This is a genomic window from Microlunatus speluncae (assembly GCF_009299835.1).
In the GTDB taxonomy this organism is placed as follows: domain Bacteria; phylum Actinomycetota; class Actinomycetes; order Propionibacteriales; family Propionibacteriaceae; genus Microlunatus; species Microlunatus speluncae.
Genome location: NZ_VKCZ01000009.1, coordinates 55,914 through 170,607, shown reverse-complemented (window position 1 = coordinate 170,607; position 114,694 = coordinate 55,914). Strand labels below are relative to the sequence as shown.

95 protein-coding genes (2 of these 95 only partly in view) are annotated in these 114,694 nt (G+C 69.8%); 52 read left to right on the top strand and 43 right to left on the bottom strand.

The window, feature by feature from the left end:
* The 5 genes from FNH24_RS13605 to FNH24_RS13585 form a co-directional block, all read right to left on the bottom strand.
* On the bottom strand, nucleotides 1-696 hold the 5' portion of the coding sequence (locus FNH24_RS13605; protein ID WP_217428208.1) for an MFS transporter. Its footprint begins 594 nt before the window's first position; the window shows 696 of its 1,290 coding nt (coding positions 1-696); its start codon is at nucleotides 694-696; its stop codon lies beyond the left edge, outside the window.
* Nucleotides 697-1,520: 824 nt separating this feature from the next.
* Complete coding sequence (locus FNH24_RS13600; protein WP_152362724.1) at nucleotides 1,521-3,827, bottom strand: [protein-PII] uridylyltransferase; 2,307 nt, start codon at nucleotides 3,825-3,827, stop codon at nucleotides 1,521-1,523.
* Nucleotides 3,828-3,862: 35 nt separating this feature from the next.
* Nucleotides 3,863-4,201 carry a P-II family nitrogen regulator gene (locus FNH24_RS13595; RefSeq protein WP_152362723.1) on the bottom strand — a complete coding sequence of 113 codons (339 nt, stop codon included), beginning with the start codon at nucleotides 4,199-4,201 and terminating at the stop codon, nucleotides 3,863-3,865.
* Nucleotides 4,198-5,604: an ammonium transporter gene (locus FNH24_RS13590; RefSeq protein ID WP_175047884.1), complete on the bottom strand. Its 1,407-nt coding sequence runs from the start codon at nucleotides 5,602-5,604 to the stop codon at nucleotides 4,198-4,200. Before FNH24_RS13590 ends, FNH24_RS13595 begins: the two co-directional genes overlap by 4 nt.
* A 123-nt stretch (nucleotides 5,605-5,727) precedes the next feature.
* Nucleotides 5,728-6,978, bottom strand: a complete 1,251-nt coding sequence (locus FNH24_RS13585; protein ID WP_152362722.1) for an MFS transporter — start codon at nucleotides 6,976-6,978, stop codon at nucleotides 5,728-5,730.
* Nucleotides 6,979-7,034: 56 nt separating this feature from the next.
* On the opposite strand from FNH24_RS13585, the gene FNH24_RS13580 reads away from it, so the two are divergent.
* Entirely contained in the window at nucleotides 7,035-7,559 is a 525-nt protein-coding gene (locus FNH24_RS13580) for a MarR family winged helix-turn-helix transcriptional regulator (protein ID WP_152362721.1), read from the top strand.
* Nucleotides 7,560-7,604: 45 nt separating this feature from the next.
* Here the strand turns inward: FNH24_RS13580 and FNH24_RS13575 are convergent, their stop codons facing one another.
* Together FNH24_RS13575 and galE are read right to left on the bottom strand one after the other, a co-directional pair.
* The gene (locus FNH24_RS13575) at nucleotides 7,605-8,231 is read right to left on the bottom strand and encodes a peptide deformylase (RefSeq protein WP_152362720.1); all 627 of its coding nucleotides are present in this window, start codon (nucleotides 8,229-8,231) and stop codon (nucleotides 7,605-7,607) included.
* 17 nt (nucleotides 8,232-8,248) lie between these two features.
* Nucleotides 8,249-9,280, bottom strand: a complete 1,032-nt coding sequence (galE, locus tag FNH24_RS13570; RefSeq protein WP_152362719.1) for a UDP-glucose 4-epimerase GalE — start codon at nucleotides 9,278-9,280, stop codon at nucleotides 8,249-8,251.
* Between the two features lie 70 nt (nucleotides 9,281-9,350).
* Between galE and FNH24_RS13565 the strand changes: the two genes are divergently transcribed.
* The 3 genes from FNH24_RS13565 to FNH24_RS13555 are packed head-to-tail and all read left to right on the top strand — an operon-like array spanning nucleotide 9,351 to nucleotide 10,986.
* A complete protein-coding gene (locus tag FNH24_RS13565) occupies nucleotides 9,351-9,986 on the top strand; it encodes an SRPBCC family protein (RefSeq protein ID WP_152362718.1) in 636 nt (211 codons plus the stop codon).
* On the top strand, nucleotides 9,983-10,612 hold the full coding sequence (locus FNH24_RS13560) for an SRPBCC family protein (RefSeq protein ID WP_152362717.1): 630 nt from the start codon (nucleotides 9,983-9,985) through the stop codon (nucleotides 10,610-10,612). Before FNH24_RS13565 ends, FNH24_RS13560 begins: the two co-directional genes overlap by 4 nt.
* A gap of 2 nt (nucleotides 10,613-10,614) precedes the next feature.
* On the top strand, nucleotides 10,615-10,986 hold the full coding sequence (locus FNH24_RS13555; protein WP_152362716.1) for an ArsR/SmtB family transcription factor: 372 nt from the start codon (nucleotides 10,615-10,617) through the stop codon (nucleotides 10,984-10,986).
* A gap of 22 nt (nucleotides 10,987-11,008) precedes the next feature.
* Here the strand turns inward: FNH24_RS13555 and FNH24_RS13550 are convergent, their stop codons facing one another.
* The gene (locus FNH24_RS13550; RefSeq protein WP_152362715.1) at nucleotides 11,009-11,398 is read right to left on the bottom strand and encodes a nuclear transport factor 2 family protein; all 390 of its coding nucleotides are present in this window, start codon (nucleotides 11,396-11,398) and stop codon (nucleotides 11,009-11,011) included.
* A 637-nt stretch (nucleotides 11,399-12,035) separates the two neighbouring features.
* Here FNH24_RS13550 and FNH24_RS13545 point away from each other — a divergent pair.
* The gene (locus FNH24_RS13545; protein ID WP_152362714.1) at nucleotides 12,036-13,115 is read left to right on the top strand and encodes a helix-turn-helix transcriptional regulator; all 1,080 of its coding nucleotides are present in this window, start codon (nucleotides 12,036-12,038) and stop codon (nucleotides 13,113-13,115) included.
* Nucleotides 13,116-13,135: 20 nt separating this feature from the next.
* Here the strand turns inward: FNH24_RS13545 and FNH24_RS13540 are convergent, their stop codons facing one another.
* From FNH24_RS13540 to FNH24_RS13515, 6 genes are all read right to left on the bottom strand, one after another.
* A complete protein-coding gene (locus FNH24_RS13540; RefSeq protein WP_161606128.1) occupies nucleotides 13,136-14,269 on the bottom strand; it encodes a DNA glycosylase AlkZ-like family protein in 1,134 nt (377 codons plus the stop codon).
* Entirely contained in the window at nucleotides 14,250-14,990 is a 741-nt protein-coding gene (locus tag FNH24_RS13535; RefSeq protein ID WP_152362712.1) for an alpha/beta fold hydrolase, read from the bottom strand. Before FNH24_RS13535 ends, FNH24_RS13540 begins: the two co-directional genes overlap by 20 nt.
* Before the next feature lie 9 nt (nucleotides 14,991-14,999).
* A complete protein-coding gene (locus tag FNH24_RS13530; RefSeq protein WP_246186876.1) occupies nucleotides 15,000-16,223 on the bottom strand; it encodes an alpha-hydroxy-acid oxidizing protein in 1,224 nt (407 codons plus the stop codon).
* A 234-nt stretch (nucleotides 16,224-16,457) separates the two neighbouring features.
* A complete protein-coding gene (locus FNH24_RS13525) occupies nucleotides 16,458-17,174 on the bottom strand; it encodes a FadR/GntR family transcriptional regulator (protein ID WP_246186875.1) in 717 nt (238 codons plus the stop codon).
* A gap of 29 nt (nucleotides 17,175-17,203) precedes the next feature.
* Complete coding sequence (locus FNH24_RS13520; protein WP_152362711.1) at nucleotides 17,204-18,142, bottom strand: dihydrodipicolinate synthase family protein; 939 nt, start codon at nucleotides 18,140-18,142, stop codon at nucleotides 17,204-17,206.
* A gap of 2 nt (nucleotides 18,143-18,144) precedes the next feature.
* Nucleotides 18,145-19,284, bottom strand: coding sequence for a sialidase family protein (locus tag FNH24_RS13515; protein WP_152362710.1), 1,140 nt, complete (start codon nucleotides 19,282-19,284; stop codon nucleotides 18,145-18,147).
* Between the two features lie 63 nt (nucleotides 19,285-19,347).
* On the opposite strand from FNH24_RS13515, the gene FNH24_RS13510 reads away from it, so the two are divergent.
* The 4 genes from FNH24_RS13510 to FNH24_RS13495 are packed head-to-tail and all read left to right on the top strand — an operon-like array spanning nucleotide 19,348 to nucleotide 23,760.
* Complete coding sequence (locus tag FNH24_RS13510) at nucleotides 19,348-20,982, top strand: extracellular solute-binding protein (RefSeq protein WP_246186874.1); 1,635 nt, start codon at nucleotides 19,348-19,350, stop codon at nucleotides 20,980-20,982.
* Nucleotides 20,966-21,934: an ABC transporter permease gene (locus tag FNH24_RS13505; RefSeq protein WP_152362709.1), complete on the top strand. Its 969-nt coding sequence runs from the start codon at nucleotides 20,966-20,968 to the stop codon at nucleotides 21,932-21,934. The genes FNH24_RS13510 and FNH24_RS13505 overlap by 17 nt, the downstream gene beginning before the upstream one ends.
* The gene (locus FNH24_RS13500) at nucleotides 21,931-22,818 is read left to right on the top strand and encodes a carbohydrate ABC transporter permease (protein WP_152362708.1); all 888 of its coding nucleotides are present in this window, start codon (nucleotides 21,931-21,933) and stop codon (nucleotides 22,816-22,818) included. Before FNH24_RS13505 ends, FNH24_RS13500 begins: the two co-directional genes overlap by 4 nt.
* A gap of 39 nt (nucleotides 22,819-22,857) precedes the next feature.
* Entirely contained in the window at nucleotides 22,858-23,760 is a 903-nt protein-coding gene (locus FNH24_RS13495; protein ID WP_152362707.1) for a hypothetical protein, read from the top strand.
* A 10-nt stretch (nucleotides 23,761-23,770) separates the two neighbouring features.
* Here the strand turns inward: FNH24_RS13495 and FNH24_RS13490 are convergent, their stop codons facing one another.
* Nucleotides 23,771-25,747: a sialidase family protein gene (locus FNH24_RS13490; RefSeq protein ID WP_152362706.1), complete on the bottom strand. Its 1,977-nt coding sequence runs from the start codon at nucleotides 25,745-25,747 to the stop codon at nucleotides 23,771-23,773.
* Nucleotides 25,748-25,907: 160 nt separating this feature from the next.
* On the opposite strand from FNH24_RS13490, the gene FNH24_RS13485 reads away from it, so the two are divergent.
* From FNH24_RS13485 to leuS, 3 genes are all read left to right on the top strand, one after another.
* Nucleotides 25,908-27,197 (top strand): aminotransferase class V-fold PLP-dependent enzyme, encoded by a 1,290-nt coding sequence (locus FNH24_RS13485; RefSeq protein WP_152362705.1) that lies wholly within the window; start codon nucleotides 25,908-25,910, stop codon nucleotides 27,195-27,197.
* A 50-nt stretch (nucleotides 27,198-27,247) separates the two neighbouring features.
* Nucleotides 27,248-28,174, top strand: coding sequence for a diacylglycerol/lipid kinase family protein (locus tag FNH24_RS13480; RefSeq protein ID WP_152362704.1), 927 nt, complete (start codon nucleotides 27,248-27,250; stop codon nucleotides 28,172-28,174).
* 191 nt (nucleotides 28,175-28,365) lie between these two features.
* On the top strand, nucleotides 28,366-30,837 hold the full coding sequence (gene leuS / locus FNH24_RS13475; RefSeq protein WP_246186882.1) for a leucine--tRNA ligase: 2,472 nt from the start codon (nucleotides 28,366-28,368) through the stop codon (nucleotides 30,835-30,837).
* A gap of 62 nt (nucleotides 30,838-30,899) precedes the next feature.
* Here leuS and FNH24_RS13470 read toward each other — a convergent pair whose 3' ends face one another.
* Nucleotides 30,900-31,925 (bottom strand): endonuclease/exonuclease/phosphatase family protein, encoded by a 1,026-nt coding sequence (locus FNH24_RS13470; RefSeq protein ID WP_152362703.1) that lies wholly within the window; start codon nucleotides 31,923-31,925, stop codon nucleotides 30,900-30,902.
* Nucleotides 31,922-33,373 carry a GNAT family N-acetyltransferase gene (locus FNH24_RS13465; RefSeq protein ID WP_152362702.1) on the bottom strand — a complete coding sequence of 484 codons (1,452 nt, stop codon included), beginning with the start codon at nucleotides 33,371-33,373 and terminating at the stop codon, nucleotides 31,922-31,924. The genes FNH24_RS13470 and FNH24_RS13465 overlap by 4 nt, the downstream gene beginning before the upstream one ends.
* Before the next feature lie 208 nt (nucleotides 33,374-33,581).
* Here FNH24_RS13465 and FNH24_RS13460 point away from each other — a divergent pair, with 208 nt between their 5' ends.
* The 7 genes from FNH24_RS13460 (at nucleotide 33,582) to FNH24_RS13430 (ending at nucleotide 41,646) form a co-directional block, all read left to right on the top strand.
* A complete protein-coding gene (locus FNH24_RS13460; protein ID WP_152362701.1) occupies nucleotides 33,582-34,442 on the top strand; it encodes a DegV family protein in 861 nt (286 codons plus the stop codon).
* Nucleotides 34,443-34,575: 133 nt separating this feature from the next.
* On the top strand, nucleotides 34,576-35,337 hold the full coding sequence (locus tag FNH24_RS13455) for a DUF6498-containing protein (RefSeq protein WP_152362700.1): 762 nt from the start codon (nucleotides 34,576-34,578) through the stop codon (nucleotides 35,335-35,337).
* 722 nt (nucleotides 35,338-36,059) lie between these two features.
* On the top strand, nucleotides 36,060-36,923 hold the full coding sequence (locus FNH24_RS31455; protein WP_161606127.1) for a helix-hairpin-helix domain-containing protein: 864 nt from the start codon (nucleotides 36,060-36,062) through the stop codon (nucleotides 36,921-36,923).
* A gap of 103 nt (nucleotides 36,924-37,026) precedes the next feature.
* Complete coding sequence (locus FNH24_RS13445; RefSeq protein WP_152362698.1) at nucleotides 37,027-39,384, top strand: ComEC/Rec2 family competence protein; 2,358 nt, start codon at nucleotides 37,027-37,029, stop codon at nucleotides 39,382-39,384.
* Nucleotides 39,385-39,437: 53 nt separating this feature from the next.
* Entirely contained in the window at nucleotides 39,438-39,971 is a 534-nt protein-coding gene (locus FNH24_RS13440) for an NUDIX domain-containing protein (protein ID WP_152362697.1), read from the top strand.
* A gap of 9 nt (nucleotides 39,972-39,980) precedes the next feature.
* The gene (locus FNH24_RS13435; RefSeq protein WP_152362696.1) at nucleotides 39,981-40,214 is read left to right on the top strand and encodes a hypothetical protein; all 234 of its coding nucleotides are present in this window, start codon (nucleotides 39,981-39,983) and stop codon (nucleotides 40,212-40,214) included.
* Between the two features lie 124 nt (nucleotides 40,215-40,338).
* A complete protein-coding gene (locus FNH24_RS13430) occupies nucleotides 40,339-41,646 on the top strand; it encodes a phosphotransferase (RefSeq protein ID WP_152362695.1) in 1,308 nt (435 codons plus the stop codon).
* A 61-nt stretch (nucleotides 41,647-41,707) separates the two neighbouring features.
* Here the strand turns inward: FNH24_RS13430 and murJ are convergent, their stop codons facing one another.
* From murJ to FNH24_RS13410, 4 genes are all read right to left on the bottom strand, one after another.
* Nucleotides 41,708-43,261 carry a murein biosynthesis integral membrane protein MurJ gene (murJ, locus tag FNH24_RS13425; RefSeq protein ID WP_152362694.1) on the bottom strand — a complete coding sequence of 518 codons (1,554 nt, stop codon included), beginning with the start codon at nucleotides 43,259-43,261 and terminating at the stop codon, nucleotides 41,708-41,710.
* Nucleotides 43,251-43,940, bottom strand: a complete 690-nt coding sequence (locus FNH24_RS13420; RefSeq protein ID WP_246186873.1) for a hypothetical protein — start codon at nucleotides 43,938-43,940, stop codon at nucleotides 43,251-43,253. Before FNH24_RS13420 ends, murJ begins: the two co-directional genes overlap by 11 nt.
* A 135-nt stretch (nucleotides 43,941-44,075) precedes the next feature.
* Nucleotides 44,076-47,054 carry a DUF5722 domain-containing protein gene (locus FNH24_RS31450; RefSeq protein ID WP_161606126.1) on the bottom strand — a complete coding sequence of 993 codons (2,979 nt, stop codon included), beginning with the start codon at nucleotides 47,052-47,054 and terminating at the stop codon, nucleotides 44,076-44,078.
* Between the two features lie 49 nt (nucleotides 47,055-47,103).
* Nucleotides 47,104-47,769, bottom strand: a complete 666-nt coding sequence (locus tag FNH24_RS13410; RefSeq protein ID WP_152362693.1) for a GNAT family N-acetyltransferase — start codon at nucleotides 47,767-47,769, stop codon at nucleotides 47,104-47,106.
* Nucleotides 47,770-47,863: 94 nt separating this feature from the next.
* On the opposite strand from FNH24_RS13410, the gene FNH24_RS13405 reads away from it, so the two are divergent.
* Complete coding sequence (locus FNH24_RS13405) at nucleotides 47,864-49,909, top strand: hypothetical protein (RefSeq protein ID WP_152362692.1); 2,046 nt, start codon at nucleotides 47,864-47,866, stop codon at nucleotides 49,907-49,909.
* A gap of 3 nt (nucleotides 49,910-49,912) precedes the next feature.
* Here the strand turns inward: FNH24_RS13405 and FNH24_RS13400 are convergent, their stop codons facing one another.
* The 5 genes from FNH24_RS13400 to FNH24_RS13380 are packed head-to-tail and all read right to left on the bottom strand — an operon-like array spanning nucleotide 49,913 to nucleotide 56,662.
* Nucleotides 49,913-50,614, bottom strand: a complete 702-nt coding sequence (locus FNH24_RS13400) for a DUF624 domain-containing protein (protein ID WP_152362691.1) — start codon at nucleotides 50,612-50,614, stop codon at nucleotides 49,913-49,915.
* Nucleotides 50,611-52,974, bottom strand: a complete 2,364-nt coding sequence (locus tag FNH24_RS13395; RefSeq protein WP_152362690.1) for a beta-xylosidase/alpha-l-arabinosidase — start codon at nucleotides 52,972-52,974, stop codon at nucleotides 50,611-50,613. Before FNH24_RS13395 ends, FNH24_RS13400 begins: the two co-directional genes overlap by 4 nt.
* A 54-nt stretch (nucleotides 52,975-53,028) precedes the next feature.
* Nucleotides 53,029-53,934, bottom strand: coding sequence for a carbohydrate ABC transporter permease (locus FNH24_RS13390; protein WP_217428206.1), 906 nt, complete (start codon nucleotides 53,932-53,934; stop codon nucleotides 53,029-53,031).
* The gene (locus FNH24_RS13385; RefSeq protein ID WP_152362688.1) at nucleotides 53,931-54,935 is read right to left on the bottom strand and encodes an ABC transporter permease; all 1,005 of its coding nucleotides are present in this window, start codon (nucleotides 54,933-54,935) and stop codon (nucleotides 53,931-53,933) included. Before FNH24_RS13385 ends, FNH24_RS13390 begins: the two co-directional genes overlap by 4 nt.
* 29 nt (nucleotides 54,936-54,964) lie before the next feature.
* Complete coding sequence (locus FNH24_RS13380) at nucleotides 54,965-56,662, bottom strand: ABC transporter substrate-binding protein (RefSeq protein ID WP_152362687.1); 1,698 nt, start codon at nucleotides 56,660-56,662, stop codon at nucleotides 54,965-54,967.
* Nucleotides 56,663-56,932: 270 nt separating this feature from the next.
* Here FNH24_RS13380 and FNH24_RS13375 point away from each other — a divergent pair, with 270 nt between their 5' ends.
* Complete coding sequence (locus tag FNH24_RS13375) at nucleotides 56,933-57,949, top strand: LacI family DNA-binding transcriptional regulator (RefSeq protein ID WP_152362686.1); 1,017 nt, start codon at nucleotides 56,933-56,935, stop codon at nucleotides 57,947-57,949.
* Here the strand turns inward: FNH24_RS13375 and secA2 are convergent.
* The gene (gene secA2 / locus FNH24_RS13370; protein WP_217428205.1) at nucleotides 57,946-60,249 is read right to left on the bottom strand and encodes an accessory Sec system translocase SecA2; all 2,304 of its coding nucleotides are present in this window, start codon (nucleotides 60,247-60,249) and stop codon (nucleotides 57,946-57,948) included. The genes FNH24_RS13375 and secA2 overlap by 4 nt on opposite strands.
* 82 nt (nucleotides 60,250-60,331) lie before the next feature.
* Here secA2 and FNH24_RS13365 point away from each other — a divergent pair, with 82 nt between their 5' ends.
* Nucleotides 60,332-61,414 (top strand): fatty acid desaturase family protein, encoded by a 1,083-nt coding sequence (locus FNH24_RS13365; RefSeq protein WP_152362685.1) that lies wholly within the window; start codon nucleotides 60,332-60,334, stop codon nucleotides 61,412-61,414.
* 756 nt (nucleotides 61,415-62,170) lie between these two features.
* Here the strand turns inward: FNH24_RS13365 and FNH24_RS13360 are convergent.
* Nucleotides 62,171-63,037 carry an AraC family transcriptional regulator gene (locus FNH24_RS13360; protein WP_152362684.1) on the bottom strand — a complete coding sequence of 289 codons (867 nt, stop codon included), beginning with the start codon at nucleotides 63,035-63,037 and terminating at the stop codon, nucleotides 62,171-62,173.
* A 117-nt stretch (nucleotides 63,038-63,154) separates the two neighbouring features.
* Here FNH24_RS13360 and FNH24_RS13355 point away from each other — a divergent pair, with 117 nt between their 5' ends.
* From FNH24_RS13355 to FNH24_RS13325, 7 genes are all read left to right on the top strand, one after another.
* Nucleotides 63,155-66,556, top strand: a complete 3,402-nt coding sequence (locus tag FNH24_RS13355; protein ID WP_152362683.1) for a DUF5107 domain-containing protein — start codon at nucleotides 63,155-63,157, stop codon at nucleotides 66,554-66,556.
* Nucleotides 66,553-67,884, top strand: coding sequence for an ABC transporter substrate-binding protein (locus FNH24_RS13350; protein WP_152362682.1), 1,332 nt, complete (start codon nucleotides 66,553-66,555; stop codon nucleotides 67,882-67,884). Before FNH24_RS13355 ends, FNH24_RS13350 begins: the two co-directional genes overlap by 4 nt.
* Before the next feature lie 5 nt (nucleotides 67,885-67,889).
* Nucleotides 67,890-68,816 carry a carbohydrate ABC transporter permease gene (locus FNH24_RS13345; RefSeq protein ID WP_246186872.1) on the top strand — a complete coding sequence of 309 codons (927 nt, stop codon included), beginning with the start codon at nucleotides 67,890-67,892 and terminating at the stop codon, nucleotides 68,814-68,816.
* The gene (locus tag FNH24_RS13340) at nucleotides 68,816-69,697 is read left to right on the top strand and encodes a carbohydrate ABC transporter permease (RefSeq protein WP_152362681.1); all 882 of its coding nucleotides are present in this window, start codon (nucleotides 68,816-68,818) and stop codon (nucleotides 69,695-69,697) included. Before FNH24_RS13345 ends, FNH24_RS13340 begins: the two co-directional genes overlap by 1 nt.
* A complete protein-coding gene (locus FNH24_RS13335) occupies nucleotides 69,694-71,751 on the top strand; it encodes an alpha-galactosidase (RefSeq protein ID WP_161606125.1) in 2,058 nt (685 codons plus the stop codon). Before FNH24_RS13340 ends, FNH24_RS13335 begins: the two co-directional genes overlap by 4 nt.
* A gap of 110 nt (nucleotides 71,752-71,861) precedes the next feature.
* Nucleotides 71,862-72,809: a phytanoyl-CoA dioxygenase family protein gene (locus tag FNH24_RS13330; RefSeq protein ID WP_152362679.1), complete on the top strand. Its 948-nt coding sequence runs from the start codon at nucleotides 71,862-71,864 to the stop codon at nucleotides 72,807-72,809.
* Nucleotides 72,810-72,835: 26 nt separating this feature from the next.
* A complete protein-coding gene (locus tag FNH24_RS13325; protein ID WP_152362678.1) occupies nucleotides 72,836-73,720 on the top strand; it encodes an AraC family transcriptional regulator in 885 nt (294 codons plus the stop codon).
* A 60-nt stretch (nucleotides 73,721-73,780) separates the two neighbouring features.
* Here FNH24_RS13325 and FNH24_RS13320 read toward each other — a convergent pair whose 3' ends face one another.
* The 3 genes from FNH24_RS13320 to FNH24_RS13310 form a co-directional block, all read right to left on the bottom strand.
* Complete coding sequence (locus tag FNH24_RS13320) at nucleotides 73,781-75,838, bottom strand: DUF4185 domain-containing protein (RefSeq protein WP_152362677.1); 2,058 nt, start codon at nucleotides 75,836-75,838, stop codon at nucleotides 73,781-73,783.
* 103 nt (nucleotides 75,839-75,941) lie between these two features.
* Complete coding sequence (locus tag FNH24_RS13315) at nucleotides 75,942-77,192, bottom strand: nucleotide disphospho-sugar-binding domain-containing protein (RefSeq protein ID WP_217428204.1); 1,251 nt, start codon at nucleotides 77,190-77,192, stop codon at nucleotides 75,942-75,944.
* 58 nt (nucleotides 77,193-77,250) lie between these two features.
* A complete protein-coding gene (locus FNH24_RS13310) occupies nucleotides 77,251-77,958 on the bottom strand; it encodes a TetR/AcrR family transcriptional regulator (RefSeq protein ID WP_161606124.1) in 708 nt (235 codons plus the stop codon).
* 105 nt (nucleotides 77,959-78,063) lie between these two features.
* On the opposite strand from FNH24_RS13310, the gene FNH24_RS13305 reads away from it, so the two are divergent.
* The 3 genes from FNH24_RS13305 (at nucleotide 78,064) to FNH24_RS13295 (ending at nucleotide 79,960) form a co-directional block, all read left to right on the top strand.
* Entirely contained in the window at nucleotides 78,064-79,089 is a 1,026-nt protein-coding gene (locus FNH24_RS13305; protein WP_152362675.1) for an L-idonate 5-dehydrogenase, read from the top strand.
* A gap of 164 nt (nucleotides 79,090-79,253) precedes the next feature.
* Complete coding sequence (locus tag FNH24_RS13300; protein ID WP_152362674.1) at nucleotides 79,254-79,622, top strand: hypothetical protein; 369 nt, start codon at nucleotides 79,254-79,256, stop codon at nucleotides 79,620-79,622.
* Nucleotides 79,622-79,960: a hypothetical protein gene (locus FNH24_RS13295; protein ID WP_152362673.1), complete on the top strand. Its 339-nt coding sequence runs from the start codon at nucleotides 79,622-79,624 to the stop codon at nucleotides 79,958-79,960. Before FNH24_RS13300 ends, FNH24_RS13295 begins: the two co-directional genes overlap by 1 nt.
* Here FNH24_RS13295 and FNH24_RS13290 read toward each other — a convergent pair.
* The 3 genes from FNH24_RS13290 to FNH24_RS13280 all read right to left on the bottom strand — a co-directional run bounded on the left by FNH24_RS13290 (nucleotide 79,884) and on the right by FNH24_RS13280 (nucleotide 81,742).
* Nucleotides 79,884-80,495, bottom strand: a complete 612-nt coding sequence (locus FNH24_RS13290; RefSeq protein ID WP_152362672.1) for a hypothetical protein — start codon at nucleotides 80,493-80,495, stop codon at nucleotides 79,884-79,886. The genes FNH24_RS13295 and FNH24_RS13290 overlap by 77 nt on opposite strands.
* 90 nt (nucleotides 80,496-80,585) lie before the next feature.
* On the bottom strand, nucleotides 80,586-81,365 hold the full coding sequence (locus FNH24_RS13285; RefSeq protein WP_152362671.1) for a M56 family metallopeptidase: 780 nt from the start codon (nucleotides 81,363-81,365) through the stop codon (nucleotides 80,586-80,588).
* Entirely contained in the window at nucleotides 81,362-81,742 is a 381-nt protein-coding gene (locus tag FNH24_RS13280; RefSeq protein WP_152362670.1) for a BlaI/MecI/CopY family transcriptional regulator, read from the bottom strand. The genes FNH24_RS13285 and FNH24_RS13280 overlap by 4 nt, the downstream gene beginning before the upstream one ends.
* Before the next feature lie 81 nt (nucleotides 81,743-81,823).
* Between FNH24_RS13280 and FNH24_RS13275 the strand changes: the two genes are divergently transcribed.
* The 7 genes from FNH24_RS13275 to FNH24_RS13245 all read left to right on the top strand — a co-directional run bounded on the left by FNH24_RS13275 (nucleotide 81,824) and on the right by FNH24_RS13245 (nucleotide 90,497).
* Complete coding sequence (locus FNH24_RS13275; RefSeq protein ID WP_152362669.1) at nucleotides 81,824-83,791, top strand: cytochrome c oxidase assembly protein; 1,968 nt, start codon at nucleotides 81,824-81,826, stop codon at nucleotides 83,789-83,791.
* On the top strand, nucleotides 83,778-86,030 hold the full coding sequence (locus tag FNH24_RS13270) for a heavy metal translocating P-type ATPase (RefSeq protein WP_152362668.1): 2,253 nt from the start codon (nucleotides 83,778-83,780) through the stop codon (nucleotides 86,028-86,030). Before FNH24_RS13275 ends, FNH24_RS13270 begins: the two co-directional genes overlap by 14 nt.
* Entirely contained in the window at nucleotides 86,027-86,554 is a 528-nt protein-coding gene (locus FNH24_RS13265) for a DUF5134 domain-containing protein (RefSeq protein ID WP_152362667.1), read from the top strand. The genes FNH24_RS13270 and FNH24_RS13265 overlap by 4 nt, the downstream gene beginning before the upstream one ends.
* Nucleotides 86,555-86,676: 122 nt before the next feature.
* Nucleotides 86,677-87,372, top strand: coding sequence for a YcnI family copper-binding membrane protein (locus FNH24_RS13260; protein ID WP_161606123.1), 696 nt, complete (start codon nucleotides 86,677-86,679; stop codon nucleotides 87,370-87,372).
* 5 nt (nucleotides 87,373-87,377) lie between these two features.
* Entirely contained in the window at nucleotides 87,378-88,994 is a 1,617-nt protein-coding gene (locus FNH24_RS13255; protein WP_152362665.1) for a copper resistance CopC/CopD family protein, read from the top strand.
* Between the two features lie 63 nt (nucleotides 88,995-89,057).
* On the top strand, nucleotides 89,058-89,849 hold the full coding sequence (locus FNH24_RS13250) for a DsbA family protein (RefSeq protein ID WP_152362664.1): 792 nt from the start codon (nucleotides 89,058-89,060) through the stop codon (nucleotides 89,847-89,849).
* Between the two features lie 3 nt (nucleotides 89,850-89,852).
* On the top strand, nucleotides 89,853-90,497 hold the full coding sequence (locus FNH24_RS13245) for a vitamin K epoxide reductase family protein (RefSeq protein ID WP_152362663.1): 645 nt from the start codon (nucleotides 89,853-89,855) through the stop codon (nucleotides 90,495-90,497).
* On the opposite strand, the gene FNH24_RS13240 is transcribed toward FNH24_RS13245, so the two are convergent.
* The gene (locus FNH24_RS13240) at nucleotides 90,455-90,964 is read right to left on the bottom strand and encodes a YybH family protein (protein ID WP_152362662.1); all 510 of its coding nucleotides are present in this window, start codon (nucleotides 90,962-90,964) and stop codon (nucleotides 90,455-90,457) included. The genes FNH24_RS13245 and FNH24_RS13240 overlap by 43 nt on opposite strands.
* Before the next feature lie 55 nt (nucleotides 90,965-91,019).
* Nucleotides 91,020-91,709, bottom strand: coding sequence for a GntR family transcriptional regulator (locus FNH24_RS13235; RefSeq protein ID WP_217428203.1), 690 nt, complete (start codon nucleotides 91,707-91,709; stop codon nucleotides 91,020-91,022).
* Nucleotides 91,710-91,909: 200 nt separating this feature from the next.
* Between FNH24_RS13235 and FNH24_RS13230 the strand changes: the two genes are divergently transcribed.
* From FNH24_RS13230 to FNH24_RS13205, 6 genes are all read left to right on the top strand, one after another.
* The gene (locus FNH24_RS13230; protein ID WP_217428202.1) at nucleotides 91,910-93,649 is read left to right on the top strand and encodes a GH39 family glycosyl hydrolase; all 1,740 of its coding nucleotides are present in this window, start codon (nucleotides 91,910-91,912) and stop codon (nucleotides 93,647-93,649) included.
* Nucleotides 93,650-93,662: 13 nt separating this feature from the next.
* A complete protein-coding gene (locus tag FNH24_RS13225) occupies nucleotides 93,663-94,649 on the top strand; it encodes a carbohydrate ABC transporter permease (RefSeq protein WP_152362661.1) in 987 nt (328 codons plus the stop codon).
* On the top strand, nucleotides 94,649-95,533 hold the full coding sequence (locus FNH24_RS13220) for a carbohydrate ABC transporter permease (protein WP_152362660.1): 885 nt from the start codon (nucleotides 94,649-94,651) through the stop codon (nucleotides 95,531-95,533). The genes FNH24_RS13225 and FNH24_RS13220 overlap by 1 nt, the downstream gene beginning before the upstream one ends.
* A gap of 67 nt (nucleotides 95,534-95,600) precedes the next feature.
* Nucleotides 95,601-97,037 carry an ABC transporter substrate-binding protein gene (locus FNH24_RS13215; protein WP_217428201.1) on the top strand — a complete coding sequence of 479 codons (1,437 nt, stop codon included), beginning with the start codon at nucleotides 95,601-95,603 and terminating at the stop codon, nucleotides 97,035-97,037.
* A gap of 11 nt (nucleotides 97,038-97,048) precedes the next feature.
* Entirely contained in the window at nucleotides 97,049-97,816 is a 768-nt protein-coding gene (locus FNH24_RS13210; RefSeq protein ID WP_152362659.1) for an SDR family NAD(P)-dependent oxidoreductase, read from the top strand.
* 167 nt (nucleotides 97,817-97,983) lie between these two features.
* Nucleotides 97,984-98,937, top strand: a complete 954-nt coding sequence (locus FNH24_RS13205; protein ID WP_152362658.1) for a hypothetical protein — start codon at nucleotides 97,984-97,986, stop codon at nucleotides 98,935-98,937.
* On the opposite strand, the gene FNH24_RS13200 is transcribed toward FNH24_RS13205, so the two are convergent.
* Nucleotides 98,895-100,079, bottom strand: a complete 1,185-nt coding sequence (locus FNH24_RS13200) for an ROK family protein (RefSeq protein WP_152362657.1) — start codon at nucleotides 100,077-100,079, stop codon at nucleotides 98,895-98,897. The genes FNH24_RS13205 and FNH24_RS13200 overlap by 43 nt on opposite strands.
* Before the next feature lie 120 nt (nucleotides 100,080-100,199).
* On the opposite strand from FNH24_RS13200, the gene xylA reads away from it, so the two are divergent.
* Entirely contained in the window at nucleotides 100,200-101,390 is a 1,191-nt protein-coding gene (gene xylA / locus FNH24_RS13195; RefSeq protein WP_152362656.1) for a xylose isomerase, read from the top strand.
* Here the strand turns inward: xylA and FNH24_RS13190 are convergent.
* On the bottom strand, nucleotides 101,387-102,325 hold the full coding sequence (locus FNH24_RS13190) for a hypothetical protein (protein ID WP_152362655.1): 939 nt from the start codon (nucleotides 102,323-102,325) through the stop codon (nucleotides 101,387-101,389). The two genes, xylA and FNH24_RS13190, sit on opposite strands and share 4 nt — an antisense overlap.
* A 317-nt stretch (nucleotides 102,326-102,642) precedes the next feature.
* Here FNH24_RS13190 and FNH24_RS13185 point away from each other — a divergent pair, with 317 nt between their 5' ends.
* Entirely contained in the window at nucleotides 102,643-103,482 is an 840-nt protein-coding gene (locus FNH24_RS13185) for a TIGR03560 family F420-dependent LLM class oxidoreductase (RefSeq protein WP_152362654.1), read from the top strand.
* 378 nt (nucleotides 103,483-103,860) lie between these two features.
* Here the strand turns inward: FNH24_RS13185 and FNH24_RS13180 are convergent, their stop codons facing one another.
* A complete protein-coding gene (locus tag FNH24_RS13180; RefSeq protein WP_152362653.1) occupies nucleotides 103,861-105,243 on the bottom strand; it encodes a hypothetical protein in 1,383 nt (460 codons plus the stop codon).
* A 7-nt stretch (nucleotides 105,244-105,250) separates the two neighbouring features.
* Nucleotides 105,251-105,967, bottom strand: coding sequence for an SPFH domain-containing protein (locus FNH24_RS13175; RefSeq protein WP_152362652.1), 717 nt, complete (start codon nucleotides 105,965-105,967; stop codon nucleotides 105,251-105,253).
* 145 nt (nucleotides 105,968-106,112) lie between these two features.
* Between FNH24_RS13175 and holA the strand changes: the two genes are divergently transcribed.
* Both holA and FNH24_RS13165 read left to right on the top strand, forming a co-directional pair.
* Nucleotides 106,113-107,105, top strand: coding sequence for a DNA polymerase III subunit delta (gene holA, locus FNH24_RS13170; RefSeq protein WP_246186871.1), 993 nt, complete (start codon nucleotides 106,113-106,115; stop codon nucleotides 107,103-107,105).
* 165 nt (nucleotides 107,106-107,270) lie between these two features.
* Nucleotides 107,271-108,029, top strand: a complete 759-nt coding sequence (locus FNH24_RS13165) for a polysaccharide deacetylase family protein (protein ID WP_161606122.1) — start codon at nucleotides 107,271-107,273, stop codon at nucleotides 108,027-108,029.
* On the opposite strand, the gene FNH24_RS13160 is transcribed toward FNH24_RS13165, so the two are convergent.
* Both FNH24_RS13160 and rpsT read right to left on the bottom strand, forming a co-directional pair.
* Nucleotides 108,017-109,267 carry an amidase gene (locus FNH24_RS13160; RefSeq protein WP_217428200.1) on the bottom strand — a complete coding sequence of 417 codons (1,251 nt, stop codon included), beginning with the start codon at nucleotides 109,265-109,267 and terminating at the stop codon, nucleotides 108,017-108,019. The two genes, FNH24_RS13165 and FNH24_RS13160, sit on opposite strands and share 13 nt — an antisense overlap.
* An 86-nt stretch (nucleotides 109,268-109,353) precedes the next feature.
* On the bottom strand, nucleotides 109,354-109,617 hold the full coding sequence (gene rpsT / locus FNH24_RS13155; protein ID WP_152362649.1) for a 30S ribosomal protein S20: 264 nt from the start codon (nucleotides 109,615-109,617) through the stop codon (nucleotides 109,354-109,356).
* Nucleotides 109,618-109,772: 155 nt separating this feature from the next.
* Between rpsT and FNH24_RS13150 the strand changes: the two genes are divergently transcribed.
* Nucleotides 109,773-110,354: a carboxymuconolactone decarboxylase family protein gene (locus tag FNH24_RS13150; RefSeq protein WP_152362648.1), complete on the top strand. Its 582-nt coding sequence runs from the start codon at nucleotides 109,773-109,775 to the stop codon at nucleotides 110,352-110,354.
* Nucleotides 110,355-110,389: 35 nt separating this feature from the next.
* Complete coding sequence (locus FNH24_RS13145; RefSeq protein ID WP_152362647.1) at nucleotides 110,390-111,316, top strand: bifunctional helix-turn-helix transcriptional regulator/GNAT family N-acetyltransferase; 927 nt, start codon at nucleotides 110,390-110,392, stop codon at nucleotides 111,314-111,316.
* 522 nt (nucleotides 111,317-111,838) lie between these two features.
* Here FNH24_RS13145 and FNH24_RS13140 read toward each other — a convergent pair.
* Nucleotides 111,839-112,843, bottom strand: a complete 1,005-nt coding sequence (locus FNH24_RS13140; protein ID WP_152362646.1) for a phosphotransferase — start codon at nucleotides 112,841-112,843, stop codon at nucleotides 111,839-111,841.
* A gap of 179 nt (nucleotides 112,844-113,022) precedes the next feature.
* On the opposite strand from FNH24_RS13140, the gene lepA reads away from it, so the two are divergent.
* A protein-coding gene (gene lepA / locus FNH24_RS13135) for a translation elongation factor 4 (protein WP_152362645.1) crosses the window boundary here: on the top strand, nucleotides 113,023-114,694 show its 5' portion. Its footprint extends 224 nt past the window's final position; the window shows 1,672 of its 1,896 coding nt (coding positions 1-1,672); it begins with the start codon at nucleotides 113,023-113,025; its stop codon lies off the right edge, out of view.

The following is a 114,694-nucleotide window of genomic DNA, read 5'->3' as shown; positions in this document are numbered from 1 at the left end:
GATCACGAAGAACCAGCGGACCAGCGGCCGCCGCCGGACCTGGCCCAGGCCCTCCCGGAAGGTGGCGGCCAGACTGGACCAACCGGCCTTGGCCCGGGCGTCCGGATCGGGAGTGAAGTGCCGTTCGGGCATGATCACCAGCAGCACCGCGGTCAAGATCAGAAAGCCGACGCCGCCGGCGATGATCGGCAGCTGCAGCGTGACCAGGCCGAGGGCACCGGCCAGCGCGGTGCCGGCGAAGGTCAGGGCGAGGCTCAACTGATGCCCCCGGGTGAGCACCGGCTGCACCGCGTCGACCCCGACCTCGTCGGTGATCCAGGCCTGATTGGCGCCGGAGATGAAGGTCCAGCCGATGCCCCAGATCACCTGGGCGGCCAGGATGGCCCAGAAGTTCGGCACCGCGCCCTGGAGCAGGATCGCGGCGCCGATCACCGGCAGCCCGATCAACACCGAAAGCCGGCGGGAGTAGCGGTCGGCGATCACCCCGGTCGGGATCTCACCGACGAAGCAGGCGATCTCCATCGCCGTGCCGACGATGACCAGCTGGAACGGCGTCAGCCCGACCACCTGGACCTGATAGACCATCACCAGGGTGAACGCGAGCGCATGGCACCCGGCGAACCCGGCGTCGAAAAGGTAGTAGGCCCGGGCCGGATCCGCGGGGCGGCGCAGCCGGCGCACGAGGGTGATCAACATCGAGAACTCCTGAGCGTGACGAAGACCCGCGAAGGGTCGCTGAGAGAGGCCCGGCGGCATTCGCCGCTGGCCGGTCGTCTCGCCTGCCGCCACGGACCAGGGTCCCTGGGCAAGCCGCTCAGTAAGGGCTGCGCATGGGCAGAACGTACCAACGTCGACGGCGTCCGCGCATCGCGATTTCTGCCCGGGTCGTTCTTCTGCGAACTTGGGCCTGCTCGGTGGGGCACGCGGCTCAGGTGGTGATCATGACGGCCGCGCGCGTTACGTTCTGGAGCCGGCCGGGATTCTTGGCAGCAATGAGGGGGATCTGAATGCCTGGTCGCCCTCGGCCCGCCCCGTTGCGTTCCCAAGTTCGCACGGGCGCGTCACGCTGAGCTCCGCCGGGGGCAGGGACTCAGCGACTGGACTCTTTGGCCACCCTCCGGCCCTCGGGCAGGTGGCCAAGTCGTCCACTCGGAGAGTCCGACACCCCGATCGTTCCCGCGGGAACGCTCCGGACTCACAAAACGGACACCCCTCGGGTCGGCCGGCGACGCCTCGCGCCGAGAGTTGACTCAACGACGCGCGTTCGACGAACCGAGGTCGATAGCGTCACTCTCGGCGACGCCAGACTGGGACCGGGCCGACCAGACGTGACCGCCTCCGAATCCTGCGCTCCTTTGCTGCCCAGAGGGTCTCCGCCCACGGACATGACGCGCGACACCCGGCCTGATCACCGGTCACTCGCGTACGACGGGACTCCCCGCGAAGATGCCGGTCAACTTGGCCGCGTAGTCGCGGCCAAGTTGACCAGTTAACACCGGAAGCGACGAGGCCTCCGGGGGTTAGTCCGGCCGGCCGGCCCCGCGGGCGGCGTCGGCGAGGGCGTCGGTGGCCGCGGCGACCCGATCGACGGAGGGGACGGTGCCGTCCGACTCGGTCAGATAGAAGCTGTCGATCGCCTGCCCGGCCAGGGTCGCGATGTGGGCGGAGCGGATGGAGAAGCCGGCGGCGGTGAGGGCGCGGCCGTAGGCGAAGAGGAGGCCGCGCCGGTCGTTGGCCCGGATCTCGATCACGGCGGCGGAATCGCTGGCGTCGGGGATCGCGGCCACCCAGGGCTCGGCGGAGGATGGTTGGGTCCGGTCCTCCCGCCGCCGGACGGCGTCCAGCACGCCGGGCTCGCCGCGGCCCAGCCGTTCCAACTGCTTGATCAGGTAGGCGGGGGCGGGCAGGTCGGCGGCCGTGGTCAGGTCGACCCGCCAGGTGTTCACGGCGATCTCGTCGATCGTGCTCAGCATCGCCGACCGGACCGCGATGCCGTGCGCCGCCAGCAGCCCGGCGGTGTCGCCGAACAGGCCCAGCCGATCTGGGCTGGCGATGATCAACTGCAGCCCGGCCGGGGTGCTGTCGACGACGATCCGGGCCCTGCCGTCCAGGGCGACCGAGCGGGCCAGGCCGAGGTCGACCAGTCCGTCGGTCCGGCCGGGCTCCGGCTCGCCGGCCAGCCGCTCCTCGGCCCGCTGGGTCAGGGCGTTGATCAACTTCGCTCGCCACGGCGACCAGGCGGCCGGTCCGGCCGCCCGGGCGTCCGCTTCGGTCAATGCCCGCAACATGCGTAGCACTTCGAGCCGGCCGTCCACGGCCTTGACCAGGGCGTCCATGGTCGCCGGGTCGGTGTGGTCGCGGCGGGTGGCCAACTCGGCCAGGGTCAGGTGCTCCCGGACCAAGAGTTCCACCAGCTCCGCGTCCGCCTCGGGGAAGCCCATCGCGGTCACGGCGGCCCGGGCGATCGGAGCTCCGACCCGTGGATGATCATGCTCCGCACCGGGCAGCTTGCCGATGTCGTGGAACAGGCAGCCGAGCAGCAGCAGATCGGGCCGTTCCACCGAGGTGAGGTGGCGGGAGGCTTCGGCCACCGCCTGCACCGAGTGCCGGTCGACCGTGTGCCGGTGCACCGGGTTGTGCTGCGGGCGTGCCCGGATCCCATCCCAGCAAGGGATCCAGCGTTGGATGCAGCCGGCGAGATCGAGCGCCTCCCAGACCGCGATCAACGGTTCGCCGGCGGCCAACAGCTCCAGCAGCGCCTCCCGGGCCTCGACCGGCCAGGGTTCGGGCAGCGGCGGGGCATGATCACCGAGGTTCTCGGCGGTGACCGGTGACAGCACCAGTCCGCGGGACGCGGCCAGGGCACCGGCCCGGAGGCCGAGCAGCGGCTCGGCGGGGGAGGTCGCCCGGGCCAGACCGACCTCGCCGAGATGGATGATCAGGCCGTGCGGAGCGGTGTCGAACTGCGGCCGGCGTTCCCGGCGGGCGAACGGGAATCGGCGCCGGGCCGGCAGCACCCCGCGGGCGGTCCGCACGGTCAGGTCGACGGCGTGCCCGATCCGCCGCGCGGCCAGGCTGACCTCGCGCCGCAGCTCGTCCTCGTCGTCGTAGCCCAGTCGCTCGGCGACGTCGGGCACCTCGCCGGCGACCAACCGGTCCAGTGCCCGGCCGGAGCTGACCTGGAGCGCGTCCCGGACGTCCAGCAGCCGCTGGTACGGCTCGCGCACCCCGGAATGGGGCTGGTCGGTGAGCCAGGTCGCCGCCAGCGCCCTGATCATGATCATGTCCCGCAGCCCGCCCCGGCATTCCTTCAGATCGGGCTCGAGCAGCGAGGCCGCGTCGCCGCTGCGCCGGTGCCGCTCGGCCAGCGACTCCAGCACCTCCGGCAGCCGGCGCCGGGCGTTCGACCGCCAGGCCGCCAGCAACCCGGACCGGGCCTGCTCCACCAGCGTGGCGGAGCCGGCGATCAGCCGCAGGTCGAGCAGGCCGACCGCGGCGGACAGTTCCCGGTGCGCCACGTCGGCACATTCGGCCGGGGTCCGGACCGAATGATCAAGCCGGAGGCCGGAGTCCCAGAGCGGATACCAGAGCCGTTCGGCGAGCGCGTCGATCATGGCCTGATCGGTGCCGTCGTGCAGCAGCACCAGATCGATGTCGGAGCGGGGCCCGAGCTCGTGCCGGGCCAGGCTGCCGACGGCGGCCAGCGCCACGCCGTCGCCGACACCGGTCGTGGCCGTCCCGTACAGCTCGACCAGGGCCCGCTCGACCAACCGGGTGATGGAACGCCGACGATCCGGCCCCGCCGTGGTTTCCCAGGAGGACCGGATCGCGACGCCGAGGCGCTCGGAGGTCAGGTCACGCTTCAGAGCGCGTCCAGCCCGCGCTCGCCCGTCCGGACTCGGACCACGTCCTCGACCGGAACGGACCAGACCTTGCCGTCACCGATGCGGCCGGTCCGAGCGCTCTTGACCAAGACGTCGATGATGTCACCGGCATCCTCGTCGTCCACGAGCACCTCAAGTCTCACCTTGGGCACCAGGTCGACGGTGTATTCCGCCCCCCGGTAGACCTCGGTGTGCCCCCGCTGGCGACCGAAGCCGCTCGCCTCACTGACCGTCATTCCCTCGATCCCGAAGGACTCGAGCGCTGCCTTCACTTCGTCCAGCATGTGGGGCTTGATGATCGCGGTGATCAACTTCATGCCGACACCTCCTCGGTGGCTTCCTTGCTACGGGCGGCGGGCTCGGCCGGCGCCGGATCGGCCGACCGGGTGTTGCCGCTGGCGGCCAGCGCACCCCGACGCCCACCGCCCAGGGTGCCGAGATCGTACGCGGTCTCGGCGTGTTCGCTGTTGTCGACACCGTCCAGTTCGCTGTCCTTGTCGACCCGGAAGCCGATCGTCTTCTGCAGGATCAACCCGATCAGGTACGTCAGCACGAAGCTGACCACCGCGACCACGACGGCCCCGACGACCTGGCGCCAGAGTTGATCAAGACCGCCGCCGTAGAAGAGACCATTGATGCCCTCCGGAAGATCTTCGGTGGGGGCTCCGGCCGGGGCCGCGTTGGTGAGGAAGAAGCCGATCGCGATGGTGCCCCACAAGCCGGCGACCAGGTGCACGCCGACCACGTCGAGCGAGTCGTCGTAGCCGAACTTGTATTTCAGGCCGACCGCGAGGGCACAGAGAGCGCCCGCGATCGCACCGATGATGATCGCGCCGATCGGCGAGACCGAGGAGCAGGCCGGGGTGATCGCGACCAGGCCGGCGACCACGCCGGAGGCGGCGCCGAGCGAGGTGGCCTTTCCGTCCCGGATCCGCTCCGTGAGCAGCCAGCCGAGGGTGGCGGCGCCGGTGGCGACCAGGGTGTTGACCCAGACCACGGAGGCCGTGTTGTCGGCGGCGACGGCCGAGCCGGCGTTGAAGCCGAACCAGCCGAACCAGAGCAGGCCGGCGCCGATCATCACCAGGGTCAGGTTGTGCGGCCGGATCGGCTCCCGGCCGAAGCCGATCCGCTTGCCCAGCACCAGGGCCAGGGCCAGCCCGGCGGCGCCGGCGTTGATGTGCACCGCGGTGCCGCCGGCGAAGTCGATCGCGCCGAGGGTGTTGGCGATCCAGCCGCCGACCACGGAGCCGTCGTCGGAGGTGAACGCGAAGACCCAGTGGGCGATCGGGAAGTAGACCACGGTGACCCAGATGCCGACGAAGATCATCCAGGTGCCGAACCGGGCCCGGTCGGCGATCGCGCCGGAGATCAGGGCGACGGTGATGATCGCGAAGACCGCCTGGAAGGCGACGAAGGCCATCGCCGGGTAGGTCGCGTCGGGGTCCTCGGCCATCAGGCCGTTGAGTCCGAGGTATTCGATCGGGTTGCCGAGCAGGCCGAGTCCGACGTCGTTGCCGAACGACATGGAGTAGCCGTACAGCACCCAGAGGACGGAGATCAGCGCCAGCGCCCCGAAGCTCATCATCATCATGTTCAGCACGCTCTTCGCGCGGACCATGCCGCCGTAGAAGAGGGCCAGGCCCGGTGTCATCAACAACACCAGGGCGGCGGACGTGAGAATCCAGGCGGTGTCGCCCGAATTCAGTTCGAGTGGAGTCATGGAGATTTCCTTCGGTGAAAGGCTGGAAAGTCCTTCCTCCGAAGCCTGCTCAGCCGATATTGCGGCCGGCACGCGTCGCTGTTACGCGGTCGTGACAGATTCGACCGCAACGTGACGAACCGGTTACAGCCCGGCCTCCTCGACCTGCGGCTCCGCCAGCCGCCGGAGCCGGCGGACCGAGGGCACCAGCAGGGCGGCGAGACAACTGACGAGGATGACCAGGCCGACGACCACCAGCCAGTTCCGGTAGCCGGTCTGGGTCGCGACCAGTCCGGTCAGCGCCAGCCCGACCGGCCGGGCGACGTACGACCCGACCTGGTCGAACGCGTACACCCGGGCCAGCTTGTCCTCGGCGACGTTCTGCTGGATCGACAGGTCCCAGCCGACGCTGAAGATCTCCAGGCCGAAGCCGTGGGCGAACGCGCCCAGCAGCAAGATCGTCAGGCCGGCGGGCGTCCCGGCGACCAACGCCATCGCCAACGGGAACGCCGCGGTCAGGCCGAGCAACACAACCCCGATCAGCAGCGGCCGGGCCGGCCGCCAGATCAGCGTGACCAGGCCGCCGACCACGAAGCCGATCATCATCGCGGCCAGGCTCCAGCCCCAGGCCTCCCGGCCCAGGGTGTCGCCGACGACGATCGGCCCGAGCACCGCCTGGGCACCGCCGAAGAACAGGTGATAGATCAACGCCTGCGCGATCAGCAGCCACAGCCAGGCATGCCGGAACACCTCGGCGGCCCCGTCCTTCATCCCGTGCAGCAGGGTTTCCCGCTCACTGCGGGTGATCACCGGTGTCCGGATCCGGAGGAAGCAGCCGGCCGCGATGATCAACACGAGAGCATCGATGGCGATCGCCCAGCCGGAGCCGAACCAGACCACCAGCATCCCGGCCAGCCCGGTGCCGAAGATCATTCCGGCGTTCTGACCGAGCCGCCGGGTGGCGATCGCACCGGATAGTTGGGCGGCGTCGACCGTCTGGCCGATCATCGCCCGGGAGCTGGGCCCGGACAGGGCGGCGGCGCAACCATTGATCACGCCCAGCGCGCCGAGCAGCACGATCGACGCCTGGCCGGTGATCAAGGTCGCCGCGGCCACCGCCTGGATCAGCCCGCTGGCCCCGATCGCGCTCGCGACCAGCCGATTGCGCCGGATCCGGTCGCCGAGCAGCCCGCCGAACAGGGAGGTGATCACGTCGGCCCCCGCATAGAGCCCGACCACCGCGCCGAGGTCGGTGGCCGAGCCGCCGAGGTCGAGCACGGCGAAGGCCAGGGCGACCGGTGCGATGCCTTGGCCGAAGTACTGCAACACAGTCCCGCCGAGGAGCCACCGGAACGGCCTGGACCGCAGGGAATCCAGCAGTCGGGTGGTCACCATCGCAAGATACTTCGCTAGCGAAATATCTGTCAACGAAAGATCAGTAGGCTGTGATCATGTCCGACGACCGCGCCGATCGGCACGTGCAGCGCTGGCGCAACCATTGGATCGACGTGCCGTTCGACGACGAGGTCGAGGCGGCGGCGGTGCGGCTGCACTGGATCGCCGAGCGGTTGACGGCGTACAAGGAGGAGGCCGCCGCCCGGGTCGGGCTCGAGCTCGCCGAATACGCCACGCTGCACACGCTGATGATCCGGGACACGCCCGGCCGGGCCTCGCCGACCCGCCTGGCCGAGGATCTCGGCATCTCGCCGGCCGGGATGACGGGGCGGCTGGCCAAGCTGGAGCGGGCCGGCTACGTGCAGCGTGTCCCCAGCGAGGCCGACCGGCGGCGGCTGGACGTCGAGGTCACCCGGGCCGGCGCGGCGATCTGGCGGGAAGCGATGGACCTCCGCGGGCGTCGCGAGGACGACATGGCCGACGCCCTCAACCGCAAGGAACTCGTCACCCTGAACCGGATGCTCAAGCGAATGCTCGCCCGCCTGGACCGGGATGCTGACCCGCCAGTCGACCCCAAATGACTAGTGCCCCTCGCAACGGATCCCTGGCGGGGGGGGGGGGGGGCACTAGAAGCCGAGGGCGGCGCGGGCGGGGGAGAGGTCGGTGCCGGCCCAGTGGGCGAGGTGGTTGTCCGCGGTGGTCAGGGAGCGGAGCTCGGCGCGGTCGAGGTAGAGGGTGCCGCCCAGATGGTCGGTCTCGTGCTGCACGATCCGGGCCTGCCAGCCGGTGAACTCCTGCACCCGAGGCGCGAGTTGATCATCGAGGTAGTCGAGCCGGACCCGGTTCGCGCGGGCGACGACGGCCCGGTAGCCGGGGACCGAGAGACAGCCCTCGTAGTGCTCGACCCGCTCGTCGTCCAGTGCGGTGTAGGCCGGGTTGATGATCACCTGGTACGCCAGCGGCCGCCGGTCGATCGCGGTCGTGACCTCCTCCGGCAGGTCGGCGTCGTCCTCGATCACCGCGATCCGCAACCCCAGGCCGAGCTGCGGCGCGGCCAGGCCGACGCCGGGGGCGGCCAGCATTGATTCGCGCATCGCCGCCAGCAGTTCGGCCAGCAGGCCGGCGGGCAGTTGGCCGGTGTAGTCGGCGGCGGATCGCCGCAGCACCGGCTCGCCGGCCTGGATTATCGGCACCGGTCGCGGCCCGGCCAGCAGCCGGGCGACCTGCGCGGTCAGCGCATCGTCCATGATCATGATCTCCGGGGTGGTGATCAGCGGCGGACGGGGGTGACCCGGCCGGTCCCGCTCGGGGCCACCTTCGGCTCACCGTGAGTCAGCTCCCAGGCCCCCCAGGCGGAGTCGGTCATTTCGGCCAGCGTGTGTCGCGCGGTCCAGCCGAGAGCGTCGCGGATCCGGGACACGTCGGCGACGACCTCGGGCGGATCGCCCGGCCGGCGCGGCGTGATCTCCGGATCGATCACGTAGCCGGAGGAGTTGCCGATCTCGGCCAGCACCTCCAGCACCGAGGAGCCGTGCCCGGTGCCGACGTTGAACAGGTCGTGCGGCCGCTCGTCGCGTTCCAGGTAGTCGAGGGCGGCGAGATGGGCGTCGGCCAGGTCGAGCACGTGCACGTAGTCGCGGATGCCGGTGCCGTCCGGGGTCGGGTAGTCGTTGCCGAACACCTTCGGCTGCTCACCGCTGGTCAGCGAGCGCAGGGCCAGCGGGATCAGGTTCAGCACGGTCGGGTCGCCGAGCTCCGGCCACCCGGTGCCGGCGACGTTGAAGTAGCGCAGCCCGACTCCGCGCAGCCCCCACGCGGCACCGGCCGCGCGCATCATCCATTCGCAGATGAGCTTGGTCTCCCCGTACGGGCTGATCGGCTGCGGCGCGATGCCCTCGGTGACCAGCTGGCCGGCCGGCACGTCGGCCTTGCCGTAGGTGGCGGCCGAGGAGGAGAACATCATCTTGTTCACGCCGGCGGCCTGCATGGCCTGCAGCAGGTAGCCGAAGCTGCCGACGTTCTGCTGGTAGTACCAGACCGGCCGCTCGACCGACTCGCCGACCTGCTTCTTGGCGGCGATGTGGATCACCGCGTCGATCGCGTACTCGGCGAGCACGTTCTCCAGCTTCTCCACCGACTCCGCGAGCGAGAGATCGAGGTGCACCAGTGCGGCGGTGCCGACGTTCTCGGCCACCCCGGTGCTCAGGTCGTCGACGACCACGACCGTGTCGTCCCGCTGCTGCAGCAGCCGCACCACGTGCGCACCGATGTATCCCGCCCCGCCTGTCACCAGAACCTTCATGCCTTGCACCCTATCCAGTTCTGATTTACCCTGACCTTATATAAGTCACGACTTAGAGAGAGGTACCTCGATGAACCCGTTGGAACTGGCCAAGGCGCTGACCCGGGAGGTGCGCACCGGGGAACGCGACGGGCAGCCGACCAAGATCGCGATCGCCCGCCGCAGCTACCCGGCCGAGCAGGCCGACGTCTGGGACGCCCTGACCAGCATCGAGCGGCTGCCGCGCTGGTTCCTGCCGGTCAGCGGTGAGCTGAAGATCGGCGGCCGGTACCAGTTCGAGGGCAACGCCGGCGGCACGGTCGAGACCTGCCGGCCACCGGAGTTGATCAAGTCGACCTGGGAGTTCGGCGACCAGGTGTCCTGGCTGGAGATCCGGCTCAGCCCGGAGGGGGACCGGACCGCGGTCGAGTTGATCCACGAGGCGCACGTCGATCCGGAGTTCGCCAAGCAGTACGGACCCGGAGCGGTCGGCGTCGGCTGGGACGGCGCATTCCTCGGTCTCGGGCTGCACCTGGAGTCGGGCGCGGACCGGCCGGACGACCTCGTGGCCTGGACCACGTCACCGGAGGGCCTGGAGTTCCACCGCTTCGCCTGCGATGACTGGGCTCGGGCCGACATCGAGGACGGCACCGATCCGGCCGAGGCGAAGGCGGCCGCTGACGCGACCTTCGCCTTCTACACCACGGTGCCGGTGGAGCAGGCATGAATCCGTTGCGGCTGATCGAGGCGGTCGAGCGCCGGGTGACCTCGGCCCGCCGCGACGGTGAGCCGACCAAGCGGGTGATCCTGCGCCGCCGCTATCCGGCCGAGATCACCGACGTCTGGCAGGCGTTGACCACCGCCGAGCGGCTGCCCCGCTGGTTCCTGCCGATCACCGGTGACCTGAAGGTCGGCGGCCGGTACCAGTTCGAGGGCAACGCCGGCGGCACGATCGAGACCTGCCGGCCGTACGAGTTGATCAAGGTCACCTGGGAATACGATGGCGGGATGTCCTGGGTCGAGGTCCGGCTCGCGGCCGAGGAAGATCGGCAGACCATGATCGAGATCGTTCACGAGGCACCGATCAATGATCATTGGCGGCAGTACGGGCCCGGCGCCGCCGGGGTCGGCTGGGACATCAGCCTGATCGCGCTCGACGAACACCTGGCCACCGGGGCGACGGTCGTCGAGGAGGAGTGGACCGGGACCGATGCGGCCCGACAGGCGCTGCGGTGGGCAAGCGCGGAGTGGGCCGACGCGGCGATCGCCGACGGCGAGGATCCTCAGCAGGCCAGGGATTCCGCCGACCGGACCGCCGTCGCCTACACCGCGGCACCCGAGCCTTCGGCCTGATCATGGCGATCTTCGAGACCCTGGCCGACCCGGTCCGGCGGCACCTGCTGGAGCTGCTGGCCCAGGGCGAGCGGACCTCCGGTGAGCTGGCCGCCTCGGCTCGGGACCGGTTCGGCATCTCCCAGCCGGCCACCTCACAGCACCTCAAGGTCCTTCGGGACACCGAGCTGGTGCTGGTCCGGGTCGACGGCCCGCGCCGGATCTACGCGGTGAACACGCCGGCCCTGGACGAGCTGCACGCCTGGCTGGCCCAGTTCCATGATCAGTTCGCCCAGCCGCTGGACGCCCTCGGCACCGAACTCGCCCGCGGCAAGCGGCAGCGGCGCCGCTCCGGCCCCGATCGCCGGCCGGGCGAGGCAGCCAAAGGCGCCTGAACCTCCCGGCCGGCCACGGGAACTAGGCGAAGAACCGGTCGAAGGCATCCTGATCTTCGGGGCGGAACCAGACCTCGGCCAGCTGGCCGTCCCGCACCCGGGCCAGCACGACCTGGAGCCCCTCGTAGGACCGGCCGGACCGGCGCATCCGCTGGATCATCACCGCCACGGCATGATCTTCACTGCCGAGGTCGTCGAGGATGACCATCTCGGGTGGCGCATCGAGCAGGGACAGCTCGTGCTGGAAGGCGGCGGCCAGGCCGTCGCGGCCGACGTGATCGCCCGCCACCGGGCTGTGGCCGGGGACGTGCATCACCACGTCCTCGGTGTGCAGGGCCAGAAAGCCGGGGAAGTCTCCGCCGAGCAGGGCCTCGTCGACCTTGCGCATCAGTAGCGCGTTGGGATGTTGCATCTGAAGTCGCCTCCATCGTCGTTGATGTGTCGGATCGATGCTACGAAGCGGGTCGAGGCCGCCGAAATCCCCAGTTCTGGGGGTAACGGGGCCGGGTCAGAGCTGGGCGGGCACGTGGACCGGTTGAGTCGGCCCGGCTCGGGGTCGGGATGGACGTCTTCGCGGCAGTTACTCGTGCTCCGCGCCCGCTACTGGTGTCGCGGAATGCGGGAAGGTGGGGCGAAGTGCCCTTGGGGTGGCGATCCTGGGTGTTCGAGACGTCGCCGCTCGGTGGGGCGTTGGCGGCTGCCGGATCGGCATCGGCGCGGTGATCTTCGCGGCAGTTACTCGTGCTCCGCGCCCGCTGTTGGTGTCGCGGAGTGCGGGAAGGTGGGGCGAAGGTCCTTGGGGTGGCGATCCTGGCCCGGGTCGGGACGTCGCCGCTCGGTGGCGCGTTGGCGAAGGGCTCGATTGGGGTCGGGTGTGCGGGAGGTCGCTGCTCGGTGGGCATTCGCGGCCGCCGGGTCGGCGTCGGCGCGGTCGTCTTCGCGGCAGTTACTCGTGCTCCGCGCCCGCTGTTGGTGTCGCGGAGCGCGAGAAGGTGGGGCGAAGTTGCGGTTGGTGCGCGAGGGGGAGATCCCAGGCCTATTCTGAGTTGATGGGGACGAGGGCGCTCCTGGAGCGTGGCGCCTGGAACATCGCCCATGCCGGGCACGATCTCGACACGACGTTCCAGCGCCTGGACGAGTTGCTGCGCCCGCACGTGCCGTACGCGATCGCGTCCTGGTCGACGCACGATCCGGCGACCGCCCTGTTCACCTCGTGCACGATGACCGGCATCGAGAAGAATCCGGAGGGCGAGGCGGCGCTGTTCCGGTGCGAGTTCACCGCCGGTGAGCCGGCGAGCTACCGGTCGCTGATCGGTCGTCGTCACCCGGCGGCGATCTTGAGCGAGGTCACCGGCGGCGATCTTGATCTTGCGTCGCGCTATCGCACCATCTTCCGGCCGGTCGGATTCACCGACGAGCTTCGGGCGGTGCTCTGGTCCGGCGATACGGCCTGGGGCAGCGCGACCCTGCTGCGCTTCTACGGCCGGTTCAGCGCCGAGGATGTCGAGACGGTCGGCTTGATCGCCCGGCATGCCGCCGACGGGATCCGGCTCGCGCTGCTGCGTGGTGCGGCGGCCCGGCCCGAGGCCGTGGCCGAGCCGCCCGGCATCTTCGCCGTGGATCCAACCGGACGCGTCACCGCGGTGACTTCGCCGGCGGAGCACTGGCTCGAGCTCGGCCGAGCCGAGTTGATCACGGCCGTGACGGCCGCGGCCGCGGCGATCCGGGCGCAGCCGGACTGGGCCGGTGCGAGCAGCCGGCTGCTGCTGGGTGACCATGCCGTCCTGGCGATTCACGCGGCGGCCATGAGCCGGGACTCGGACACGGTCGCCGTGATCGTCGAGCGGGCCCGGCCCGCCGAGGTCAGCGCGATGATCGTCGACGCCTACGGACTGACCCGCCGACAGCGCGACGTCCTCGGACAGCTTCTGCTCGGGCGCTCGATGACGCAGTTGGCGCACGCGCTCGGCATCTCCGAGCACACGGCCCAAGATCACCGCAAGGCGATCTATCGGCGTACGGGGGTCGGCAGCAGGTCCGAGCTGGCGGGCCGGCTGCAGTTCGAGCAGTACGACCCCCGGGTGTGGTCCGACGTGCCGCCGAGCCCGTACGGCGGATTCCTCGAGTAGCGGTCCCGACCGGTCGACCGTCAGGACGGCGGACGCACGCGGATCCCGGCGACCTGCAGATCGAGGGCCGTGGCGACCGCGGTGACGGTGTCGGCGAAGACGTCTTCCGGGCGGGTCGGTTCGCCGGGCAGCATGGTGATCTCGATCTCGGTCCGCCGGCCGCGGGCGATCGTCCGCCAGGTCGCGATCAGGCGTTGATCATGGAGCACGACGGGGGAGAACAGGCCGTTGGCCTTGCGCCAGATCACCGAGAGCTGTTCCTCGGTGCAGAAGCGGGTCCGCCGGTGGCCGTGGAAGCCGAGCAGCAGGCCGTCGAACTCGCCGAGCAGCCGATACTGCGGGTTCTCCTCGCCTCCGCGCGGCGGCTTGGCGACGTCGACCAGCGGCTCCCGTTCCGGTCCGGTGTGCCGGACCAGCCGGTCGCCGAGCGAGTCGATCGCGGTGTCGATCTTGGTCAGCCCGGTGCCGAAGAAGAAGGCCAGGTCGGTCCGGTGCACCGGACCGTAGGCGGTGCAGTGCCGGACGATCGACTCGGCCAGCGCCTGATCGGGATCGGGGCGTTCCTGATCACCGAGCACGGCCGAAGCCGTGCGGTGGAAGGTGTCGGTCCGCTTGTCCCAGGCCGCGTCCTTCGGCCGCCGGATCAGGCCGCTGTGGCCCCAGATCACGTTCCGCTGGCCGGTGTTGGACAGCTCGGTGAAGCCGGGCTCCCGCTCGGCCAGCCACCGCTCCAGGTGGGCGCACAGCTCGTCCCGCGGCCGCCAGGTGTCGCTGCAGAACGCCTCGATCTCGGTCTCCAGTTGCTCCGGCGTGACGGTGCTCAGGCCGAGCAGGTTGGTGATCACGTTGCCCCGGGCGCCGCGGGCCACCGCGTCCAAGATCGGGAACTGGCCGGCGACCGAGGTATGCACGGTGCCGCGCAGATTGGTGGTCTTGACCAGTTGGTAGGACTCGAAGGCGGCACACACCGTGTGGTAATCGGTGCCCGGGAGCCGGCTGGCGGCGGCTAGGAACGGCGCCCGAGGCACCTGGGACTGGATCGGTCCCAGTCGCAGGAAGAGCTCCCGGAGCTCCCTGCCCGGGGCCGCGTTCAGGCTGGGGAACTGACGCCGCAGCGTCAGCTCCACCAGCTGATCATGAGTCAGTCGGGCCATGGACGGTGGCTCGGCTGCGGGCCGGCACGGCCAGGAACTCGTCGACGGCACGGCAGAAGTCGGCGAAGCCATCCCGGTGGATGCCGTGCCCGGCCGGGATGGTGACGAAGCGGCCATCCGGGATCCGGGCCGCCACGTCGGCCTGGCCCTGCTGCGGCAGTGCGCTGGCCGGACCACCGGCCATGATCAACACCGGCGCGGTGAGGTCGCCCAGCCGGGCCCAGTTGGCCGGGTCGGGCTGGCGCAGCTCGGCCCGGATCTGGTTGATCACCGCGAAGTCGTACGGGGTCGGCTCGGCCGGTTGCTCCAGTGGCGGCCGGTCCAGCGGCACCGGCGGCGGTGCCTCCTCGACCACCAGCGCGTCGATCCGGTCCGGCCGGAGCTGCGCGGCGACCAGCGCGGCGAGCCCGCCCATCGAATGGCCGATCAGCGTGACCCGATCCAGGCCGAGCGCGTCGGCCAAGTGCCAGACGTCCTCGGCCAGCAACCGGAACGAGTACGTGTCGGCGCGGTCACTGGCACCATGGCCGCGTTGATCGACCGCGATCACGCGAAACCGATCGGCCAGGTGCTCGGCGACCCGATCCCACGTCGTGTGATCGCCGCCGATGCCGTGCAGCAGGATCGCCGCCGGCGCGGCGGGATCCCCGTGTTCGCGGACGTGCAGCCGTAACGGGCCCGCGGTCACCAGTCCGTCCCGCGTCCCTCCGTCCAGTGTCATGGGTCAACCCTAAGCATCACTGGCCGGTGCCGGTGATCCCGGTCGGGCCGTGATCGACTCCGGCCCGAGCTCGGACACCGCACGGTGACCGCTCAGGCCGAGGGTCAGGTCGAGGTCGGCGGCCAGGTTGTCGATCACCTCACGGACGCCGTCGGCACCGGCGAGCGCCAGCCCGTAGACGTACGGCCGTCCGATCAGCACCGCGGCCGCGCCGAGGGCGACCGCCTTGATCACATCGGCACCGGTCCGCACCCCGCTGTCCAGCAGGACCGGGATCCGGTCGTCCACCGCGGCCATGATCGCGGGCAGCGCGTCCAGGGTCGCGACCGCGCCGTCGACCTGCCGGCCGCCGTGGTTGGACACCACGATCCCGTCCATCCCGGCCTCGACGGCCCGGCGCGCGTCGTCGGGGTGCAGGATGCCCTTCAGCAGGATCGGCAGCCGGGTCAGGTCGCGCAGGAAACCAAGATCATCCCAGCTCAGCGACGGCCGGGAGAAGACGTCCAGGTAGGTCTGCACCGCGGCCCGGGGGACCGGTGACCGCAGGTTCGCCGGCAGTCGACCGGGATGGGCCCGGGCGATGTCGAACAGGGTGCGCAGCGCTGCCGGCGTCGGCCGCGGACTCTCATCCTCGACCGGGGTCGCCAGCCGCTCCTCGACCAACCGGCGGAAGACGGGGTCGGAGGTGTACTGGGCGATGCCCTGGCCACGGGCGAAGGGCAGGAAGGCGAGGTCGAGATCGCGTGGCCGCCAGCCGAGCATGGTGGTGTCCAGGGTGATCACGATCGCCTCGCAGCCGGCTCGCTCGGCCCGGGCGACGAAGCTCGCCGCCAGTTCCTGCGAGGCCGACCAGTAGAGCTGGAACCAGCGCGGCGCCGCGCCCATCGCGGCCGCGCAGTCCTCCAGCGGGACCGACGCCTGGCTGGAGAAGATCATCGGCACTTCGGCCGCAGCGGCGGCCCGGGCCACGGCCAGGTCGGCCGCCGGGTGCACGATCTCGAGCGCGCCGATGGGACCGAGCAAGAACGGCAGCCGGAGCCGGCGGCCGAACAGGGTGACGCCGAGGTCGCGGTCGGACACGTCGCGCAGCATCCGCGGCACCAGCCGGATCCGGTCGAACGCGTCGGCGTTGGCCCGCATCGTCGCCTCGGCGCCGGCGCCGCCGAGCACGTACGCGGCGGCGGTCCGGCTCATCGCCCGGCCGGCCCGCCGCTCCAGCCGCGCCGGCGCCACCGGGATCGTAGGAGGGTGGTGTCAAACGGTGGCCGCCGCGAGCGACGTCCAGGCACGCACTGGACTGCGTTGTCGTCGGTCGACGTAGAACACCGCTACGCCTCCCTCCTCCGCCTTGTCCAGCACGCACCTGGACGCCGCTCGCAACGACCACCGTTTGACACCACCCTCCTGGCCGCCGGCCGAGGACGCCGCCGCGGTAGATCGCGGAGAGTCGTTGCCGGCCGAGGTCGCTCATCGTTCGAAGCGGGTACGGATGCCGACGAAGTGGTCCTTCATCGCCGCGGCGAACCGGGCCGCGTCACCGGACTCCAGCGCGGTCAGCAGATCCCGGTGCCAGCGGGCCGCGGTCTCCCGCGGATAGGAGTCGCCGGGCAGCCGGGCGTTGACGTCGGCGAAGGTACGCCAGAACACGGCCAGCAGGTCCATGATCAAATCGTTGCCCAGCGGCTGGTAGAGCGCCCGGTGGAACTCCCAGTCCTCGTCGGCGAACGTCTCGCCCTGGTCGGCCTTGGCCTCCATCCGCTCGACGATCTCGGTCAACTCGTCCAGCCCGCCGGGGCCGAAGTGCGCCACCACCTCGTCGGCCAACCCGATCTCCAGCGCCTGCCGGACGGCCAGCACGTCACGCACCTCGCGCAGGTCGCCGGTCATCGACTGCGACATCCGGAACGCGAGCCCGTCCTCCAGCGACTTCAGGCCGACGGCGCCGACGTAGGTGCCGTAGCCGTGCCGGATCTCGATGATGCCGACCGCCTGCAGCGCCTTCATCGCCTCCCGCAGCGGATGCCGGCCGACGCCGAGCTGGCTCATCAACTCCTGCTCGGTCGGCAGCGGATCGCCGGAGGCGAGATTGTGATCGAGGATGTAGGCCTTGACCGCGTCCCGGATGAACTCCTGGTTCGTGGCAGCCGTGCGCGGCCGCTGCGGTGCCGTACCGACCATGATCATCCCTCCTCTGCCGGCGTGCCGCTCGGAGGTCAGAGCAGTCCCGCCGCCTCCATCCTGCCCCGGATCGCCGCGATCTCGGCGTCATTGAGCCCGATCGCCGGTTCGGCGAGGCGGGGGCAGTCGATCACGCCGAGCAGCCACACCGCCGCCTTGAACGCGCCGAGTGCGGCCGAGGCGGCCCCGATCCGGGTCCGGTCACCGACCGTGACGATCTCGAACAGCCGGATCAGCCGGTCCTGCTCGGCCCGGGCGCCGGCCAGGTCGCCGGCCGCAACCAGGGACAGGATCCGCACATAGCCGGCGGGATCGACGTTGCCCAGGCCCGGCACGGTGCCGTCCACGCCGAGCTGCATCGCGGTGTCGACGGTGACCTCGGAGCCGGTCATGATCGAGAAGCCGGTCAGGCCCCGGTCGCGGCGTCCGTTGACCAGGGTGCGCAGGCTGAGCTCCGCGCCGCTGGAGTCCTTGACCCCGGCCAGCACGCCATCGGCGGCCAGCTCCAAGATCAACTCGCTGTCGAGTTTGAGCCTGACCCGGGACGGGATGTCGTAGCCGTAGACCGGGGTCTGGTCGGCCAGCTCGGCCAATCGCCGGTAGTGCCGGTCGATCTCGCTGCGGTGCGGCGGGACGTAGAACGGGGCGGTGATCACCACGCCGTCGACGCTGAACTTGATCGCCTGCCGGACCAGGTCGGCGACCCGGTTGGTCGACGGTTCGATGGTGCCGGCCAGCAGCGTCGCCGCGCCCGCGGTCTCGGACCGGGCCACGTCGAGCATCCGGGCCCGTTGATCATCGGAGAGCGAGGTCCCCTCGCCGCTGCTGCCGAGGATGAAGACCCCGTCGGCCCCGGCGCCGAGGGCGTGCTGGATCAGCCGGGCCAGCGACCGGGCGTCGACCTCGCCCTCGGCGGTCAGCGGCGACACCAGCGGTGGGATCACCCCGTGCAGACCGGGTGACTTGTCGATCATGATCATCCTCCGTTCGCCAACATCGACAACGGTAGCCGGGCCAGCCGGATCTGTTCGTACGCACGCTGCTCGCCGGCCTCGTACAGGACGCCGAGTCGGCCCTCGCCGCCGGTGGCGTCGCCGGGATCGGCGGGCAGCAGGGCGAGGTCGGAGTAGGCGGCCGGACCGGAGTGGATCAGCGGGCCCCGTCGCCAGCCGGTGCCGCGGGCGTTGGCCAGATAGAGCCCGAGCCGGACCCGGCGACCGGCCGCGCGCGGCGTGGACAGCACCAGCCGGTCGTCCGGCAGCCGGAGCAGGGCGGCCTGCACGTCCGGCGCCACGGTGGCGCGGACCGACCGGTAGCCCTGCTCGAGCTCGTCGCCGCCGTTGCCGGACCACGCGTGCACCCGGCCGGACAACCTGCTGCCGAAGTTGCGGGTGTTGAAGTAGACCCGGCCGTCGGCCAGCTCGACGGCGGCGGACTCGTTCGGGTTGATCGCCTCCGGGTCGGCATCGTCAACATGATCATCGACGAAGCCGATCCGCCAGCTCCGGCCGCCGTCGTCGCTGACGATGCAGTGGCCGCCGCTGAACCGGTGCCGAGGCTGCGGGTCCTGGCCGGGCTCCGGGATCACCGAGTGGTTGGCCGGGATCAGCAGCCGACCGGCGTGCGGTCCCCGGCTCAGGGCGATGCCGTGGCAGGGCCCGGTCGCGTACCAACCCCAGGTCCGGCGCTTCACCGTGTCGGTGATCTCCGCCGGCTCGCTCCAGGTCTGCCCGAGATCCGTGCTGCGCTGGAGAAAGACCCGCCGAGCGGTGTAGGCGTTGTCGTCGACGTGCAGCTGCTTCTCGGTCAGGGCGGCCGGGTTGCGGACGGACAGCAGCACCACGTCCCCGCTGGCCGGATCGATCACCGGCGCGGGGTTGCCGCAGGTGGCATCGTCGGTGGTGTGCACCACGGTGACCGGACCCCAGGTCGTGCCGCCGTCGGTCGAGCGGCGCAGGACGATGTCGATCTTGCCGGAGTCGCTGCCGGAGCTGACGCGCCCCTCACAGAACGCGAGCACCGTCGGGCCGGAGTTGATCAAGGCCGGGATCCGGTACGTGTGGTAGCCGCTGTCAGCCGGATCGAAGATCACTTCCGAATGCAGGCTTGAAGACATAGGACGTACTATGTCATAGTCGTCGAATTCTGGCGAACGCCCAACAAGGGAGATGGGGAAGCGATGGACGCCCACATGCGTAAGGAATTCACGCGCCGACGACTGCTCGGCGGCGGCGCGGCCCTCGCCGGTGCGATCGGCGCCGGCGGGCTGGTCGGCTGCTCGACCTCGGGCGGTGGGGAAGCGGCGGTCAACGCCGCCGTGAAGCTGCCGGCCTATCAGCGGTTCGCCGGAGTCAAGCCGGATCTGCCCGGCGACGAGACGGTCCTGGACGGCTATCTCGGCTATCCCGAGGACCCGAAGCAGACGATCACCGAGGCTCCGGGTGACGGCACGCCGATCACCTTCATGACCAACATCCCCGGCGCGATCCCGCCGCCCGTCTCCGACAACGCCTTCTGGACCGAGCTGAACAAGCGACTCGGCTCGCCGTTGGAGATCAGCATGGCCTCCAACGACGAGTACGCGGACAAGTTCGCCACCCGGGTGGCAGGAAATGATCTTCCGGACCTGATCAACATCCCGCCGGCGACGGCGCAGGTCCCGGGGCTGCTCAAGGCCAAGGCGCGGGCGCTGACCGAGTTCCTGTCCGGCGACGCGGTGCAGGCCTATCCGTTCCTGGCCAACCTGCCCGAGGTCTACTGGCGCGGCTGCGTCTTCAACGGCGAGATCTACGGCATCCCGGTGCCGCGCGGCATGGCCCGCACCTCGCTGCCGCTCTATCGCGAGGATCTGTTGGCGGCCAAGGGGATCAAGGATCCGGCGCCGAAGAACTTCCAGGAGTTCTTCGACCTGAGTGTCGAGCTGACGGATCAGCGGTCCAACCGCTGGGCCTGGTCGACGGCGCCGACCAACTACGTCAAGCAGATGCTCGCCATCCCGTACCTGTGGGCCGAGGAGGGCGGCACGTTCACCAGCGCCAACGAGCATCCGCGCAGCGCCGAAGCGCTGGAGGCGACCCGGAAGCTGGTCGAGGCCGGAGTGGTCAACCCGGACGCGTTCACCTCCGGCGCGAGCGCCCGCAAGCAGTGGTTCAACGGCGGCATCGTCAGCTTCGACCTGGACAGCTTCGTCGCCTGGAACCAGTACTACGCCGACAACACAGCCGGCGAGGGGTTCGCGGTGAACATGCTCGACGTGCCGGGGTTCGAGGGCGGCGAGGGCACCCCCTGGCTGGGCGCGGCGCTGAACAACATCACCGCGATCAACGCCGAGACCAAGCACGCGCCCGAGACCCTGCTGAAGATCGCCAACTGGATGGCGGCCCCGTTCGGCACCCAGGAATACCTGTTCCGCAAGTACGGCGTCGAGGGCCAGCACTATGCGCTGGAGGGGGCCGACCCGGTCCCGAACAAGATCGGGGTGGTCGAGACCGGGATCGGCCTGCAATACATCAGCGACGCGCCGATGGCGCTCTACCTCGCCGGGCATCCCGAGGTGCCGGAGAAGCAGCAGAAGATCCAGCAGGCGATAGCGCCGCGTCTGGTCGCCAACGCCTCCTACGGCCTGTATTCCGACACCCTGTCGAAGAAGGGCGCGATCATCGACGGCCCGCTGAACGACCTGTCCATTCAGATCATCCTCGGCAAGCAGCCGGTGTCGGCCTGGGACGCGGGTGTCAAGGACTGGCTGGCCGCGGGCGGCGAGGACATCCGCTCCGAGCTGCAGCAGGCCCACACCGATGTCAACGGAGGTTGAGGTCCGGCCGTCGCTCGCCATCCCCCGGACGGTGCGGCGACGGCCGCCGCTGGTGCGACGCCTCTTCGACGACCGGGTGTTGCTCGCCTTCGCCCTGCCCGGCACGTTGTTGATCTTGCTGTTCCACTACGTCCCGCTGCTCGGCAACGTGATCGCGTTCAAGGACTATCAGCCGTTCCTCGGCATCCTGGCCAGCGACTGGTCGGGGCTGGAGAACTTCGCGGTGATCGTCACCGGAGATCGCCAGTTCCTGCAGGCGCTGGGCAACACGTTGATCTTGACCACACTGCAGTCGGTGTTCGTCTTCCCTGCGCCGATCCTGCTCGCGTTGCTGATGAACTCGTTGTTCTCGGAGCGGATCAAGAAGATCGTGCAGAGCATCCTCTATCTGCCGCACTTCCTGTCCTGGGTGATCGTCGTCTCGCTGTTCCAGCAACTGCTGGGCGGCAGCGGCATGCTGAACAACTTCCTCCGGTCGCACGATCTCGGCACGGTCAGCATCATCGGCAACCCGGACGTCTTCCACGCCTTGTTGACGTCGCAGATCATCTGGAAGGACACCGGCTGGGCGACGATCCTGTTCCTGGCCGCGCTGTCCCAGATCGAGCCGGAGCTGTACGAGGCGGCCAGCGTCGACGGGGCCGGCCGGTTGCGCCAGCTCTGGCACGTCACGCTGCCGGGGCTGAGCGGGATCATCATCCTGCTGTTCATCCTCCGGCTCGGTGACTCGCTGAGCGTCGGTTTCGAGCAGATCCTGTTGCAGCAGCAGGCGGTGGGCCGTGGGGTGAGCGAGGTGCTGGACACCTACGTCTACAACAACGGCGTGCTCGGCGGGGACTGGGGCGTGTCGGCGGCCGTCGGTCTGGTCAAGGGAGTGGTCGGCGTGATCTTGGTGTTGGCCGCCAACCGGCTGGCGCACGTGTTCGGGGCTGAGGGGGTGTATCGGCGATGACCCGGCCCGTGGTGCACGGAACGCCGATCGCCTCCTGGCCGATCCGGCTGCTCAAGGGCGTCGTGCTGACCGTCTTCTGCGCCGTGGTGATCATCCCGTTCCTCGGTGTGATCTCCACCAGTCTGGCCCCGGCCGAGCAGATCGCCCGGGCCGGCGGGCTGGTGCTGCTGCCGGAGTCGATCAACACCGAGGCCTACCGGTCGATCTTCGCCGGCGGCGTGGTGACCCGGGCGATCGGGGTGAGCACCTTCGTCACCGTGGTCGGCACCGCGCTCAGCCTGATCGTCTCCAGCCTGCTTGGCTACGCGTTGTCCCGGCCGGCCTTCATCGCCGGTCGTCCGTTCCTGCTGATCGTGTTGTTCAGCATGCTGTTCACGCCCGGCATCATCCCCACCTATCTGCTGGTCCGCGGCGTCGGGCTGATCGACAGCCTCTGGGCGTTGATCGTGCCGACCATGATCAGCGCCTTCAACGTCGTGGTACTGCGCGCGTTCTTCGGCGCGCTGCCGCGGGAGCTGATCGAGAGCGCCCGGGTGGACGGGGCAGGGGAGCTGCGGATCTTCACCTCGATCGTGCTGCCGCTGTCCAAGGCGGTGCTCGCGGTGATCGGCCTGTTCTACGCCGTCGGCTACTGGAACGCGTTCTTCAACGCCCTGCTGTACATCAACGACAGCACGCTCTGGCCGTTGCAGTTGGTGTTGCGCACGTACGTGATCAACGACACCCAACTCGGCACGGCCGAGCTCGGTCTGGAACACCTACCGCCGCAGGCCGCGATCCAGATGGCGATCCTGGTGATCTCCATCGTCCCGATCCTGATCATCTATCCGTTCCTGCAACGCCACTTCGCCAAGGGCGTGCTGACCGGCGCCGTCAAGGGCTGATCCCCCAATTCGGCTCCGGCGGTGAGTACGATGCGCCGCATGTCACAGGCTCCGCCGCAATGGTCACCGGACGGGCGGTGGTGGTGGGACGGGCAGCGGTGGGTGCCGGCCCAGCCGCCGCAGCCCGCCGGACCGCCGCCCCAGAACTCCGGCCCGCCGGCCCAGCATCCCGGCCCGCCGGCCCAGCAGCACGGGGCGCCATACCCAGGATCGCCCGGCGGGCCGGTCCGGCCGCACCGTTCCGTCGGCCCGTGGATCGCCGTCGGTGCGATTGCGCTCGTGCTCGTGCTCGGTCTGACCATCGGCGGGGTGGTCTTCTTCCGGAGTCTGCCGCGGGATTCCGAGCGCAGCGCCACGGCGCCGACGGCCTCGGCCGAACGACCGTCGGCCACGCCGACCCCGACCCCGACCGGGCCCGGCCCGGTCCGGTGCCGGCCCGATCGCGGCACCGGCTGCTTCCCCAAGATCAGCATGGCCAAGCTGGTCGCTGCCCTGCGGGCGAAGGGTTTCGCCTGTGAGAAGTCGGGGAAGTACGGCACTCGCTGCGCCAAGCGGGTCGGCGACAACGACCAGCATTCCTACTCGCTACGACGCAACCTCTCCGACGCCGATCAGCTGGAGAGCTTCCTGGCCCTCGGCTCGGCGGCCGCCGTCGGCAACGATCCGCCCGATCGGACCGGACAGGCCAATCGGCGCACCGTCGAGGCGTTACAGGCCGGCCTGGGCTACGTCCTGCCCGGATCCGAATCAACCCGGCAGAAGATCGCGGCCTGGGCGCAGAAGACCCAGGGCCGCTGCCGCGACACGCTGGATGTGCACCAGGAGATCGACGGCTTCCAGCTGCGGTGCAGCAATCCCGATGCGATCGCCATCGCCGGGAAGAACGGGACGGTGACGACCTGGAGCGGCAGCGTCAGCATCGGGGCCGGCTTCCTCCGTTGACCGGTGTCGGTCAGTCGACCGGGCGGCCGGCGCGGTGCAGTTCCTCGAGCTCGAGGTCGGACAGGGCGCGGCGGTGGATCCGGACGTCGTCGATCCGCCCGGCGAAGAAATCGGCCGGCACACCGTCCCGGCTGGTGCAGCCGAGCCGCAGCGGCTCGCCGCTGTCGATGGCCCCGAACCCGGTGATCACGTTTCCGGCCGGTCCGCTGCCGCCGGGTTGCCAGCCTTCGTTGGACCCGTCCAGGAAGCCGGTCACCGAGCGGCGCGCCCGGTCGATCACCAGGGCCAGCTGATGCCAGTCGTCGTCGAGCACGCCGGTCGCCCGCTGTTGTGACGCCCGCTGGGCGGTCCCGCCGCCGGCGTTGATCCGGACCACCGGCCGGCCGTCGGCCGCCAGCACGACCGACCAGCCGGCGTAGCCGGAGACCAGGTTGCCCTTGGTGATCAATCCCTGCTGCGCTCCCGGTGGCGCGCCGGTGGACCGACGGAACCACAACGTCACGGTGAGGCTGCCGGACCCCGGATCGAGCACGTCACCGAAGTCGACGTACGCCCCGGAGCCGTCGAACGCCAACGCCGACCGGCCGCCGTCGGTCACCCACCCGGCGCCGCTGATCCGGCCGTCGTAGCGCTGACTGCCGGAGCTGGCAACCAGCTCGCCGGAGCCCTCGTCCAGGGCCCAACGGGCTGCCGGCGGCACCCGGTCGTTGTCGTACAGCCAGTCGAGGGAGAACCGGGCGAAGACCACCTCGGGCGACTGGAAGATGCTCCGACCGGCGTACTTTCCCTTGCAGAAAAGGCATCCGGCGAGCTCCGGCCCGAGCTGCACCAGGTCGGAGTTGTTGGACGCGCCGGAGACGAACCGCGGTCCGCGGCGCCAGTCCCGGCCCTGATTCGGGCTGTAGTACGCGGTCAGGTTTCCGCGATGCCCGGTGAAGCCCGACGGGACGCCGGAGGAGCTGATGATCAAGAGATCGTTCCGCGGCTGATCGAGGTTGATCATGCCGTGATCGACTCCGTTGAACCACTCCGGCAGGTCGCGCTCCAGCACGGCGCCGGACCAGGTCAGACCGTCGTCCGTGCTGACCGACCGGACCTTGAAATGTCCACCGGTGAGACCCGGATCGCTGTCCCCGTTCCGGCCGCGGCCGACAGCCAGGATCGTGCCCGGCACCGGTTCGGCGATCCGCAGTTCGGCGAACCCGGCGTACGGCGGCCGCGGTGGGATCTCCTCGCTGATCCGCCAGGTCCGGCCGCCGTTGTCGCTGTAGAGGAAGGACGAGGTGTAGTCCGGCCGATAATCCTTGTACTGATGGGATACCGGGACCAGCAGCCGGCCGCTGCTGGTCTGCAGCCCGTGCCCGGAGGTCGACACATGCCGGTCGCCGGGCTTGCCGTCGAACAACGCGGCCGGCACCTCGTTGATCTTGCTCCAGCTCACCCCGTTGTCGGTGCTGGTCAGATAGACCATCCGGTTGGCGTCGAACTGGTGCTCCTCGGTGTAGTCCGGCTCGCCGATCTTGCGATCGCAGAACGCCCACAGGGTGCCGGTCTCGGAGTCGAACACCAGGCACGCGTTGAAGTAGCACACCGGCCTGTCGGCGCCGTCGTGCCGGATCGTCGAGTGCCGGGTCAGCACGCTCAGCTTCTGGTCCCAGGTCCGCCCGCCGTCGGTGCTGCGCCGATAGACCAGGTCCACCGTCCTGGTCTGATCCGACGTCGCGATCCGGCCCTCCGCGTACGCGATCAACACGTCGTCGCGAGCCTTGACGATGCCGACCTGGTGATACACGTTGTACGGCAGCGATCGGTCGGCGTTGGTGAAGACGGTGCTCTCGGCGTAGGGCGGGTCCTGGGCCAGCAGCGCGCCCTGGTCGGCCGCGGCGTGGGGGAGGCCGCCCGGTGCGACAGCGGCGACGCCGAAGGCCGTGCCGGTCGCGAGGAACGCTCGTCGATTGAAGGGGAGTGGTGCCTCGGACTGCGGCATGATGCCTCCCGACACATCGGACGTCCTATGAGCGTAACGGTCCGTTCACCGTACGTTCAACCGGCTGACACCTGGTGGAACGGCCATCGGTGGTGATCCCGGACGAGACGATGGTCGCTCGTGGGTGGAGTCGGCCACTTCGGCGCCGGACAATCGTCGAATGGAGCCATCGGTCAGTAGGAGAACGCTGCTCGGGACGTCGCTGCTGACTCCCGCCCTCGTCGGGTGCACGGGTCCGGTCGCGCCCGACCCGGCCGGCGCACCGTCGGACGCGGAATCGGCGGCGGCGTTCGATCCACAGGATTGGGACTCGGTCCGGGCCCAGTTTCCGTTGCAGGCCGACCTGTTGCACTTCGCCGCGTTCCAGCTCGCGGCCCATCCGCGACCGGTCCGTACGGCGATCGACCGGCACCGGGCCGGGCTGGATGCCGACACGACGGGCTATCTGGACAACGACGTCGACCTGGAGGAGGCGGCCCGGGCCGCGGCCGCCGACTACCTCGGGTCCTCCGCGAAGCCGGACGACGTCGCGCTCACCGACAGCACGACGATGGGCATGGGGCTGCTCTGCGCCGGCCTGCGGCTGGGCCGCGGTCATGACGTGCTGACCAGCGAGCACGACTTCTTCGGCACCTATGACGCGCTCGGCAAGCTCGCCAGCCGGACCGGCGCGTCCGTCCGGCGGGTACGGCTCTACGACGAGCCGGCGACCGCGAACGCCGGCGACATCGTGACCCGGCTGCGGGACGCACTGCGGCCGCGCACCCGGCTGGTGGTGCTGACCTGGGTCCACTCCAGCACCGGGGTCCGGCTGCCGATCTCCCGGATCAGCGCGATGCTGGCCGAACGAAACGCCGGCCGGGCGCCCGCCGAGCGAACACTGCTCCTCGTCGACGGCATCCACGGCTTCGGCGCCGTCGACCAAGACGTCACCGACCTCGGCTGCGACTTCTTCACCAGCGGCATCCACAAGTGGATGTTCGGCCCGCGTGGCACCGGCCTGCTCTGGGGCCGGGCCTGGGACGCGGCCGCGCCGGTGCTGCCGAGCTTCTCGATGCCCGAGGGTCCGGGCCGACTGGCGACGCCGGGCGGCTACCACTCTTTCGAGCATCGTTGGGCGGTGCCGGAGGCGTTCACGTTCCACCGGGCGATCGGCCGGGCGCGGATCGCTCGCCGCATCACGGAGCAGGCGACGCAGCTCAAGGCCGGCCTGGCCGAGATCCCGGCGGTCACCGTGATCACGCCGGCCGACCCGGAACTGTCGGCCGGTCTGGTGATGTGCTCCCACGATCGGCTCGCGCCTTTCGAAGCCGTCCGCAGACTGCGCGCCGAGCACCGCATCGTCGCCAGCATCACGCCCTACGACGACCCGTACCTGCGACTCGCGCCGAGCATCGTCACCACGCCGGAAGAGGTCGACACGGTGCTGACGGCCATGGCGGCCTTGTAGGGAGGTCGCGCCACCGCGGCACCTCCGGACCACGGCACTAGCATGGCTGCGTGACCCAGGGCGACGCATCCCCGGCCGGGCGGCGCCGCGCGGCGGTCGTGATCAACGCGACCAAGATCGACGACAAGCTGGAACGGCTGCTGCTGGAGCGGTTCGCCGAGGCCGGTTGGGCCCCGCCGCTGTGGTTGGAGACGACGCCGGACGATCCGGGGCGGGCGATGACCGCCCAGGCGGTGGCCGCCGGCGTCGAGCTGGTGGTGGCGGCCGGCGGGGACGGGACGATCCGGGTGGTGATCGCGGGGCTGGTCGGCACCGACATCCCCTGCGCCTTGCTGCCGGCCGGCACGGTCAACCTGCTGGCCCGCAACATCGACCTGCCGTTGCGGCTGGACCGGGCGATCGAGGTCGCGCTCGGTGATCACCGGCGGCCGATCGATCTGATCAAGCTCACCGCCGACGACCGGCAGCCGGAGTATTTCGCGGTGATGGCCGGGCTCGGTCTGGACGCGGTGATCTTGGAACAGACCGACGTCGCGCTGAAGCGGGTGCTCGGTCCGGGCGCGTACGCGATCGCCGCCCGGAAGGTGTTGGGTCGGGAGCCGGCCCGGGCGACGATCACGGTGGATGATCAGAAGCCGGTCCGACGGCGCGCGGTGCTCTGCGTGATCGGCAACGTCGGCGAGGTGCCGGGGCTGATCAGCTTGATCCCGGAGGCCAAGCTCGACGACGGCCGGCTGGACCTGTTGGTCGCCTCGCCGCGCCGGTGGCAGGACTGGGTCCGGGCGACGATCCGGATCCTGCTCCGACGGCACCACGAGGACGTCCATCTTGATCACTGGACCGGCCGCCGGGTCGAGATCCGGGTGGCGGTTCCGGAGGCGTACCAACTGGACGGCGACACCGAGGGCCGGGCGAGCGTGCTGGTGGCCGAGGTGGTGCCGAACGCGGTCACCCTGATGGCTCCCGCCCCGGGGTGAGGGAACTCCCCGGCGGCTTGCGCTACCATGGCGGCATCATGCGTGCCCGGGTGCTCCTTACCTAGCCGCGCCGGACCAGACGTCCCGCGTGGCCTACCCCTCCTGCCCGAGGGGTTTTTTCATGCCCGGACCCCACCCCAAGGAGAAGTCGTACGGTGAGCGAGCACGAGTCGACCGAGCAGCATCTGGCCGTGGACGGCGGCGCCGTCGGCGTGCGCTACGACGCGCACGCGGCGCAGGAACGGTGGGCGGCCTTCTGGGAGTCCGACCGGACGTTCGCGCCGCTCGACGACGGGTCCAAGGAACGCCGCTACGTGCTGGACATGTTCCCGTACCCGTCGGGCGATCTGCACATGGGTCACGCCGAGGCGTTCGCGATGGGCGACGTCTGGGCGCGCTACCTGAAGCTGCGCGGCTACGACGTGATGCACCCGATCGGCTGGGACTCCTTCGGCCTGCCCGCGGAGAACGCGGCGATCAAGCGGAACGCGCACCCGGCCGAGTGGACGTACGCCAACATCGAGACCCAGGCGAATTCGTTCAAGCGGTACGGATTGAGCCTGGACTGGTCGCGGCGGCTGCACACCTCGGATCCGGAGTACTACCACTGGACCCAGTGGCTGTTCCTGCGGTTCCGCGAGCGCGGGCTGGCCTACCGCAAGGCGAGCTGGGTCAACTGGTGCCCCAATGATCAGACCGTGCTGGCCAACGAGCAGGTGATCAACGGCGAGTGCGAGCGCTGCGGCGCGGCCGTGACCAAGCGGCAGCTGACCCAGTGGTTCTTCAAGGTCACCGAATACGCCGACCGGCTGCTGGACGACATGGAGCAGTTGGAGGCCGGCTGGCCGGAGCGCGTGCTGACCATGCAGCGCAACTGGATCGGTCGTTCCACCGGAGCCCACGTCGACTTCGCTATCGACGGACGGGACGAGCCGGTCACCGTCTTCACCACCCGGCCGGACACGCTGTACGGGGCGACCTACTTCGTCGTCGCGCCCGAGGCCGACCTGGCCGCGGAGATCGTCACCGATGATCAACGCGAGGAGTTCGAGGCCTACCGGGCGAAGACCCAGCAGGCCACGGAGATCGAGCGGCAGGCCACGGACCGGCCGAAGACCGGGGTCTTCCTGGGTCGCTACGCGATCAACCCGGTGAACGGTGAACGGATGCCGATCTGGGCGGCCGACTACGTGCTGGCCGACTACGGCACCGGTGCCGTGATGGCCGTGCCGGCCCATGATCAACGCGATCTGGACTTCGCCCGCGCCTTCGATCTGCCGGTCCGCAAGGTGGTCGACACCGGCGAGGACGATCCGGTCGAGACCGGTATCGCCACCACCGGTGACGGCCGCTACGTCAACTCCGATGTCCTGAACGACCTGTCCGACAAGGAATCCGGGGTCGCCGCGATCATCGAACGGTTGGAAGCGGCCGGCACCGGGAAGGCGGCGATCACGTATCGGCTGCGGGACTGGCTGCTGAGCCGGCAGCGGTTCTGGGGTGCGCCGATCCCGATCATCCACTGCGCGACGTGTGGGGAGGTGCCCGTGCCCGATGATCAACTGCCGGTGGAACTGCCGTACCTGACGGGCACGGATCTCAACCCCAAGGGCACCTCGCCGCTGGCCGCGGCCTCCGAGTGGGTCAACGTCTCCTGCCCGACCTGCGGCGGCCCGGCGACCCGGGACACCGACACGATGGACACCTTCGTCGACTCGTCCTGGTATTTCTTCCGCTACTGCTCGCCCGGCTTCAAGGAAGGCCCGTTCGACCCGGAGGACGTCCGGCGCTGGATGCCGGTGGCGCAGTACGTCGGCGGGGTCGAGCACGCGATCCTGCACCTGCTGTACATGCGCTTCTTCACCAAAGCCCTGTACGACATGGGAATGCTGGACTTCACCGAGCCGATGCGCCGACTGCTGAACCAGGGCCAGGTGATCAACGAAGGCAAGTCGATGAGCAAGTCGCTGGGCAACGGCGTCGACCTGGGCGAGCAGATCGAGAACTTCGGCGTCGACGCGGTCCGGCTGACGATGATCTTCGCCGGCCCGCCGGAGGACGACATCGACTGGGCGGATCTGTCGCCGAGCGGCTCGGTGAAGTTCCTGCAGCGGGCGTACCGGCTGGCGGCCGACGTCACCAGCGAGCCGGGCGTCGACCCGGCCGGCGGCGACGCGACGCTGCGCAGCACCTCCCACCGGACCCTGGCCGACATCACCCAGTGCATCGAGACGCAACGGTTCAACGTCGCCGTGGCCAAGATCATGGAGCTGGTCAACGCGACCCGCAAGGTGATCGACACCGGTGCCGGCCCGGCCGATCCGGCCGTCCGCGAGGCGGCCGAGTTCGTCGCGATCACGCTGAGCCTGGTCTCGCCCTACGTGGCCGAGGAGATGTGGGAGCAGCTGGGCCACCAGCCGTCCGTCGCCGCCACGACCTGGCCGGAGGTCGACCAGTCGCTGCTGACCATCGAGTCGGTGACCTGCGTGATCCAGATCAAGGGCAAGATCCGCGGCCGGCTGGAAGTCTCACCGACGATCGGCGAGGACGAGCTGCGCAACCTGGCCCTGGCCGAGGAATCCGTGCAACGCGCCCTGGACGGCCGCGAGATCGCCAAGATCATCGTCCGCGCCCCCAAACTCGTCTCCATCGTCCCCGCCTAACACCCCAACTTGTCAGACTCTCACCGGCCTATGGCGTGGTGTGAGTCTGACAACTCGGGGGTTCAGGAGGTGCCGGCGAGGGTGGCGAGGATGCCGAGGTGGTCGGTGCCGGGGATCGCGACGGTGCCCACCTGGGTCGCGGTGAGGCGGTCGTTGATCAACACGTGGTCGATCGGGATCAGGGCCGGGAACCTCCGGCCGGCCGGGAAGGTCGGCTGCCAGCCGGCGCCGGCGACGTCGGTGGCGCTGCGCAGACCGTCCGACCGCAACTCCTGCATCGCCCGGTGATCATCGACGGCGTTGAAGTCGCCGGCCACGATCAGCGGCTGGTCGGCCGGTTGTTCGGCGGCGATCCGGCGGATCAGCCGGTGCTCGCTCTGGAACCGCGACATGCCGCAGTACGGATTGCACGGGTGCACGCCGATCACCCGGACCGGCCCGACTTCGGGCACCTCGGCGGTCGCCATCCACTGCTGGAAGGTGGTCTGCGGTAGCAGCTCGGAGTCGCTGAGCGGGAAGCGGGAGAAGACGGCGGAGCCGTTCACGCCGCGCTCGTCGGCCCCGACCTGATGCGGGAAGCGTTCGGACCAGCCGAGCCGATCCAGCTCCTCCATCGCGTCCGGCTCGAATTCGAGCAGCACGACGAGGTCGGCGTCGCCGGCCGCCTCGTCGAGCCGTCGCGCGTCCGCCGCGCCGCCCAGGACGTTGACCGACAGGACCCGGAACTCACTCGTCGTCGCGGGCCGGCCGTCGGGCACGAACAGCGGCCCGAGCCAGGAGCCGTGCAGGGCGAGCATGATCGCGACCAGGATCGTGATCACGGCCAGCAGCAGCCGTTTCCGGGCCCGGATCAGCGCGATCAGGAAGAACAACAGAGCGACCAGGTGACCGATGATCGCGTACGAGATGAACGACGTCAGCAGCGCCACACTCTGACCGGACGGCTGCCAGATCCGCAGCACCGTGAACACCGTCGACGGGATCGCGAACAGGAAACCGAAGATCACCAGGGCGACCTGGGAGCCGCGCGCCGGGCGGACCGAATCCCAGGCCGGCTCGGGTGCGGCCGGTTGCTGCGCGGCGGTCACTCCGGCTGACTCTGTAGATCGTGCGGTCGGGGCTGATCGTGCGGTTGGGGCTGATCGCTCCCGGTGGGTTGATCTTGCGGCTGTGCCGGCGGTTGGGCCGGTGCCGGCGGCGCGGGCCGACCGTGCTGGTTGACCTTGATCATCCGCAACTCGTCCGGTTTCGGCGGGAACTCGCTGCGTCGGCGATCTTCGGTCTCGACCCAGCCGTGGGTCCGGTAGAAGGCGCGAGCGGCCCGGTTCTCGTTCAGCACCCAGAGCTGCACCTGCCGGCTGCCGGAGGAGAAGATGTCCTCCTCGGCGAACGTGAGCAGGGCGGTGCCGTAGCCGCGCCGGGTGTGCCGGGGCAGCACGCCGAGATGCCGGACGGTCTCGTGGTCGTACGCGATGAAGGCGGCCGGCTGATCACCGATCTCGAGGATCCGCACCCGGACCCGTCGTTCGGCCAGCGTGCGCTGCCAGCGACGGGCGATGTCGGTCACCGGGTACGGGAATCGCTTCGGCGGGAAGACATGTGCCAGCGCGTGCTCGTTGGCGGTCCGTTCCATCCGGGTGAGCAGCTGGGCTTCGTTCGGGCGGGCCCGACGGATCCGCAGGTTGAGCTGCTCGTCGGTCATCGGGGGATCGACGGAATCCCAGATCCACCACAGTTCCTCGGCGACCTGGTCGGCCCGGGTGCGGTTGCCCCGCTTCATCGCGGACCGGCCCTTCTGGACGCACCAGACCTCGACCTGATCACGGTCGGTGCCGATGATCATGCCGTTCGGCCCGGGCAGGATCAGGGTCACGTCGGCCCAGTCGATCTCCCTTTTGGAGAAGGGGTTGTGCACGATCAGCCGGCTTCCGTCCGCCACCAGCCGCGGGTGCCAGGCCATCCGCCAGATGTACATCAACAGCGCGATCGCCAACACGGTCAGGCCGACGACGAGCAGGATCGGTCGCTGATCGAGATAGAGCAGGGTGGCCAGCACCAGCAGCGCGGCGACCGTCAGCACCGAGGCGATGCTGACCAAGATCAACGTGGCCCGGCCGGCTCGCCAGACGCGCTGGGACTTCTTGTCCGGCTTCGGTCGGCGCTGGGGTTGATAGTCCTCCTCGGCGTCCAGTTCCTTGCGGACCCGCAGGATCCGGGTCGAGGTGTCGTCCAGCCGCGGCTCGTACGGCGGTGCTGGTCGCGCGACGACCGGGGCCTCCGCGGCCTGGTCGACCCGCGGCTCCGATGCGACCCCGGCTACCGGCTCCGGAGTGGGCCCCGGATCGGGATCGGTGCCGAAGAAGGCGGAGTCGGGGAGCGGGGGCGGATCGAGGTACGGGAGTGGGTCACGGTGGGTGGCCGAGCTGGGCGCCGGCACCGGCTCGGGCACCACGGTCGTGGGACTCTGGGGTCGGTCGGGTGTCGGATCGTCCTCGTCGTCGGGCGGCATCGCCCGGCGCGGCTTGTATTTCGCCACTGGTCCAACCCCCTCCCGATGTCTTTCGGTACGCCTCACCGCAGCGGTCGGGCGACCCGACCTGCCACCCTACGACACCACCGAAGCCACTCCGTGAAAACGGTTCGAACTCCCGCAATCGCCGACCGAAAACTGCTCTGGTCACACCCACCTCGCCGGTCGATCGGCGGTGCGCTGCGGCAGGGGTGGGCGCCACTACCCTTGCGCAATGGCCGACGTCGCGGTGTTCACCGACTCTACGGCGTCGCTGCCGTTGGACCGGGTAGTCCGCGCCGGGCTCGGGGTGATCCCGCTCCAGGTCGTCATCGACGGTCGGAGCCGCGCCGAGGGGGCGACGGGCGCCTCTCCGGAGGCCGTGGCCGAGGCGATCCGGACCGGCCGGCGGGTGAGCACCTCCCGCCCGGCGATCGACGAGTTCGCGGCGGCCTACCGTTCGGCGGCCGAGGCCGGAGCGACAGCGGCCGTCGTGTTGCCGATGAGCGCCCGGATGTCCGGGACCTTTGACGCGGCCACCGTCGCGGCCCGGGCGGCACCGATCCCGGTCCGGGTGATCGACACCGGCACCCTGGCGATGGCGCTCGGCTTCGCGGCGATATCGGCCGGGACGGCGGCGGCCGGCGGCGGCGACCTCGACCGGGTGGCCGCGGCGGCGGCCGGCCGGGCGGCGGCGGCCGAGACCTATTTCGTGGTCGACGATCTGGAGCAGCTGCGGCGGGGCGGCCGGATCGGCGCCGCGGCGGCACTGCTCGGCTCCGCACTCGCGGTGAAACCGTTGCTCACCCTGGTCGACGGGGAGATCCGGCCCCGGGAGCGGGTGCGTACCGCCAACCGGGCCCGGATCCGGCTGGAGGAGCTCGCCACGGTCGCGATGGCCAAGGCGTACGCGACCGGTCGCCGGGTCGGACTGGCCGTGCATTACCTGGACGACCCGGCCCCGGCCGAGGAGCTGGCCTTCCGGTTGCAGCGCCGCGCCGAGGGCCCGCTGGATCTGGTGATCACCCCGGTCAGCGCCGTGCTCGGCGTGCACACCGGCCCGCGGACCCTGGGCGTGGTGGTGTCGCCGGAGTAGGCCGGCGCGAGCATGATCTTGATCACCGCGGGCCGCCGCGAGAGCTGACCGGGCGGTCGGCCATACTGCTGGTGGCTGATGGGTTGCAGAGGTACGCGTCCGCAGTCACTGGACGAGCAGAGGGGGTCGCCTGGTGTCTCAGCAGCAGCCGAACACGACTTTCGCCGTGCGCACGGAGCGCGGGTCGACGCCCGACCTGGATCCCGACGACGGCATCACCGGCTCGATCGTCGCCATCGGCATCTCGGTGACCATGAACGTGCTGACCCTGGTCGGCGTGATCGCCTGGGGCTGGCCCGCCGGCAACGTCTATCTGTTGTTCTGGCTCGAGAACCTGATCATCGGCGTGATCAGTTTGGCCCGGGTCGTGTCCGCCCGCGGACCGGAGACGTCGGGCGCGCTCAAGATCAACGGCCGCCCGGTGCGCGGGACCCCGCTGCGCTACGGCCTGTTCTTCACCCTGCACTACGGGATCTTCTGCCTGGTGCACGGCGTCTTCACCCTGCTGGTCGCGCTGCGGCTGGGCATCGAGCCGACCTTCCTGCTCCTGGGCTTCCCGGTGATCGTGATGGCTGTCCGCTACCTGGTCGAGCTGCTGGCCACCTGGTTCGGGCGCGGCGGATTGCGTACCGTCGTCTCGGCTCAGCAAGCCATGACCCAGCCGTATCCGCGGATCATCGTGCTGCACCTGGCGGTGTTGATCGCCTTCTGGCTCAGCCTCGACGTCGGCCGCTCCGACGGCCTCCCCGGGATGATCATCCACCTGCTCGACTCCCTCTTCTCCCTGCTGCCGTACGAGCTGCGATCCGAGGGCGTCGAACTGGTCGCCGTCCTGATCGTGATCAAGACCGCCGTCGACATCTACACCACCCGCCGCGTCACCCGCCGCCACTGACCCCGGGCCTTCGTTCCCTGAGCCTGTCGAAGGGCAGGCCGGCTGGTGCCTCTTCGGTTTCGGCCTGACGGCCGGAACGACGCGCCAAGGACGGGCGGGTCATGGCGGTCCGCCGCGTATTGCGGCCGGGCGCCGGTGTTGGACGGCGAAAGTCGCTGGTCGATGATCCCGACCACAGCGCAACCGGCGCCCGGCCGGAAGTTCCCAGGAAACCCCGCAACCCGCCCGTCCTTGGCGCGTCTTCAGTCCTCGGCGTGCACCGAGCGGACTTTGTCGGGCCGGGCCGACCTCGAGCGACCGAAGCCTGCCGGCAGGGTCCACTCGATGGGGCACCTGGCCGGCAGTCGCGAAAGCTCTTCGTGCTGGAGGTTTCCACGTGGCAATGGCGGTTTTCGTCCCGCACGAAGAGCTTTCGCGACACCACGACCAGGTCGCGCTGCCTTCCTCCCACAACCGGTCCGACACCGGCTTCGCCCCACTTACCGTGGGTTCGCGCCCGCTGTAGCTGGTGCGAGGCCCGAGTAGCGGGTGCGAAGGCGCCGAGGCCTGCCGTTCAGGGGGCTGGAGGTGTTGATGGCGGATCCGGCCGGTCGGACCTCGGAGCTCCTGTTGACCCACGGCGAACGGCAGGAGTTGTCCCCAGGCAGGGCCGTACGAATCCGGTTGTCCACAGATCTTCTTCCCCGCGGTCGATCGGGCTCCGGCTGAATAGCCTCCCGGGCATGAAATCGGGGGAGCGCGATCACGAACTGGCCCGAGTGGTCCGGGAGCGGATCGCGCGGTTGCTGGACGACCAGACGCCGCGGTCCGGCGCGCGCGAGGAGCTATCGGGGCGCGCGGCCGACGTCGAGGACGACTTCGATCTCGAGTCGGATGATGATCATCTTGATCGGTCCGAACGGCTGCCGCCGGCCCGCCGCCGGTTCGGCCCTTTCGGTCCGGTGCATCTGGCCGTGATCGCGGTGGTCGGAATCGTCGGCCTGCTTGTGGCCGGGTGGGCCGTGCTCCGGGCACAGCCGGTGAGCTTGGCGACGCCGGTCGCCCAGGGGACACCGGCCGGTGCCGGCCAACCGTCGCCCGGTGGCCCGGCCCCGACGCCGACCGGTGTCGCGACGCCGACCGCCGACCCGGTGACGATCATGGTCCACGTGATCGGCGCGGTGCGGAAGCCGGGCCTGGTCTCGCTCCCCGAACGAGCCAGGGTGGCCGACGCGATCGAACGGGCCGGCGGTCTCACTCGCGATGCCGATCCCGAACGGCTCAACCTGGCCCAGGTGCTCGGCGACGGGCAGCAGATCGTGATCGGCACCAAGGCCAAGCCGGCCGGTGAGGTCCGCGATGGTACGGGCGGGCAGCCGGGCACCGGTGGGCCCGATCCGCCCGGCTCGGCCGGCGGCCGGCTGGACCTCAACACGGCGAGCCAGTCCCAACTGGAGGAGCTGCCCGGCGTCGGTCCGGTCACCGCGGACAAGATCATCGCCTGGCGGCAGCAGCACGGCCGGTTCAGCCGGGTCGAGGAACTGCAGGAGGTGGACGGCATCGGCCCGAAGACGTTCGCCGAGCTGGCGCCGCACGTCCGTGTCTGACCGCACGTCCCTGTCGGATCGCGGGTTGGGGTCGGGTCGCGGGTCGGGGTCGGGTCGGGCGCTTGGGGCTGATCACGCGTCCGTGTCTGGTCGGGCGTCGGAGGTGGTTCGGAGGGTCGGGTCCGGGCTGTCGCAGGGTGGGGCCGACCTGCGGATGGTGCCGATCGCCATCGCCGCCTGGGCGGCGGCGGTGGCCGGGACCGCGGGGCTGCCGGTCGTGATCATCCTGGCCGCGGCAGGCGGGGTCGCGGCCGCCGTGGTCGGAGCCGCGCGCCGAAAGCTGCTGCTGATCGCGATCGGGCTGGTGATCATCACGGTGAGCCTGGCCGGTGCGATCCATGATCATCGGCTGCGGCACGGCCCGGTCGCCGAGCTGGCCGCGGCGGAGGCGATCGTCGCGGTGGAGTTCCGGACCGACGCCGATCCGCATCGTGGTGACGACGGCCCGGGGCCGGACTATCTGACGGTCCGGGTGACGACGGAGACGATCCGCGGTCGCGGTCAACACTGGCGGGTTGCGGCCCCGGTGCTGGTGATCGCCGGCGGAGCCGCACTGGCGGCCCTGGAACGGATACCTGTCGGCACGGCGGTGCGGGCCGAGGCTCGGCTGCGACCGCCGGACCCGGGAGCCGACATCGCCGCGGTAGCACGGATCAGCGGTGCCGTGGCGATCATCGGCGAACCGTCTCCGGGATTGCGCCAGGTGGAGCGGGTCCGGGCCGGTCTGCGGGAGGCGGTACGGGACCGGACGCCGGAGCAGCGGGCGCTGGTGCCGGCGCTGGTCCTCGGCGACACCTCGGCCATCACCGCCGAGCTCAAGTCCGACTTCGTCCGGACCGGGCTGACCCACCTGACCGCCGTGTCGGGCGCGAACCTGACCCTGTTGCTGGCCTTCCTGCTGTTGCTCGCCCGCTGGGTCGGGGTGCGCGGCTGGTGGCTGCGTGGTGTCGGGCTGGCCGGAGTGATCATCTTCGTCGCGCTCTGCCGGACCGAGCCCAGCGTGCTCCGGGCCGCGGCGATGGGGCTGGTCGCCCTGGCCGCGCTGGGCAGCGGGCCGGGGCGCCGGGGATTGCGCAATCTCGCCGTTGCGGTCGTCGTCCTGGTGCTGATCGATCCGTATCTCGGCCGGTCCGCCGGGTTCGCCCTGTCCGCGCTGGCCAGTGCCGGGATCATCGCCTGGGCCGCGCGCTGGGCCGACGTGCTGCACCGTTGGCTGCCGAGGATCATCGCGGAGTCGATCACGGTGCCGTTGGCCGCGCATCTGGCCACGCTGCCGGTGGTGACCGCGCTGTCCGGCTCGGTCAGTGTGGTCGGGATCCTCGCCAATGCCCTGGCCGGCCCGTTCGTCGGCCCGGCGACGGTGTTCGGCTTCGCCGCGGCCGGGTTGTCCTTGGCCCATCCGTTGCCGGCCATGATCGCCGGGTTCGGTGCCGCCTGGTCGGCCCAGCCGATCCTGTGGATCGCCCACTGGGGCGCCCGGTTCCCGGGGGCGGCGTGGCCGTGGCCGGCCGATCCGGTCGCCCTCGGATTGCTGGCCCTGGCCGGGTTGGGACTGGCCTGGCTGATGCCCTGGCTGCTGGCCCGGCGCTGGCTGGTCCTGCTGTGCGCGTTGATCATGATCGTCGGGATCGTCCGGCCGCCGGTCCAGCCGGGCTGGCCGCCCGCCGACTGGACGCTGGTGGCCTGCGATGTCGGGCAGGGTGACGGGTTGGTGGTGCCGGTCGGCGACGATCAGGCGGTCGTCGTCGACGCCGGTCCGGACCCCGGGCTGATCGACGGTTGCCTCGATCAGCTGGGGATCCGCGGCGTGCCGCTGTTGATCTTGTCGCACTTCCATGCCGATCACGCCGACGGGTTGGCCGGGGTGCTGGACAGCCGTCCGGTCGGGGAGATCTGGGTCGGGCCACTGCCGGCTCCGGCGGCCCAGGCGGTCGAGGTCCAGCGGCAGGCCAGCAGCCGCGGGATCCGTGTCCGGACCCCGGCGCCGGGCGAACGGGTGGTGGTGGGAGAGACGGCCTGGCAGGTGATCGGACCGGTGTCGGCCCCGGCCACCTGGCCGCTCGGTGATGACGAGGGTGAGTCGTCGGCGGAGAACGACGCCAGCCTGGCGGTGATCGCCACCGTGCCGACGCCCGGCTCGGACCGAGGCGTACGGATCCTGTTCACCGGCGACCTCGAACCGTCCGGCCAGCAGGCGATCCTGGCCAGCGGCGTCGATCTCACCGTCGACATCCTCAAGGTGCCGCACCACGGATCGTCGCGGCAGGACCGCGACTTCCTCGCCGCGACCCGGGCCCGGGTCGCCGTCGCCAGCGCCGGCCGGGACAACGACTACGGCCACCCGTCGCCCCGCACCGTCGCGCTGCTCGAATCACTGGGGATGGTTGTGCTCGGCACCAACACGCGCGGCGGAATCGCGATCATCGGAGCCAACGGCCTCGGCGCTGTCACCCAGCGGTGACCGCTCGAGCATCGTGGTCTGATCCCATCGGCAGGGGTGTGTCAGGATCACGCATGGCCTGGTCGACCTATCTGGCAGGGATTCGTGCCCTGATCGGTGACCGATTGCTGCTCACACCGGCCGCCGGCGTCGCGGTGTTCGACGAGGCGGGCAGTCTCCTACTGCTGCGGCACCGCCACGACGGGCGGTGGGGAACTCCGGGCGGCGGAATGGAGCCAGGCGAATCTCCCGAAGAGGCTGCTCGCCGCGAGGTGCTGGAGGAGACGTCGCTGCGGTTGCCGCGGCTCGACCTCGTCGGTGGCTTCGGGTGCGAGGCGTTCGTCGTCGACTACGGTGGTGGCCCCTCGACCGCCTACGCGGTGTTTCTCTACGGTTGCGTGGTCCCGCGGGCCGACGTCGTCCTGCAGCCGGACGAGGTGGTGGAGTCCGGCTGGTTTTCGATGAGCGAGATCACCTCCTTGGGTCTTCCGCCGGACATGGAGGTGATGGTTCCCGCCGCCATTTCCTGGTACGACACGGTGGGCGCACGGTCCGCGGCCGCCGGCGGTCGGCCGGATGACGTCGGTGATCGACCGTCGGCCGGTTAACCTGCCGCCATGGGTCGATCGCCGTCATTCGCGCTCCGCCCGGCCCGCCCGTACCTGATCACCGCGCTGGCCCTGGGCACGGTCGGGGCCGGCGGGATGCTGCTCGCCGACGCGCTGCAGCTCAACTATCTGTCGACTCTGCTCGCCCTGGGCGGAGCCGGTCTGCTCCTGCTCGGCCTGATCTTCCTGCTGGCCGCCGCGGTCGTGGTCATCGTCGCTCTGGTTCGCGGCCGCGGCCACTGACGCCGGCTGGAGCCATGATCATCGGTCCGGCCCGATGATGACAGTTCACTCATCCTGACCTCATCACCGTCTCACCGACGCTCAGTAGCCTCCGGCCGAGTTGTTCAGCCGGCCCAGGAGGACGATGATCGGCAGCGCGCAGATGCGGACCCGGGTTGGCCGCAGGCTGCGCCGGCTCAAGTCTCGAGACCGGAGGCCGAACCGGGCCGATCGCCTCAAAGCCTGGCTGGCGGCCGGATCGGTCCTTCGCCGGCTGCGCCGGGATCGCTCACCCGACCCGGAGATGATCTTCGCCACGGTGCGACGGCTGGCCGAAGTCGGTCTGGTCCGGCGCGGGCACTCGGTGATCGACACCGCCGGCCGGCACGGTGCCGATCCCCGGGACGTGTTGCGGGCCCGCCGGCTGCTGCCGAAGCATGCCGGTCGGGTGGCCGGGACGATCCTGCGCCGGGCGGCCGTTGCGGCCGGGGCCGGCCCGGGGCTCTGGCTGAGCCGCACCCCGGTGTCGTGTCTGGTCGGCCGGGGTGCCGATGTCGAGGCCGTGGTCCGGCACCGGCTGCCGGGCGGGCGGACCATGATCAGGAAGACGTTGATCGGTGACCAGCCGCGGGAGGTGTCGGCGTATCTGTCCGGCTATCTCACCGGCGGCCGCGGCTGGCGGGTCCCGCGGCTGCACCACGCCGAGCCGGAGATCGGTCCCGACGGCGTGCGCTGGCACCTGTTCCTGGAGGATCTGGGCCCGATCCAGCGGATCGAGGAGCCGCAGTTGATCATCTCCGCGGCGCGCTCACTGGGCGAGCTGAATGGCAGCCGGCTGGACGACCCGACGCTGCGATCGGTGTCGTGGCTGGTCGATCGGGTGGAGCCGTACCGTCGGTTGGATGAACTCCGGGACGCCGGACTGGCGCTGACCGGCACGGTGGCGCCGGAGACAGCGAAGCGGGTACGCGAGGTGCTGGATCGCCTGTCGGCCCGCCGGATCGAGCTCCGCGACCGCTACCTGGCGCTGCCGATGACCCTCTGTCACGGGGATCCCACCCGGTCCAACCTGACCAACCGGGACGGGCAGACGATCATGTTCGACCTCAGCTCGTGTGCGTACGCGCCGATCGGCAGTGATCTTGGTGGGCTGCTCGCGTTGCCCAACCCGGCGATCCGGCATCGCCGGCTGTCCATCACGGACGCCCTGGACGCCTACCTGGCCGGGATCCGGCAGACGGTCGAGCCCGATCAGGACGCGGTCGGCTTCGGCTTCCGCTACCGGCTGTTGATCAAGTCCTTCGCCTGGCAACTGGTCCGCCTGCCACCGGCTCTGGACGCGCGCCCGACCCCCGACCTTCCCGCGGACCGAATCGCGATCAAGCGCGCCAGCGTCGAAGCCGACCTCTGCTGGCTCTGCGACCAGGCCGACCTCCTCCTCCAAACCCGCTGACCCGTCACAGCTGCGGCCGTTTCGGCGGTGTGTCGGAGCGGATCTGACGGCTCGATCGACCTCAGCGGCGCCGGCGCGGCAGCAGTTCGCCGAGCAGCAGCCGCTCGGGGGCACGCAACAGAAACAGCCCGGCCAGGTAGGTCCCGCAGACCGCGATGCCGATCGCGGCCGCGAGGGCGAAGTCGGGCAGTCCGAATCCGGCCAGACCGAACCGAACCGCGAGACCGGCCGCGGTCGCAGCCACGCCGAGACCGAGCGCCCGGAGCAGCAGCGGGACGGTCGTCGCGGCCGCGACGGCGTGATGCCGGCGGGCCAACAACCAGCCGTTGATCAAGGCGGCGAGCACGAGCGACACCGTGGTCGAGAAGGCCAGCCCGGGGATCCCGAACAGCGGACCGAGGGTCAGATCGCCGACGACGTTGATCACCATGGCGATGATCGACACCAGCACCGGCCCGCGCGCGTCACCGAAGGCGTGGGCGGCCCGCAGCAGCACGGAGCGGACGCCCAGGGCGAGCAGGGCGGGGGCGTACCAGAGCACGGCGGTCGCGGACTTCTCGACGGCGACGGCATCGAACGCGCCATGGCCGAAGACCATCCCGACCAGCCAGGGCGCGGCTACGGCCAGACAGATCACCAACGGGGTGAGCACCGTGACGGCGACGGCCAATCCGCGGCCGACCAGGCGCCGCCGTTCGCCGAGGTCGGCCGCGGCCGCGCCGAGGGCGGGATAGAGCGGCACCAGCAGGGAGGCGATCAAGATCGTCTCCGGCAGGCTGATCAACCGCCAGCCGTAGGACAGCGCGGTGATCGAACCCTCGTCCAGGGTGGAAGCGACCGCGCGATCGACCAGGACGTTGACGTTGCCGACCGCGCTGCCGAGCAGCAGCGGCGGCACCATCGTCGTGATCTGCCGGAAGCCTGGATCGCGAAGATCGAGACTCGGCCGGATCCGCAGGCCCAACTCGGCCAGGGGAATCAGCTGGAGCAGCAATCGGGCGGCGGAGCCGACGACGAAGCCGACGGCAAGCGCCAGCACGCCGAACTGCGGTCCGGCGACGGTGGCCGCGACGATCATGATCAGGTTGAACGGGATGCCCTGCGCCGCGGCCCAGCGGAACCGGCCGTGGCCGTGCGCGAGGCCGGCGAGCAGATTCGTGCCGGAGATCAGGACCGTGGCGATCAGCACGATCCGGGTCAGCTGCTCGGTCAACGCCGCCTGGTCGGGGCCGAATCCGGGCGCGAGGACGGTGGTCACCGGCCCGGCGAGCAGCCCCATCACCAGACCGGCCAGGCCGAGCACGATCATGGTCACGGTGATCGCCACGTCGATGCCGTGATGGCCCGGACAGTCACCCCTCCGATCACCTTCTCCGGCGGCTTCCCGCGCCGCGACCGGCGTCACCGATCGGGCCATCGCGCCGGCGATCAGGCCGAGCACGATGTTCATCAACCCCTGGGCCACCAGGTAGGCGTCGAGTTCGGGACCGGCGCCGAAGACCGCGGCGATCACGATGTCGCGGGCCAACCCGAGCAGCGTCGACAGTCCGGTCAGCAGGGTGACGCCGACCGCGGCACGGCGAATGCTCCAGCGGCGGCCGGCCTCAGCCGCCATCGGTGGCCAACGCCCGAACCCCTTGGCGGATCAGCCCGAACGGCGTTCCGGTCGACCGTTGACCCAGCGGATTGGCCCGGAGCAGCCAGTGCAGTGTCTGCGTCGCCGGTGCCCGCCGGGAGGTGGCGCGGATGGTGCCGCCGAAGTCGTTGAGGTCGATGATCGCGACGCCGCGGTCGAGCGCGTCCTCGAGTTGATCACACAGTTGTTGGGCGGTGACCGGGTCGAGCGGTGGGAACAGCAGGTGTTCGTAGGGCGGGCGCCCGCCGTCGAGATCACGGGCGATCGGGCCGGCGATCCGGTAGAACTCGCCGTGCCGTCCCAACGGCCGGGTGATCGCGGCCGCGGCGGCGGCCACCAGCACCCGCGGCAGCCCGACCGCGGCGATCACGTACTCCATCTTCTCCGGGATCGAGAGGCCCCGGGATCCCTGCCGTGGTTGGACACAGCGGGCCAGGATCCGGGCCCAGCGGCCAGGTCGGTAGTCGCTGACCGGGATCGCTCCGCCGGTCAGCAGCACGGCGACCTTCTCACTGATCACCAGGGTGTCACCGGGGCTGCTGACGGGCAGATGCTCGGCCAGTGCCTCGTCCAGCCGGTCGGTCGGGTCGAGCCAGCGAGTCCGTACCGGCTCGAAGGACCAGCGGGTCGTGGCAGCCTCGAGCAGTTGTGTGATCACGGGCGTCAGCACCCTCCCAAAGGTCGATCCGCGCCCCGGCACGGATTCCATTCGGTCAACTGGCGCCGACGATACGAAGATCAGATGAGAGATCGATGAGGATGCAGGCGCAACGCGCCGGGGAAGATCAGAAGGTCAGCCGGCGAACCAGCCGAGGTCGTCGAGTTGGAAGCGGGGCTGCCAGGGGGTGTCGCTGCCGACGCCGGCGAAGGTGACTTCGGCCCCGGTTATCGACGATCGGCCGGACCAGTCCGCCACGTCCACCGACACCTGGTTCCAGCGATCCGGTGTGAAGGCGTCCAACGCGCCGGTGAGCTTGCTGCCGTCGGAGCTGTGCAGCGTGAGGGTCGCCCGATAGCCGGCCGCCCCGGGCAGACCGCCGTAGGAGTTCATCCAGAGGTGGACCGAGCCGGCCTCGGACAGGTCGAGCGGCTGATCGAACTGCGCGGTGACGGTTCGTGGTTGATCACCGGGGACGGTCTCGCTCGTCGCCTCCAAGGCGTACGCGCCGCCGCGCGGCCGGCCGGGCGCGTTCGCGAACGAGCCGACCCGGGCGACCCCGCTGACTCCCGGGCCGGCCGCGAAGCCGCCGAGATCGTTCTCGAAGTCGATCACGGTGTGTTCGGTCGGCGGCGGGATGTCTACCGGGATGTTGATCCGGTGGCCGGCCACGGTCAGGCACACGGTCGAGGGATCCGCGCCGGACACGGCGGTGATCTTGGTGGTGATCCGCTGCGACTCGCCGAACTCGGTGCCGTCGCCCTCGGTCTCGGCCGGGTCGGTGACGAAGTCGCCGCAGCGATCGCCGATCAGGATCGGGCCGCTCAGTGGGTCGAGATCGAGGTTGCGCAGCGACACGGTGAGCTCGGCGCCGATCAGCTCGGCCCGATCCACCATCGCCGTAGCGGTCACGTTGGGCACCTCGGACGGAGCCGCGCCGGTCGCCGCCACCACCGAGCCGACGTCGAAGCCCGCATCCGGCGTGCCGGTGCCGGTCCCGGCGACCAGCACCTTGAGCCGGCTCAGCCGACCCGGGTCATCCGGCACCGCGATCGCGGCCGGATGGAACGTCCCGTCCGCTGGGATCCGGGCGTCGCCGGTGATGATCATGCCGTCGTCCAGGGTGGCCCGGAGCCGGACCACGACCTGATCACCGAGCCCGGCGTCGGCCGGCACCCGGACGGTCGCGCCGAGCCAGCGCTTGCCGGTCAGCGCGAGCGGGCGGTCGAAGCTGCGGACCACGCCGCGGGCCTGCAGCCCGAACGTCCCACCGGCCGCATCGACCTTCAGCATCCCGCCGCCCGCCGTCGCGGACTCGGCGTTGTTCGACGGCTGCCAGCCGTCTGTGTCGGAGACGAAGCGGCCGAGCGGGCGGACACCGGTGAGCTCGCCACCGACCCGGCTGGGCACGGCCACCGCCTCGGTCCGGTCGGCGAGCTGATCGGGATCGAAGCCGTCGACCAGCACGGACCAGTCGTCGATCCCGATGATCGGCAACGCGAACTCCGTCACCGCCTCGGACCGGGCCGTGTCGATGCCGGCGAAGACGTCGTAGATCGCCTTGGTGCGCAGCGGTGCGGCCGGGAACTCGACCGAGTGATCGGCGGCCCACAGGCCGAGATTGAGCCCACCCTCCTGCCGATGATCGACATGGCGATGAAGGATGAACGAATCGATCGACGGCAGGAACTTGATCTTGTAGTAGGCCAGCGCATAGCACGCCGCCTGCAGCCGCTCGGACGCTTCGGTCAGCGCGTCGCCCTGGCCCGGAGTGTTGCAGCCCTGCTCGGACAGGATGATCCGCCGCGGTTGATCTTGGAACCGGAACTCGGCGGCGTCCAGGAACTCCGGCAGCACCTCGATGTTCTTGAACGTGATCCGCTGCGTGTCCGGCGAGCCGGTGGCGGTCTCGTCGTTCCAGAAGTCGGGCTCGAACAGATTCTCCGGGTACGGGTGAAAGGCGACCTGCCAGTCGAAGTCGCCGCCTCGCTTGGCGACCCGGTTGAACTCCTCGACCAGGTCCCGGCCGCGGTAGGTCCGGGTCGGCCGCTCGGGATCGGGATTGCCCGGCGGCAGCAGGGTCCAGTGGTGCTCGAGCGAGAGGTACGTCCGGGCCGCCCGGAATGCCGACTTGGTCGCCAGCGACACCAATCGGACCGCCCGCTCGTGCAGGTCGACGAACTCGGCCAACGTCTTCTCACCCGAATTGGACCAGGTCCACTGCGCGTTGACCTCGTTGCCGACCACGTAGCCGGAGGCCAGGCCGTAGCGATGATCGGCGCGGCCGTAACGTTCGGCGACGAATGCCAGGGCCGCGTTGAGATAGCGCACGCCCTCGGCGGTCTCGGTGTTGAAGCCGAACACCGGCCCGGCGCCCGGCTCGGTCGACGCATCGGGGTGGATCAGCACCTTGTCGGCGCTGTTCGGCTCACCGGGATGGCGGTACAGCAGCAGGATGACGTGCACCAGGATGCCGTCGTCGGTGAGCGGCTTGATCTGTTGATCGAACGCGGCCACGGCCTCGGCGTCGAAGGAGTAGCTCGCCCCGTCATGATCGAATTCGAGCTCGGTGTCCGGGTCGGCGGAGTCGAGCAGCATGATGTCGGCAAGATCAAGATTGAGCGCCGCATGCTGGATGCCGAGCGCCTCGGCGTCATCGGTGAGCTGGACCTGCAGGCCCTTCTTGCTGGTGGTCGTGGGCAGCGGATCGGGGTTGGCCGGCGCGTAGTCGAACCGGTCGGCGAAGTGTGGGGCACCGAGCTCGGTCCCGGCCACCGCGGCGACGAACTGGCTGGTGATCCGGTCCGTTCCGTCGGCTGCGACGCGCGGCACGGTCGCCGTGAACCGGCCCGATTCCGGAGTCGCCGTCGCGGCGGGCTCGGCGTCGTCGATGGTCGCCGCGCGTTCGGCGCCGATCGCGTACAGGTCGATCGGTTCGGCCCCGGCGGCGACGCCGGCGATGGTGATCGAGTCCGCGCCGACGGTGACCGTCTCGATCCCGGTCGGCGGATCGTCGGCGTGGGCCGGGGGAGCGACGAGATTCGCGGCGAACGCGATCGCCAGGATGAGGAGTCCGGAAAGCAGCCAGCGACTGAGCGAACGGTGCTGCGTCATCGTCGTGATCCCCGCTTCATGCTCGACGGCAATGTCGGAGAAAATCGTTTCAGTGATCCTGGCCGGGGGCAAGGTCGGCCGCGGAACTGTCCACGTTCCGAAGCTGCCAGATCCGGCCGATCGGCCGGGCGCCGAGCTTGCGGGCCACCGCGGCCGACGCCGGATTGTCGTCGAAATGGCTGTAGAACAACAGGTTCCGGGTACGGCCGGCGACGGCGGCCCAGGCGCCGACCACGAGCTCCGCGTAACGACGGCCGCGATGCTCCGGATGGGTCCAGACGCCGACCTCGGCGGTGCCCAGCCGGTCCCGCGGTGTCGTCGCCAGGGCGACGATCCGCTCCGGGCCGACCGCGATCGCCCAGGGCCCCAACCGCCCGCCGAGCAGGTCGTCCCACTCGTCGACCGGCCACTCGGGATCGGGCCGGAGCCCGCGCAGCGCCGCGGTCGGCGGCTCGGTCGAGGTGTGCAGCTCGAGATCCGGCGGCACGGGACGCGGGGAGCCGGGGCTGATCAGATAGCTCAGACAACTGGTGATCATGACCGGCCGTCGCCGGCCCAGGGTCTCCATGATCAGGCCGAAGCCCGATGGCAGTTCGTCGGCGCGGGAGCCGACTCCGACGGCGGCCAACGGCGGTCCGGCGGGACGGCCGTGATCATCGGCACCCCACAGCAGATCCATCTCGGCGGCCAGGGCATGACTTTCGGATTCGGGCATCGGGGTCAGGCTACGCGGTGATCAACTTCGGCGGAACCGGATTTCGTCACCGGGGCGGCGACTGCGTCTCCGCCCGGCGTGATGGAATCGGACGATGACGGCCCAGATCCAACGGTACGACCTCGGCGCCGGCGCGGTTCTTGTCGCTCCGGACGGTTCGATCCTCCAGGTGCTGCATCCGCGGACCGGGCGGACGGTGTTGCTGGACGAGAGCGATCCGCAGGATCGGCGCTTCCACGACGAGTCGCGGCGCTGGGGCAAGGGATTCTGCGTGATCGACACTGGCGCGACCCCGATCGGTCTGCGCTGGGACCAGCCCGACCGGGTGGACTCCGTCGAGCGCGGCTGGGTGCAGCGGCAGGCCTGGCCGGACGAAGGTCTGGCGCTGCGGATCGACCGCCGGTTCGGTGATCACTGGACGGAGACGTACACGCTGTCCAACACCGGCGCCGCGCCGCTGCGGATCGGTTCGGTCGGCGTCAGCACCCCGTGGCGGGACGTTTATCACAGCAGTGCCGACAGCCTGGCCGGGGCGGTGCACGCCCACGTGTGGCCCGGCGGTGCCGATGCCTACGCCTGGGCCGAACCGATGGACGGCGGCGGCCCCGGGCTCGGGCTGGTGCTCACCGCCGGCGAACTGTGGGCCTATTCGGTCGAGTCGCGCGACATCGTCACCTCGTCCAACGTGCGCGGCCACCTCTATCTGCACCCGACCGACGTGCTGCGATCACCGGACGCGTTCGGCGGCCAGCCCAAGATCACCATCGAGCCGGGCGCCGAGTTGACCTGGTCCTGGCGGCTCGGCTGGTACGACGACCTCGCGGCCCTGCACGCGGACCGGGATCCGATCCTGGTCACCGACCAGCTGCTGGCCGAGACCGGCGAGTCGATCATGATCACCAGCGGCCCGGACAGCGTGCCCCTGACACCGGTCGGACCGGCGCGACTCGACGCCGGTTCGGTGACGTCGGAGGTGCCGGGCGAGGTCGAGCTGCGGGCCGAGCGGGACGGCCGGACCGCCCGGGTCAATCTGTTCTTCCACCGGCCGCTGCGGCAGATCGTCGAGCAGCGGATCGCCTTCATTGCGGCCCGCCAGTTGGCCCGGGAACGGCCCGGCGCCGGCGCGGCGGCGTTCGTCCCGTACGACCGCCGGGACGGGCTGACGACCTTGCCGACGGCCTGGGGCGACTGGAACGATGTCCGGGAGCGGGTCGCGATGCCGATCCTGCTGCAGCAGGCCCGCCTGCGCGGCTGGGGCGATCCGGCGCTGATCGACGAACTGCTGGCCGGCCACGCGGCGTTCGTCGAGCAGCGGGTGGTCGATCCGGAGGGAAACGTCGCCGACGACAGCCGGCTGCCCGGCCGGACCCGGCTCTACAACTTCCCGTGGTATGCCCGCTTCTTCGCCGCCCAGCATGCCCTGTACGGGGATCGCCAAGATCTTGATCTTGCCGCGACGATCATCGAACGCTACTACGCGCTCGGCGGTGAACGGTTCCTCGCGTTCTGGCTGGGCGGCATCATCCGCGACCTGGCCGCGGCGCTGGAGACGGCCGGTGATCATGAACGCGCCGAAGGTCTGCGCCGGCTGCTGGTCGGGCACGGCCGCTACTTCGTCGGCGTTGCCACCGAGCTGCCCGGGCACGAGGTCAACTACGAGCAGAGCATGGTGGCGCCGTTGCTCGATCTGCTCGGCCATGCTCACCGGATCGATCCGGCCGCGGTGCCGGCCGCCGAGGTCGCGCTGCGGTTGCCCTGGCTGACCGCGTTCGCCGGTGATCAGCCCGACGCGCGGCTGCGGCACATCCCGATCCGGCACTGGGACGGCTACTGGTTCGGCGCCGAACGACACTGGGGTGATGTCTTCCCGCACTACTGGAGCGTGCTCAGCGCGGAGGTGTTCCTCGGGCTGCCGGACGGTGTCGTACCGAGCGCACGGCAGGCCGAGCTCCGCGCCCAGGGTGCGGCGATCCTGCGGGCCAACCTGATCAACTTCGCCGACGACGGCTGGGCCACCTGCGCCTTCGTCTATCCCAGCTGTGTCAACGGCAACCCGACCCATCACGCCGACCCGCTGGCCAATGATCAGGACTGGGCCCTGGTCGCCGCCCTTGATCATCCCGAGGTCTTTCCGCACTGACGATCAGGCGGGATCCGATGCCGGGTCGACGAATCGCCGGATGATGTCGGCCTCGACCGGCCGCATGATCAGCCGCAGCAGCCCGGCGAAGGCCCAGCCGGTCAGCAGCAGGGCCGCCTCGGAGATCAGCACCACGGCGCCGATCGCGACGATCAGCAGGGCCACGAGGCCGAGGGTCGATCGCCAGCCGAGGAAGAACTCGGCCGCCGCCACCCGCAGCGCATCCCTGGTCCGGAAGGAGAAGTAGGAGGTGGCGACGAGCAGGTGCCCGGCCCAGACGGTCAACACCGCGAGCAGCACCAGACAGACCGGTCGGAGGATGTCGCCGCCCGGCACGGTGCTGGCGAAGAAGACGTTGAACGTCAGCACGCCGGCCAGCACCAGGACCGGCAGCCACCACTTCGCGGTGTCGACCAGATTCGACCGCAGCCCCCGCCAGAGGGCCCGGCCGGGACTCAGGTCGGGATCGCGGGACCAGGATCGCTGCGCATACAGGGCCGCCGACAGCGCCGGCGCCACCGGGGCGAGGGCCGCCACGAAGAGCCCGGCGTTCGACCCGTCCGGGACCAGTAGCGTCCAGGCGATCAGGGTCGGCGCGCCGAACAGGCCGAGGAAGGCACCGAGGACGAGATAGCGGTAGACGACGGCACTGGCCCGGGCGAGGACACCGCGGCCGATCTCGTCGGCCTGACCGGGCCTGGTCATCCCGCCCGGCTCTCGGCGGGTCCGGCGCCGGCGACGGAACCGGCGACGGAACCGATCGCCACCAGTTCCCGGTCGACGCCGGTCCGCCGCGCGGCCCCGACCAACTCGCGGCGTACGACGGCATGGACATCGGCGCTGGACCGGGCGATCCGCAACTCGACGGGGCCCGGCTCGACGACCCGCTCGCCGTCGATCCCGATGAACGAGGTGAGGTCCGCGTGCAGGTCGAATCCGACCCGGACCAGCTCTCCGGGAGCCAGCGACACCCGCTGGTAGGCGACGAGCCGTTGGTCCGGCCGCGTGACCGGCGCGACCGGGTGATGGAGATAGACCTGGACCACGTCGTCGATCCGCCGGTCGCCGGTGTTTTCCAGCGTGACCGCGATCGACGTAGCCCCGTCGATCGGCCAGGGCCCGGCCGGCTCGGTGACCGGGTGCCAGCTGACCGAGCCGTAGGAGAGGCCGTGCCCGAACGGATACAACGGGGTCGGGTCGAGGTTGGAGACGTCGTTGCGCAGGCCGAGCGGCGGCGCCAGATAGGTCGCCGGCTGGGCGCCGGGATCGCGGGGGATGCCCACCGGCAGATGCCCGCTCGGATTGACCTCCCCGGTGATCACCTCGGCCACCGCCTGCCCGCCGCGCTGCCCGGGAAAGAACGCCTGGACCACCGCGGCACACCGCTCGGCGAGCCCGCCGAGCGCGTACGGCCGGCCGGTCAGCAGGACGAGGACGACCGGGATTCCCGTCGCCAGGACGGCCTCCACCAGCGCGTGTTGATCACCCGGCAGCCGCAGGTCGGCGGCATCGCTGCCTTCACCGGAGGTGCCGCGACCGAACATCGCCGCCCGGTCACCGACGACGACGACCGCCACGTCGGCCCGCTGGGCCAGGTCGACGGCCGCGGCGAATCCGTCCCGGCCGGCGGCCATGACGTCGCAGCCGGCGGCGTGGCCGATCACCAGCCGTCGGGTGGTGAGCTCGGCGCGCACCGTCGGAATCTCGATGCCCAGCCCCGAATCCGGGTGCTTCACCCCGACATGGGACGGGAACGAGTAGCAGCCGAGCATCGCGTACGGATCGTCGGCGAGGGGCCCGATCAGCGCGATCCGGCGATCCGGCGCCAACGGCAGGATGTCGTCGTTGGCGAGCAGCACCACGGACTCGCGGGCCAGCCGGAGCGCGACCTCGCGCCCCCACGCGCTGTCCAGGTCGACCTCGTCGCTCGGCGTGGGGTCGAAATCCGGCTCGATCAGGCCGAGCGCGATCTTCTGCTCGAGCACCCGCTGGAGCGCCCGGTCGAGCAGTGCCTCGTCCACCGCCCCGGAGGTGACGGCGGTGATCAACGGCTCGCCGTACGCCGCGATCGTCGGCAGTTCGACGTCGATGCCGGCCCACAGCGCCCGGCCGGCGGCCTCGGCGTCGGAACCGGCCACCCGGTGCAGCGACTGCAGGAACCGGACGGCGAAATAGTCGGCGACGACGACGCCGTCGAAACCCCAGGCGTCCCGGAGCAGGTCGGTCAGCAGCCGCCGGTCTCCGGCGGCCGGCATGCCGTCGACCTCGGCGTAGGAGTTCATCACCGATCGGGCGCCGCCGAGCCGAAGCGCCAGCTCGAACGGCGGTAGGAACACCTCCGCCAGTTCGCGCGGCCCGGCGGAGACCGGCCCGTGGTTGCGCCCCGCCCGGGAGCCGGAGTAGCCGGCGAAGTGCTTGAGCGTCGAGACGATGCCGGCGCTTTCGAGGCCGCCCACATAGGCGGCGCCGATGGTGCCCACGAGGTACGGATCCTCGCCGATGGTCTCCTCGACCCGGCCCCAGCGGTAGTCGCGGACGACGTCGAGGACCGGCGCCAGGCCCTGATGGACGCCGACCGACCGCATCGTGCTGCCGATCTCGGCGGCCATCTCCCGGACCAGAGCCGGGTCGAAGCTCGCACCCCAGGACAGCGGCACCGGGTACGCCGTCGCGCCCCAGGCGGCGAAGCCGGCCAGGCACTCCTCGTGCACCTGGGCGGGAATGCCGAAGCGGTTCGCCGCCATCACCTGCCGTTGCGCTCGGGCCAGCGAACGGGCCCCGAGCCGCGGGTCGACGGGCTGGGTGCCGAACGGCCGGGTCAGCTGACCCAGGCCGTCGATGATCACCTCGTCGAACGGGGGCACGTCCTTGGTCAGGTCTCCCTGGTGCGGCGCGACGTCGCCGCCGGAGGCGTCGGCGCCGACCCACAGCCCGACCAGCTGGCCGGCCTTCTCCGCCACCGTCATCTCCGCCACCAGGGCGGCGGCGCGATCGCGGACACTGAGCCCGTGATCATGCCAGGGCGCGCCGGTCGGGTCGGTGGCGGTCTCGACGTCTGCGGGCATGGTGGTTCGGTTCCTTCCGTCGTGGAGGTACGACAGCGGCCGGACGGCCGCGCGTCACCCCTTGATCGATCCGAGCATCACGCCCGAAACGAAGTAGCGCTGGACAAAGGGATAGATGCACAAGATCGGGATGATCGTGAGGATCATCGTCACCGCCTGGATGTTCGACGACACCATCGCGGTGGTGGTGCCGGCGGCCGCGGCACCCTCCGATGCCGTCGTCGAGGCGCCGGCGATCAGGTTCCGGAGAAACAACGTCACCGGGAAGAGTTCCTGCTTGTCGAGATAGAGGAACGCGGCGAACCAGTCGTTCCAGAAGGCCACCGAATAGAACAAGATCATCGTCGCGAGGACCGCCTTCGACAAGGGCAGCACGATCCGCAGGAAGATCCCGAACCAGCCGAGTCCGTCGATCTGCGCGGCCTCCTCGAGATCCTTCGGCAGATTCTCGAAGAACGCCTTCATCACCAGCAGGTTGAACACGGAGATCGCGCCGGGGAGCACGATCGCCCACATCGTGTTCTTCATCCCGAGCGCGGAGATCAACACGTAGTTGGGCACCAGTCCGCCGTTGAAGAACATCGTGAAGACGGCGATGCCGATCAGCACCCCGCGGCCCTTGAGGTGCTGTTTCGACAGCACGTACGCGTACGTCGTCGTCAGGGTCATGGCGATCGCGGTCCCGACGGCCGTGTAGAGGACCGTGTTCGCGTAGTTGCGCCAGAACGTGCCGTTCGACATCACGGCGATGTAGGTGTCGACGTTGAAGCCGACCGGCCAGAAGCTCACCTGTCCGGCCTTGATCGCGCCGGCCGAGCTGAACGACTGGGCGAGCACGGTGACGAACGGATACAGCATGACCACGCAGAGCAAGATCAGCAGGATGGTGTTCAGCACCGTGAACGCGCGGTAGCTGCCGCTGTCCCGCACGCCGGCGGGGCGGAGCTTCTCGTTGATCACCACAGGCTCGTCCCCACGACTCGACGGGCGATGAGATTCGCGGACAGGACCATGACGAGGCCGATCAGCGCTTGGAACAGGCCGATGGCGGCCGCGTAGCTGAGATTGTTCGACATCAGCCCCACCCGGTAGAGGTAGGTCGAGATGACGTCGGCCGTCGAATACGTCAACGGGTTGTACAACAGCAGCACCTTCTCGAACCCGACGTTGAGGAAGGCGCCGATGTTCAAGATCAGCAAGGTGATCATCACCGGCCTCAGCCCGGGCAGCGTCACGTGCCACGTCTGCCGCAGCCGGCCGGCCCCGTCGATCTTCGCCGCCTCGTACAGTGAATCGTCGATCGAGGTCAGCGCGGCCAGATAGAGGATGGTGCCCCAGCCGAGGGTCTGCCACACCTCCGACCCGACATAGATGGTCCGGAACCACTCGGGTTTCTGGATGAAGGCGACCTGATCACCGCCGAACGCGTCGATGATCTGGTTGACCGTGCCCTGCAGCGACAGCAGCTGCATGACCATGCCGGCGACGATCACGATGGACAGGAAGTGCGGCAGATAGGTGATCGACTGGACCACCCGCTTGAACGCCTTCTTCCGGACCTCGTTCAGCAGCAGCGCGAGAATGATCGGCAACGGGAAGCCGATCAGCAGGGTGGTGCCGCCGAGGATCGCGGTGTTGGCGAAGACCTTCCAGAAGGAGGGATCCCCGATGAACATCTCGATGTAGCGGAACCCGACCCACTGATCACCGAAGATGCTGCCGCCGGGACGGAACCGCCGGAAGGCGATCACGTTGCCGATCATCGGACCGTACTTGAAGATCGCGAAGAAGATCAGCGGCAGCAGGGCCAGGCAGTAGAGCTGCCAATCGCGGCGAAGGCTCTGTCGCCAGGTTCTCCTCTTGGGCCTGGGCGGCCGCTGCCCGACCAGGATCTCCGCGCCGTTCCCGGGCTGCTCGTCGGCGTCGCGCAACGGTGCGGTCTCGGCTCGTGTCGTCGCCATTGATCACCTCCCCGAATCGTCGCGCCGCGTCAGGAGTTCTCGTCGACGAAGCGCTTGCGCGCACCGCCGAGGAGATCGAGATAGCTCTGCAGGCCCTGGCCTTCCAACTCCGTGACGTAGGCGTCCCATTCGGCGATGTCACGATCACCGAGGATGAACTTCAGGGTGTTGGTGTCGACCGTGTCCTTCAGCGGGGTCGCGATCAGGGAGGCCTGTTCCAGCTCGGTCTCGTTCAACGGCGCCGGCGGGTACGGCTCCCGGGGCTTGCGGGTGGACAGCACGGAGTCGATGTAGCTGACGAACTCGGGCGCGTTGTACGACTCCTTCAGTGACCTCGACTCGGTGGAATCGGCGAACACCGAGTTCGACCAGCCGAGATCCTTCTGCAGGTCGGTCTTGCCCTTGGGGTTGAGGTTGTAGGCGTCGAGTGAGTACTCCGGGTTGAGCGCGATCTTGCCGTCGCCGCCCTTGGTGTAGGTCTCGCCCTCGACTCCCCAGCGGATCAGTTCCCGGGCCTCCGGGTTGTAGTAGAGCCAGTCGAGGAACTGGAGCGTGGCCAGGAAATTCTCCGAGTCCTTCAGTTCGGAGTTCAGCATGAAGCCGTTCCAGAAGTTCCGCGGTTCGATGACCTGGCCGGCAGGCCCGCCGGGCGGTGCGATCTGCAGCACCTCGAACTTGCCCTTGCCCACCGTCTCTTCCAGGGCCTGCGCGAACTCGATCGCCGTCCCGGCCGAGCCGGAGGCGGCGAAGACCCGTTGGTTCGCGAACTTCTCCGCCACGCTGCCGCCACCGCCGCCGTCGTTCGACGCGGTCATCGACTCGGTGTCGACCAGACCATCCGCCACCAGGCCGCGGAAGTACTCCACCATCTGCTTGTATTCGGGCGATACCGCCGTGTACTTGAGGCCGCGCGCGCCGTCGTCGACCATCCCGTCACCGAAACCCCAGCCGGCGCGGGCGCCCCAGGCATGGGAGGCGAAGTTGAGCAGCGACTGCCCCTCGAATCCGTCGGCCAGCGGCTTGGACTCCGGATACTTCGCCTTGATCTTCAGCAGCGCCGACCGCATCTCGTCCCAGGTCTGGGGGACACCGGCGCCGACCTCGTCGAAGGCGTCCTTCCGGATGATCACGGTGAAGACGGGGACCGACACCTCCTGCAACCCGGGCACCATGTAGGACTTGCCGTCGGACTGCTTGAGCCTGGTGATCATCTCCGCCAGATCCCACTCCTGGACGTACTTGTTGAAATTGGGCATGTGCTTGACGTAGTCGCTCATCGGCAGGATGGCGCCGGAGGACACGAAGGACTTCTCGTCGCCCGTGTAGACCAGCGGAATGACGCTGGGGGCGTCACCGGCGCTGATCAGCAGGTTGCGCTTCTCGGTCGCGTCGCTGAACGGGATGTGGGTGGTCTCCAGCGTGACTCCGGTGCGCTTCTCGACCTCCTTGAAGAACGTCCAGGAGTCCTTGACCGGAAGGTCGGGCCAGTCGGTCCACAACACCGACAGGGTGAAGGGCTCGGTCGCCTTGAACGGGGTGTCGGCCGTGAAGCCTTCCATCGCACCCTTCGACTTGGTCGCGAGTTCCTCCGCCCCGGGATCGCTCCCGCCGCCGTCGCCTTCGGCACTGCAGCCGGCCGCGACGACCAGGCTGGCCGCCGCGACGGAGAATCCGAGGACCTGTCGGCGGCTGGCTCGCAGGGGCCCCCGCCCGAACGCGTTTGACATGGGTCTCCTCTTTGAGATCAACGAAAGTTTCGACAAAGTGTCGATAGTTTCACTGAGCGTAGAAGTCAGTCCGAGGGGTGTCAAGGCGTTTGATGAGCGATGAAGCCTTGTTCAGATCACAAAACGGTGAACGACGGAATGATCGAGAACCGTTGCAAAGGTAGAAAGTTTCGCTGTTCCCGACCTCCTGGTCCGTGGAACGTCCGAAAGTATCGGTACGATCTCGAGGGGCGTCCGCAACGACGCGCCCATCGGGAGTCGAGGAGGATCATGGCGAGCAAACGTCCCCGGGTCACCATCGCCGCGATCGCGGACCAGGCCGGCGTCTCGGTCCCGACGGTGTCGAAGGTGCTCAACGGACGCGGTGACGTGTCGCCGGCCACCCGGGAGTTGGTGGAGGCCCAGCTCCGCGAATCCGGCTACCAACGCCGCCGCACCGCGGCTCCGAGTTCGGTGCGGATGATCGATCTGGTCTTTCATGATCTTGGCAATCCGTGGGCGGTCGAGGTGATCCGCGGGGTGGAGGAGGCGGCGCGGGACGCGAACGTCGAGGTGGTGCTCTCCGAGTGCGGTGCCAGCCGGCGGCCGCGGCAGGAGTGGATCAACTCGGTGCTGATCCGCCGCCCGGCCGGCGTGATCATGGTGTTCTCCGACCTCGCCGCCGACCAGCGGGCTCAGCTGGATTCACGCCAGATCCCTTATGTGGTGGTCGATCCGATCGGCGAGGAGGACGAGTCCGTGGCCTCGGTCGGCTCCAACAACTGGAGCGGTGGTCGGGCGGCGACCCGGCATCTGATCGAGCTGGGGCACCGCCGGATCGGCGCGATCAGTGGCCCGACCGACACGCTCTGCGCCCGAGCCCGGATGGACGGCTACGTCGACGCCTTGCGCCGGGCCGGCCTGCCCGAGGCGCCGGAGTTGATCCGGGTCGGCGACTTCAGCGTCGAGGGCGGCTTTCGCTGTGCCCGGGACCTGTTGGCGTTGCGGGATCGGCCGACGGCGATCTTCGCGGGCAGCGACATGCAGGCCCTCGGAGTCCTCCGGGCGGCTCGCGAGCTCGGCTGGGACGTGCCGGCCGATCTGTCGGTGGTCGGCTACGACGATCTACCGCTGGCCTCCTGGATCTGGCCGCAACTGACCACCGTCGCGCAGCCCCTGGTCGAGATGGCCGGTCAGGCCACCCGGCTGGTGCTGGCGATGGCCCGTGGCGAGCAGCCGGCCGTGCGCAAGATGGACCTGGCGGTCCGGCTGGTCGAACGGGAGAGCACTGCGCCCTGGTCCGCTTAGCCGGCGGGGTTGACCACCCGTTTCAGGGTCCGGCCGACGGCGGCCAGGAGTTGATCTTCGGGGGTTCCGAACGGGTTGTCGCTGACCAGGTACGTCCAGGTGGCGCTCGGCCGGCCGGCGGCGGCGCCGAGCTCGATCCCGTCCTCGGTGATCACGGCGTCGGCCAGGGCCTCGACGGCGTCGTCGAGCACCCCGTCGGCGAAGCCGCGGTAGGCGTCGGCGAGCTCCCGGTTGTAGGCGTACAAGGGATTCTCGCGGCCGATGCTGCGGAAGTGGATGCCCTCCCGGACGTGCTCGGACAGGGCGAGATGATCACTCCAGCGGCGGTCCAGGCAGGCCAGCAGCAGCTGCCGCGCGGCCTCGGCCCGGACCTCGACGGTGATCGTTTCGGGCAGTTCGGCCCAGCGCTCGGCGCCGGCCTCGGCCAACTGCTCGACGGCTAGGTCGGTGGTCAGTAACCGTTCCCGGTAGTCGAGCACCTGCTGCCGTTGGGCCTGCAGTTGCTGGCTGTACTGCCAGGTGATCCGGCGCAGCTCCGCTGCCTCGCCCTCGGCGACCCGCTGGGCATGCTCGACGTCGCCGGCGGTGAGTCCGTCGCCGCCGCGGACGATCAGCGGATCGGTGTCGGAGACGAAGAAGACGCTCTGCCCCGGGTCGCCCTGCCGACCGGCCCGTCCGCGGAGTTGATCATCGAGGCGCCGGCTCGGGTAACGGCCGGTGCCGATCACCAGCAGGCCGCCCAGCTCGGCCACCCGGTCGCGGTCGGTCTCGTCCGCTCCGCCGAGGCGGATGTCGGTGCCACGACCGGCCATCTGGGTGGACACGGTCACCGCTCCGTAGGCACCGGCACCGGCGATGATCTCGGCCTCCCGGGCGTCGTCGCGGGCGTTGAGCACGGCGGCGTCGATCTCATGATCACGGAGCCGGTCCGCGATCCGCTCCGACTCGGCGACGTCCGACGTGCCGAGCAGCACCGGGCGGCCGGCCTCGTGCTCGGTGATCACCCGGTCGACGATCGCGGCTTCCTTGGCGGCCAGGTCGTCGTAGCCCTGGTCGGCGTCGTCGATCCGGATCCCGGGTCGGTGGGTCGGCAGCGACCCGGTCTCCAGCTGATAGAACTCGCGCAGCTGCTCGGCCGCCGACACCGCGGTCCCGGTCATCCCGGTGATCACCGGGTAGCGCTTGATCAACTCGTGCACCGTGACCTGGTCCAGGACGACGCCGCGTTCGCTCTGCCGTACGCCCTCCTTGGCCTCGACCGCCGCGTGCAGCCCGTCCGGCCAGCGGCGCAGTCGGGCGACCCGGCCGCGGTCGGGATCGATCAACCGCACCGTGTCGTCGACCACCAGGTAGTCCACGTCGCGGCGCACCAGCGCCCGGGCGTAGAGCGCGACGTTGACCCGGGTCAGCAACTCGCCGTCGGTGAACAGGTCCGGCACGCCGGAGAGCTGCTCCACCCGATGGATGCCAGGATCGGTGAGGCTGACCGTACGACCGTCGCGGTCCGCCTCGTAGTCCTCGTTGGGCCGGAGCGCTGCGACCAGTTCGGCCGCGGCGGCAAGATCATCTCCGGCGCCGGCCTCGCCGGCCAGTACGAGTGGCACCCGGGCCTCGTCGATCAGCACCGAGTCGGCCTCGTCGATGATCGCGACCTCGGGCGCGGTCTGCACCCGGTCGCCGTCGGCGGTCCGCATCCGGTCCCGGAGCAGATCGAACCCGGCCTCGGTGACCGAGACGTAGCAGACGTCGGCCGCATAGGCGGCCCGGCGTTCGTCCGGGGTCGAGCCCTGCTCGACCCAACCGACCGTGACGCCGAGCCGGGTCAGCACCGGGCCCATCCAGGCCGCGTCCCGGCGAGCCAGGTAGTCGTTCACCGAGAGCACCTGGACCCGTTGCCCGCTGAGCACATAACCGGCGGCGGCGATGGCGCCGACCAGCGTCTTGCCCTCGCCGGTGGCCAGCTCGACCACGATCCCGGGCTTGCCGCCGAGTGGGGCGAGCAGTGCGGCCACGCCCTGCAGCTGGACGTCGTAGGCGCGCTCGCCGAGAGCCCGGCGGGCGGCTTCCCGGCCGAGGGCGGCCAACTCGCTCGGGCCGGCGACCTTCTGCTCGTCGCGGATCCGGGCACAGCGCTGCAGCAGGGCCTCGTCGTCGAGCCCGGTCAGCTCGTCCTCGAGGGTTCCCGCCTGCTCGACCGGCTCCCCGTACCCGTGTAGTTGATGGGTCCCGGGTCGCCCGATCCAGCGGGCGAACGATCGCCGTAACGTCTGGATCCGACCGGATCCGCCGAACAATGCCACCTCCGCACCCTACTGGGGTAGGGCCAACTGAACCGCTCCGTGGAGTGACGTCTACGGCGCGACCCGCGCATAGGTTTCCCGCATGTCACTGCTGCTCGATCCCGAGCCGGGTCCGGCCACCGTCGCCCAACGCCACGTCAGCGGCTATTCCGCGCTGTCGCGGATGATCAAGGAAGCCGGGCTGTTGGACCGTCGGTATGCCTGGTATGCCGGCCGGTGCCTGCTGCTCGGGCTGGGCCTGGTGACCGGTTTCGTGCTGCTGTTCACACTCGGCGGCTCGCCCGCGCAGCTGCTCGTCGCCGCCGGCTTCGGCGTCCTGTTCACCCAGGTCGCCTTCCTGGCCCACGACGCGGCGCACCGGCAGATCTTCGTCTCCGGCCGGCGCAACGAGTGGTCGTCCTTGATCATCGGCAACCTGATCGTCGGGCCCAGCCACGGCTGGTGGATGCGCAAGCACAGTCGCCATCACGGCAACCCGAACAAGATCGGCGCCGACGACGACATCGCCCCCGGAGCACTCGTCTTCACGGCCGAGGACGCCCGGCAGCGGACCGGTGTCGCCGGCTGGTTCGCCCGACGGCAGGGCTGGCTGTTCCCGGCCCTGCTGTTGTTGGCCGGCCTGGACCTGCACCGGGCCGCGGTCGGCACCGTCCTCGGGCCCGGGCCGGTCAAGCACCGGCCGGCCGAGCTGATCTTGATCGCGATCCGCCTGCTCGGCTTCCCGATCTTGGTCCTGGCCGCGCTCGGTCCGGGTCTCGGGCTCGCCTTCCTCGCGGTCCAGGTCGCCGTCTTCGGGGTCTGCATGGGCGGCGCGTTCGCGCCGAACCACAAGGGGATGCCGATCGTGCCGAAGGACGCCAAGCTGGACTTCCTCAGTCGCCAGGTGCTGATGTCACGCAACATCTCCGGTGGCCGGATGATCGACTGGCTGATGGGCGGTCTGAACTACCAGATCGAGCACCACCTGTTCCCGAGCATGCCGAGCGTCAACCTGCGCCTGGCCCGCCCCCTGATCCGCGCCTACTGCGCCGAGCACGACCTGCCGTACACCGAGACCTCCCTGCTCGAGTCGCACAAGATCGTGATCCGCTATCTGAACCAGGTCGGCCTCGGCGAGTCCGACCCCTTCTCCTGCCCGCTGACCGCCCAGCTCAGGTCGCGCTAGCCGGGCGCCCGGCGACGGCGGTGGCCGAGATCGCCCGCCGGCTTGCATCGAGTGGACAGTTTGGGCAGGTTCAGACGAGGATTCGCGCCCAAAGTGACCACTCGCTGAGTGCCTCTGATCCCAGCACCGAACCGGTGGTCGGCCGCGATTCCGGTCCGACCGCTCAGACCCCTCCGCCCTTGTCGCGTCCTTTCCGGCCGACAGACCGAAACGCCCCGGAGAGGCGCACGGGCCGGGCTTGCCCTTCGACAGGCTCAGGGAACGATCATGGCTGCCAGTTGAGCCTTCGGGGACTTTCTTCGGCGCCAAGAGGGGGCGGGTTCGGGTGCTGGTCGGCTCCGGTCCGCCCGCTCGCGTTTCGCTGCGGCGTTGAGTCGGCACGGTACGTGGCCGACCTTTGCGTCGAGAGTGACGTTAGCGACGCAAAAGTGCCGAATCCGCGTCGATAAGGTCACACTCGGCGCAGTCGGCGCCGATCCACAACCGAGATCGCCGCCGGCTTGCGTCGAGTGGACGGTTTGGGCAGGTTCAGACGAGGATTCGCGCCCAAAGTGACCACTCGCTGAGTGCCTCGGATCCCAGCACCGAACCGGTGGCCGGCCGCGATTCCCGTCCGACCGCTCCAACCCACCCGTCCTTGGCGCGTCTTTCCGGCCGACAGGCCGAAACCCCCGAGAGAGAGCCGGGAGCGGGCCGGCCTGCCCCCTTCGACGGGCTCAGGACATGCTTCGACAGGCTCAGGGAACGATCTTCGGGTCAGGTGCCTTCGCGGTAGAAGTTCTGGCGGTACGTGGTCGGGCTGCAGCCGTGGACGCCGCGGAACTGGCGGGAGAAGTAGAAGGGGTCGTCGTAGCCGACCGTGTCGGCGATGTCGCGGACCGGGACGGTAGTGGTCACCAGCAGCTCGCGGGCCCGGGCCATCCGGAGTCGCTTCACGTATTCGATCACTCCGGAGCCGGTGGCCCGGCGAAACAGGGCGGCGAAGTGGGAGGGGCTGAGGCCGGCCAGCTGGGCCAGGTCGGCGACCCGGACCGGATCGGCGAAGTGTTCCCGCAGATGATCTTGGGCCGCCCGGACCGGCTCGGTCTGGCCGCGGGAGCCGGCCAGCTTGTCGGCGGCCAGTTGGGCCAGCAGGGACCAGGCGAGGCCGGCGGCCATGATCAGGTTCGGCTCGGTCTCGTCCCGGCCGACGCAGTCGACCAGATGGCTCATGGTCGAGGTGGTCCGGTAGAGATCACTGATCTCCACCAGCCGATCGGGCAGGATCGGTTCGAGCAGCGACGGCACATCCCGGCCGGCGGCATGCAGCCACCAGATCGTCCAGGGCTGATCGTCATCGGCATGGTAGCCGTGCGGCACGTGCGGCGGGATGATCAGTGCTGAGCCGGCGTGGACGTCGAAGGTCCGGCCGTCCATCGTGCAGGTGCCGCGGCCGTCGATGCAGATGATCACCACCGCCTCCGGCGCACCGCGGGTCCGGACCCGGCCATGGCTGGCGGCGTGCGGGAAGTGTCCGGCGTCGGTGACGAGCAGCCGCGAGGTCGGGTTGCGGCGCAGTGCTCGCTGGACCAGCGGCCGGGGCAGCACCAGCAGCCGTTGCCCCGGGAAGCCGTCGCGGATCATGCCGGCCAAGTCTAGGGCGTGTCCCTCGTTTCCGGGCCGGCAGAATCGTCGGATCGTCCAGGCAGATCGCCGGATCGGTCATTCCGGCCAACCCTGGGCAGGGGCTAGCGTCGCGCCATGCTCACCGCAGAGTCGTCGCGATTCGCCCTGCCCGACCGGCCGGCGGATCAGGTCGATGCGCCGGTGGCGGGCTGGCGCGAGCCGGTGCGGATCGACACCTATGAGCCGTTGCCGCCGGACCGCTATCCGGCCTACCTGGACCGCCGGGTCTATCAGGGTTCCTCGGGCCGGGTCTATCCGCTGCCGTTCTTCGAGCGGATCGAGGCGGAGAAGCGGCCGCGGGACTGGGACGCGATTCATCTCGAGAACGAGTGGATCCGGCTGATGATCCTGCCGGAGCTGGGCGGCCGGATCCACGTCGGCTTCGACAAGATCGCCGGGCACGACTTCTTCTACCGCAACGAGGTGATCAAGCCGGCGCTGATCGGGCTGACCGGGCCGTGGATCGCCGGCGGGGTCGAGTTCAACTGGCCGCAGCATCATCGGCCGGCGACCTATCTGCCGACCGACGCCACGATCGAACGATCACCCGACGGCTCGGTCACCGTGTGGTGCTCCGATCATGATCCGTTCACCCGGATGAAGGGGATGCACGGCATCTGCCTGCACCCGGGCCAGGCCCGGGTCGAGCTCAAGGTCCGGCTCTACAACTCCTCGGAAGAGCCGCAGACCTTCCTCTGGTGGGCCAACGTCGCGGTCAAGGCCCATGATCAACTGCAGTCGTTCTTCCCGCCCGACGTTTCGATGGTCGCCGATCATGCTCGGCGCGCGGTGACCGCGTTCCCCGCCGCGGATCGGCCCTATTACGGCATCGACTATCCCAGCCGCCCTTCGACAGGCTCAGGGACCGGAGGGGACGGCTCGGCGAACGGCAGCGACGCCGTGCCGGGTGATCGGATCGACTGGTACCGCAACATCCCGGTGCCGACCTCGTACATGTGCCTGGGCAGCGAGGGCGACTTCTTCGGTGGCTACGACCACGCCGCCGACGCCGGCTTCGTGCACGTCGCCGATCACCGGACCGCGGTCGGCAAGAAGATGTGGACCTGGGGCAATGCGCCGTTCGGCCAGGCCTGGTGCCGCAACCTGACCGACGACGGATCGGCCTACATCGAGCTGATGGCCGGCGTCTTCACCGACAACCAACCCGACTTCTCCTTCCTCGCCCCCGGTGAGACCAAGGTGTTCAGCCAGTCCTGGTTTCCGATCCAGCGGATCGGTCCGGTCCAGGCAGCCACCGTCGACGCCGCGATCGCCGTCCGGCGGGACAGCACCGGAATCACGGTCGGGGTCGCGGCGACCTCGGCTCGACCCGAGGTCGAGGTGATCATCTCCGCCGCCGGGCGACCGACCGTGCACCGCGCCGACCTCGCGCCCGGGCGGCCGTTCGAGGTGCGGGTCAGCGATGATCACGAGCTCGAGGTCAGCGTGCGTGATCATGGTGTCGAGCTGGTCGCGCTGCGGCCGGCGGCGCCCGCCGAGCCGGCTGCCCCGGCGACCGAGCCGCCACCGCCGGCCGACGTGGTCAGCGTGGAGGAACTGTTCCTGATCGGCATCCACCTGGAGCAGTACCGGCACGCGACCCGGTCGCCGGAGCCCTACTGGGCCGAGGCGTTGCGCCGCGATCCCGATCATGCGCCGACCACCACCGCGCTGGCCGCGCGCCGCTATCGCGCCGGTCGTTACGCCGAGGCCGAGCCGTTGCTCCGCCGTGCGGTGGCTCGGCTGTCGCTGCGCAACGCCAACCCGGCCGACAGCACCGCGCACTACTACCTCGGCCTCCTCCTGGACCGGCGCGGTGATCACGACGGCGCCCACGCGAACTTCAGCAAGGCCGCCTGGAACCGGGTCTGGCGGGGTCCGGCGGGTTACCGGGCGGCCCGGCTGGACGCCGCCGCCGGTCGGATCCCGGCTGCCGTGGAACGGCTGACCGATGTGCTCCGCGCCGAACCGGAGCACCTGCAGGCGCGCAGTCTGCTGGTGATCATGCTCCGCCGCGCCGGTCGGGCCGACGCGGCCGAGGCGCTGCTGGCCGAGACCCGACGCCTCGACCCGCTGCACTGGTGGTCGGCCGACCTGGCCGGACGCCCACTGACCTGCGACGCCCAGACCTGCCTCGACGTCGCCCTCGAGTACGCCGCCGCCGGCGAGCTCGAGGCGGCACTCCGGGTGCTGGAACGGGCCGCCGCGGCGGCCCGGCAGGCACCGCTGGGTGCACCGGCGGCCGGCCCGTTGATCGACTACCACCGGGCCCGGCTGCTGCACCGGCTCGGCCGCTCCGTTGAGGCGGACGAGGCGATCGGGGCCGCCCGGCAGGGCAGCGATCGCTACTGCTTCCCGGGCCGGCTGGACGACGCCGACCTGCTGGCCGAGCGGCGTGCGGAAGCTCCCGACGATCACCGGGCGGCAGCCTTGCACGGGCACTGGCTCTATGCCCGGGGCCGGGTCGACGACGCGGTCGCCGCCTGGTGGCGGTCGGTCGAGCTCGACCCGTCGGATCCGGTCTGCTGGCGCAACCTCGGCCTGGCCGCGTACAACCACGGCCACGATCTGGACCAGGCGATCGCCTGCTACGACCGCGCGGTCGCCGCGGCCCCGGACGACGCGCGGCTGCGCTTCGAACAAGATCAGCTGGCCTCGCGCGCCGGGGTGCCGCCGGCCGAGCGGTGGGCCCGGCTGGCCGACCGGCTGGAGCTGATCCAGCAGCGCGACGACGCGGTGGTCGAGCTGGCCCATCTCCGGCTGAGCCTCGGTGATCATGATCGCGCGACCGAGCTGCTGCTGGCCCGCGAGTTCCAGCCCTGGGAGGGCGGCGAGGGACAGGCGTTGCGGGCCTGGGACCGGACCTGCCTGGCCCAGGCGAACGCGGCGCTGACCGACGACCGGCCGGCCGACGCCGTCGCCTGGCTCGACCGGGCGCTGGATCCGCCGGCCTCGCTGGGGGAGCAGCGGCACCCGCTGGCCAACTCGGCCGCGCTGCAGTTGGCCCGCGGTGACGCGCTGGCGGCGACCGGTGATCACGATGCCGCCCGGGCCGCCTGGACCGATGCCGCGGGCCAGGTCGGCGACTTCCTGGCGATGAGCACCACCCCGTACAGCGAGGCGACCGACGCGTCGATCACCGCGCTGCGGCGGCTCGGCGAGCACGGCGCCGCGGCCGAGCTCGCGGCCGCGCTGTCGGGCTTCTGCGACGAGCTCGAGGCGACTCCGGCGACGGTCGACTACTTCGCCACCTCGCTGCCGACCCTGTTGCTGTTCACCGAAGACCCGGAGTTGATCAAGAAACGGCGGGTGCGGTTCCTTCGTGCCCAGCTGGCCGCCGGCAACGGGGGCCGGCCGGGAGCGCTGCGGGACCTGGTGGAGATCCTCGCCGAGGATCCGAACCACATCGAGGCCGTCGACCTGCAGCGCAGGCTCGACGGTGATCACAGCCCATCACTCACAGGAGAGATTCGATGACTGATTCCCTTCGACAGGCTCAGGGCACGTTCGGTGCGCTGACCCGCCGTTCCCTCTTGGGCGGTGCCGCCGCGATCGGCGGCGCGTCGCTGCTGTCCGGATGCATCGGCTCCAGTCCCGGCACCTCCGCCCCGCCGGCCAGTAGCGGAGGCCAGCCCAGCGGTCCCGCGACGCTGCAGATCTCGTTCTCGGAGCCGAAGACCCGGGACGCGCTGCTGACCACGATCAAGGACTTCGACGGCCAGGCGCCGACTGTCAACGCGGTCGCCACCGAGCAGTTCCGGGCCCAGCTGTCCACCTACCTGACCTCGGCCACACCGCCGGACGTGATCGGCTGGCTGGCCGGCTCGGTCGCCAGGGACTATGCCAGCAAGGGATTGCTGCTCGATCTCAGTGATCTCTGGACCGGCGACGGAGCCTGCGCCAACTTCTCCGACTCGCTGCGCAGCCTGTGCAGCGACGAGAGCGGCAAGCCGATCTTCGTCCCGACCAGCTACTACTGGTGGTCGATCTTCTACAAGAAGTCCGCCTTCGCGAAGTGGGGGATCACCGAGCCGCCGAAGGTCTGGGACGACTTCATCGCGCTCTGCGACGACCTCAAGGGTCGCGGCGTACATCCGCTGACCAACGGCATCGGGTCCACCCCGTGGATGTCGTCGGGGTGGTTCGACTACCTCAACCTCCGGGTCAACGGCGCTCCGTTCCACCGCGACCTGCTGGCCGGGAAGTTCCCATTCACCGACGAGCGGGTGGCCGCGGTGCTGGAGAAGTACAAGCAGCTGATCCCGTACTTCGACCCGAACATGCGGTCCTACTCCGTGCAGGAGGCGGTCACGCCGATGGTGCAGGACAAGTCGGCGATGTATCTGGTCGGCGCGTTCGTCAGCGTCTCGATGCCGAAGGACATGGTCGATGATCTTGACTTCTTCTCGGTGCCGACGATCGACCCCGCGATCCCGAGTGCCGAGGAGGCGCCGACCGACGGCTACATGGCCGCAGCCAAGGCACCCAACGTCGAGGAGGCCAAGAAGCTGATGTCTTTCCTCGCCTCGCCGGCCGCCCAGCAGAAATACATCGAGCTGTCCGGGTCGTCCAACCTGCCCACCTCGCCCGACGTCGACACCTCGAGCTTCTCACCGCTGGTGCAGAAGGGGATCAAGCTGTTGAACGAGACCGAGGAGATCACCCAGTTCTTCAACCGGGATTCCTCCGACGCCCTGCAACTCACCGCCGACGCGGCGCTGAACAAGTTCCTCGACGACCCGTCCGACATCGCGGGCACGTTGAAGGACTGGCAGGCGGCCGCCGATCGGGTCTTCAAACAGTGACGGCCGTGGGCACTCTGGCCGGCCCGGAGACCAGGCCGGACGGCCGGCGGCGGCGGGCGCGGGGGGTGTTGCGCGTGCCGCCCGTCGTCTGGTTGTTCTTGATCATTCCGGTCGTGGTCGAGTTGTTCTGGGTCTTCTGGCCGGCGTTCAACAGCTTCCAGCTGTCGCTGACCCGATGGCAGGGGGTCGGCGCCGCCGAGTTCATCGGCCTGACCAACTTCACCAATCTGGCCGCGGATCCGGTGTTTCAGACGGCGTTGAAGAACAACGCGATCTGGGTGGTCCTGTTCGGTGGGCTCTCGGTGATCGGTGGCCTGATCCTGGCCGTGCTGCTGAACAAGCCGCGTCGCGGCGTCGGCGTCTACCGGGCCGCGATCTATCTGCCGATGGTCTTCTCGCTGGCGGTGACCGGCCTGTTCTGGCGAGTGATGTACGCGCCGGACGGCCCGATCACCAGCTTCTTCGAAGGCCTCCGGATCGAAGCCCTGGCGACCCCGTGGCTGGCCTCTCCCGATCTTGCCCTGTACGGCGTGTTGATCGCCGCCGTGTGGCGTCAGGTCGGCTACATCATGGTGCTCTATCTGGCCGGCCTGAAGAGCTGTGACCCGGCACTGGAGGAGGCCGCCGCCGTCGACGGCGCCAATCGGTGGCAGCGGTTCTGGCATGTCGTGATGCCGCAGCTGTCCGGGGTCAACACGGTCGTCTTCGCCGTCACCGTGATCGACTCCCTGCGCACTTTCGACATCGTCTGGTCGATGACTCGCGGCGGCCCGTACGACAGCAGTCAGCTGCTCAGCACCTACATGTTCCAACAGGGCTTCACCGTGGTGAACCTCGGCTACGGCTCGGCCATCGCCGTGATCATCTTCCTGCTCGCGATCATCTTCATCATCACCTACCTGGCCCGGGCGGCCCGGGGAGAGGACGACTGATGGCCACCATCGAGGCTCCCGTGACCCGCGGCACGACCGCCGGCAACGGACAGCGACGCCGCGGTCCGGGCCGGAACTCGCCCTGGTTCCACGTCGGGATGATCCCGTTCACGCTGATCTACATCTCGCCGTTGATCTTCGTGGTTGCGGTGTCGCTGCGCCCGTTCGACGACATCACCCGCCGCGGCATCGCGGCACTGCCGGGGGTTCTGTCGTTCGAGGGTTTCAGCACCGCCTTCAGCGCCGGAGTCCGGCACGCCCTGCTGAACAGCGCCCTGGTGACGGTGGTGACGGTGCTGTTCACCCTGTTGCTGGCATCGATGGGGGCCTTCGCGCTGAGCCGGTTCCGGATCCCGTTCCGGCGGACGATCTTGCTGACCATGCTGGCCGGCAACCTGCTGCCGCCGCAGATCCTGCTCATCCCGGTGGCCAAGATCGCCGAGGGGTTGGGGATCTACGACACGCTGCTGGCGCTGATCGTGGTCCAGGTCGGCTTCGGTCTCGGCTTCTACACCTTCGTCCTGCACGGCTTCATGCGCGGCATCCCGCGCGAGGTGTTCGAGGCGGCGGTGGTCGACGGTGCCGGCGCGATCCGTACCTATGTCCAGATCGTGCTGCCATTGTGCCGCCCGGCCCTGGCCGCCCTGGGCGCGTTGGCGACGACCTGGGTGTTCAACGATCTGATCTGGGCGATGACGGTGCTCCGGACCGAGACCAACTTTCCGATCACGGCCGCCCTGTTGAACCTGCAGGGCAGCTTCATCAGCAAGTGGAACGTGGTCGCGGCCGGTTCGATCATCGCCGCCATCCCGCCGGCGATCGTGTTTTTCCTGTTCCAGAAGCACTTCGTGTCCGGGCTGCTGGTCGGGGCCAACAAGTGAGCCGGGACCGGGACCGGCCGACCTGGGAGCTGGCGACGGCGACCGGGGTCTACCGGGTCGGGTTGGCACCCGGTGATCGGGACCAGTCCGATCTCGGGCCGGTGCAGCTCGGCTGGGACGTCGCGCTGGGCCCGGTGCCCGACCTGCCGACCGCCTCCGGCTGGGACACCCCGGCCGACGTGCTGCCGCTCGAGTACGCGGTGCTCGGCACCCGGCAGCGGCAGACCTCGGAGTTGATCATCGATCAGGGCGACGGCCTGGTCGGCGCCCGGGTGGCCTGGGAGCCCGACGGCGAGCTGATCGAGTCCGGCGCCGACACCACGCTGCTGTTGCGTGGACTCGACAGCACCGGCCGGATCGAGCTGGAGCTGAGGATCGCCGCCAGTCGTGATCATGACGTGGTGGCGAAGCGGGTCACGATCACCAACGTCGGCCGGCGCCGGATCACGCTGTCCCGGGCCTTCGCGCCGGCCTGGGACCTGCCGATGCCGGAGCCGGCCGAGCTCGGCTTCCTGGCCGGGGACTGGTCGGCCGAGTTCACGCCGCACCGGGTCACCCTGCCGGCCGGGACGTTCACCATCGGCAGCCGGCAGGGCGTCACCTCCGCCAGCTACTCCCCGGTGATCAGCATCGGCGGCTCCGGTCCGGCCTACGGGATCGCGTTGGCCTGGAGCGGGTCCTGGCGACTGGCGGCGGAGGCCGTACCGCTGTCGGGACGGATCCGGATCGCGGCCGGCGTCGATGACGAGAGCTGTGTGATCACGTTGGATCCGGGGGAGGCGTACACGACGCCGGACATCCTGGGGATCCGTGCCCCGGAAGGGATCGAGGGCCTGCCCTGCCGCTGGCACGACTACCAGCGCGCCGTGCTCAGCCGGGACACCGGCCTCGCTCACCGGCCGATCGTCTACAACTCCTGGTACGCCACCGAGTTCGCCGTCGAGCAGGATCACCAGCTCGCGCTGGCCGACGTCGCGGCCGAGATCGGGGCCGAGGTGTTCGTGGTCGATGACGGCTGGTTCGCCGGCCGGACCAGTGACCGGTCCGGACTGGGGGACTGGACGCCGGACCCGGTCAAGTTCCCGGCCGGCCTCGGCCCGTTGATCAGCGACGTTACCGAGCGCGGCCTGCGGTTCGGTCTGTGGGTCGAGCCGGAGTCGGTCAACCCGGACAGTGATCTCTACCGACTGCATCCGGAGTGGGTCTACCGCGCCGGCGACCGGCCGTTGATCACGGTCCGGAACCAGTATCTGCTCGACTTCGGCCGGCCCGAGGTGGTGGCCTGGGCCGAGCGGATGTTACGCACGGTGCTGGCCGATCACCGGATCAGCTATCTGAAATGGGACCTGAACCGTCCGGTCAGCGACGGCGGCCGGCCCGGCGATGATCATGGCCGGCAGTGGTCGGTGCAGCACGTCGAGGGCTACCACCGGGTGTTGCGGATGCTCCGGCGGGAGTTCGGACACGTCACCGTCGAAGCCTGCTCGTCCGGCGGTGGCCGGATCGACGCGGCCGTGCTGGCGCTGACCGACGTGGTGTGGACCAGCGACGAGACCGGACCGCGGGACCGGCTGGCGATCCAGCACGGCTTTCTGTCCGCCTACGGCCCGCACCTGATGAGCTCCTGGGTCACCGACGAGGCCGACCGCCGCGACCGGACACCGGCCAGCTTCGAGTTCCGGTTCCTGGTCGCGATGGCCGGCGTGCTCGGCGTCGGCTCCGACCTGCTCCGCTGGGGCTCGGACCGGCGGGCCCGGGCCGCGGAGTTGATCACGCTCTACCGCGATCTTCGCCCGGTCATCCACACCGGCCGGGTCGAACAGCACGGCACACCGGCCGATCCGGTCTACGCCGTCGAGTACGGCACCGCGGACCGAACCGTGATCTTGGTCTACGGCCGCCCCGGTCGCCCCGACCGGCCGGTGATCACCCCGCGGACCCTGCAAGCCGGCCGCAGCTACCGACTCGGCGACGGCCGGTCGATCACGGCGGACAGCCCGATCGAGGTGCCCTTCGCCCTGGCCGACGATGCCGACGTCCTGATCCTGGAGTGAGCGAATAGTCCAGGAAGTACGTCTCCGGGGCATGGAGTTCCGCGAACGCAATCGGCAGAGTTGATCGAAACGGCGCCACCGGCGATCAACCTCACAGGGGAGAGACACCCATGACCACCTCGGACATCGCGACCGCCAATCCGACCGTCGAGCTCGTCGATTCCAGCCCGCTGCTGGGCCACCCGCAGGCCCTGCTGGAGCGGGCCGCGGTGGACGGCTATCTGTTCTTCCGCGGCCTGCTGGACCGCGACCGGGTGCTCGGGCTGCGCCGGCAGCTGATGCAGGTGGTTGCCGATCACGGCTGGCTGCAGGACGGCACCGACCCGATGGACGGCATCGCCGACGTCGAATCGTTCAACCGGGTCGACCCGGTGGCGGCGGCATTCTGCGGCACCGGGGTGCCGCTGGCGGCCTACCAGGACATCTACCGGGTGCAGGAGTTCCACGGGATCGGCCATGACCCGGCCATGATCAACTTGTACGACCAGCTGCTCGGCGGCAACGTGCTGCGGCAGCCGTTGTCGATCGCGCGGGTGATGGTGCCGAGCGCGAAGTTCCAGCCGACCCCGGCCCATCAGGACTTCATCCACATCCAGGGCACCAAGAATGTCTGGACGTCCTGGTTCCCGTTGGGTGACTGCCCGGTCGAGCTCGGCGCGTTGACCGTGCTGGTCGGGTCGCAGGCCGACGGGCTGTTGACGTACCACGCGGCGCAGGGGGCGGGGGAGTTGGAGGCCTACATCTGCGACTCCGGGCTGTCCTGGGGAGTAGCCGACTTCCGCGCCGGTGACGTGCTCACGTTCACCAGCCTGACCGTGCACCGGGGGATGCCCAATCTCAAGGGGGAGCGGGTCCGGCTGTCGCTGGATCTGCGCTACCAGCGGGCGGACGAGCCGATCACCCGCGGCTCGATCACGCCACACTGCGACATCCTGCCGTGGGACGAGATCTATCGCGGCTGGACCGATGAGAGCTTGAAATACTACTGGCAGGATCGCGGCCTGACCCTGGTCGATCACAACGAGGAGCTGCGCTGGCAGAAGAACAAGATCTGCTGAGATCGGAGACACCGCGGATCGCCCGGGTGATCAGCGACCCGGCGGCGCGGGACGGCGGCCCGGGCTTCCCGGTGATCGGCTTCGCCGCGACCGTACAGGCGCATCCTGGTGATCATTCCGGCTATCCGCGGGTCGAGTCGCGGATGCTGCTGGCGGGGATCTCCGGCCGCGGAGTGGTGGAGATCAACGGCGTGGAGCACGACCTCACCCCGGAGATGATCATGGTGCTGCCCTGGGGGCACCGGGTCGCCTATCGGCCGGACCGGACCGATCCCTATCTGGTCTACGGTGCCCACCTGATCCCGTGGCACGCCGCCGATCACCCGGTCGAGCTCGCGGTCCCGCACCATCCCGATCATCGGCTGGCCGGCGTGCCTTGGCGGGCCGACGCTGATCTCGGCATCGACGCCGGGCTGTGGATCACCGACGAGACCACACATCCGACGCTGAAGACCTTGATCAAATTGATCGCCCAGGTGTGGGACCGCGGCACCCCGGAAGTCGAGACGGCCCGCGCACTCGGGGTGCTGGTCGCCGGCGAACTCGCGGCCGCCGACCAGATCTTGCCGCAGAACGACCGCCGGTTGCCGCTCCGACTGCGCCGGGTGCTGACCTGGATCACCGCCGAGCCCGGCCGGCCGATCACGGTCGCCGATCTTGCAGCCGTTGCCGACTGCAGCACCGCGACGCTGACCCGACTGTTTCGCCGGCACCTGGACACGTCCCCGCTGTCCTGGGTGCTGCGGGTGCGGATCAAGGTGGCGCAGGAGTTGATCACCACGACCTCGCTGCCGGTGGGCCAGATCGCCCGCCGGGTCGGCATCGTCGATGCCTACTACTTCTCCCGACAGTTCCGCCGCCACACCGGCCTCTCGCCCACAGACTGGCGACGCCGCTGGGCCGGCCCGTAGCGTCGCTGCGGAATCGACCCTGGTCGAGAAACGTACGGTGGGGGCGGCTCGATGATCTTGCTACTCGAGCTCGATGTCGTCCAGTTGGAGCCATATCTCCGATCCGATCCCGATCAGGCCCGCGGCGACGGTGAGCTCGGTCGCATCGGCGGGCACGGTGACTCGCAGGGTCTGGCGTTGATAGGAGGTCGCCGGGCCGAATGGCTGCTCGGCGAGCACGGTGGTGCCGGCCCGGATCTGGAATCGGCCGTTGCCGGCCGGGAAGTTCGAGGAGGTCCGGAACCAGCCGCTGAGCGTGTAAGTCGCACCCGGGCGCACCGGGATCCGTTGCGTGTAAGCGTTCCAGTCGCTGCGGGCGGTGCGGATCCAGGCATTGTTGGCGCCGCTGTGCGCGTTGCCGAGGCCCCGGTCGGTGCCGTGGCCGGCGAGCCCCTCGAACCCCCAGGTCGGCGAACCGCCACCGTAGGCCTCCCAGCCGCCGTTCGCGACCTGCGGCCGGTACGACACCGCCACCTCGGCCACCGAACTGAAGGTCCGGCTGCCACCGGCGGCGCCGAACACGCGGATGCCGTCGGTGCTCACCGGCAGGAACGTCATGGTGTATGTCGTGAAGCTGCCGGCCGTGGCGTCGCCCGGATAGGCCGGGCTGGTCGACTGACCGGGCACGTCGAACCACTCGCCGGCCCGGCGATACTGCACCCGCGGCCGGCCGTCGAACCAGCCGCCGGTGGCGGTGACCTCACCGGTGGTGAACTCGACTCGATTGATCATCCGGCGGCGCGGCCAGGTGTAGCCCCACCAACTGGACGGCTTCACCTCGTCGTCGAAGTCGTTCTCACTCGTGCCGAGATCACCGTCGTTGAGCCGGTCGAGCAGCCCGGTCGAGGAGGACTTCGAGATCGCCACCGTGCCGGGCGCGGCGGCCAGGTTCGCATCGGCCGGGACGTTGTCCGGCGGCGCCGGATCGGCCGGGACGAGGCTCATCCGGCGCAGGTTGAAGTTGTACCGGGTCTTCAGCTCGCCGCAACAGAACACATTGGACTGCAGATACAGCGTGCGCTCGTCGTCGGAGATGAACTTGGACGGGATCGTCGTCGCGTAGCCGCCGTGCTTCGCGTCCGACCACGGGGTGCCGCCGAAGTCGCGGCTGCTGAGGTGACGCCACGGCCCCCACGGTTGCGGCGATTCGTAGAGCTCGAAGGTCGGCCCGGTCCAGGACGCGTACAGATAGCGCTTCGATCGCGGCAGATAGGTCACGCCGCCCTGGCTGATCACGGTCAGGTCGCCGCGGGCGGTGCCGTAGCGCTGCTGATAGAGCCGGCGGGTGTCGGTGAGCACCGGCCGCTTGGCCTCGATTCGCGCGGTCCAGGTCGGCCGGCCGTCGAGGTCGGTGCCGGCGTAGAACCGCCACGCCTTCCGGTCCTGTACCCGGTCGATCGGGATCCGGGCCAGGAAGACGTCCTGCGGGTCCGGCACCTTGTCCGTGGCCGAGTCGCGCCAGTTGCCGTCGAGACCATAGGCGTACGCGAAGCCGTCCGGCGCGTCGGCGTTGCCACGGCCGAAGTCGGCGAACCAGATCGTGGTGAACGTGTGATCATCGAACATCGGCGACCGCTTGTCCCAGGTCCAGGTCCGGCCACGGTCGGTGGACTTGGCGATCGTCGCCGCGGGCGCGTCGTTGAAGTCCTTGGCCAGGTCCTGCACCGCCAGATAGAGGGTGTCGCCGATGCAGAGCATCCCGGTCGGTTTCCGGTTGTAGCCAACGGGATTCCAGATGTTGCCGAGCTGGGCGGCCCGGGCCACGGCTCGGCCGGCGAGCTCGGCCGGGCCACCGGTCACCTCGTTCAGCACGATGTCGTTGGCCGGGATGTCGAGGCTGAAGCCGCGGCCGTCGCCGTTGGCGGTGTAGAGGTTGTCGTTGGCCGCCCAACAGGACGGCCACAGGTCTCCGGTGCTCTCGGTGACCAGGGTGCCGCCGCGATCGATCTCGATCGTGCCGGCGTAGCTGCTCGGCGGCGGGACCTCCGCGGCGCCCGGTTCGGCTTCCGCGGGCGGCCCGACCAAGATCAACGGAACGACCGCCAGAGCGAGGGCGATCAGTGGGACGGTCGGTCTCATCGGCAACTCCGGTCCACGGCGGCGGGGATGACCGGAGACTTTCATGCAATCGGTTGCAGAGCAAGGGTTCGTGGCTGGGCTCAACCGTGCCCGGCAGTCGCGGTCAGGGCAAGGTCGGGCCGGCGGCCGGCGTCCGGCCGGCGACCAGCTCGTCGATCAGGTCGGCGGCGGCCACGGCCCCACCGCCGGCCGGCAGGGATTTCCCGAGGGTACGGGCCGCGGCTCGGCGGGTCGGGTCGGCGAGGCAGTCGTCGACCGCGGCCCGCAGCTCGGCCGGCGGCACGGCGCGGTGCGAGAGATGCTGCCGCAGCACCACTCCGGCACCGCGCTCGGCCACGGCCCGGCCGATGATCATCTGTTCGAACTGCTGCGGGACCACGACCAGCGGCACGCCGAAGTGCAGCCCCTCCAACGCGCTGTTCATGCCGCCGTGGGTGACGAACACCGACGCCCGCTCCAGCACCCGGAGCTGCGGCACGGAAGACCGGACCAGCGTGTTGGCGGACGGTCGGCCGAGCCGGGCCGGATCGATCTCGGTGCCGACGGACAGCAACACCCGGGCCGGCAGGTCGGCGAACGCCTCGAAGCATGATCGGAAGAACGCTTCGCTGCCGGTGTGCAGGGTGCCCAGGGAGACCAGCACCAACGGCTCCGCGGTGGCCAGCAGGTCGGTCAGGTCGGCGTCGTGATCATCGGTGCCGGAGGCCGGCTCGATGGTCGGGCCGACGAAGTGGCACGTCCGGTCGAGCCGCGAGTCGGATCCCTGCATCCATTCGGGGATCGGGAAGAGCGTCAGGTCACCGCGCATCGGGAAGATCGGCCGCGGCGGCAGGCTCCCCGTACCGAAGCGTCGGACCATCCGCTGCCGGGCCGCGACGGTGCCCGGGATGCCCGCCACCGACTCACCGACGAAGGAGATCAGCTCCCGCGCTCCGAGGCTGCGCAGGCCGTCCGCGCCGAGCAGCATCGTCGTCATCAGGGAGATCATCGGCAGCCCGAGACTGGCCGCCGCCATCCGCCCCCAGAGGGCGTTCGAGTCGAACGCCATCGCGGCCGGCGGCCGATCGCGGAGGTCGTCGATCAGGAACGGCACCAGCGCGTGGGTGGCGTCCAGCACCCGGGTGACGACCTCGACCGGGCCACCGTGCCGCGTCGCCTCGGCGATCATGGTCGGGGAGATCGCGCCGGCGGGATAGGGCCGGAACTCGGCGCCGAGCCGCTCCACCGGGCCGCGGAACTCTTCGGTGGCGTAGTAGCTGACCGCGATCTTGCGGCGGACCAGCTCCCGGACCAGCGGTACGGTCGGATTGACGTGGCCGGCCGCCGGCATGGCGGTCAGGGTGATGTGGTTCATCGAACCCTCTCGGTGAAGTCGATCTTGCTGCGGTTGATCTTGGGGCGGCTGGCGATGATCATGAACGTTCCTCGGTCCCGGCCGGGCGCCGGGCGATCTCGGCCGCCAGTCGGTCGCGGAGCTCGCGGTACTGCACCAAGATCGCCGCGGCCGCCGCGGCGATGGCCGGCGGCTCGGCCGGGCCGGGTGGCTGGACGGCCGCCGCGACGCTGTCGTGCAGGGCCTCGGCGATGGTGGCCGGCTTGAGGTCGCCGGTCGCTGGATGCAGATAGAAGCCGGTCTGGATCGCGCTCAGCATCAGGCCGATCCGGTCGAGCTCGAGATCGTCGCGGAGCAGCCCGTGATCGCGGCACAGCCGCAGCAGGGACCAACTGATCTCGCGGTTCCACGCCCGCAGCGGTTCGACGGCGTCCTCGTGCGCGAGCGTGCCGAGCAGGTCGTGATCCCGGGTCAGCATCGCCCAGATCAGCGGCCGGCTCCGGGCCGCGAGGTAGGTGAGCCGGGACTGCTCGGCCGGCGGCGCCGCGGCCGGATCGCGCTCGATGGCCGCGATCAGCTCGTCCGTGATCGCCAGCGACTCGCGCATCAGCACGGCGCCGAGCAGCCGGGACCGCGACTCGAAGTGCAGATAGACGGTGCCCTTGCCGATGCCGGCCCGGCCGGCCACCTCCGCGATGGTGACCCGCTTCGCTCCCCAGCGCAGCAACAGCTCGGCCACCGCATCCAGGATCCGCCTGTCCCGCCGTTCGTACTCGCTCTCGGACATGGTCCTCCTGACCGATGACCAGATTATCCTTTTGGTCACGAACATCCCAGGGATGGGTTGTGTGGCATCGGTTACGCTGCGGCCCATGTCAGCCGGAGGGGACCGATGAGGGCGGTGATCGCGCACGGCGCGGGCGATCTTCGGGTCGAGGAGGTGGCCGATCCGACTCCCGGGCCGGGTGAGGTGCTGGTCCGAATGGAATGGGGCGGCATCTGCGGCTCGGATCTGTCCTACTGGCGGCACGGCAGCACGGGCACCGCGGTGCTGACCGAACCGCTGATCCTCGGCCACGAGGTGGCCGGCCGGGTTGCGGCGTTCGGTCCCGGCATCGAGGCCACCGGGTACGAGCTCGGAGACCCGGTCACCGTGCACCCCGCGACGGTGGTCGGTGATCAAGAACTACCCGACCGGATCGCCGGCCGCAGCAACCTGCACCGGATGGTCCGCTACTTCGGCTCGGCGGCCTTCACCCCGCACACCCCGGGTGGCTTCTCCGGCTTCCGGGTGGTCTCACTTGATCAACTGCGGGCGGTGCCGGCCGGGGTCGAGTTGCGGGCCGCCGCGGTGGCCGAGCCGCTGGGCGTCGCCCTGCATGCCGTGCACCGGGCCGGCGACCTGACCGGCAGATCGGTGCTGGTCAGTGGCTGTGGCCCGATCGGCGTGCTGGTCGTGGCCGCGGCCCGAGCGGCCGGAGCGGCGATGATCACGGCCGCCGACGTGGCTTCGTACCCGCTCGGTATCGCCCGCCGGATGGGCGCCGACGCGGTGGTTGATCTTGCCGCCGGCGAGCCGTTGCCGGCCGACGTCGAGGTGACGATCGAAGCCTCCGGTGTGCCCGCGGCGATCGGTCCGGTGTTCGCCGCGACGGCGCGCGGCGGAGTCGTGGTCCAGGTCGGCAACCTGCCCGGCGGCCCGCAGCCGGCCGACCTGGCGGCCCTGGTCAGCCGGGAGCTCGACTACCGCGGCAGCTACCGGTTCGTCGACGAGATCACCGACGCCTTGCGGCTGCTGGCCGGCGGACTGGACATCGAGCCGCTGCTGACCCACACCTTCGATCTTGGTCAGGTGACCGAGGCGTTCGAGGTCGCCGCCGGTCCGCAGAGCAGCAAGGTGATGTTGCGCCTCGGCTGATCGATTCGTGCCACGCGGGTTCTGAGGAATGGGCCCATTGCAATCTGCCCACGTTCTCACGAGCCCCGAAAGGGCCGGTCGGTGGTTACGGTCTGGCGAGGTGGGAAGGCTGACGCAGACCCACCGGAACAGTCGGACCAGTGTGGGGAGCGACGCGTGATCGGATGGATGTAGTCGAAGCATCGAGTTGGTCGCTGTTCGGTCTGGAGGGCGTGTTGCTCCTGGCCGGCGTCGTCCTGGCCGGGTTCCGTCGAAGGAGTCATCCGACCGCCGCCCGACTCGCGGTCGCCGGGCTTCTCGGCGTGCTGTGCTGCAACTTTCTCAGGGTCGGGATCTCCCTGTTCTACCCTCGGCTCCCTCCCGGGCAGGGGTCGGCCGAATACTGGCAAGCCCAGCAGTTCGGCCTGCTGTCCCTGCACCATGTCGTCAGTTTCATCGGAGCCGTCGGCTGGGCATTGGTCCTGGGGGCGATTTACGTCCAAGGCGGGCAACCACAAGCGGCCGGCCAGGAGCAGATCAGGGACGCGCACTGATGGACACGTTCTCCATGTTGTTGAGCGGAGCGAACCAGTTCCTCGGCCTCTCCCCGTTCCTGGCTGGGCTGATCGTCGCGTTGTTGGCCAGAACAGCCCGATCGCGGACCAGATGGCTCGTTGGGGTCGGCTGTCTGCTGCCGCTGCTGAGTGCTGTCGGCAGTCGCGTCCTGGTCTCCACCGACTTCCTCGTCGGCCTCGACGGTGAGCAGCTCTATCGGGGATACGACCTGCTGGACCTTGGCGAGCAACTGCTCCACCTCACCACCGTCGTCCTGTTCCTGCTGGCTCTGGGGACAGTGCTCCGACCCCGCACCGTCGCCGGCGCAGATAGCTGATCGCGAGCAGCAGCAGGCACGGACCCCAGAGCACCATCGGCGCATAACTGATCAACTGCACGGTGAGCGGGAAGCCCCGATCCATGCCGGCATCGAACGCGGTGCCGGTGATCGCGGCGTACGGCACCCCGAAGGTCCAGACCATGATCAGTCCGGCGCCGCCGGTGATCGCCAGCAGGGTCGGCAGCCAGCGGTTGATCACCCGGCCGCGGAGCACCGGGATCCATGGTGGGACCACCTCGCCCCAGCGCTGGACCAGGCCCAGAGCGAGCAGCGCCAGCAGCTCGGAGATCAGACTCAGCAGCACCATCCGAAACGCCCCGAACGGCGTGTCCAACCGCGACCGGGTGATCCAGGCGAGGTCATAGCCGGGCCAGTCGATCCCGGCGGCGATGCCCAACCGCCACAGGGCCGACGGCAGGGTCAGCAGCGTGATCAGATGCGCGATCCGCCACGATCTCGACGACACCCCGGCCGCCCGGTGCCACCAGGCTTCGGCCCGCACGGTGGACCGATCACTGTCCAGCTTCGCCATGCCACCAGCGTGCCGGCGGTCACCGCGGCCCGGGATCACCCTCGCCGGCGGGCGGGTTCACCCGCCCGGGTGAACCGTGATCAAGTGCGATCAGGCGGCCGGCAGCAGCCGCTCGGCCCGGAGCCGGAACAACGGGTCGTCGGAGGTGTCCGCGAGCTTGATCAACGCGGACGCGATCACGGTCCGGCCGCACCGGCGCGCGGCCGCGTCGTCGGCGATCAGCTCGGTCAGCAGGTGGGTGGCCCGGTGCAGTTCGCGGGAGGCGAGCAGGGCCGGCAGGCAGGCGCAACTCAGCGCGGCCAGCCGCGTGGCCAGGTCGTGCCGGCCGCGCAGATGGGCCCGCTCGTGCTCGATGATCGCCCGCACCTCGGTGGCGGAGAGCCGGTCGGCCAGCCCGGAGCTGACCACGATCTCGGCGGTGCGGCCGCGCAATCCGCAGGCCAGCGGCCGGGGCGAATTGATGTAGTGCACCGACAGCCCGGCGATCATCTCCTGCCGATAGCCGGCCGCGCTGATCAACCGGTCGAAGTCGGCGCGCAGCTGCCGTTCGGCGATGATCATGCCGCCCACCTTGGTGCCGATCAGGCTGAGCAGGCCGCCGGCGACGCCGAGCGAGACCCAGGCGAGCACGGTGCCGCCCGTCGGCACCAGCCAGTCCCGGCCGTCGGCCGTGACGTGGGCGTCGATGCCGAGCACGACCGCCGAGCCGATCGCCAGCATCGCCGAGACCAGCCCGGACAGGAACAGGGTGAACCAGAGCCCGAGGCACAGCCGCGGCCGGGCGATCCGCCAGTGGCCCCGGCCCAGCAGTTGCGGCGCGGCGAAGATCGTCAGCAGCGTGTACGCCGCCAGCACCGCGATCATGATCATGACCGAGGCTGCCGCTTCGATCCGGAACCTCGAGCCTCCAGCGCCTGGCGCAGGGTGGCGGCGTCCCGGGCGTCGAGGTTGCCGGCCAGCCGGACCAGCGCGGCGTTGCGGTCGGTGGTCGCGGTGAGCGACAGCAGCATCTTCTCGACCGCGTCCTCGGACTCGGACTTGGCGGCCGCGAACCGGATCGTCGCCGCACCCTCGTCGCGGACCACTCGGCCCTTGCCGCGCAGCCGTTCCAGCACGGTGAGCACGGTGGTGATGGCCGGGGACGGATCGGTGATCGCGGCCTGGATCTCCCGCGCCGTGAGCGGCCCGTCGTGCTGCCAGAGCGCGGCCATCACCCGCGCCTCCAGCTCGCCCCGATCTCGTACCATCGCACTCCTTCTACAAGTTGTTGAAGCCTAGCGTAGAGTGCGCGACAGACTCATGGAAACGACGACTCTGGAGCACGCGGCATGACCAACGCTCCGCATCGCGCCGAGCGGGCCCGCGTGCCGGCGGCAGTCCTGATCGCGGTGACCGTGGCGGCGGCGGTGGGCGTGGTGCTCGCTGCCGGCTGGCAGGCCCAGCAGACGACCCTGCCCGGCCGGGTCGAGGCCGACCTGTTCACCATCGCCGCGGGCGCACTGTTCGGCTTCGTCGCGACCCTCTTCGCGCTGGTCTCGCTGGCCAAGCTGATCCGGGTCGCGGCGTTCGCCCGCCGGCCGGCGCGGGAAGCGGCCAACCTGCTGGCCGATCGGCAGCAGGACCTCGTCGCGGCCGGTGGCGGCTGGGCGGCCGGCTGGTGCGTCACGGCCCTCGCCGCCGCCCCGTTCAGCGCAGCGACCAGCACCGGCGTCCCGATCGGGTACGTGCTCTACGCGCCGGCCGACTTCCTGAGCTCGAGCCAGTCCGCGCAGGCCTGGCTGGTGACCGCGGCGATCGCCTTCGTGGTCGCGCTGGCCACCCGCTTCGCCCACACCTGGCGCTCGGCGGTGGCAGTCGCCGGGCTGGTCGCCGTCGGCGGTCTGCCACCGGTGCTCACCGCGCAGGTGTCGGTCGGTGCCGGGCACGACCTGGCCACCGACGCCGCGACGATCCTCACCCTGGCCTGCTCGGTCTGGTTCGCGATCACCTGGGCCGCCGGAGCCGCCTGGCAGGACCCGGCGGCGGTCGCCCGGTATCGGCTGGTGGCCGGCGTCGCCCTCGGCCTCAGCCTGGCGGCGCGGATCGGGATCGGGGCCTTCGAGTTGGCCGGCGAGACTCCCTGGGAGTCCGGCTACGGCCTGGTCGCGGCCGGCGGCTTCGGCGTCATGATCATCCTGGCCGTGCTCTGGCTGGTCCGGCTGCGCCGGTCGTCGTTCGGGCCGGGCTGGGACCCGGCCTTGATGATCTTGGTGCTGGGGGCTCAGTCGGCACTGACGGCGATGGTGCCGCCGCGCTACTGGTGGCCGCAGACGGCGCAGGAGAACTACCTCGGATTCAATGTCGGCGGCGCGCCGCAGGTCGCCGAGCTGCTGCTGCCCGGTCGGCCGAATCTGTTGATCGCCTGCCTCGCGATGGCGGCGATCGCGCTGTATCTCTGGGGCTTCCTGCGGCTCCGGCGCCGCGGTGATCACTGGCCGGTCTACCGGGCGGTGCTGTGGACGCTGGCCTGGCTGATCGTGCTGGTGGTGACGACGTCGCGGGTCTGGATGTATTCGTCGGCGATGTTCAGCTGGCACATGGCCGTGCACATGACGTTCAACATGCTGGTGCCGGTGTTGGTCGTGTTGTCCGGCCCGATCACGCTGCTGCAGCGCGCCGGCCGGGTGTCCCGGCCGGGCGAGGAATACCGGGTCCGGGACGCGGTGAATTCCTTCCTGCAGTGGGGTCCGGTGCGGGTGCTGACCCATCCGCTGCTGGTCTGGGTGATCTTCATCGGCTCGTTCTACGCGCTGTATTTCTCCGGCCTGTTCGAGTCGGCGATGAAGTACCACTGGGCGCACCAGCTGATGACGCTGCACTTCCTGATCACCGGCTGCCTGTTCTACGGCCTCGCGGTCGGCGTCGACACGCCGCCGCGGCCGATCCCGCATGTGGCGAAGCTCGGCTTCGTCTTCGCCGCCATGCCGTTCCACGCCTTCTTCGCCGTGGCCGTGCTGTCCGGCAACTCGATCATCGGCGAGAACTACTACAAATCGCTCGACCTGGCCTGGCACAACGACCTGTTCGGTGATCAGCAGATCGGCGGCCAGATCGCCTGGGCCACCGGCGAGCTGCCGTTGTTGATCATCATCGTCGCCCTGGTCGGCCAGTGGTTCCGGTCCGATCAGCGGGAGGCCCGGCGGCGAGACCGGGCGGTCCGCGCCGGGGACGACGAACTGGACGCCTACAACGCGATGCTGGCGGAGCTGTCCCGCCGCGAGACCGATCGGGAGGCGGTGCACGATGACCGGAGTTGAGACCGTACGGGCACCCGCGACCGGACGGATCGAGCTGGAGATCGGCGGCATGACGTGTGCCGCCTGCGCGACCCGGATCGAGAAGAAGCTGAACAAGCTGGACGGCGCGACCGCGATCGTCAACTACGCCACCGAGCGGGCCGTGGTCACCGGGCTGCCGGCCGACCGGGCGACCGACGTGGTGCAGGCGGTGCAACAGGCCGGCTACACCGCCGACGTGATCCCGACCGACCCGGCCGAGGCCGACCGGTTCGAATCCAGCCGGCCGGACCGGGTCGGCATGCTGCGCCGCCGGCTGGCCGTGGCCGCGATCCTCACCCTGCCGCTGGGCAACCTGACCATCGCGCTCGCCCTGGTGCCCGGCCTGCGCTTCCCGTACTGGGAATGGCTGTGTGTGCTGATCGCCATCCCGGTCGTCTTCTGGTGCGCCTGGCCGTTCCACCGGGCCACGCTGCGCAACCTGCGGCACCGCTCGTTCAGCATGGACACCCTGGTCTCGCTCGGCGTGCTGTCGGCCTTCGGCTGGTCGGTCGTTTCCTTGATCACCGGTGCGCCCGACGATCGCGGCTACTGGCTCGGCTACGGGATCACGCCGGCCGGCGCCGACTCGATCTATCTCGAGGTCGCGGCCGCGGTCACCACCTTCCTGCTCACCGGCCGCTACTTCGAGGCCCGGGCCCGGCGGTCCGCCGCCGACGTCCTCGGCGCCCTGAATCGGCTGGCCGCCAATCGGGTCCGGCTGGTCCGGGACGGCGAGGAGCGGGTGGTCGACGTGGCCGAGCTCCGGGTCGGCGACAGCTTCGCGGTCCGGCCGGGGGAGACCATCGCCGCCGACGGTACGGTGACCGACGGCAGCTCGTCGATCGAGGTGTCGATGATGACCGGCGAGCCGCTGCCGGTCGAGGCCGAGCCCGGAGCCGGCGTGCTGGGCGGCACGATCAATCTGACCGGCCGGTTGTTGATCAAGGCGACCCAGGTGGGGGAGCAGACCCAGCTGGCCCAGATGGCCGTGCTGGCCGAGCAGGCCCAGGCCCGCAAGGCCCGGGTGCAGCGGCTGGTCGACCGGGTGGTCGCCGTGTTCGTGCCGGCGGTGTTGATCATCGCCGTGCTGACCCTGGCCGGCTGGCTGATCGGCGGCGCCGGGGTCCGGGAGGCCGCCAGTGCCGCGATCTCGGTGCTGATCATCGCCTGCCCGTGTGCCCTCGGCCTGGCCACGCCGACCGCGCTGATGGTCGGGGTCGGCCGCGCCGGTCAGCTCGGCATCGTGATCAAGGGTCCGGACGCGCTGGAGGCCAGCGGCGAGATCGACACGGTGGTGCTGGACAAGACCGGCACCCTGACCGAGGGGTCGGTCGCGGTGCGTTCGGTGCAGGTGGTGGGGGAGCTCGCCGAGCCGGAGGTGATCCGGCTGGCGGCGGCGGTGGAGCGGCACTCCGAGCATCCGGTCGGCGCCGCGATCGCCGCCCTGGCCGAGCCGGAGTCGCCGGCGCCCGACGTGATCGACTTCGCCGCCGAGCCGGGGCTCGGCGCCCGTGGTTCGGTGGCCGGCCGGCAGGTCGTGATCGGCAACACCAAGCTGCTGGACCGGCACGGGATCGCCGTGCCCGACCCGGCCGCCGCGGCGCTGGCCGAGGCCGAGGCCGAGGGCCAGACCGGGGTGCTGGTCGCCGTCGATGGAACGGTGGTGGCGGTGCTCGGACTGGCCGACACGATCCGGGACTCGGCCGCCGGCGCGGTGGCCGAGCTGCGCCGGCTCGGCTTGTCCACGGTGCTGCTGACCGGCGACAACGAGCGGGCCGCCAACGCGGTCGGCCGCGCCATCGGAGTCGATGCGGTGATCGCCGACGTGCTGCCGACCCAGAAGGCCGCGGCGATCGAGTCGCTGCAGGCCGGCGGGGCCAAGGTGGCGATGGTCGGCGACGGGATCAACGACGCGACGGCGCTGGCCACCGCCGACCTCGGGCTGGCGGTGATCAACGGCACCGACATCGCGCTCCGCTCCGCCGACCTGATCCTGGTCCGTCGCCATCTCGGCGTCATCCCGGACGCGATCGAACTGTCCCGCAAGACCCTGCGGACGATCCGCGGCAACCTGATCTGGGCGTTCGGCTACAACATCGCTGCCATCCCGCTGGCGGCCGCCGGCTGGCTCAACCCGCTGATCGCCGGTGTCGCCATGTCGCTGTCGTCGGTCTTCGTGGTCACCAACAGCCTGCGGCTGCGCTCCTTCCGCGCATGATCGCGGACTGGACGGTCACGGTGATCTTCGTCGCGACCGCGCTGTACGCGATCATCCGGGCCGCCGCGCGACCCGGCTGGGTCACCCTGGTCTCGCAGCTGCTGCACGCCGTGATGGCCGTGGCCATGATCGCGATGACCTGGTGGCGGCAGCCGGACTGGCTCGGCTGGCTGCAACTGGCCGCGTTCGCGCTGGCCGGGGTCTGGTATCTGCTGCCGGGCGTACGCGACCGCTGCGATCGGCACTCCGCGATCACCCATGCCGTGATGATGTTCGGCATGTCCTGGATGGTATTGGTGATGATCATCCGCCCCGCCGGCTCGATCGCGACCCTGGCCGGCGTCGCGGTGCTGGTCGCGTTCCTGGCCGTCGGCAGCCGGCAGGTGGTCGCGCTCGCCGTACCGGTGGCCGAGCGACGGGTGGCGGCTCTGCGGCCCCGGGAGCTGGACCGTGCCGCCACCGCGCTGATGGTGCTCGGCATGATCATCATGACGGTCCCGATGCTGACGGTGGCCAGTGCTTGACCACGATTCTACGGATTGTAGAATCACCCATCCATGCCGAGTTGTCAGAACTGAGTTGCCCTATGACACAACTCAGTTCTGACAACTCGGCCGAAAAGTGTGCGAAAGAGGAGCGGGTTGCGATGGGGAGACGAGTTCTGCCGGTGGTCGGTGCGGCTCTGGGTGGGCTGCTGATCGCGGCCTGGTCGGCCATTCCCGCCGCGGCCCACGTCTCGGTCAAGGCCGACCAGGCGGTGGCCGGCGGCTACGCCGTGCTGACCTTCGCCGTGCCGCACGGCTGTGAGGGTTCGCCGACGACCAAGATCGCGATCAAGATCCCGGAGTCGGTCACCTCCACCAAGCCGACCGTGGTCGCCGACTGGCAGGTCGAGGCGCCGCAGGTCAAGCTGGCCCAGCCGCAGACCGACAGCCACGGCAACCAGATCACCGAGCGCGTCGATCAGGTGATCTACACCGCGGAGACCCCGCTGCCCGACGCGCTCCGGCAGACCTTCGAGGTCCAGGTGAAGCTGCCGGAGGACGCCGCCGGGACGACCCTGGCCTTCCCGGTGGTGCAGTCGTGCGTCCAGGGCGAGACGGCCTGGATCCAGGTCGCCGCCGCGGGGGAGAACGGCGAGGAGTTGGAGCACCCGGCCCCCGCGATCAAGATCGTGGCGGCCGAGCCGGATGAAGTCACCGCGGGTTCGGGCACGCCGGGCGAGCCGACCCAGGCGGCCGCGGCGCCGGTGGGCTGGACCGGCCCGGCCGGTCTGGCCGCCGGCGTGCTCGGACTGGTCCTCGGCGGGATCGCCCTGGCGCGAACGAGGCAGCGACCCTGACCGGTGTGAAACGCATCCTGGGGATGCTGCTGCTGGCCGGGCTGTTGGTGATGGTCACCGCAGCTCCGGCTTCGGCGCACGCCCGCCTGATCGGCACCGACCCGGCCGAAGACGCGGTGCTGCCCGCCCGGCCGGCGGCCGTCGTGCTGACGTTCGACCAGACGATCCAGGCCGTGACGGACGGAGTGACGCTGTTCGCCGCCGATCGGCCACCCCGGCCGCTGCCGGCGACCGCGGTCGGCCCGACGCTGCAGGTGCCGCTGCCCGATGATCTTGGTCAGGGCACGTTCCTGGTCGGCTGGCAGGTCCGCTCCGACGACGCCCATCCGATCTCCGGGGTGCTCGAGTTCTCGATCGGGCACCGCGGTCCGCCGCCGACCGGGCCGCAGCCGACCGCCACCGACACGGCCGAGCCGTACCGGATCGTCGCCCAGGCGCTGGCGTACCTCGGCTTGTTGGTGGCGATCGGCCTCGCCGTCTTCGACGGCGTGCTGGCCTCGGTGCCGGCCGCCGCCCGGGTCCGCCGCGACACCCGGCTCCGGCACCGGTTGGAGTGGACCGGAGCCGCCGCGGCCATCGCCGGGACGATCGGACTGGCCGTCGTGGCCGGCGTCACCGGCGCGCCGATCTTCACCCCGTTGTTGGTGGTCCTGCTCGTCGCGTCCGGCCTGGCACTGCTGCTGGCCGTACCCGATCGCGGTCACCGGGCCGGGCGGATCCTGGCCGGCTGCGGAGCGGTGATCGCCGCCGCCTCGGTGCTCCCGATCGGCCACACCCGGACCAAGGGCCCGGCCTGGCTGATGCTGCCCGCCGACCTGCTGCACGTGCTGGTCGGAGCGATCTGGCTCGGCGGCCTGATCGGGCTGGTGATCGTGCTCGGCTCGACCCGCAACGAGCGGTCCGACGAGCCCGATGCCGGGCCGGCAGCGACCGTGCTGGCCCGGTTCTCCGTGCTGGCCGGCACCGCCGTGGTCCTGCTGGCGGTCACCGGGACCGTGCAGGCGCTGCTGATCCTGCCCGAGCCGCGGGCGCTGATCGACACCGGCTACGGCCGGACCCTGCTGGTCAAGATCGGCCTCACCGCCGTCGCCGCGGCGATCGCGTTCGACAACCACTTCCGGCTGGCACCCAGGGTCCACGCCACCGGTGCCGGCACGGCCGGGGTCCGGATGCTGCGCCGGGCGGCGATCAACGAGGCCGCGATCATCGCGCTCGCGGTCGTCACCGCCGGCGTGCTGGTCGGGCTCAGCCCCAACCTGGACGACCGGTCGCCCCGTCCCGGGGAGTCGGGGGACCGGGCCCGGGAATTCACAGCAACGTTGGATACGGTGACCTTGCAAGGTCGGGTGGAACCGGGTCGCGTCGGCGGGAACGCGGTCGAATGGACGATCGTTGATGCGAAGGGGCGTACAGCCCGGCTCGTCGAGACTCCTCGACTCCGGGCCATCCACCGGGCATCCGGACTGGGGCCGATTGTCGGTACGACCGCGCCGAGCGCGGCGGGGTCGTACCGCTCCACCCTCGACCTTCCACTGGCCGGCACCTGGCGGTTCGAGTTCTCGGCCAGGATGTCGGAGTTCGCGGAACCGGTGACCGAGGTCGAGATCGAGATCGCGCCATGAGCGCGGACCCCGGATCACCTGATTGTTAGGCTGCTGACGTGTACAGACGAAAGGTTGGCGTAGATGGCCACGGTGAAGTCGAAGGCGGGTAAGGCCGGGGGTTCCGGCACTCGGAAATCCGCCCGAGAGACGGCCAAGGCCCAGGTCGCTGCGGTGCAGCGCCGGGCCCGGCTGACCCAGATCCTGGTGATCGGCGTGGTGGCGGTCGTCGTGATCGGCATCATCGGCTCGGCCGTGATCATCTCCGTCGTCACCCAGAACTCGCGCCGGCCGGTCGCGGCCGCCGACGCCATGGTGACGATCGCCGGCGGCAAGCAGGTCCCGATCGGCGTCGACGGCGATGCGATCCGGCTCGGCCCGGCCGATGCCAAGGCGACCGTCGACCTCTACGTCGACTACGCCTGCCCGCACTGCAAGGACTACGACGCCGCGACCGCCGAGACCTACGAGCAGCTGCTCGGTGAGGGTGGCCTCGCGGTCAAGTTCCATCTGCTCAAGTTCCAGTCGGCGCCGTACGGTGCCGCCGCCGGCAACGCCAGCGCTGCCGTGGTCGCCAATCAGCCGCAGGACTGGCTGGCCTTCCACTCCGCGCTGTTCGTGAACCAGACCGAGCAGACCTCGACCTGGCAGAACGGCGACTTCCGCGCCTTCGCCGAGCAGCAGGGTGTGACCAATCCCGAGGCGCTGAAGGCGATCGACGAGGGCAAGTACGCGTCCTGGATCACCTCCAACACCAATGACGCGGTCAAGGCGCAGGTCAGCAAGACGCCGACGGTGCTGATGAACGGGGAGCCCAAGGACCTGGTGACCGGTCAGCAGTTGATCGATCAGGTGCACGACCTGTTGAGGAGCTGAGGCATGGTCGCGGTGTCGACGCCGGAGGTTGCGGACTCCGAGGAGGAGACCACGGCACCGTCCCGGGCGTACCCTCTGCTGTTGATCATCTGCGGGGCGATCGGTTTCGTCTCCGCGATGGTGCTGACCATCGAACGGATCCATCTGCTGCAGGATCCCGAGGCCAAGCTGTCCTGCGACATCAGCCCGTTCGTCGCCTGCGGGCCGGTGATGTCGTCACCGGCGGGAGCCCTGTTCGGCTTCCCCAACCCGCTGCTCGGCATCGGCGGGTTCGCCGTCGTGATCACCGTCGGCGCGGCCCTCCTGTCCGGCGCCCGGTTCGCCAACTGGTTCAAGATCAGCTTCGCGGTCGGGACGCTGCTCTCGGCCGTGTTCATCACCTGGCTGCAGAGCCAGAGCCTGTACGTGATCGGCAAGCTCTGCCCGTGGTGCATGCTGGTCTGGGCGATCACCATCCCGATCGTCGCCAGCACCATCGTCCGGACGCTGGCCGACGGCTCGTTCGGTGACCGGGCCCGCTCGGTCGGCCAGCGGCTGGCCGGCTTCCAGATCAGCATCATCGCGATCTGGTACCTGATCGTGATCGCCGCGATCGGCCTCCGCTTCTACCGCGACTTCGCCCTCTTCTGGTTCGGCGTCGCGCTCTGATCGGTCCGCCCTAGTCCGCGGGCCAGCTCGGCGCAGTGCGGGAACGGGATCGGACGGACCAACGGGTCCGCGTGGCGGTGCACGATCTGCCAGCGGTTGCCGGCACGCCGGAAGACCACGGTGACCCGCAGCGACCAATCCTGGTCCGGCAGCCCGCCGATCTCGGCGTGCTGTCGTTCCACACCCACCAACACGGCGAGGTCGCCGGACGTGTAGCTCTGCTCGACCTCCAGCGTGGCCTCGCCGGCGGTGAAGAACCGGCTGGTCGCCTCCAGCGCCGATTCGCTGTCGTCGAACCCGCGGCCCGTCTCGCCGCCGTACGGGGGCATCAGGGTGTAGTCGTCGCCATGATCGAAGATCGCGATGTACTGCCGCACGTCGCCGCGGATGTAGGCGTCGGCGGCGCGGTCCATCAGGGTGATCAGTTCGGCCAGGTCATCAGCGGTGATCTCCGGGCTGCTCGTCATGGCACATTCTTGCTCCGATCGCGGCATCCGCGGCGGCCTTTCGGAGACTTCGACGCTATTCGGCGCCGCGGGGCAGGTCGAGCTTCTTCAACCGCAGATAGGCGCCGCTCATGTGCTTGTCGACCGCGGCGCGGGCGGCCTGCGGGTCAGCGAGCGCGAGAGCGTTGCGCAACTCGAGATGCTCGGCGTGGCCGACCCGGGCGAAGTCGGGGAAGTTGACGTTGCGGGTGTGCAGGAAGAACGAGACCTGACTGCGGATCGACGTCCACACGCGGAGCACCCGCTGGTGGTCGGCGGCCGCGTAGATCACGTCGTGGAACCGGAGGTCGAGCCGCACGGCATCGGCCGGGGCGACCGGCCCGGCCGCCGCCTTCATCTCGGCCAGGACGGCATCGAGGTCGGCGAACTCGCGCTCGCCCATCCGGGTGCAGGCCCGCTCGGCGGCCAGCTGCTCGATCGCCGTCCGGAGCGTGTGCACCTCCTCGACGTCGCCGGCGGTCAGCGTGCTGACGAAGGCGCCGCGATGCCGCCGGAGTTCGACGTGTCCCTCGGCCTCGAGCTGGACGAAGGCCTGCCGGACCGGGCCCCGGCTGACGTTCAGGGCGGCCGCGATCTCCGCCTCCTTCAGATGCTCGCCGGGCTGGAACCGGCCCTCGGAGATCATGTCCCGCAGCAGCGCGACGACGACGTCGCCGAGTGCGGGCTGCAATTGCAGAGGAAGCATCATGCCCTCGCTGCTGCTCATCCCGTCTCCCATCTCCCGCGCCTCTTCCCGCACTCTCCGAGAATGCGCCATCAGCGGCAGATTGTCAGATCATTGACAATATATCCTAGATGACGCAGACTCGACCTCAGTGGACTTGATCACCACGGCAGCGCTGCCGACCGTGGTCCCCGGCGGATTCGCCCCGCTGTCACAGCGATGTGGAAGGTAGTGATCATCAAGTGACGATCGATCTGGAGCCGAACCTCCATCTGCAGCCGGAGAAGCACCGCCGCGCGCTGGGGCCGTTCCCGCTGGCCGCCCCGAGCGATCCGGCCGCGCCGCACGTGACGGTGGCGAAGATCACCGTCGACGCCGGCGCCGACGTCGGCCCGCTGACGCCGGTCTGGCAGAGCATCGGCTACGACGAGATCAATTGGACCTACACGCCGACCGGCAAGCGGCTGCTGCGCCGCTTCTCCGACATCTCCGGGGCGAGCTATCACGTGCGGCCGCACTACATGTACTGCTCGGGCAGCGGCTTCGGCATTCCCCACTGGGGGCAGGGAAACGTCTACCACGAGGATGCCGACGGCACCCCGTACTACGACTTCACGATTCTTGATCAGGCCTACGACGCCATCGTGGGCGCCGGTCACCACGTGCTGGTGGAGCTCGGCTTCACGCCGCGCGACCTGGTCCCGGACGAGGCCAAGGAGTTCACGGTGGTGGCCAGCCCGACGGCCTACACCGCTTATGAGGCGGGCGCCTGGGGCTATCCGCCGAAGGACTACGGCAAGTGGGGCGGGCTGATCGCGGCGACCGTCCAGCACTGCGTCGACCGGTACGGCGCGGACGAGGTGTCGGCCTGGCTCTGGGAGCTGTGGAACGAGCCGGACGGCTCCTACTGGCGTGGCACCGTGGAGCAGTTCAACGAGTTGTACTCGGTGACGGCGCGGGCGATCAAGGACGTGTTGCCGACGGCCCAGGTCGGCGGTCCCGCCGTCACCAGCAGTGGGATCCATTTCCTGGAAGGGTTTCTCGACTACACCTCGGCCCGGCAGGAACCGCTGGACTTCATCTCGTACCACACCAAGGGATCCCGGTTCCGGCACCGGACCTATGGCCCGATCGATGCGCCCGCGACGGAGCGACAGAGCCCGTCGGCCACGAAGATGTTGTACGACCTGAGGGGTTTCAACCGGCTGATCGCGCGGTATCCGGAGTATCGGAGCCTGCCGGCGATCGTCGACGAGTGTGACGCCGCGGTCCCGGCGCACTTCGGCCGCTACGACAACGCCAACTACCAGTTCCAGAACACCGAGTACTACCCGGTGTTCCAGGTGAAGTTGATCAAGAAGATCCTCGACCTCAACGAGCAGGAGGACGTCACCGTCACCCAGGCCACCTCGTGGAGCTTCTACTTCGAGGGCGAACGCTACTTCGAGGGGACCCGCTCCTTCCTCACCGCCGGCGAGGTGGAGAAGCCGCTGCTCAACGCCTACCGGATGCTCGGTCGGCTCGGCCGGCAACGGATCAGCGCGGTCTCCGACGCCGCCTGGTCGATCGCGGCGCTGGAGCAGACCGACGGTTCCAGCATGCCGGAGGAGATCGACAGCCTGGCCTCCCGGGACGAGGACGGCACGATCGCCGTCCTGGTCTGGCGGCACACCGATGATCAGTATCAGGAGGCTGCCGAGGAGGCGGTCGCGACGATCGACCTGACCGGCCTGACGGCGGAGCGCTACCGGCTGGATCACTTCCGGATCGATCATGATCACAGCAACGCCCACACGGTCTGGCGATCACTCGACGCGCCGCAGGATCCGAGCGCCGAGGAGCTGGCCGCGATCAAGGCCAGACAGGGGCTGGAAGAGCTGGCGGAGTCGGCCACCGTCGACGCCGCCGCCGGTGCCGTGTCGGTCCAGGTGCGGCTGCCGCTGCCGGCGGTGTCGCTGTTGATCTTCTCACCGCACAGCTGAGGATGGACTGTCGATGGCGACTTCCGCCGCACCCTACGGCCAGAAGCTCGGTCGCGGGCTGAGCGCCGCGCCGGCGCTGCCGCCGCGCGCCGAGAGGCGGGTGGGGTTGCAGCGTCGGCAGACGCTCTGGATCTGGCTGTTCCTGGTGCCGACCGTCGTGCTGTACGGGGTCTACACGATCTATCCGATCGGGGCGAGCTACTGGTATTCGCTGGTCGAATGGAACGGCTTCGGCGCCGACCAGAAGTTCGTCGGGCTGAACAACTACAGTGCCGTCTTCGCCGATCCGCTGTTCTGGAGCTCGTTCAAGATCACGCTGATCTTCATGGTGCTGGTCGCCCCGGCCCGGGTGATCCTGAGCTTCCTGCTCGCGATCGTGCTGAACTCGCCCAAGTTGCCGATCTCCCGGGTGTTCCGGACGGTGTTCTTCCTGCCGGTGGTGACCACGACCGCGATCGTCGGCGTCGTGATGCAGTTCATCCTCGATCCCAGCAGCGGACCGACGAACTCGATCCTGCAGGCCCTCGGACTCCCGGGCGGGATCAACTTCCTCGGCGAGTCAACCACCGCGCTGATCACCGTCTCGGTGGTCTACGTCTGGAAGTTCTTCGGGATCACCATGATCTACTGGCTGGCCGCCTTGCAGACCATCCCGCGAGAGATCAACGAGGCGGCCATGATCGACGGGGCCGGCCCGGTGCAACTGTTCCGACACATCACGGTGCCGATGCTAAAGCCGTTCCTGATCATCATTTCCCTGCTCACCATCGAGGACACGTTCCGCGCCTTCGACCTGATGCAGACGATGACCGCGGGCGGGCCGTTCTTCAGCACCGAGATCATCGAGATCTACATCTACCGCTGGGCCTTCGCCGCTCCCATTCCCCAGCTCGGGCACGCCTCAGCCGCCGCGGTCGTCTTCGGGCTCTTCGTGTTCGTGATCGGGCTGATCCAGCTCTGGGGCGTCTATGCCGCCCGCCGGATGCGGAGGGACCACTGATGAGCGCCTCGACCTCGACCGTCCGCCGGCCGGTGCCCGCCTCGAAGCTCAGCCGGGCCCTGCGCCGGGCGCCCTGGTGGATCGCCGTCGCCTTCCTGGTCGGGGTGGCGATCCTGTGGATGTTCCCGTTCATCTGGATGATCTCGGCCTCGCTGAAGGACAACATGGAGGTCTTCGCCGCCGGCCTCCAGCTGATCCCGGAGCGGTTCGCCTGGGAGAACTACTCCCGCGCCTGGGAGGACGCCCGCTTCGGTCGCTATCTGATCAACACCGTGATCGTCACGCTGTGGACCGTCGTCATCGTCACCGTGCGCTGCGCCGCCTGCGGTTACGTCCTCGGCCGCTACCGGTTCCCGGGCTCCCGGGTGATCATGGGCATCCTGATCGCGACCCTGTTCGTGCCCACCGGCTACACGATCATCCCGATCGTGCAGGTGTCGCTGCAGCTCGGCGTGATCAACTCACTGACCGGGATGATCTTGGCGCTGAGCGGAGCGGCGCACGTCTCGGCGATCCTGATCTACGCCGGCTACTTCCGGCAGTTGCCCAAGGAGCTCGAGGAGGCCGCCATCGTCGACGGGGCCGGGTTCGTGCGGATCTTCTTCTCGATCATGCTGCCCTTGGCGATGCCGGTGACCGCGACCGTGGCCCTGCTGACCTTCCTGGCCACCTGGAACTCGTTCTTCCTGCCGCTGGTGTTCTCCTTCAGCCGGCCGGAGCTGCGCACCCTCAGCGTCGGCATGCAGGCCTTCGTCGGCGAGAACGCGGTGGACTGGTCGGGGATGGCTGCGGCCGGCGTGATCTCGATCATCCCGGTCGTCGCCCTGTTCTTCTTCCTGCAACGGTTCTTTGTCGAAGGCATCGCCGGAGCGGTGAAGTCATGATTCTGACACCACCCTCCCTCCTGAACGATGCGGGCAATGTCGCTCCTAATCGAAAGGAAAGAATCTGATGTCCGGATTGACGCGACGACGTTTCCTCATGGGCTCCTCGGCCCTCGCGATGACCGCGGTGGCGGCCGGCTGCGGCGGCGGTGGCGGCGGCACCGGCACGACCGGAGGTGGCGGGGCCGGCGGACTGCGCTGGTGGGATCACTTCAGCTCGTTCCAGAAACTCAACGACGACTGGGCCGCCAAGCAGGCGGAGGCACTCGGGGTGGCGGTGACCCACACCTACAACGACGCCTCGAAGGCGCCCGAGGCACTGCAGCTCGCCAACCAGGCCAAGCAGCTGCCCGACGTCTATTCCAATGTCGTCGGCCTGCCGCTCGCCGCCCTGGTGAAGGACAACTGGGTCCGGGAGCTCGAGATCTCCGAGGAGGTGCTGGGCGCCCTGCCCAAGGGACTGGTCTCGGAGGGCATCACCAGCATCGACGGAAAGCTGTACGGGCTGCCGCTGTTCACCTTCCGCCAGTACACGGCGGTGACCTGGTTCAACACCGAACTGATCACCAAGGGCGGGCTCGATCCGGCCAACCCGCCCAAGACCTACGACGAGTTCCGTGACGCCTGCGCCAAGCTCAAGGGCGCCGGAGTGGTGCCGATGGTGCTGGCCCTCGGGGCCGACGGCGGCCGGGTCGAGGACGAGATGGACGACATGGCCCAGACCGGGGGATTCGAGGGCTATCAGGGGCTGAAGTTCGCCACCGGTGAGTACGCCTACCACGACGACGCCTACGTGAACGGGATCGAGTTCTGGAAGGAGTTGTACGACACCCAGATGATGTTGCCGGGCACCAACAACTTCAGCGTGGTCAACGCCCGGACCCGGTTCGCCTCCGGCGCCGCCGCCTACTTTATCGACGGTCCGTGGCTGCCGGGTGGCTCCCGGGTGTTGCAGGAGGCGTTCGTACCCAAGATCGGTGGCGGTCAGATCCTCACCGCCGAGGCCGGGGTGACGCCAATGACGTACCGCGGGCTGAGTGGCCCGTCGTACTTCGTCTCCGGCAGCTCTGCCGACCCGGAGAACGCGACCAAGATCATCGAGTCGTTCATGACCGACGACTACCAGAAGCAGATGACCGCGGCGATGGACCAGCCGCCGGTCAACCTCGACGTGGTCGACTCGGCCGACGTGATCGAGCCGTACAAGAAGATCATCAACCTGTACAAGGAGCAGGTGTTCCAGATGCCGCAGGCGATCGTCCGCAACCCCGACATCGCCGCGGTGGACGCCCAGCGCAAGCCGATCACCCCCAGCCTGGGCCAGGTCATGCAGGGCTATCTCGGCGGCGACATCACCGATCTCCGGGCCGCTCTGAAGAAGCTCAGCGACTCTTACGAGGCCGACCGGGAGCAGGCGATCAAGGCCTCCGGGGCGGACGTCTCCGTCGACGACTATGCCTTCAGCGATTGGAAGCCGGGCGCCGACTACACCTACCAGAAGTAGAGGACGGCCCGATGAGCACCTGGCCCACCGACCGCACCGTGATCGTCACCGGGGCGACCTCGCCGCGGGGGATCGGCCGCAGCACCGCCTCGTTCCTGGCCGAGCGGGGTTGGAACATCGGCCTGATCGATCTCGATCAGGCCGAGTGCGACGATTTCGCCGCCGAGCTGATCGAGCGGCACCATGTCAAGGCTTTCGGTGCCGCGGCCGATGTCGCCGACGAGCAGCAGGCCCGGGCGGCGGTGGACGCGATCGAGGGCGCGCTGCCGCAGCTCGTGGCGCTGGCCAACATCGCGGGGGTGAGCTCGCCGGTCGGCTATCTGGAGCTGACCTCCGAGGAGTGGCACCGGGTGATCAACATCAACCTGCACGGCGTGCACTACGTGACCAAGCGAGCGGTCGAGACCATGGTCGAGCACCGCCTCGGCCGGATCGTCAGCATCTCCTCGGTCTCGGCCCAGCGCGGCGGCGGCACGTTCAGCAAGACGCCGTACTCGGTGGCGAAGGCCGGCCTGATCGGCCTGACCCGGTCGCTGGCCCGTGAGCTCGGTGGCTACCGGATCACGGTGAACGCGGTCTCGCCCGGGCCGATCGACACCGACATCATGGGCGGCACGCTGTCCGAGGAACGCAAGGAACTGCTGGCGCAGGATCTGGTGCTCGACCGGGTCGGCCGGACCGCGGATGTCGCGGCCGGGATCGGCTTCCTGATCTCCGAGGAGGCCGGATTCATCTCCGGTCAGACGCTGAACATCGACGGCGGGTTGTACATGCACTGACTCTCGATCGAGTTCGCAGAAACGGCCCATTCGGGCGGATCGGCGCTGTTATGCTTTTGACACATTAACCAGCTCGATCTCTCCCTCCGGGATGAAGATCGCTGGAATTCGATCAAGGGGTCTCAATGGTGCGCTCTTGGGGGATTGGCGCTGTCTTCGGCTCGATCATGGCGATTCTGGTCGGCCTGATCGCGGTCACACCGGCCCAGGCCGGGACCAACCTGACGGCCGAACAATCGGCCGCCCAGAAAACCGCCCGCTATTGGCTCGATCATGGCGGACTCAACATGGTGATCGCGCAGCCCGTGCGGGAGGAGGTGGATCTTCCGGCGGCGTATCACTCGTCCCCGTCGTCCGAGACGGACCGTGATCGACTCGAGCGGCTGCTCGGGGTGCTGAAGGCGCCGAGGCTGCCGGACTCGGTCGGCCGGGTGTTCTTCCTCGACGACCAGGGCAAACGACGCTGGTGCACCGGGGTCGCCCTGCAGGCGCGCTACCGCAACGTCGTCGCGACTGCCGGACAGTGTGCCGACCAGGATCTCGACCACTGGATCTTCGTGCCGGGTTCGGGATCCGCGCTGGGCCGGGCGCCGCTCGGGGCGTTCGTGGGTCAGCAGGCATTCCGGCATTACGACTTCGAGGTCTACGACGACCACGACCGCAATTACGCGTTCGTTGCCGTGCACGACGGGGTGACGCTCAAGGGCAAGAAGTTGCGCGAGGCCGGTGCATTGGGTGACGTCGTTCCCGGGCAGGGATTCGCCTGGAATCAGTCGGACGGCGTGCGGGTGATCATGGGTCACGCCGCGGGTTGGCCGACCGGGTTCTGGCAGCGCTCGCCGGACGATCCGGTCGACGAGACCTTCCCGGTGCGGGTGGCCGCGCTCAAGGGTGAAGAATTGCTCGGCATTCGGCCGAGCAGCCCGTTCACCAATTCGCTCGGCTCGTCCTGGCTGCACCAATACAACGCGACGAAGAAGGTCGGATATCTGAACGGCATCACGATTGCGACTTCCAGTGATCCGGCCGACGGCGCGGTCAGCATCTCGGCGCCGTTCGACAGCGAGACCCTGACGGTCTATCGGGCCGCGGACGCGGTCGACACCGGCAGCATTCTCTGAATCGCCGGATCGGTGATCAGCTCGGCGAAGATCAACTCCGCCGGGCCGATCACCGGCAGGTCGGGGCCGAGGGCGGCCCGGCTGACCTCGGGTGGTGTGCCGAGGGCTGGAAAACCCTGCCCGCGTACGGCCTTGGCCAGCCGCTCCGGATCGGCGGCCTGCAGCGAGCCGAGGAAGCCGCCGAGGATGATCAACTCCGGATCGAACGTGTTGCTGAAGTCGATCGTGGCCTGAGCCAGCCAGTCCAGCTGCCGGGCCACCTCGGCCCGGGCCGGTGAGCCGGGGTCGAGCAGCCGGCGGTCCAGGGTCTCCGGGTCGGCGTCGGCCAGGCCGAGAGCGGTCAGCAGCCGGTCCCGGGTGACCTCGGTCTCCAGACAGCCGCGACGACCGCAGTGACAGTCCCGGCCGGCCGGGTTGACCACCGTGTGGCCGAGCTCGCCGGCGAACCCGGACCGGCCGCGCAACGGGCGGCCCTCGATCACCACGCCGCCGCCGATGCCGCTGGCGCTGCCGTTCAGGTAGATCACCGACCGATGCCCGACCCCGGCGCCGTAGCCGCACTCCGCGAGGGCGGCCAGCCGGGCGTCATTGGCCACCCGCGCCGGCAGCCCGGTGCCGGCGGTGAAGGCCGCCGCCACCGGTGCGTCCCGCCAGCCGAGGTGCGGGGCCAGCACGACCGAGCCGTCGGTCTCGCGGACCAGACCGGGCACGGCGATGCCGAGGCCGAGCACACGAAGCGGCCGGCCGGCTTTGGCGACCAGGTCGTCGATGGCGTCGGTCGCCAGGGCGACCGCCCGGTCGAGCGAGGGCACCCGGCGGGTGGCCCGGCGGAGCCGCCCGCGGACCCGGCCGTCGAGCCCGACCAGGCCGACGGTGATCGCGTCGATGTCGGGGTTGACCGTCACTGCGACCACGTCAGGATTCGGCTCGATCCGCGGGCTCGGCCGCCCGACGCCGTCGATCGCCGGATCGGCCTCCAGCACCAGCCCCAGCCCGGCCAGCTCGGTCACCAGGCCGCCGATGGTCGACCGATTGAGTCCGGTCAGCCGGGTCAGCTCGGCCCGGGTCGCGCCGCGCCGGGTGTGCACCAGCCGGAGCACGGCCGACAGATTGCGCCGCCGGGACGAGTCGACCGTCACCATCACGCCCTCCGTTCCCGCCGTCCAGACCATGACCTCCCGTTGACGAGACGATTGTGCGCGAATATGTTGTGGAGAGCAACAATTAACCCCGGCTGTGTCGCCGATGATCAAGGAGGATGGATGGCTCCCACGCCTACGCCCCAGGACAAGTTCTCGTTCGGTCTGTGGACCATCGGCTGGGTCGGTCAAGATCAGTTCGGGGCGCCGACCCGGGAGCCGCTGGACGTGGTCGAGGCGGTGACCAAGCTGGCCGAGATCGGCGCGTACGGCCTGACCTTCCACGACAACGATCTTTTCCCGTTCGAGGCGAGCGACGCCGAGCGGACCGCCCAGATCGACCGGCTCAAGCAGGTGCTGGCCGATACCGGCGTGATCGTGCCGATGATCACCACCAACCTGTTCAGCCATCCCGTGTTCAAGGACGGCGGCTTCACCTCCAACGATCGCGCGGTGCGCCGATTCGCGCTGCGCAAGGTGATCCGCAATGTTGATCTTGCCGCTGAGCTCGGGGCGAAGACGTTCGTCATGTGGGGCGGCCGGGAGGGCGGCGAGTACGACACGGCCAAGAACGTCCGGGCCGCGCTGGAGCGCTACCGCGAGGCGGTCAACCTGCTCGCCGACTACGTGACCGATCAGGGCTACGACCTGAAGTTCGCGATCGAGCCGAAGCCGAACGAGCCGCGCGGCGACATCCTGCTGCCGACCGTCGGCCACGCCCTCGCCTTCATCGAGACGCTGGAACGCTCGGAACTGTTCGGCGTCAACCCCGAGGTCGGCCACGAACAGATGGCCGGGCTCAACTTCACCCACGCGATCGCCCAGGCGCTGGATGCCGGCAAGCTCTTCCACATCGACCTGAACGGGCAGCGCAGCATCAAGTTCGATCAGGACCTGGTGTTCGGCCACGGCGACATCCAGAACGCCTTCTCCCTGGTCGATCTGCTGGAGCACGGGGGACCGGACGGCGGCCAGGCCTACGACGGCCCGCGGCACTTCGACTACAAGCCGAGCCGGACCGAGGACTACACCGGTGTCTGGGAGTCGGCCAAGGCCAACATGGCCACGTACCTGATCTTGAAGGATCGGGCCCAGGCCTTCCGGGCCGACCCGGAGGTGCAGCAGGCGCTCGCCGACGCCAAGGTGGCCGAGCTGTCCCGGCCGACCCTGAACGACGGCGAGGGCTACCGCGACCTGATCGCGGACCGGGCCGCGTACGAGGACTTCGACGCCGACAGCTACCACAACGGCCGCGGCTTCGGCTTCGTCCGGCTGCAGCAGCTGGCTCTGGAGCACCTGCTCGGCGCCCGCTAGGAGGGTCGGGCTGCGCTCCGCCAGGTGCTGGCGGGGCGCCGCCAACCCGTGCCGTTCGGGGCGAGGGCGATGATCAACGCGGCGGCGAACGCCAGGTGACCGCTGACTCCAAGGACCGCGGTGGAAGGTATCGGGGCGTCCTCGCCGCCGGTCGCGAACGTGTCGGCGATGCCGAATCCCATGGCCGCGGCGGCGTACCAACCGGTGAAGATCACACCGCCGACCATCAACAGGCCCAGCACGGCGGTGATCCGGGGCGTGAGTCGGACGGCGTGAGCCAGGACGGGAAACGCGAGCGCCGTAGGCGTCCAGAACACGGCCCACGCCACCATGAAGGGCACCGTGGCCTGACCCTTGTTCGCCGCGTCGAGGCCGGCATAGATCTGATCAAGGCTGTGCCCGGGGACCTTGGCCAGCGGATTCCAAACCCTCAGGTGGAAGCTGTCGAAGATCAGGGCGGCCAGCGTCAGCACGGCGAGCAGTATCGACCACACCGTCCGCGGCAGCCGGGCCGCTGACTCGCCGGTGATCGACACCCCGCCGCCCCGGACGGCGATCAGCGCCAGGACGCCGACGGCGCCGAGGCCGCCGATCAGGCCGGCCCAGCCGGCCAGGACCATTGCCAGGATGACGGCGACGAGGACGGCGAGGAATTGGACGGTGATCAGCACCCGTGGCCCGATCCTCCAGCGGGATCGGACGCCAACCAGCATCGCGCCGACGGCCCCGATCCCCACCACCGTTCCGGCGATCAGGAGGGCGATGGCCAGCGCCTGCATCGCCACGACGACGAGGCCCCCGCGGGAGCTGATCATGAAAGTCCCCAGACCGATGACGCCCCAACCGCCGAGCAGGGCGCCGGTCCACTGCCACCGGTCGGGGACCGAGCCGCCGATCGTCCGGAATCGCTGCCCCGCAAGGCTGTTGACACTCATCCCGCTCCCGCCCGCACCGCGACACCGCCGGCACTGAGCCGAGTTTACGGCGGTTGAGCGAGCTTCGGTCGATCGACGGGAGACGGCTCCGCGCGGAGGGTGGGTGGGTGGGCCTCCGGCACGGAGCCGCGATCATGGGGACCGTCGTCCGGCCGTCAGTCTGTCCGACCAGCGGTCCATGGCACGGTCCACGTCGTCGGGATTTCTCGACCGCGCTGTCGGACGGCCGGGACACCTTGCGCACTCGTCGGCTCACGGTCCGGATTGGGGAGTGATTTCGCCGCGCGGAACGAGGGTTCCGGCCTAGGCTGAGGGTCATGCGATTCGCGATCAAGACCCGGCCCCAACACACCACGTGGCCACGGATGCGGGACGTCTGGGTCGCCGCCGACGACATCGAGGTGTTCGAGTCGGTCTGGAACTGGGACCACTTCTATCCGCTGTCGGGTGACCTGGCCGGACCCAACTTCGAGGCCTGGACGATGCTGGCCGCGATGGCACCGCTGACCCGGCGGATCCGGCTCGGCTGCCAGGTGGCCGGGATGATCTATCGGCACCCGGCGGTGCTGGCCAACATGGCGGCGACGATCGACGTGATCAGCGAGGGCCGGCTGGAGCTCGGCATCGGCGCCGGCTGGAACCAGGTCGAGTGCGACGCGTACGGCATCGAACTGCCCCCGCTGCGGGAGCGTTTCGACCGGTTCGACGAGGGCGTACAGGCGATGATCGCGCTGCTCACCGAGCCGGTGGCCAACTTCCAGGGCCGCTACACGACCCTGACCAACGCGTACTGCGAGCCCAAGGCCGTGCAGCGCCCGCACCCGCCGATCGTGATCGGCGGCCGCGGGCCCAAGCGCACCCTGCGCGCCGCCGCGCTCTGGGCCCAACAATGGAACACGATCGTCGAGGACCCGGAAACCTGGCGCGGCCTGAAGGAGATCCTGCTTGGCCACTGCGCCGACGTCGGCCGCGACCCGGCCGAGATCACCGGCTCCGTCAACGTCCGCTGGGAGCGCGAAGAGGATCTCGGCGCCGCGGTCGAGCAGGCCGCCGAGTACGGCGCCGCCGGCGTCGACCTGGTGATCATCAACCTGCCCCAGGACGCCGACCCTGCCGTCCTCGAACCCCTAGCCACCGCCCTGACCCCCCTCCGCTGACCCGTTGGAGAATTCAGGCGCGGCAAGGAGGGCGGGTTCGGCCTCGGTTGCGTTTGGCGGCCGGCTGTCGGTCGGGTGGCGTTGAGTGTGACGTTATCGACGCCGACGGTCCGATTTCACGTCGCTAAGGTCACACTCGACGCGGTGCGGGGAGGTCGATGAGGGATCGCCGAACTTGCGTCGCCAAGTCGCCATTCCGCACCCCCGGCAACCAACTTCAACCGGCCAGACCCGACGCGACCGACGGCGAACTCCGCCCCTTTGCTGCCAATCCCCATCACCCGCTGAAGCAAGTCGCGGCAATCAACGCGAGGACTGCCCAGATCACGTACCTGCGCGGAACGTCACCAAGATCACGTAAATCGGCGCGAAGGTCGATCAGCGAAGCCGGGTGCCGGTTTGCGGATCCAGTGAATACGTGTCGGCACCGCAGGAGACGACGACCGATTCCGGATCGTTGCGGTCGGTCAGCCGTCCGGCTGCCGGGTCGTCGCCGGCGGGGGATCGGGCGAAGCGTAGCTGGAGGCCGGGGTCTTCGGCCGCCGTCGGACAGAGGTGGTTCCAGACCTCGACCCCGTCGCTCATCCGCAGTCCGATCACCCGGTCGGCTTTGTCGTCGACCCGGTCGGTGGCGGCCAGGACGAGGACGCCGTCGTACTCGGTCCCGATCACCTTGCTGCCGATCGGCTGGCCGCCGGGCAGGTTGGCCTTGACCGGGGAGATCGAGAAGCCGAGGGCGCGGTCGGAGACCGCGGTGAAGCCGGTGAAGCCGGTGAGTTGTTCGCAGCCGGGGCCGTGCGCGACCAGGGTGCGCGCGGGGCCTTCGCCGGGCTGGCGCCAGGAGGCGCAGGTGAAGAGCATTTCCGGGGTCGGGTCGCCGGAGGTGATCTGCGCGGTCCGTTCGGCGCCGAGTTGCGCGGCCGACATGCCGATCGCGCCCAGCCCGAGCAGGACGGAGATCAACAACGTGACCACGGTGGCCGCCGGGCGGGGCGGGCGCCGGCTCGGCAGCAGTCGCCAGAAGGCCCAGCAGGCGACCAGGACGGCGACGCCGGCGAGATACAGCCGGGGCGTGGCCGAGGTGAAGAGGGCGGCCCAGCGCATGGTCGATCCGTCGACGGCGAGCGCGGACGCGGCGTCACGCAGGCCGGGGGCGAACACGCTGCGGCCGACCGCCAACGGGATGATCGCGGCGATGCAGCTCAGCACCAGCGGCCAGACTCGTGAGGTACGCCGGCCCGGCAGATCGTCCAGGTCCTGCCACAGGCTCCGCCAGGCGGTGACCACGGCCGCGGCGACCCAGATCAGCACGAGGAGTACGGACAGCAGCGAGTCGAACAGCTCGCCTCGGACGATCAGGCCGACGACCATCACCAGGGCCAGTGCCGCGCCGAGATAGCTGATCGGGAACACGATCAATCGGGCCAGCCAGAAGCGCGACCGGACCAACCAGGCGATCGCCACGCCGAAGATCAACAACCAGGTCCCGGTGCCGCGTTGGGTGGCGTACCAGACCTCACCGCCGGTGGCGAACGACGCCGAGGCGAGCGGTGCCAGTTGGCCGAGCAGTGGGTCGGCGGCTCCGCGGCCGAACTCCGGCAGCCAGTAGGCGACGAAGAAGGCGACGTTGGTGATCACCGTGATCAACATCGGCAGCCCGGCGAACTCCAGCACCTTGCTGGTCGGCAGATAGCTGTCGTTGCGGGACAGCCCGGCCAGGGTCGGCGGCGTCGCCGTCCCGATCACGGTCAGTTGGCTCATGGGGCGGTCATCCGCCGACACCGGAGCGCTGATCGTCCTCGGAGCTGCTGGCCATCGTGCCGCCGAGATCGGAATCCTCGACATAGCTGTCGTCGATGTACGGATCGACCCAGTGCCGCTCGGCCGCGGACTCCGCGGCGGTCTCGCCGGCCGAATCCGTCTCGGCCGACCACTCCACCCGATGGATCGACAGGCCCTGCACCTCGACCAGATCGTCGACCACGTTGTACGGCAGCCAGGCCTCCCGCAGCACCTTGAGCAGGGACTGCCGGCGGATGTCGGCGAAATCGTTCATCCGCAGCGCCGTCCGGACCGCCATCTCCAGCTCCGTCTGCACCCCGCGGGCCAGGAACAGGCCCAACTCACCGCCGTAATGCTCGGCCAGATGCTGCAACCCGGTGTACCTCTCGTCGTCCAGCAGCCGCAGCAGCACCAACAACTCCAGCCGGTGGATCTGTTGCCCGTCGGCGGTCATCACGTCGTCGACGGTGATCTCGGCCTCGACCGTGTCGGTGGTGACCGGCAGCACCTCGATCCCGCCCATGAACGGCCACCAACTCGGGATCAGCATCTCGCCGGGCAGCCGGACCCGGGGCGGCCGGCGGCCGTCGAACATGATCACGACCGTGCCCGGGCGCACGCGAGCCAGCCGGTCCAGGGACCGGCGCTCGCCGGAGAACAGGCGCGGCGCGTCGTCGTCGGATTCGGGGGAGTGGTCACTCATCTGCGGGGGCTCTGTCGGTATCAGTAATCGGTCGTCACGGATGGCATGTCACACCAAGACTGCATCACCGGGCCGGTTCACGCCAGAATACGACTGGCCGGTCGGGACGTGCCGGCCTGTCGGCGGGTGCTGGCAGGATGATCCCGTGCCATCCTCCACCACCTCCCGGGCCGGTTCCGGCGGCCTGGCTCGCACCGTCCTGGTCACCGGTCCCGAGGGGCTGCTGGCGGACCGGGCCGTGACCGATGTGCTGACCAAGGCGCGCAATGCGGCGCCGGAGATCGAGGTGACCGAGGTCGAGGCCGGACGGCTGGACGGTGGCCGACTGGCGGAGATCTCCGGCGCTTCGCTCTTCTCCAGCACCCGGGCCGCCGTGATCCGCAATCTGGCCGACCTGCCGGCCGACCTGAACGATCAGGTGCTCGAGCTGGCCGGTGTCGAGGTCGAGGATCTGGTCCTGGTGCTGGTGCACGGCGGCGGCATGAAGGGCAAGGGCCTGCTCGACAAGCTGCGCAAGCTGAAGCCGGTCACCGTCGTCGACTGTCCGCAGCTGAAGGCGTGGGAGCTGCCGAAATTCGTCTCGGCCGAGGTCAAGCAGGCCGGCGGCACGCTGGAACCTGAGGCCGGGCAGTTCCTGATCGACGCCGTCGGGCACGACCTGCGCGCGCTCGCGGCCGCGATCCGGCAGCTGATCGCCGACACCGAGGGCCGGATCGGGGTCGACACCATCCGCCGTTACTTCGGTGGGCGGGCCGAGGTGACCAGCTTCGCGGTCGCCGACGCCGTGCTGGCCGGCCGGACCGGGGAGGCGATGGAGCAGCTGCGCTGGGCCACCTCGACCGGAGTCGCCCCCGTGCTCGTCACCAGCGCGCTGGCTTCCGGGCTGCGCGGGCTGGGCAAGCTGATCAGTGCGCCGGGCGGGCTGCGTGAGGGAGACCTGGCCCGCGAGGTCGGCGTACCGCCGTGGAAACTGAAGTCGATGCGCGCCCAGGTGCGCGGCTGGGACGCGGGCGGCCTGGCGACCGCTTTGCGGGCCGTGGCGTCCGCCGACGCGGCGGTCAAGGGTGCCGAAGGCGATGCCGAGTACGCACTGGAGCGAGCCGTCCTCGCGGTGTCCGAAGCACGGTCCCGACGCTGAGCAGCGGCACGAGAATGTGGCGCTCCTCTCCTTAGTCGTGTTATGCATCGGATGTACCCGGCTCCAGGTATCGTCGGCCCGGTGCGTTTCCAGCGAACCGCGCCCACTACTGCGGCGGCGGCACTCTTGATCGGGGCCCTTTTCCTCTTCACCGGATGCGGAGCCATGCCTCCAGGTGCGGGCACACCGTCGGGCTCTGGCGCCCCGTCCGGCTCCGGCTCGACCAGCCAGCAACCACCCAGCGAGACCCCGGATCCACCCACTCCGACCCCGACTCCGACGCCGACCAAGCCGGCGGTGGACTGCAAGAAGTCGAAGTGTTTCGCTCTCACCTTCGATGACGGTCCCAGCCCGGACACGACCCCGCAGCTGCTCAAGATCCTGAAGAAGCACAAGGCGAAGGCCACCTTCTTCCAGCTCGGCACGTTGGCCAAGGAATACCCGGAACTGGTCAAGGAGATCCACGACATGGGCTCCGAGGTCGCCAACCACTCGTGGGACCACGACTCGCTGGACCGCAAGTCCGTCGACGGCGCGTACGAGGACATGAAGAAGGCCAACGAGGCGATCGAAGCGGGCTGTGGCTGCAAGGTCACCCTGATGCGGCCGCCGTACGGCGCCACCGACAAGGGCGTGGACAAGGCGACCAAGAAGCTCGGGTTGGCGCAGATCCTCTGGGACATCGACACCCTGGACTGGGACACCCACGATCCGTACGACATCCGGAGCAAGGTGGTGCACAGCGCCGGCAAGAACCGGATCGCCCTGATGCACGACATCCACCAGACCACGATCGATGCCGTCGACGAGATGATCGAGGAACTGTACGAGGACGACTTCAAGCTGGTCACGGTGAGCGAGATGCTCGGTGACACCGTCCCCGGCAAGCGATACCCGAAGTCCTGGGCCAGCTACGGCAACTGACCCAGTGCGGTCGTGAGTCGGCCGGACCAGGCGAGCAGCAGTTCGTCCTGGCCCGGGCCGGCGGCGAACTGCAGGCCGAGCGGCAGCCCGTTCGGCGCCCGGCCGGCCGGCACCCCGAGCACCGGTAGCCGGGCCTGGGTCCACGGCAGGTTCATCAGCGGGCTGCCGGTGGTCTCGAGCCCGTGCGGGGCCGGTCCGGTCGCGGCCGGCGCGACGAAGGCGTCGCTGCCCGACAACCGCTCCAGCAACGCAGCGGCGAAGGATTCTCGATCCCGCAACGCCCGCTCATAGTCGGCCCGGTCGATCGCCCGCCCCTCCCGGATGCCGGCCGCGGTCTGCGGCCGGTACTGCTCGGCGTAGCGGTCGAACCACGGCTCGTGAGACCGGGCCAACTCGTACAGGTTGATCACCAGATTGCGCCGGTTGACCGCCGCGATGTCTTCCAGGCAAGGGATCTCCCGCACCTCGTAGCCGGCCGAGCGCAGCGCGGCCAGCTGCCGGTCGAAGGCGGCGCGGGCCGCCGGCTCGGCCTGGTCGAGATAACCGCCGACGGGGACCGCGAGCCGCGGCAGTGCCGGTTCCGGTGCCGGCTCCGACCAGTCCGAGCAGGTGACGGCGGCAAGCCGGCGCAGCAGCTCCGGCTCGGCGGCGAGGAAGCCGACGGTGTCGAAGGTCGGCGCGTTCGCGATCACGCCGGCGGTGCTGATCCGGCCGAAGCCGGGCTTGAATCCGAACACGCCGCAGTAGGCGGCCGGCCGGATCACCGAGCCGACGGTCTGGGTGCCGAGGGCGACCGGGGCCAGGCCGGCCGCGACGGCGGCGGCCGAGCCGCTGCTGGAGCCGCCGGGCGTGTGCTCGGGCTGCCGCGGGTTGCGGGTCTCGCCGGGAGCGAGGAAGGCGAATTCGGCGGTCACTGTCTTGCCCAGCACGACCGCGCCGGCGTCGAGCAGGCTGGTGATCACCGGGGCCTGATCGCCGGTGATCACGTCGGCCGGGACCCGGGTGCCGGCTCGCGTCGGCAGCCCGGTCACGTGGATGACGTCCTTGACCGCGACCGGCAGCCCGAACAGCGGCGGCCGCTCGGTCCCGGCCGGCCAGCGACGGTCCAGCTCGGCGGCGGTCCGGCTCAGGCGCCCGGCCCGGTCCGGCTCGGCGACGAACGCGTGCAGGTCGGAGTCGGTCGCGTCGATCCGCCGCAGGAGTTCTGGCAGTTGATCACTGGGGGAGTGTTGATCCACGGTGATCAACCTACAAAGGCGTCCGGACGCGACGAACGCGACCGTTCACACGGTCGCGTTCGAGGTGAAGAAAGGAGCCGGTCGGCTCAGCCGAGCTCGGCGGCCTTGGCGGAGATGGCCGACTTGCGGTTGGCCGCCTGGTTCTTGTGGATGACGCCCTTGCTCGCCGCCTTGTCCAGCAGCCGGGTCGCGGCCTGGGCGTACGTCGTCGCCTTGTCGGCTTCGCCGGCCTCAGCGGCCTCGCGGAACCGGCGCACCGACGTCTTCAAGGCGGACTTGACGGACTTGTTGCGCTGGCGCGCCTTCTCGTTCGTCTTGTTCCGCTTGATCTGGGACTTGATGTTCGCCACGGGGCAGGCCTCTGAGACTCTCGTACGACGGGTGGTTGACGCGCGCGACGCAGCGGTCACGCGACGGTCGACTTTAGCAGTCGGCGGCGGGGCGGCCCAAATCCGGATTCGGCGATTCGGCCACGGACCCGACGGGCGGCCGCCAGACTGAGTCAATGTATCTGTCTGAGCCCGCCCCCGACGACGCGGTCCGGGCCTTGTATCAGGACGATCTCTCGTCCTACGGCTATGTGATGAATCTGACCCGGCTCTGGGCCCGGCGGCCGGAACTGTTGCAGGGCTATCTGGACGTCCGGGCCGCGGCGATGGCCGACAGTGGCCTGACCGACCGGGAGATCGCTCTACTGGTCGTCGTCAGCGCCTCGACGCGGCACGACTCCTATTGCTCACTGGCCTGGGGTGCCCGGCTGGCCGATCGCGCGGACACAGACACCGCCGCCGCGGTGCTCGGCGGCGACACCGCCCGGCTCCCGGAGCGGGAGGCGGCGCTGGCGGAGTGGGCGGCCAAGGTCGCGGGGGATCCGAACGGGACCACGGCGGCGGACGTCGACCGGTTGCGCGAAGTCGGATTCGACGACGCGCAGATCCTCGGCGCGACCGTGTTCATTGCGCTCCGGATGGCGTTCTCGACCATCAACGGCGCGCTCGGTGCGCAGCCGGACCACCAGCTGGCCGAGGCCGCTCCGGCGTCGGTCCTGGGGGCGATCGACTTCGGTCGACCGGTCGCCGAGAAATGAGGCGCTGATCCGCCGATCGGGGATATTCTTTGACTATGTCAAAGGTTGACTCCGTGGTGGTGGACCGGATCCGTTCCTTCAACCGCTTCTACACCAAGATCATCGGTGTCCTGGACGAGGGCCTGGTCGGCTCGCCGTACAACCTGACCGAGGCCCGGGTGCTGTACGAACTGGCCACGACGACGGACGGGCTCGACATCGCCGACCTGCGCACCCGGCTCGGCCTCGACCCCGGCTACACCACCCGGATCCTGGACCGCTTCACCGAATCCGGGCTGGTCACCCGGCAACGATCGGAGCAGGACCGGCGCCGACAGACGATCACGCTGACCGGCGCCGGCCGGACCGTACAGACGGCCCTGAACCGGCGCACCGAGCGCGGCATCACCCGGCTGCTGGAGCCGCTGACCGGCAGCGACCGGGCCCGGCTCGTCACCGCCATGGGCACGGTCCGCGCGCTGCTCGGTCGCGGGCCCGAGCGCCGGGTCGAGCTGCGGGCGGCCCAACCCGGCGACCTCGGTTGGATCGTCGAGCGGAACGCCATGCTGTACGCCGACGAGTACGGCTGGGACGCGACCTATGAGGCCCTGGTCGCCAAGATCGTGGCCGACTTCGCCCAAGATCACGATCCGGCCCGGGAGCGGGTCTGGATCGCGGAGGTCGACGGAGAACGGGCCGGTGCCGTCTTCTGCGTCCGCGGCGATGACGCCGACACCGCGAAGCTCCGGCTGCTGCTGACCGAACCCTGGGCCCGCGGCCTCGGCCTCGGCACCCGGCTGGTCGACGCCTGCATCGCCTTCGCCCGGGCCGCCGGCTATTCGCGCCTGGTCCTGTGGACCAATGACATCCTCGCCGCCGCCCGTCGGATCTACCAGCGCGCCGGCTTCGTGCTGATCGACGAGGAATCCCACCACAGCTTCGGCACCGACCTCACCGGCCAGACCTGGCAACTCGACCTCTGACGCGGCCCCGATGCGGAGGTTGGGGTATCCGTTCCCTGAGCCTGTCGAAGGGCAGGCCAGTTGGGTGCCCGGTCGGGTTTCGGCCTGACGGCCGGAAAGACGCGCCAAGGACGGGCGGGTCAGGGCGGTCCGCCGGGTTGGCGGCCGGGTGTCGGTGTTGGGCGGGGAAAGTCGCTGGTTGGGCATCCACTGTGACGTTTCCCGGCCTTCCGACGCCGATCGAGCCGGGAAAAGTCACAGTCGATGATCCCGGCCGCCGCGCCACCGGTGCCCGGCCGGACGTTCCCGGGAACCGCTGTAACCCGCCCGTCCTTGGCGCGTCTTTTCCCTAGGCGTGCACCGAGCGGACTTGTCCGGCCGACCTCGAGTGACCGAAGCCTGTCGGCTCGGGTTCGCTAGATGGGTGCGCCTGGTCGGGCTGTCGCGAGATCTCTTCGTGCGGGAGGTTTCCACGTGGCAATGGCCGTTTTCGCCCCGCACGAAGAGATTTCGCGACACCACGACCAAGGTCATCGGTGGAGCTCAGGGCTCGGTGCGTCGGCACCAGGTGATCATGGTGTCGGCGCATTGGGACTGCCAGGGGCGGATGGTCGGCAGGCCGGGTGGGTCGGGGAGCAGAGACATGCGGTGCAGGGCGCCGGCGAGGAGACAGACGCCGGCCCAGGTCAACTCGAAGTCGACACCCTTCAGCGCGGGATGCTCGACGGCGAAGCGGGCGATGTCGATCTCGCCGCCGTCGCCGCGGTCGGCCCGGGAGACGACGAGATCGGCCAGCAGGATGACCGGGTCGACCCAGCGGGCAGCGTTCTGGGCCGCGGCCCAGTCGACCACCCAGACCCGGTCGTCGCCGAACAACAGGTTGTCGGCGCGCAGGTCGGTGTGGCTGAGCGTGTCGCCGGACATCAGCTCGACCGTCCGCGCCTCCAACTCGGCGAACCGGCTCAGTCGCGGCCCGATCCACGGGTCCTCGCGCCACGGATCCTGATCCTGCTCGGCCTGTCGCCGCCAGCCGGAGTAGAAGCGGTCCAGTTCGCCGCCGGGCCCGTCGGCGCCGTCCGTCCGATCCACGGCGTCGGACCAGGGCGACGGGGTCAGCCGGTCGCCGAGCTCGGCGATGGTGTCGAAGGCCCGGTTCGCGTCGGCGAGCCGCCACGGATGGGGCGGCGGGGCGGCGTCGATGGCGGGCAGCGCGGAGACGGCGTAGCGCTCCTCGCCGACGGCCAGCTCCGCGACGGCGACGGTCCGGGGGATGAACTCGATGTCGGGCAGCCGGGCCGAGTGCTGCTGCTCCTCCTGATACATCCGGATCGCGTCCGGATTGACCGCGGAGCCGACCGCCTTGATGAACAGACTCCGGCCGGAGGCTCCGGTGACGACCGCGGCGACGCCGGGGGAGAATCCGCCGCGCTTGTCCGCGACCGTCGCGACCGGCTCGCCGAGCACCTCATCGACCCAGGCTCGGACCCGTTCCGGCAGGTCGCGGTAGGGGCGGCGGACACCGGCGGCGTAGGTCGCGGGTTGGCTCATGGGTCCACATCGTGCTGGACTCGGCGGCGAGAAGCGACGATTTATCAACCGGTGGGCGGCGTCGGAACTCGGACCGGAAACCCATTGGGCCGGCCGTGGGATGATTGGCGTTCGGCGGGACCGTACGGCCGCCGAACGACCATCCTGCTCACCCCGATCCGAAGGACTGGACCGACCGCGTGACCACTCCCGCCACCACCCGCTCCGGGCAGCAGCCGGCCGCCCCCAGCCCCGGCCGGACCCCGCCCGAGATCATCCGCAACTTCAGCATCATCGCGCACATCGACCACGGCAAGTCGACGCTGGCCGACCGGATGCTGCAGCTGACCGGCGTCGTCGACGGCCGGGCGATGCGGGCACAGTACCTGGACCGGATGGACATCGAGCGGGAACGTGGGATCACGATCAAGTCGCAGGCGGTCCGGATGCCGTGGACCCCGACCGACGGCACGTACACCGGCACCACCCACGTGCTGAACATGATCGACACGCCGGGCCACGTCGACTTCACCTACGAGGTGTCCCGGTCGCTGGCGGCCTGCGAGGGCGCGATCCTGCTGGTCGATGCGGCGCAGGGGATCGAGGCGCAGACGCTGGCCAATCTCTATCTGGCGCTCGAGGCGGACCTGCACATCATCCCGGTGCTGAACAAGATCGATCTGCCCAGCGCCCAACCGGAGAAGTACGCGGCGGAGCTGGCTGGGATCATCGGCTGCGACCCGGCCGAGGTGCTCAAGGTGTCGGCCAAGACCGGCGACGGGGTGCTCGAACTGCTGAACGAGATCGTCAGCCAGGTGCCGGCGCCAACCGGCGACGCCACGGCTCCGGCGCGCGCGTTGATCTTCGATTCCGTGTACGACACGTACCGCGGCGTGATCACCTACGTCCGGGTGATCGACGGCGAGCTGTCGCACCGGGAGCGGGTGCTGATGATGTCGACCAAGGCGGCGCACGAGACCCTCGAGGTCGGCGTGATCTCCCCAGATCCCTTGAAGGCCAAGAGTCTGGGCGTCGGCGAGGTCGGCTATTTGATCACCGGCGTGAAGGAGGTCCGCCAGTCCCGGGTCGGTGACACGGTGACCTCGGCCGCGGCCCCGGCGACAGAATCACTGGGTGGCTACCGGCACCCGAACCCGATGGTGTTCGCCGGGCTGTATCCGATCGACGGCGCCGACTACCCGGAGCTGCGCGAGGCGCTGGACAAGCTGCAGCTGAACGACGCCGCGCTGACGTTCGAACCGGAGACCTCCGGTGCGCTCGGCTTCGGCTTCCGGATCGGCTTCCTCGGCCTGCTGCACATGGAGATCGTCCGAGAGCGACTGGAACGGGAGTTCAACCTCGACCTGATCTCGACCGCGCCGAACGTGGTCTATCGGCTGAAGCTGGAGAGCGGCGACGAGCGAGTCGTGACCAACCCGTCGGAGTATCCGACCGACGGCAAGATCGCCGAGGTGTACGAGCCGGTGGTCAAGGCGACGATCTTGAGCCCGGCCGAATACATCGGAACGATCTTGGAACTGTGCCAGGCCCGGCGCGGGATCCAGCAGGGGCTGGACTACCTGTCGGAGGACCGGGTCGAGATCCGCTACACCCTGCCGCTGGCCGAGATCGTCTTCGACTTCTTCGATGCGCTGAAGTCGCGGACCAAGGGCTTCGCCAGTCTGGACTACGAGCCGGCCGGGGAAGAGCCGTCCGATCTGGTCAAGGTCGACATCCTGTTGCACGGTGAGCCGGTGGACGCGTTCTCCGCGATCGTCCACAAGGACAAGGCCTATTCGTACGGGGTGACAATGTCGGGCAAGCTCAAGGAGCTGATCCCGCGGCAGCAGTTCGAGGTGCCGATCCAGGCCG

What these genes read in the sequence shown, in the direction of transcription:
- FNH24_RS13595 (WP_152362723.1), bottom strand. Translation starts at nt 4,201, where the DNA reads ATGAAGTTGATCACCGCGATCATCAAGCCCCACATGCTGGACGAAGTG.
- FNH24_RS13590 (WP_175047884.1), bottom strand. Translation starts at nt 5,604, where the DNA reads ATGACTCCACTCGAACTGAATTCGGGCGACACCGCCTGGATTCTCACG.
- FNH24_RS13585 (WP_152362722.1), bottom strand. Translation starts at nt 6,978, where the DNA reads ATGGTGACCACCCGACTGCTGGATTCCCTGCGGTCCAGGCCGTTCCGG.
- FNH24_RS13580 (WP_152362721.1), top strand. Translation starts at nt 7,035, where the DNA reads ATGTCCGACGACCGCGCCGATCGGCACGTGCAGCGCTGGCGCAACCAT.
- FNH24_RS13575 (WP_152362720.1), bottom strand. Translation starts at nt 8,231, where the DNA reads ATGATCATGGACGATGCGCTGACCGCGCAGGTCGCCCGGCTGCTGGCC.
- galE (WP_152362719.1), bottom strand. Translation starts at nt 9,280, where the DNA reads ATGAAGGTTCTGGTGACAGGCGGGGCGGGATACATCGGTGCGCACGTG.
- FNH24_RS13565 (WP_152362718.1), top strand. Translation starts at nt 9,351, where the DNA reads ATGAACCCGTTGGAACTGGCCAAGGCGCTGACCCGGGAGGTGCGCACC.
- FNH24_RS13560 (WP_152362717.1), top strand. Translation starts at nt 9,983, where the DNA reads ATGAATCCGTTGCGGCTGATCGAGGCGGTCGAGCGCCGGGTGACCTCG.
- FNH24_RS13555 (WP_152362716.1), top strand. Translation starts at nt 10,615, where the DNA reads ATGGCGATCTTCGAGACCCTGGCCGACCCGGTCCGGCGGCACCTGCTG.
- FNH24_RS13550 (WP_152362715.1), bottom strand. Translation starts at nt 11,398, where the DNA reads ATGCAACATCCCAACGCGCTACTGATGCGCAAGGTCGACGAGGCCCTG.
- FNH24_RS13545 (WP_152362714.1), top strand. Translation starts at nt 12,036, where the DNA reads ATGGGGACGAGGGCGCTCCTGGAGCGTGGCGCCTGGAACATCGCCCAT.
- FNH24_RS13540 (WP_161606128.1), bottom strand. Translation starts at nt 14,269, where the DNA reads ATGGCCCGACTGACTCATGATCAGCTGGTGGAGCTGACGCTGCGGCGT.
- FNH24_RS13535 (WP_152362712.1), bottom strand. Translation starts at nt 14,990, where the DNA reads ATGACACTGGACGGAGGGACGCGGGACGGACTGGTGACCGCGGGCCCG.
- FNH24_RS13525 (WP_246186875.1), bottom strand. Translation starts at nt 17,174, where the DNA reads ATGATCATGGTCGGTACGGCACCGCAGCGGCCGCGCACGGCTGCCACG.
- FNH24_RS13520 (WP_152362711.1), bottom strand. Translation starts at nt 18,142, where the DNA reads ATGATCGACAAGTCACCCGGTCTGCACGGGGTGATCCCACCGCTGGTG.
- FNH24_RS13515 (WP_152362710.1), bottom strand. Translation starts at nt 19,284, where the DNA reads ATGTCTTCAAGCCTGCATTCGGAAGTGATCTTCGATCCGGCTGACAGC.
- FNH24_RS13510 (WP_246186874.1), top strand. Translation starts at nt 19,348, where the DNA reads ATGGACGCCCACATGCGTAAGGAATTCACGCGCCGACGACTGCTCGGC.
- FNH24_RS13505 (WP_152362709.1), top strand. Translation starts at nt 20,966, where the DNA reads ATGTCAACGGAGGTTGAGGTCCGGCCGTCGCTCGCCATCCCCCGGACG.
- FNH24_RS13500 (WP_152362708.1), top strand. Translation starts at nt 21,931, where the DNA reads ATGACCCGGCCCGTGGTGCACGGAACGCCGATCGCCTCCTGGCCGATC.
- FNH24_RS13495 (WP_152362707.1), top strand. Translation starts at nt 22,858, where the DNA reads ATGTCACAGGCTCCGCCGCAATGGTCACCGGACGGGCGGTGGTGGTGG.
- FNH24_RS13490 (WP_152362706.1), bottom strand. Translation starts at nt 25,747, where the DNA reads ATGCCGCAGTCCGAGGCACCACTCCCCTTCAATCGACGAGCGTTCCTC.
- FNH24_RS13485 (WP_152362705.1), top strand. Translation starts at nt 25,908, where the DNA reads ATGGAGCCATCGGTCAGTAGGAGAACGCTGCTCGGGACGTCGCTGCTG.
- FNH24_RS13460 (WP_152362701.1), top strand. Translation starts at nt 33,582, where the DNA reads ATGGCCGACGTCGCGGTGTTCACCGACTCTACGGCGTCGCTGCCGTTG.
- FNH24_RS31455 (WP_161606127.1), top strand. Translation starts at nt 36,060, where the DNA reads ATGAAATCGGGGGAGCGCGATCACGAACTGGCCCGAGTGGTCCGGGAG.
- FNH24_RS13440 (WP_152362697.1), top strand. Translation starts at nt 39,438, where the DNA reads ATGGCCTGGTCGACCTATCTGGCAGGGATTCGTGCCCTGATCGGTGAC.
- FNH24_RS13435 (WP_152362696.1), top strand. Translation starts at nt 39,981, where the DNA reads ATGGGTCGATCGCCGTCATTCGCGCTCCGCCCGGCCCGCCCGTACCTG.
- FNH24_RS13430 (WP_152362695.1), top strand. Translation starts at nt 40,339, where the DNA reads ATGATCGGCAGCGCGCAGATGCGGACCCGGGTTGGCCGCAGGCTGCGC.
- murJ (WP_152362694.1), bottom strand. Translation starts at nt 43,261, where the DNA reads ATGGCGGCTGAGGCCGGCCGCCGCTGGAGCATTCGCCGTGCCGCGGTC.
- FNH24_RS31450 (WP_161606126.1), bottom strand. Translation starts at nt 47,054, where the DNA reads ATGACGCAGCACCGTTCGCTCAGTCGCTGGCTGCTTTCCGGACTCCTC.
- FNH24_RS13410 (WP_152362693.1), bottom strand. Translation starts at nt 47,769, where the DNA reads ATGCCCGAATCCGAAAGTCATGCCCTGGCCGCCGAGATGGATCTGCTG.
- FNH24_RS13405 (WP_152362692.1), top strand. Translation starts at nt 47,864, where the DNA reads ATGACGGCCCAGATCCAACGGTACGACCTCGGCGCCGGCGCGGTTCTT.
- FNH24_RS13400 (WP_152362691.1), bottom strand. Translation starts at nt 50,614, where the DNA reads ATGACCAGGCCCGGTCAGGCCGACGAGATCGGCCGCGGTGTCCTCGCC.
- FNH24_RS13395 (WP_152362690.1), bottom strand. Translation starts at nt 52,974, where the DNA reads ATGCCCGCAGACGTCGAGACCGCCACCGACCCGACCGGCGCGCCCTGG.
- FNH24_RS13385 (WP_152362688.1), bottom strand. Translation starts at nt 54,935, where the DNA reads ATGGCGACGACACGAGCCGAGACCGCACCGTTGCGCGACGCCGACGAG.
- FNH24_RS13380 (WP_152362687.1), bottom strand. Translation starts at nt 56,662, where the DNA reads ATGTCAAACGCGTTCGGGCGGGGGCCCCTGCGAGCCAGCCGCCGACAG.
- FNH24_RS13375 (WP_152362686.1), top strand. Translation starts at nt 56,933, where the DNA reads ATGGCGAGCAAACGTCCCCGGGTCACCATCGCCGCGATCGCGGACCAG.
- FNH24_RS13365 (WP_152362685.1), top strand. Translation starts at nt 60,332, where the DNA reads ATGTCACTGCTGCTCGATCCCGAGCCGGGTCCGGCCACCGTCGCCCAA.
- FNH24_RS13360 (WP_152362684.1), bottom strand. Translation starts at nt 63,037, where the DNA reads ATGATCCGCGACGGCTTCCCGGGGCAACGGCTGCTGGTGCTGCCCCGG.
- FNH24_RS13355 (WP_152362683.1), top strand. Translation starts at nt 63,155, where the DNA reads ATGCTCACCGCAGAGTCGTCGCGATTCGCCCTGCCCGACCGGCCGGCG.
- FNH24_RS13350 (WP_152362682.1), top strand. Translation starts at nt 66,553, where the DNA reads ATGACTGATTCCCTTCGACAGGCTCAGGGCACGTTCGGTGCGCTGACC.
- FNH24_RS13340 (WP_152362681.1), top strand. Translation starts at nt 68,816, where the DNA reads ATGGCCACCATCGAGGCTCCCGTGACCCGCGGCACGACCGCCGGCAAC.
- FNH24_RS13330 (WP_152362679.1), top strand. Translation starts at nt 71,862, where the DNA reads ATGACCACCTCGGACATCGCGACCGCCAATCCGACCGTCGAGCTCGTC.
- FNH24_RS13320 (WP_152362677.1), bottom strand. Translation starts at nt 75,838, where the DNA reads ATGAGACCGACCGTCCCACTGATCGCCCTCGCTCTGGCGGTCGTTCCG.
- FNH24_RS13315 (WP_217428204.1), bottom strand. Translation starts at nt 77,192, where the DNA reads ATGAACCACATCACCCTGACCGCCATGCCGGCGGCCGGCCACGTCAAT.
- FNH24_RS13310 (WP_161606124.1), bottom strand. Translation starts at nt 77,958, where the DNA reads ATGTCCGAGAGCGAGTACGAACGGCGGGACAGGCGGATCCTGGATGCG.
- FNH24_RS13305 (WP_152362675.1), top strand. Translation starts at nt 78,064, where the DNA reads ATGAGGGCGGTGATCGCGCACGGCGCGGGCGATCTTCGGGTCGAGGAG.
- FNH24_RS13300 (WP_152362674.1), top strand. Translation starts at nt 79,254, where the DNA reads ATGGATGTAGTCGAAGCATCGAGTTGGTCGCTGTTCGGTCTGGAGGGC.
- FNH24_RS13295 (WP_152362673.1), top strand. Translation starts at nt 79,622, where the DNA reads ATGGACACGTTCTCCATGTTGTTGAGCGGAGCGAACCAGTTCCTCGGC.
- FNH24_RS13290 (WP_152362672.1), bottom strand. Translation starts at nt 80,495, where the DNA reads ATGGCGAAGCTGGACAGTGATCGGTCCACCGTGCGGGCCGAAGCCTGG.
- FNH24_RS13285 (WP_152362671.1), bottom strand. Translation starts at nt 81,365, where the DNA reads ATGATCATGATCGCGGTGCTGGCGGCGTACACGCTGCTGACGATCTTC.
- FNH24_RS13280 (WP_152362670.1), bottom strand. Translation starts at nt 81,742, where the DNA reads ATGGTACGAGATCGGGGCGAGCTGGAGGCGCGGGTGATGGCCGCGCTC.
- FNH24_RS13275 (WP_152362669.1), top strand. Translation starts at nt 81,824, where the DNA reads ATGACCAACGCTCCGCATCGCGCCGAGCGGGCCCGCGTGCCGGCGGCA.
- FNH24_RS13270 (WP_152362668.1), top strand. Translation starts at nt 83,778, where the DNA reads ATGACCGGAGTTGAGACCGTACGGGCACCCGCGACCGGACGGATCGAG.
- FNH24_RS13265 (WP_152362667.1), top strand. Translation starts at nt 86,027, where the DNA reads ATGATCGCGGACTGGACGGTCACGGTGATCTTCGTCGCGACCGCGCTG.
- FNH24_RS13260 (WP_161606123.1), top strand. Translation starts at nt 86,677, where the DNA reads ATGGGGAGACGAGTTCTGCCGGTGGTCGGTGCGGCTCTGGGTGGGCTG.
- FNH24_RS13250 (WP_152362664.1), top strand. Translation starts at nt 89,058, where the DNA reads ATGGCCACGGTGAAGTCGAAGGCGGGTAAGGCCGGGGGTTCCGGCACT.
- FNH24_RS13245 (WP_152362663.1), top strand. Translation starts at nt 89,853, where the DNA reads ATGGTCGCGGTGTCGACGCCGGAGGTTGCGGACTCCGAGGAGGAGACC.
- FNH24_RS13240 (WP_152362662.1), bottom strand. Translation starts at nt 90,964, where the DNA reads ATGACGAGCAGCCCGGAGATCACCGCTGATGACCTGGCCGAACTGATC.
- FNH24_RS13235 (WP_217428203.1), bottom strand. Translation starts at nt 91,709, where the DNA reads ATGAGCAGCAGCGAGGGCATGATGCTTCCTCTGCAATTGCAGCCCGCA.
- FNH24_RS13225 (WP_152362661.1), top strand. Translation starts at nt 93,663, where the DNA reads ATGGCGACTTCCGCCGCACCCTACGGCCAGAAGCTCGGTCGCGGGCTG.
- FNH24_RS13220 (WP_152362660.1), top strand. Translation starts at nt 94,649, where the DNA reads ATGAGCGCCTCGACCTCGACCGTCCGCCGGCCGGTGCCCGCCTCGAAG.
- FNH24_RS13215 (WP_217428201.1), top strand. Translation starts at nt 95,601, where the DNA reads ATGTCCGGATTGACGCGACGACGTTTCCTCATGGGCTCCTCGGCCCTC.
- FNH24_RS13210 (WP_152362659.1), top strand. Translation starts at nt 97,049, where the DNA reads ATGAGCACCTGGCCCACCGACCGCACCGTGATCGTCACCGGGGCGACC.
- FNH24_RS13205 (WP_152362658.1), top strand. Translation starts at nt 97,984, where the DNA reads ATGGCGATTCTGGTCGGCCTGATCGCGGTCACACCGGCCCAGGCCGGG.
- FNH24_RS13200 (WP_152362657.1), bottom strand. Translation starts at nt 100,079, where the DNA reads ATGGTGACGGTCGACTCGTCCCGGCGGCGCAATCTGTCGGCCGTGCTC.
- xylA (WP_152362656.1), top strand. Translation starts at nt 100,200, where the DNA reads ATGGCTCCCACGCCTACGCCCCAGGACAAGTTCTCGTTCGGTCTGTGG.
- FNH24_RS13190 (WP_152362655.1), bottom strand. Translation starts at nt 102,325, where the DNA reads ATGAGTGTCAACAGCCTTGCGGGGCAGCGATTCCGGACGATCGGCGGC.
- FNH24_RS13185 (WP_152362654.1), top strand. Translation starts at nt 102,643, where the DNA reads ATGCGATTCGCGATCAAGACCCGGCCCCAACACACCACGTGGCCACGG.
- FNH24_RS13180 (WP_152362653.1), bottom strand. Translation starts at nt 105,243, where the DNA reads ATGAGCCAACTGACCGTGATCGGGACGGCGACGCCGCCGACCCTGGCC.
- FNH24_RS13175 (WP_152362652.1), bottom strand. Translation starts at nt 105,967, where the DNA reads ATGAGTGACCACTCCCCCGAATCCGACGACGACGCGCCGCGCCTGTTC.
- FNH24_RS13165 (WP_161606122.1), top strand. Translation starts at nt 107,271, where the DNA reads ATGCCTCCAGGTGCGGGCACACCGTCGGGCTCTGGCGCCCCGTCCGGC.
- FNH24_RS13150 (WP_152362648.1), top strand. Translation starts at nt 109,773, where the DNA reads ATGTATCTGTCTGAGCCCGCCCCCGACGACGCGGTCCGGGCCTTGTAT.
- FNH24_RS13145 (WP_152362647.1), top strand. Translation starts at nt 110,390, where the DNA reads ATGTCAAAGGTTGACTCCGTGGTGGTGGACCGGATCCGTTCCTTCAAC.
- FNH24_RS13140 (WP_152362646.1), bottom strand. Translation starts at nt 112,843, where the DNA reads ATGAGCCAACCCGCGACCTACGCCGCCGGTGTCCGCCGCCCCTACCGC.